The 115,343-nt window shown below is 70.9% G+C and carries 87 protein-coding genes and 3 pseudogenes (2 of these 90 cut by a window edge); 41 read left to right on the top strand and 49 right to left on the bottom strand.

The genetic code is table 11. The annotated features are described in order from the left end of the window. The 10 genes in view from ACH4U7_RS11600 to ACH4U7_RS11555 are tightly spaced (at most 20 nt apart) and all read right to left on the bottom strand, a layout consistent with a single transcriptional unit that may run on beyond the window. Positions 1 to 291: the beginning of a phage baseplate assembly protein V gene (locus ACH4U7_RS11600; RefSeq protein WP_398527760.1), read on the bottom strand. The gene continues 405 nt to the left of window position 1, outside the view; 291 of the gene's 696 nt are visible here — the first part of the coding sequence; it begins with the start codon at positions 289 to 291; its stop codon lies off the left edge, out of view. A gap of 2 nt (positions 292 to 293) precedes the next feature. Further along, positions 294 to 1,475, bottom strand: a complete 1,182-nt coding sequence (locus tag ACH4U7_RS11595; RefSeq protein WP_398527759.1) for a phage late control D family protein — start codon at positions 1,473 to 1,475, stop codon at positions 294 to 296. Between the two features lie 10 nt (positions 1,476 to 1,485). Beyond that, on the bottom strand, positions 1,486 to 2,157 hold the full coding sequence (locus tag ACH4U7_RS11590; RefSeq protein WP_398527758.1) for a LysM peptidoglycan-binding domain-containing protein: 672 nt from the start codon (positions 2,155 to 2,157) through the stop codon (positions 1,486 to 1,488). Then, positions 2,154 to 2,345 carry a putative phage tail protein gene (locus ACH4U7_RS11585; RefSeq protein WP_353591329.1) on the bottom strand — a complete coding sequence of 64 codons (192 nt, stop codon included), beginning with the start codon at positions 2,343 to 2,345 and terminating at the stop codon, positions 2,154 to 2,156. Before ACH4U7_RS11585 ends, ACH4U7_RS11590 begins: the two co-directional genes overlap by 4 nt. Next, positions 2,342 to 2,860 (bottom strand): phage tail protein, encoded by a 519-nt coding sequence (locus tag ACH4U7_RS11580; RefSeq protein ID WP_398527757.1) that lies wholly within the window; start codon positions 2,858 to 2,860, stop codon positions 2,342 to 2,344. Before ACH4U7_RS11580 ends, ACH4U7_RS11585 begins: the two co-directional genes overlap by 4 nt. Next, on the bottom strand, positions 2,857 to 4,350 hold the full coding sequence (locus tag ACH4U7_RS11575) for a phage tail sheath family protein (protein WP_398527756.1): 1,494 nt from the start codon (positions 4,348 to 4,350) through the stop codon (positions 2,857 to 2,859). Before ACH4U7_RS11575 ends, ACH4U7_RS11580 begins: the two co-directional genes overlap by 4 nt. Before the next feature lies 1 nt (position 4,351). Next, complete coding sequence (locus ACH4U7_RS11570) at positions 4,352 to 4,807, bottom strand: phage tail protein (protein WP_398527755.1); 456 nt, start codon at positions 4,805 to 4,807, stop codon at positions 4,352 to 4,354. A 20-nt stretch (positions 4,808 to 4,827) separates the two neighbouring features. Continuing rightward, complete coding sequence (locus ACH4U7_RS11565) at positions 4,828 to 7,092, bottom strand: phage tail sheath family protein (RefSeq protein ID WP_398527754.1); 2,265 nt, start codon at positions 7,090 to 7,092, stop codon at positions 4,828 to 4,830. Between the two features lie 10 nt (positions 7,093 to 7,102). Next, positions 7,103 to 7,843 (bottom strand): carboxypeptidase regulatory-like domain-containing protein, encoded by a 741-nt coding sequence (locus tag ACH4U7_RS11560; RefSeq protein ID WP_398527753.1) that lies wholly within the window; start codon positions 7,841 to 7,843, stop codon positions 7,103 to 7,105. Beyond that, positions 7,840 to 8,418, bottom strand: a complete 579-nt coding sequence (locus ACH4U7_RS11555; RefSeq protein WP_089507760.1) for a DUF4255 domain-containing protein — start codon at positions 8,416 to 8,418, stop codon at positions 7,840 to 7,842. The genes ACH4U7_RS11560 and ACH4U7_RS11555 overlap by 4 nt, the downstream gene beginning before the upstream one ends. A 225-nt stretch (positions 8,419 to 8,643) precedes the next feature. Here ACH4U7_RS11555 and ACH4U7_RS11550 point away from each other — a divergent pair, with 225 nt between their 5' ends. The 4 genes from ACH4U7_RS11550 (at position 8,644) to ACH4U7_RS11535 (ending at position 12,545) form a co-directional block, all read left to right on the top strand. Further along, complete coding sequence (locus ACH4U7_RS11550) at positions 8,644 to 8,841, top strand: hypothetical protein (RefSeq protein ID WP_385610318.1); 198 nt, start codon at positions 8,644 to 8,646, stop codon at positions 8,839 to 8,841. 154 nt (positions 8,842 to 8,995) lie between these two features. Continuing rightward, positions 8,996 to 9,886, top strand: coding sequence for a BTAD domain-containing putative transcriptional regulator (locus ACH4U7_RS11545; protein ID WP_398527752.1), 891 nt, complete (start codon positions 8,996 to 8,998; stop codon positions 9,884 to 9,886). Positions 9,887 to 9,951: 65 nt separating this feature from the next. Then, on the top strand, positions 9,952 to 11,325 hold the full coding sequence (locus ACH4U7_RS11540; RefSeq protein WP_398527751.1) for a phosphatase PAP2 family protein: 1,374 nt from the start codon (positions 9,952 to 9,954) through the stop codon (positions 11,323 to 11,325). Between the two features lie 200 nt (positions 11,326 to 11,525). Next, the gene (locus ACH4U7_RS11535; RefSeq protein WP_398527750.1) at positions 11,526 to 12,545 is read left to right on the top strand and encodes a GlxA family transcriptional regulator; all 1,020 of its coding nucleotides are present in this window, start codon (positions 11,526 to 11,528) and stop codon (positions 12,543 to 12,545) included. A gap of 87 nt (positions 12,546 to 12,632) precedes the next feature. Here ACH4U7_RS11535 and ACH4U7_RS11530 read toward each other — a convergent pair. Together ACH4U7_RS11530 and ACH4U7_RS11525 are read right to left on the bottom strand one after the other, a co-directional pair. Further along, positions 12,633 to 15,323: pseudogene (locus tag ACH4U7_RS11530) on the bottom strand (multifunctional oxoglutarate decarboxylase/oxoglutarate dehydrogenase thiamine pyrophosphate-binding subunit/dihydrolipoyllysine-residue succinyltransferase subunit); the annotation flags it as partial. A gap of 225 nt (positions 15,324 to 15,548) precedes the next feature. Continuing rightward, complete coding sequence (locus ACH4U7_RS11525) at positions 15,549 to 16,649, bottom strand: TDT family transporter (RefSeq protein WP_398527749.1); 1,101 nt, start codon at positions 16,647 to 16,649, stop codon at positions 15,549 to 15,551. Positions 16,650 to 16,954: 305 nt separating this feature from the next. On the opposite strand from ACH4U7_RS11525, the gene ACH4U7_RS11520 reads away from it, so the two are divergent. The 4 genes from ACH4U7_RS11520 to ACH4U7_RS11505 all read left to right on the top strand — a co-directional run bounded on the left by ACH4U7_RS11520 (position 16,955) and on the right by ACH4U7_RS11505 (position 22,542). Next, a complete protein-coding gene (locus tag ACH4U7_RS11520) occupies positions 16,955 to 18,298 on the top strand; it encodes an MFS transporter (RefSeq protein WP_398527748.1) in 1,344 nt (447 codons plus the stop codon). A 68-nt stretch (positions 18,299 to 18,366) separates the two neighbouring features. Beyond that, a complete protein-coding gene (locus ACH4U7_RS11515; protein ID WP_398527989.1) occupies positions 18,367 to 19,725 on the top strand; it encodes a hydantoinase/oxoprolinase family protein in 1,359 nt (452 codons plus the stop codon). After that, positions 19,722 to 20,858 carry a DUF917 domain-containing protein gene (locus ACH4U7_RS11510; protein ID WP_398527747.1) on the top strand — a complete coding sequence of 379 codons (1,137 nt, stop codon included), beginning with the start codon at positions 19,722 to 19,724 and terminating at the stop codon, positions 20,856 to 20,858. The genes ACH4U7_RS11515 and ACH4U7_RS11510 overlap by 4 nt, the downstream gene beginning before the upstream one ends. A 70-nt stretch (positions 20,859 to 20,928) precedes the next feature. Then, positions 20,929 to 22,542: a helix-turn-helix domain-containing protein gene (locus ACH4U7_RS11505; RefSeq protein WP_398527746.1), complete on the top strand. Its 1,614-nt coding sequence runs from the start codon at positions 20,929 to 20,931 to the stop codon at positions 22,540 to 22,542. Here ACH4U7_RS11505 and ACH4U7_RS11500 read toward each other — a convergent pair. The 7 genes from ACH4U7_RS11500 to ACH4U7_RS11470 form a co-directional block, all read right to left on the bottom strand. After that, entirely contained in the window at positions 22,533 to 24,215 is a 1,683-nt protein-coding gene (locus ACH4U7_RS11500; RefSeq protein WP_398527745.1) for a hydantoinase B/oxoprolinase family protein, read from the bottom strand. The genes ACH4U7_RS11505 and ACH4U7_RS11500 overlap by 10 nt on opposite strands. Then, positions 24,212 to 26,257: a hydantoinase/oxoprolinase family protein gene (locus ACH4U7_RS11495; protein WP_398527744.1), complete on the bottom strand. Its 2,046-nt coding sequence runs from the start codon at positions 26,255 to 26,257 to the stop codon at positions 24,212 to 24,214. The genes ACH4U7_RS11500 and ACH4U7_RS11495 overlap by 4 nt, the downstream gene beginning before the upstream one ends. Before the next feature lie 114 nt (positions 26,258 to 26,371). Next, complete coding sequence (locus ACH4U7_RS11490; protein WP_398527743.1) at positions 26,372 to 26,908, bottom strand: DUF4440 domain-containing protein; 537 nt, start codon at positions 26,906 to 26,908, stop codon at positions 26,372 to 26,374. 103 nt (positions 26,909 to 27,011) lie between these two features. Continuing rightward, positions 27,012 to 29,909, bottom strand: a complete 2,898-nt coding sequence (locus ACH4U7_RS11485; protein ID WP_398527742.1) for an NHLP bacteriocin export ABC transporter permease/ATPase subunit — start codon at positions 29,907 to 29,909, stop codon at positions 27,012 to 27,014. 1 nt (position 29,910) lies between these two features. Further along, on the bottom strand, positions 29,911 to 32,205 hold the full coding sequence (locus ACH4U7_RS11480; RefSeq protein ID WP_398527741.1) for an NHLP family bacteriocin export ABC transporter peptidase/permease/ATPase subunit: 2,295 nt from the start codon (positions 32,203 to 32,205) through the stop codon (positions 29,911 to 29,913). Next, entirely contained in the window at positions 32,202 to 33,008 is an 807-nt protein-coding gene (locus ACH4U7_RS11475; protein WP_398527740.1) for an HlyD family efflux transporter periplasmic adaptor subunit, read from the bottom strand. The genes ACH4U7_RS11480 and ACH4U7_RS11475 overlap by 4 nt, the downstream gene beginning before the upstream one ends. A 203-nt stretch (positions 33,009 to 33,211) precedes the next feature. After that, positions 33,212 to 33,424 (bottom strand): hypothetical protein, encoded by a 213-nt coding sequence (locus ACH4U7_RS11470; protein ID WP_014173113.1) that lies wholly within the window; start codon positions 33,422 to 33,424, stop codon positions 33,212 to 33,214. A gap of 752 nt (positions 33,425 to 34,176) precedes the next feature. On the opposite strand from ACH4U7_RS11470, the pseudogene ACH4U7_RS11465 reads away from it, so the two are divergent. The 6 genes and pseudogenes from ACH4U7_RS11465 to ACH4U7_RS11440 all read left to right on the top strand — a co-directional run. Beyond that, a pseudogene (locus ACH4U7_RS11465) lies at positions 34,177 to 34,470 on the top strand (urease subunit gamma); the annotation flags it as partial. A gap of 81 nt (positions 34,471 to 34,551) precedes the next feature. Next, complete coding sequence (gene ureB / locus ACH4U7_RS11460; protein WP_398527988.1) at positions 34,552 to 34,920, top strand: urease subunit beta; 369 nt, start codon at positions 34,552 to 34,554, stop codon at positions 34,918 to 34,920. Next, positions 34,913 to 36,751, top strand: coding sequence for an urease subunit alpha (locus ACH4U7_RS11455; protein WP_398527739.1), 1,839 nt, complete (start codon positions 34,913 to 34,915; stop codon positions 36,749 to 36,751). The genes ureB and ACH4U7_RS11455 overlap by 8 nt, the downstream gene beginning before the upstream one ends. 167 nt (positions 36,752 to 36,918) lie before the next feature. Further along, a complete protein-coding gene (locus ACH4U7_RS11450; protein WP_398527738.1) occupies positions 36,919 to 37,593 on the top strand; it encodes an urease accessory protein UreF in 675 nt (224 codons plus the stop codon). A gap of 27 nt (positions 37,594 to 37,620) precedes the next feature. Then, positions 37,621 to 38,316, top strand: a complete 696-nt coding sequence (gene ureG / locus ACH4U7_RS11445) for an urease accessory protein UreG (protein WP_398527737.1) — start codon at positions 37,621 to 37,623, stop codon at positions 38,314 to 38,316. Next, the gene (locus ACH4U7_RS11440; RefSeq protein ID WP_398527736.1) at positions 38,313 to 39,227 is read left to right on the top strand and encodes an urease accessory protein UreD; all 915 of its coding nucleotides are present in this window, start codon (positions 38,313 to 38,315) and stop codon (positions 39,225 to 39,227) included. Before ureG ends, ACH4U7_RS11440 begins: the two co-directional genes overlap by 4 nt. Here ACH4U7_RS11440 and ACH4U7_RS11435 read toward each other — a convergent pair. Then, on the bottom strand, positions 39,199 to 39,996 hold the full coding sequence (locus ACH4U7_RS11435; RefSeq protein WP_398527735.1) for an acetoacetate decarboxylase family protein: 798 nt from the start codon (positions 39,994 to 39,996) through the stop codon (positions 39,199 to 39,201). The two genes, ACH4U7_RS11440 and ACH4U7_RS11435, sit on opposite strands and share 29 nt — an antisense overlap. A gap of 111 nt (positions 39,997 to 40,107) precedes the next feature. Here ACH4U7_RS11435 and ACH4U7_RS11430 point away from each other — a divergent pair, with 111 nt between their 5' ends. Both ACH4U7_RS11430 and ACH4U7_RS11425 read left to right on the top strand, forming a co-directional pair. Further along, on the top strand, positions 40,108 to 40,761 hold the full coding sequence (locus ACH4U7_RS11430) for a TetR/AcrR family transcriptional regulator (RefSeq protein ID WP_398527734.1): 654 nt from the start codon (positions 40,108 to 40,110) through the stop codon (positions 40,759 to 40,761). 596 nt (positions 40,762 to 41,357) lie between these two features. Beyond that, on the top strand, positions 41,358 to 43,064 hold the full coding sequence (locus tag ACH4U7_RS11425) for a tetratricopeptide repeat protein (protein ID WP_398527733.1): 1,707 nt from the start codon (positions 41,358 to 41,360) through the stop codon (positions 43,062 to 43,064). On the opposite strand, the gene ACH4U7_RS11420 is transcribed toward ACH4U7_RS11425, so the two are convergent. Both ACH4U7_RS11420 and ACH4U7_RS11415 read right to left on the bottom strand, forming a co-directional pair. After that, the gene (locus ACH4U7_RS11420; RefSeq protein WP_398527732.1) at positions 43,042 to 44,022 is read right to left on the bottom strand and encodes a nucleoside hydrolase; all 981 of its coding nucleotides are present in this window, start codon (positions 44,020 to 44,022) and stop codon (positions 43,042 to 43,044) included. The genes ACH4U7_RS11425 and ACH4U7_RS11420 overlap by 23 nt on opposite strands. 173 nt (positions 44,023 to 44,195) lie before the next feature. Next, positions 44,196 to 48,497 (bottom strand): CHAT domain-containing protein, encoded by a 4,302-nt coding sequence (locus ACH4U7_RS11415; protein ID WP_398527731.1) that lies wholly within the window; start codon positions 48,495 to 48,497, stop codon positions 44,196 to 44,198. 94 nt (positions 48,498 to 48,591) lie between these two features. On the opposite strand from ACH4U7_RS11415, the gene ACH4U7_RS11410 reads away from it, so the two are divergent. The 10 genes from ACH4U7_RS11410 (at position 48,592) to ACH4U7_RS11365 (ending at position 62,733) form a co-directional block, all read left to right on the top strand. Further along, positions 48,592 to 48,951, top strand: a complete 360-nt coding sequence (locus tag ACH4U7_RS11410; protein ID WP_398527730.1) for a hypothetical protein — start codon at positions 48,592 to 48,594, stop codon at positions 48,949 to 48,951. Continuing rightward, positions 48,948 to 49,808 carry a hypothetical protein gene (locus tag ACH4U7_RS11405; RefSeq protein ID WP_398527729.1) on the top strand — a complete coding sequence of 287 codons (861 nt, stop codon included), beginning with the start codon at positions 48,948 to 48,950 and terminating at the stop codon, positions 49,806 to 49,808. The genes ACH4U7_RS11410 and ACH4U7_RS11405 overlap by 4 nt, the downstream gene beginning before the upstream one ends. Before the next feature lie 373 nt (positions 49,809 to 50,181). Continuing rightward, complete coding sequence (locus ACH4U7_RS11400; RefSeq protein WP_398527728.1) at positions 50,182 to 51,066, top strand: TauD/TfdA dioxygenase family protein; 885 nt, start codon at positions 50,182 to 50,184, stop codon at positions 51,064 to 51,066. Beyond that, positions 51,063 to 51,629: an FcoT family thioesterase gene (locus tag ACH4U7_RS11395; RefSeq protein ID WP_398527727.1), complete on the top strand. Its 567-nt coding sequence runs from the start codon at positions 51,063 to 51,065 to the stop codon at positions 51,627 to 51,629. Before ACH4U7_RS11400 ends, ACH4U7_RS11395 begins: the two co-directional genes overlap by 4 nt. After that, a complete protein-coding gene (locus ACH4U7_RS11390; protein ID WP_398527726.1) occupies positions 51,626 to 52,027 on the top strand; it encodes an acyl carrier protein in 402 nt (133 codons plus the stop codon). Before ACH4U7_RS11395 ends, ACH4U7_RS11390 begins: the two co-directional genes overlap by 4 nt. Before the next feature lie 40 nt (positions 52,028 to 52,067). Further along, entirely contained in the window at positions 52,068 to 57,494 is a 5,427-nt protein-coding gene (locus ACH4U7_RS11385) for a type I polyketide synthase (protein WP_398527725.1), read from the top strand. Continuing rightward, positions 57,491 to 58,960 (top strand): polyketide synthase, encoded by a 1,470-nt coding sequence (locus tag ACH4U7_RS11380; protein ID WP_398527724.1) that lies wholly within the window; start codon positions 57,491 to 57,493, stop codon positions 58,958 to 58,960. Before ACH4U7_RS11385 ends, ACH4U7_RS11380 begins: the two co-directional genes overlap by 4 nt. 47 nt (positions 58,961 to 59,007) lie before the next feature. After that, positions 59,008 to 60,600 (top strand): long-chain-fatty-acid--CoA ligase, encoded by a 1,593-nt coding sequence (locus ACH4U7_RS11375; protein ID WP_398527723.1) that lies wholly within the window; start codon positions 59,008 to 59,010, stop codon positions 60,598 to 60,600. Positions 60,601 to 60,629: 29 nt separating this feature from the next. Then, the gene (locus ACH4U7_RS11370; protein WP_398527722.1) at positions 60,630 to 61,901 is read left to right on the top strand and encodes a cytochrome P450; all 1,272 of its coding nucleotides are present in this window, start codon (positions 60,630 to 60,632) and stop codon (positions 61,899 to 61,901) included. A gap of 67 nt (positions 61,902 to 61,968) precedes the next feature. Further along, a complete protein-coding gene (locus tag ACH4U7_RS11365; protein ID WP_398527721.1) occupies positions 61,969 to 62,733 on the top strand; it encodes an acetoacetate decarboxylase in 765 nt (254 codons plus the stop codon). 13 nt (positions 62,734 to 62,746) lie between these two features. Here the strand turns inward: ACH4U7_RS11365 and ACH4U7_RS11360 are convergent, their stop codons facing one another. The 17 genes from ACH4U7_RS11360 to ACH4U7_RS11280 form a co-directional block, all read right to left on the bottom strand. Continuing rightward, positions 62,747 to 64,291: a hypothetical protein gene (locus ACH4U7_RS11360; RefSeq protein WP_398527720.1), complete on the bottom strand. Its 1,545-nt coding sequence runs from the start codon at positions 64,289 to 64,291 to the stop codon at positions 62,747 to 62,749. Positions 64,292 to 64,298: 7 nt separating this feature from the next. Continuing rightward, positions 64,299 to 66,740 (bottom strand): GTPase-associated protein 1-related protein, encoded by a 2,442-nt coding sequence (locus ACH4U7_RS11355; protein WP_398527719.1) that lies wholly within the window; start codon positions 66,738 to 66,740, stop codon positions 64,299 to 64,301. After that, complete coding sequence (locus ACH4U7_RS11350) at positions 66,737 to 67,927, bottom strand: hypothetical protein (protein ID WP_398527718.1); 1,191 nt, start codon at positions 67,925 to 67,927, stop codon at positions 66,737 to 66,739. The genes ACH4U7_RS11355 and ACH4U7_RS11350 overlap by 4 nt, the downstream gene beginning before the upstream one ends. After that, positions 67,928 to 69,652: an Hsp70 family protein gene (locus ACH4U7_RS11345; RefSeq protein WP_398527717.1), complete on the bottom strand. Its 1,725-nt coding sequence runs from the start codon at positions 69,650 to 69,652 to the stop codon at positions 67,928 to 67,930. It abuts the gene before it with no gap. Between the two features lie 4 nt (positions 69,653 to 69,656). Continuing rightward, positions 69,657 to 71,672 (bottom strand): AAA family ATPase, encoded by a 2,016-nt coding sequence (locus ACH4U7_RS11340; protein ID WP_398527716.1) that lies wholly within the window; start codon positions 71,670 to 71,672, stop codon positions 69,657 to 69,659. After that, positions 71,669 to 73,135 carry a hypothetical protein gene (locus ACH4U7_RS11335; protein ID WP_398527715.1) on the bottom strand — a complete coding sequence of 489 codons (1,467 nt, stop codon included), beginning with the start codon at positions 73,133 to 73,135 and terminating at the stop codon, positions 71,669 to 71,671. Before ACH4U7_RS11335 ends, ACH4U7_RS11340 begins: the two co-directional genes overlap by 4 nt. Next, positions 73,132 to 73,776, bottom strand: coding sequence for a 4Fe-4S single cluster domain-containing protein (locus ACH4U7_RS11330; protein WP_398527714.1), 645 nt, complete (start codon positions 73,774 to 73,776; stop codon positions 73,132 to 73,134). Before ACH4U7_RS11330 ends, ACH4U7_RS11335 begins: the two co-directional genes overlap by 4 nt. Beyond that, entirely contained in the window at positions 73,773 to 74,825 is a 1,053-nt protein-coding gene (locus ACH4U7_RS11325) for a hypothetical protein (protein WP_398527713.1), read from the bottom strand. The genes ACH4U7_RS11330 and ACH4U7_RS11325 overlap by 4 nt, the downstream gene beginning before the upstream one ends. After that, positions 74,816 to 75,634, bottom strand: coding sequence for a protein phosphatase 2C domain-containing protein (locus ACH4U7_RS11320; protein ID WP_398527712.1), 819 nt, complete (start codon positions 75,632 to 75,634; stop codon positions 74,816 to 74,818). Before ACH4U7_RS11320 ends, ACH4U7_RS11325 begins: the two co-directional genes overlap by 10 nt. Further along, entirely contained in the window at positions 75,631 to 76,401 is a 771-nt protein-coding gene (locus ACH4U7_RS11315; protein WP_398527711.1) for a hypothetical protein, read from the bottom strand. The genes ACH4U7_RS11320 and ACH4U7_RS11315 overlap by 4 nt, the downstream gene beginning before the upstream one ends. Then, the gene (locus tag ACH4U7_RS11310) at positions 76,398 to 76,637 is read right to left on the bottom strand and encodes a hypothetical protein (RefSeq protein ID WP_398527710.1); all 240 of its coding nucleotides are present in this window, start codon (positions 76,635 to 76,637) and stop codon (positions 76,398 to 76,400) included. Before ACH4U7_RS11310 ends, ACH4U7_RS11315 begins: the two co-directional genes overlap by 4 nt. A 154-nt stretch (positions 76,638 to 76,791) precedes the next feature. After that, complete coding sequence (locus ACH4U7_RS11305) at positions 76,792 to 77,904, bottom strand: macro domain-containing protein (RefSeq protein ID WP_398527709.1); 1,113 nt, start codon at positions 77,902 to 77,904, stop codon at positions 76,792 to 76,794. Between the two features lie 74 nt (positions 77,905 to 77,978). After that, a complete protein-coding gene (locus ACH4U7_RS11300) occupies positions 77,979 to 78,656 on the bottom strand; it encodes an RES family NAD+ phosphorylase (RefSeq protein WP_398527708.1) in 678 nt (225 codons plus the stop codon). Beyond that, positions 78,656 to 79,366, bottom strand: coding sequence for a hypothetical protein (locus ACH4U7_RS11295; RefSeq protein WP_398527707.1), 711 nt, complete (start codon positions 79,364 to 79,366; stop codon positions 78,656 to 78,658). Before ACH4U7_RS11295 ends, ACH4U7_RS11300 begins: the two co-directional genes overlap by 1 nt. Continuing rightward, entirely contained in the window at positions 79,363 to 82,746 is a 3,384-nt protein-coding gene (locus tag ACH4U7_RS11290) for a CHAT domain-containing protein (protein ID WP_398527706.1), read from the bottom strand. The genes ACH4U7_RS11295 and ACH4U7_RS11290 overlap by 4 nt, the downstream gene beginning before the upstream one ends. Before the next feature lie 109 nt (positions 82,747 to 82,855). Continuing rightward, a complete protein-coding gene (locus tag ACH4U7_RS11285) occupies positions 82,856 to 83,629 on the bottom strand; it encodes a hypothetical protein (RefSeq protein ID WP_398527705.1) in 774 nt (257 codons plus the stop codon). Positions 83,630 to 84,149: 520 nt separating this feature from the next. Then, complete coding sequence (locus ACH4U7_RS11280; protein WP_398527704.1) at positions 84,150 to 84,563, bottom strand: DUF4345 domain-containing protein; 414 nt, start codon at positions 84,561 to 84,563, stop codon at positions 84,150 to 84,152. A 90-nt stretch (positions 84,564 to 84,653) separates the two neighbouring features. On the opposite strand from ACH4U7_RS11280, the gene ACH4U7_RS11275 reads away from it, so the two are divergent. The 4 genes from ACH4U7_RS11275 to ACH4U7_RS11260 all read left to right on the top strand — a co-directional run bounded on the left by ACH4U7_RS11275 (position 84,654) and on the right by ACH4U7_RS11260 (position 89,093). Then, the gene (locus tag ACH4U7_RS11275) at positions 84,654 to 85,313 is read left to right on the top strand and encodes a TetR/AcrR family transcriptional regulator (protein ID WP_398527703.1); all 660 of its coding nucleotides are present in this window, start codon (positions 84,654 to 84,656) and stop codon (positions 85,311 to 85,313) included. A 38-nt stretch (positions 85,314 to 85,351) separates the two neighbouring features. Next, a complete protein-coding gene (locus ACH4U7_RS11270) occupies positions 85,352 to 86,488 on the top strand; it encodes a substrate-binding domain-containing protein (RefSeq protein WP_398527702.1) in 1,137 nt (378 codons plus the stop codon). Between the two features lie 160 nt (positions 86,489 to 86,648). Beyond that, positions 86,649 to 87,692 carry a glycosyl hydrolase 53 family protein gene (locus ACH4U7_RS11265; protein ID WP_398527701.1) on the top strand — a complete coding sequence of 348 codons (1,044 nt, stop codon included), beginning with the start codon at positions 86,649 to 86,651 and terminating at the stop codon, positions 87,690 to 87,692. 54 nt (positions 87,693 to 87,746) lie between these two features. Then, positions 87,747 to 89,093, top strand: coding sequence for a right-handed parallel beta-helix repeat-containing protein (locus ACH4U7_RS11260; RefSeq protein ID WP_398527700.1), 1,347 nt, complete (start codon positions 87,747 to 87,749; stop codon positions 89,091 to 89,093). 85 nt (positions 89,094 to 89,178) lie between these two features. Here the strand turns inward: ACH4U7_RS11260 and ACH4U7_RS11255 are convergent, their stop codons facing one another. Continuing rightward, complete coding sequence (locus ACH4U7_RS11255) at positions 89,179 to 89,913, bottom strand: dienelactone hydrolase family protein (protein ID WP_398527987.1); 735 nt, start codon at positions 89,911 to 89,913, stop codon at positions 89,179 to 89,181. A 112-nt stretch (positions 89,914 to 90,025) separates the two neighbouring features. Here ACH4U7_RS11255 and ACH4U7_RS11250 point away from each other — a divergent pair, with 112 nt between their 5' ends. Continuing rightward, a complete protein-coding gene (locus tag ACH4U7_RS11250; protein ID WP_398527699.1) occupies positions 90,026 to 90,511 on the top strand; it encodes a MarR family winged helix-turn-helix transcriptional regulator in 486 nt (161 codons plus the stop codon). Here the strand turns inward: ACH4U7_RS11250 and ACH4U7_RS11245 are convergent. Continuing rightward, entirely contained in the window at positions 90,474 to 91,256 is a 783-nt protein-coding gene (locus ACH4U7_RS11245) for a hypothetical protein (RefSeq protein ID WP_398527698.1), read from the bottom strand. The two genes, ACH4U7_RS11250 and ACH4U7_RS11245, sit on opposite strands and share 38 nt — an antisense overlap. 202 nt (positions 91,257 to 91,458) lie before the next feature. Further along, positions 91,459 to 91,671 (bottom strand): annotated as a pseudogene (locus ACH4U7_RS11240) (transcriptional regulator); the annotation flags it as partial. 214 nt (positions 91,672 to 91,885) lie between these two features. On the opposite strand from ACH4U7_RS11240, the gene ACH4U7_RS11235 reads away from it, so the two are divergent. The 9 genes from ACH4U7_RS11235 (at position 91,886) to ACH4U7_RS11195 (ending at position 103,368) form a co-directional block, all read left to right on the top strand. Further along, entirely contained in the window at positions 91,886 to 92,992 is a 1,107-nt protein-coding gene (locus ACH4U7_RS11235) for a LacI family DNA-binding transcriptional regulator (protein ID WP_398527697.1), read from the top strand. Positions 92,993 to 93,045: 53 nt separating this feature from the next. Beyond that, complete coding sequence (locus ACH4U7_RS11230; protein ID WP_398527696.1) at positions 93,046 to 94,644, top strand: FAD-dependent oxidoreductase; 1,599 nt, start codon at positions 93,046 to 93,048, stop codon at positions 94,642 to 94,644. A gap of 71 nt (positions 94,645 to 94,715) precedes the next feature. Beyond that, entirely contained in the window at positions 94,716 to 96,848 is a 2,133-nt protein-coding gene (locus tag ACH4U7_RS11225; protein ID WP_398527695.1) for a hydantoinase/oxoprolinase family protein, read from the top strand. Continuing rightward, on the top strand, positions 96,845 to 97,480 hold the full coding sequence (locus ACH4U7_RS11220) for a hypothetical protein (protein WP_398527694.1): 636 nt from the start codon (positions 96,845 to 96,847) through the stop codon (positions 97,478 to 97,480). Before ACH4U7_RS11225 ends, ACH4U7_RS11220 begins: the two co-directional genes overlap by 4 nt. Next, the gene (locus ACH4U7_RS11215) at positions 97,468 to 98,754 is read left to right on the top strand and encodes a TRAP transporter large permease subunit (RefSeq protein ID WP_398527693.1); all 1,287 of its coding nucleotides are present in this window, start codon (positions 97,468 to 97,470) and stop codon (positions 98,752 to 98,754) included. Before ACH4U7_RS11220 ends, ACH4U7_RS11215 begins: the two co-directional genes overlap by 13 nt. A gap of 48 nt (positions 98,755 to 98,802) precedes the next feature. After that, the gene (locus tag ACH4U7_RS11210; protein WP_398527692.1) at positions 98,803 to 99,807 is read left to right on the top strand and encodes a hypothetical protein; all 1,005 of its coding nucleotides are present in this window, start codon (positions 98,803 to 98,805) and stop codon (positions 99,805 to 99,807) included. 67 nt (positions 99,808 to 99,874) lie between these two features. Further along, complete coding sequence (locus ACH4U7_RS11205; protein WP_398527691.1) at positions 99,875 to 100,672, top strand: thymidylate synthase; 798 nt, start codon at positions 99,875 to 99,877, stop codon at positions 100,670 to 100,672. 178 nt (positions 100,673 to 100,850) lie between these two features. Then, entirely contained in the window at positions 100,851 to 101,807 is a 957-nt protein-coding gene (locus tag ACH4U7_RS11200) for a helix-turn-helix domain-containing protein (protein WP_398527690.1), read from the top strand. A 208-nt stretch (positions 101,808 to 102,015) separates the two neighbouring features. Then, positions 102,016 to 103,368 (top strand): PP2C family protein-serine/threonine phosphatase, encoded by a 1,353-nt coding sequence (locus ACH4U7_RS11195; RefSeq protein WP_398527689.1) that lies wholly within the window; start codon positions 102,016 to 102,018, stop codon positions 103,366 to 103,368. A 17-nt stretch (positions 103,369 to 103,385) separates the two neighbouring features. Here the strand turns inward: ACH4U7_RS11195 and ACH4U7_RS11190 are convergent, their stop codons facing one another. Further along, positions 103,386 to 104,006, bottom strand: a complete 621-nt coding sequence (locus ACH4U7_RS11190) for an L-threonylcarbamoyladenylate synthase (RefSeq protein WP_398527688.1) — start codon at positions 104,004 to 104,006, stop codon at positions 103,386 to 103,388. Between the two features lie 157 nt (positions 104,007 to 104,163). Here ACH4U7_RS11190 and ACH4U7_RS11185 point away from each other — a divergent pair, with 157 nt between their 5' ends. After that, the gene (locus ACH4U7_RS11185; RefSeq protein WP_398527687.1) at positions 104,164 to 105,117 is read left to right on the top strand and encodes a trimeric intracellular cation channel family protein; all 954 of its coding nucleotides are present in this window, start codon (positions 104,164 to 104,166) and stop codon (positions 105,115 to 105,117) included. A gap of 26 nt (positions 105,118 to 105,143) precedes the next feature. Here the strand turns inward: ACH4U7_RS11185 and ACH4U7_RS11180 are convergent, their stop codons facing one another. The 6 genes from ACH4U7_RS11180 to ACH4U7_RS11155 form a co-directional block, all read right to left on the bottom strand. Continuing rightward, on the bottom strand, positions 105,144 to 106,433 hold the full coding sequence (locus ACH4U7_RS11180) for an RICIN domain-containing protein (RefSeq protein WP_398527686.1): 1,290 nt from the start codon (positions 106,431 to 106,433) through the stop codon (positions 105,144 to 105,146). Between the two features lie 42 nt (positions 106,434 to 106,475). Then, a complete protein-coding gene (locus ACH4U7_RS11175) occupies positions 106,476 to 109,592 on the bottom strand; it encodes a hypothetical protein (RefSeq protein WP_398527685.1) in 3,117 nt (1,038 codons plus the stop codon). Continuing rightward, positions 109,589 to 110,014 carry a hypothetical protein gene (locus ACH4U7_RS11170; protein WP_398527684.1) on the bottom strand — a complete coding sequence of 142 codons (426 nt, stop codon included), beginning with the start codon at positions 110,012 to 110,014 and terminating at the stop codon, positions 109,589 to 109,591. Before ACH4U7_RS11170 ends, ACH4U7_RS11175 begins: the two co-directional genes overlap by 4 nt. Beyond that, positions 110,011 to 110,871 carry a type VII secretion system-associated protein gene (locus ACH4U7_RS11165; protein ID WP_398527683.1) on the bottom strand — a complete coding sequence of 287 codons (861 nt, stop codon included), beginning with the start codon at positions 110,869 to 110,871 and terminating at the stop codon, positions 110,011 to 110,013. The genes ACH4U7_RS11170 and ACH4U7_RS11165 overlap by 4 nt, the downstream gene beginning before the upstream one ends. A gap of 287 nt (positions 110,872 to 111,158) precedes the next feature. Further along, a complete protein-coding gene (locus ACH4U7_RS11160) occupies positions 111,159 to 111,362 on the bottom strand; it encodes a hypothetical protein (RefSeq protein WP_358635426.1) in 204 nt (67 codons plus the stop codon). Positions 111,363 to 111,669: 307 nt separating this feature from the next. Further along, positions 111,670 to 115,343: the end of a lonely Cys domain-containing protein gene (locus ACH4U7_RS11155; protein ID WP_398527682.1), read on the bottom strand. The gene runs 35,923 nt beyond the window's last position; the window shows 3,674 of its 39,597 coding nt (coding positions 35,924-39,597); the start codon falls outside the window, past its right edge — the gene reads right to left on this strand; the stop codon is at positions 111,670 to 111,672.

The raw sequence follows: 115,343 nt of genomic DNA, 5'->3' as shown, positions 1-115,343 counted from the left end.
CGGTTTGTCCTCGCCGTTGTAGAGGCCGCCCAGGACGATCGGGTACCGCATGTCCCCGTGGACGAACGCGACCAGCACCTCATCGCCCTTCTCGGGCACGAACACCGAGCCGTAGCCACCTCCGGCGTACAGCTGGCTGACCCGGACCCAGTCCGTGACCGTGGTGTCGTCGAACCACGGGAACTTCAGCTTGACCTGGCCTTCGTCATCGCCCTCGTTCTCCACGACGAGCGCTTCGACGACGCCGTAGTAGCGCTTGTCGGTGGAGCGGGCGCGTGGTGTGCCCTTCATCGTCACCGGCCCCCCTGGTGGATCCGCCGTGCGGTGAACTGGGTGAAGAAACCACTGGTGTTGAGGGTGTGCTCAACCCGTTTGACGAAGTACGTGCCCGAGAAGCGGCGGCCGAGGCCGTAGATCTCCAGGTTGTCGCCGGGCCGCAGCTCGGGCAGGCCCGCCACCTTGCCCGTAGCGGTGATGAACTCGTACGCGCGCTCGCGCAACAGGCTGATCGCCAGTTCACGGGCCTCCTGGTCGCTGCCGACCGGCGCGTCGACCACGACCTCCTGGCGGCCCTGCAGAGTGGACTCTGCGACCTGCGGCCCGCTCTGCCCGTCGGCCGTGTTCTGCCCGGCCGGCAGGTTCTCGGCGGTCGCGGTGAACGCGATGGCCTGTTTGGTGCGGGGGTCCCAGCCGCGTACGGTGACCTTGCTGACCTGCTGGGACACCGTCAGCGTCGGGGTGAACTCGATCAGGTTGGGGACCAGCCCCTCGGGCTGGTCGGTGGGGCCGGTGCTCAGCCCCGGTGCGTACGCCAGCCGGTACACCCGGATCGGGCGGCCGTCGCGGCCGTCGGTCGGCTTGATGAAGTACAGCGTGTCCTCGCCGTCCTTCGGGTCCGGCAGGATGTAGCAGTCAAAGTCGAGCCGCTTGGCCCGCTCCAGCAGGAACGTGGCGTCGTCCTGGTTCTTCTGCACCACCAGGTCGTGCGTGGGGCCTTCCCTGGTGACCTCGATGCGCAGATGGTTGCGCTGGGCGATCTGCTCGGCGATGCGCCAGTCGGGCAGATTGCGGTAGATCTTGGTCTCGCTCTCGGTGGGCTTGCGGTCCTTGAGCCGCAGCAGCCCGTCCACCCCGCTGACCTGGACGGTGGGCGACGCCGCGTCGGTGAACTTCGGGCTGAGCGTGGAGATGGTCCCGGTGGCCACGGTGAGCAGCCGGTCGGCGTAGCCGAGCCGGACCGAGACCCGGCCGCCGAGCCGGAAGCTCGGCGAATCGCTGTGCTTGAACCGCAGGCCCACGTCGTCCCAGTTGTTCAGGGTGAGGTCGAAGCCGGACATCTCGTCGATGTCCCGGTTCACCTTGATGTCGATGATGTCGTTCTTGGTGGACGGGTCCATCTCCAGGCCCTCGATGCGCACATCGAACTCGGGCGCGTACCGGTCGGGCGAGGCGACCTCGGGTGCGGGGGTGCTCATGGCGCGCTCCTCAGGCCAGCCGGGGCACGGTCAGCACCCGGCCGGGTCGCAGCTCCCGGGGATCGCTGATGCCGTTGGCCCGCGCCAGCTCCCGCCAGGCATCGGGCCGCCGGTACAGCGCGGCGGAGATGGAGCTGAGCGTGTCGCCGCGGCGCACCACATAGCTCTTCTCCACGGTGGGCGAGGAGCGCGGTGTCTCGGCGACCTGCGTGGCGGCCGGGCGGAACTCCTTGAGCGAGAGGTCCAGCATGGCCCGCAACGGCACCCCATCGGGGCGGAACAGCTGGTAGTTGACGTCCAGCTTCTCCACCACACCGGTGAAGACCTCCTCGTCCCAGACGAACCGGACGACCGGGGGTGCGTGTTCGCGGCTGTCGGGCCGCAGCAGGTTGCGCACCGCGTTGACGTATGACTTCCGTACGTTCTCCAGGGTGTCGGAGGTGTCCACCAGCGCCTGGACCGTCAGGGTCTCCGTGCCGCCGCGCACGTACTGCAGGGGCGGTGTCTCCAGGCCGGGGATGGTGATCTCGGCGAAGGTGTTGCTCTTGCTCAGCTTGTAGTCGGTGGGGTTGAAGCGCAGCGGGATCCGCCGCTGCCGCTCGTCGGCGATCACCGGCCGGACGATCTCCAGCCGGGCCCGGGCGGAGCCCTGACGGGCGAAGGACACCGGCGTCACACTCATGACGCCTCCTGGTCGCCGAAGCGCCGTTCGCTCTCGGTGTGTCTGGCGCGCGCGCACTGATCCTCGTACAACTTCGCCCATGCCTGAATGTGCTTGTTGAACAGGCGGGTGAACACGGCGCCGTCGTCGCCGTCCACCTGGAACCGGACCTCGAGGTGGTGAATGGTCACCTTCGGCACGCCGGTCACCTCCCTTGGCTCAGGCGCGACAAGGCGTTCGCCGCGGCGTCCTGTAGGACCTTCGTCAGCCCCTCGTGCGCGATCTCCAGCGACTCGATGGCGATCGCGTTCTGCTCCGCGTGCAGGTCCGGTCCGCTCCACTTGGCGGCGAGCCCGCCGTGGAAGGCCCACGCCGCGCCGGGCGCCCCGTCCGGGCCGAGCACGATCACCGCGCCGTCGCGGCGGGCGCCCAGCGAGTCGGCGAGCCCGGCCTGATACCAGGCCCACAGCCCCGGGTCGCGCACCACCCCGCGCTTGAGCGTGATCCGGTTCCACGAGTGGCGCAGCGGCAGTTGGTGGACCGAGTCATTGCGACCGCCCTCCGGGTAGCTCACCACCTCCAGCTGCGCGCCGAGCCCGGTGACCTCCTGGAACGCGCCGGAGGCGGCCAGTGGCAGCAGCAGCGCCTGCGCGGGCGGCAGATACGCGTCGCCGGGGTCGAGAGTGACCAGGAAGCGGTATTTGGGCAGCGGATCCAGGGTCATGCCTCGATCACCTCCAGACCTCGGTCCTGGCCGAGTACGAGACGCAGCCGGATGAACTCCATCGGGACGGCCGGGGCGACCTCGATCTCGCAGACCAACTGCCCCGGGTCCTGTTCGGGCGGGTTGTTCGTGTCGTCGCACACCACACGGAACGCCTGCTCGGGCCGGTCTCCGGCGAGCGCCCCGGCCCGGAAGGCCGACAGCAGTACGGAGGTCAGCGCCCGTACCAACGTCAGCCTCAGCTCGGGCGAGTTGACGTCGAACACCAGCGGGCTCGCCACCCGCCGGATGGCGCGCACCAGCAGATGCACCAGTCGGCGGTGCGCGATGTAGCGGGTGCCCGGGTCGGCGGACAGGGTGCGTCCGCCCCACACCATCAGCCCCCGCCCGCGGGTGCAGCGGATCAGGTCGAGCCCCGCGTCGAACAGCCGGATCTGCTGCGGCTCGGGGTACTCGGCCGCGAGGTCGACCGCCTCCAGGATCACGGCGCCCGCGGGCGTGTGGTGCGCCCCGCGCTCGCCGTCGAGGCGGGCGATGACGCCCAGGACGTGCCCGGACGCCGGGACGGTCCGCAGGGCCTGTCCGTCGGGGGTGCGCAGCGGCGGATGGTAGACGGCGGCGCAGCCGAGCAGCCCGCTGTCGCCGGTGGCCGCCAGCGAGCCCGCCCAGTCGACGGCCTCGTCCACGGAGGACAGCCGGGGCGGTACGTCCAGGACGGCGAGGCGGTCGTGCAGGGGCGCCACGCTCCGCAGCAGTTCCAGCACCGTCTCGGTGTGCTCGGTGCCGGACAGGTCCGCGCCCAGGTCCGGCAGCGCCACCAGCGCCGGTTCCGGCAGTTCGGCCTGGAGCGTCACGGCGTCCGCGTACTCGCCGCGGGTGGGCGGCGCGTCGGCGCCGCCCGTGAGCGTCAGGTCCCAGGACATCGAGATCGGGCCGGGCCGCCCCGGTGGCGGTGGCGGCCCGTCCGGGATCAGCCGGATGTAGCGGGATGCGGTCAGCCGGTCGGCCACGTCGGCGAGCGGCAGTCCGGCATACGTCTCGGGCACCTCGCCGGGCATCGTGACCCGTACGCCCACGCCGGCCGGCCCGGCCACCGTGCTGGCCTGGTAACGGATCGCGACGCGCCCGCCGTTGGCCCAGGCTCCGGGGCTGGTGGCGACCACCTGGTAGTCCGTGGCGGCCAGGCCGCCGAGCGGACCGGCCGGCCACCGGGTCCGGGCCGTGGTGGCCGGCCCGGACACCCGGAGCACCCAGGCGGTGCGGCCGCCGTTCTCGAAGAAGCCGCGCAGCGCGTACGGGGTGGCGAAGGCGCCGTCCGGCGGGCCGAAGGCGCCCACGACGTCGTTCCAGCTCTCCACGCGCACCGGAGTGGCGACCGGGCCCCGGCGGAGCCGGCCCAGAAACGCCGCCACGTCCGTACGCAGCGGCTCGGTGTCCGAACCGCGTGGCCGGTACGTCAGGGATACTCCGGGGAGCGCTTCGCCGACCATGTCAGACGTCGATCTCCAGCTTCTCGACCGCCAGGACCAGGGTCTCCATGGCGATCTCGTTCTTGGTGGCGCTGAGCGTCGGACCGGTGTACTTGGTCGGCCAGCCGCGGTCGAAGTTCCAGCGCATGGCTTCCTGGCGGTTCTCGTCCAGCAGCACGATCGAGCCGGAGGTGCGCCGCACCTTGCCGTTGAGCGCTTCGACGACCCAGTTCCAGAAACCGACGTGGCCGGTGATGCCGCGTTTGAAGGTGAGGTTGATGAACTTCTTCAGCCCCGGGATCTTGCGGACGGTGATGTCCTCGCTCCCGGTGCGGTACTCGATCGGCGGAACCTCCAGCTCAAGCCCGCTCACCTCGGTGAAGGACCCGCTCACCGCGACCCCGTCGTCGCTGACGTTGGTCACGATGATCTGGAAGTTATAGGACGCGTACGGATCGTCCCTGGTAACGGGCGGCATGGTGGCCTCTCCTCGGGCGCTCAGGCGAGTTGGGTCTCGCGGGTCTTCTGCTGGATCCGGAAGATCACGAACTCCGCCGGGAAGACCGGCGCGACGCCGATGACACAGATGAGCCGGCCGCCTGCGAGGTCGTCCTCGGTCATCGTGGTGCGGTCGCAGGCGACGAAGAACGCCTCGTCGGGGGTGGTGCCGGCGAGCGCGCCGCTGCGCCAGACCGTGGTGAGGAAGTTGGTGACCGTCTGGCGGACCAAGGCCCACAGCGCCTCGTCGTTCGGCTCGAACACCACCCACTGGGTGCCCTCGTCGATCGACTCCTCCAGATAGAGGAACAGCCGCCGGACATTGATGTACTTCCACGAGCTGTCCGAGGAGAGCGTGCGGGCGCCCCATACCCGGTGGCCCATCCCGGGGAAGAACCGCAGCGCGTTGATGCCCTTGGGGTTGAGCAGGTCCTGATGGCGCTTGGTGATGTCCTGGGCGATGCCGTCGGTGAGCCGGATGCCGCGGATGACCGCGTTGGCGGGCGCCTTGTGCACCCCGCGCTCCACATCCACGCGCGCGTAGATCCCGGCCATATGGCCCGAGGGCGGCACCTCGACGTCGCGGTTGGTCGACGGGTCGCGGGTGACCAGCCACGGGTGGTAGAGCGCCGCGTACTTGGTGTCGAACGGCTCACGGAACGCCTGGACGCCCTCGATGTCCAGACCGTCCTGCGGGTCGAGGATCGCGAACCGGTCCCGCAGCAGCTCGCAGTGGGTGACCAGGGCCGATTCGACCGTCCCCGACCACACGCCCGGCACCGCGCAGACGGCGACCTCGTCGATGTCCTCCAGCGCGGCGATCCCGGTCCGCTTGCCGCTGCCGCCGTCCTCGCCGACGAAGTCGGCCACGCTCAGACTCCCGTAGGCGTCGTCCCCGTCCGCCAGCGTCAGCCAGGATCCGACCGCGGGCACGGGGAACTTCGCCGGGTCGCTGGACAGCGCCCCCAGAGCCACCGCCCGCACCAGCTGCGAGCGGCCGGCCAGGGTGGTCACCAGGTTCGCAGGTGCGTCGCCGGTGAGCCGGAGGTTGGGGTGGCTCTCCGTCACCACGGCGCCGGACGGGTCGGCGAACCGGGCGTCGACCTGCGCCTCGATCAGGTGCAGCCGGTCGGTTTCGAACAGCGTCCCGGGCACGTCCGCGTCGAATGTGACGAGGTCCGCGGCGATCGCCCGGGCGGTGCGGATGGTCAGATGGGTGCCGTCGTCGAGCTGGACGACCGCGCCCTCGTACAGCCGACTCGCGCCGCCGACCCGCAGCGTCGGCCCCGCCGAGGTGGTGCCCCGGCGCACCCGGCGCACCACCAGCCCCCTGCGCCACGCCTCATGTGCCGTGCCGGACGGCAGGGTCAGCGTGACCTTCCCGTCCGCCGGCTGACCGACCTGGACCTTGAACCGCCCGGAGCCGATCTGCACCCAGACATCGGGCGGCAGATCGTCGGGGTCGAGCCCGGAGACCGCGGCGACCTCGACCGTCTCGCTGTCCGCGGCGGCGTCCGCGGCGAGCTGCGTGACGAAGAGCGCGCCCTCCTGCGGATCCGGCAGCACCGGCAGCGCGGCGGACGCCATCGGCTGGATCCGCACCTGGACCGCGCCGCCCCATGAGCCGGGGCTCACGGCGGTGAACTCCAGCGTCTCCTCCGCGCTGCGCGCCCCGATCTGCACATAGTCGCCGCGGCCCGCTCTGACCTCGGCGGTCAGCGCGGCGTCCAACTCGACACGGTGGGCGGTCACGTCGTAGGCGGCGACAGCGGCGGTGTGGATCACCTGCTGGTCGTCGCCGCGGAAGAGCTGGATCTGCTGTCCGACGCCGGAGAACCCGATCAGATGGCCGAGTTCCAGACGGGTCGCGCCCTTGGCGGCGTCACGGGCGACCGGGCTCACCAGGCCGTGGCCCAGCACCCCCGAGGCCGGTGTCGCCTGCCTGCTCGCGACCCGCTTGACGTACAGCCGCTGACCGCCGTTGTCGAAGAAGCCCTTGACCGCCAGCGGGAACAGCCACCAGCGGCCGCCTTCCTTGGGGTCGTTCGCCCAGGTGTCCCGGATCAGGGCGTCCGGCTCGGGGAGGAATCCGCCGAACGTGTTCTGGAACTCCAGAAAGTTGGTGACCAGCTTGGGCTTGCCGGTGTACGGACCGCGCACGGTGACCCCGGCCATCCCGGCCGTACTGGTGCTCACCCCCGCGATCGGCCGTGGGCCCGCATCGATCTCCTCGATGTAGACCCCGGGGCTCAGATACTCCGCCATGGACGGCTCCTCACTGCTCGCGGATCTCTATGACGTGCCGGCGCTCGATGTCCTGGGGCAGCCGCACGACCAGCGATCCGGACCGGCCCGGCCGTTCGGTGGCCTCCAGGCGGAACGTCTCCTCGACGGCGTGCTCGTCGGCCTTCTCGCCCTCCCACCGCAGGGCCAGCCGGAAGGCACCCGCGGCGTCGGACAGGGTGCGCTCATGCCATGGCGTCAGATCCCGGCTGGTCCGCCCCCGGGCCTCGACCAGCACATTGGCGATCGGTGTTCGGGTGGTCGCGTCGACCACGGCGCCATGCACCGTGCGCAGCCCCGGCGGGTAGGGGAAGGAGACGCTCGGCAGCAGCCGGACCAGACGCGGCTCGGTCACCACCGCCGGCGGGTGGGCGTCGTCATACGGGTACACCAGGAACTCGACGCCCACGACGTCGGCCGAGTACGGCTGCTCGTCGGCCGGGTACAGCGGCTGGTAGCCGGCGGCCGCGAAGCGGGCACGGTGGCGCCGCGGCCGGGCCGCCCACGGCTCACCGCATCTGCCGAGACCCGGATAGGCGAGGGCGGCGCTGGGCGTGCGCACCGGCACATCGTCCAGCGGCAGCCAGGCGCCGTCGCCGTCGCCCTCGTCGTCGAATCGGTCCAGCTGGACCGCCACCCCCGCGCTGCGCACCCGCCGCGCGTAGTCGTCGAACGGGATGAACCAGGCCGGGCTGTAGAGCGTCGAACCTGACAGCGGTATGAAGCGGCTCATGGCATCGCCGCCCCGCTGATGGCCCGGCTGTGCACCGGGCGGACCGCCGTCTCGGTGGCGGAGTCCAGGTTGACCACGCGCACCTCGTAGTTCAGCGACAGCCGGTACGGCTTCTGGATCGCGTACCAGACCCAGGACTTCTGGTCCAAGGTGAGCGGGGTCAGGCTGAGGTGCAGCGAGTCGGTGCTCGCCGCCAGGCTGCCGGACAGCTGGATGCCGTCCAGGATCGCGTCGTCGTAGAACGTCTGCAGGGCCCGCCCGAGCATCCGGTGCTGGGTCGCCTGGTCACCGCCCCAGGGTGTGACCAGGTACCGCAACAGCAGAGCCATCGGCGGCTTGCGGACGTGTCGCGGGTCGGGGGGCTGGGAGCGCACCGGCGGCCGATTGCGTGACGTCGGGTCCTCGGCGATCTCATAGAGGAACACGGTGAGTTTCGGCGGGGGTGTCTGTACCGTCTCGGAGAGATCGTTGAGTTCCGCGATCGGCGGTTCCACCTGGCTGAGCCCGCGCAGGGCCTGGGTCAAGGTCTCCACGATGACCGTCGAGACGTCGGCGATGACGCCGAAGTCACCCATTCGCATCCTCCCCCGGTTCCGGCTCGGCTCCGGATCCGGTTCCGGCTCCGGCTCCGCGCTCGAAAGCGTGCATCGGGAGCATGCCGGTCCCGCCGTGGCCGGATCGCGATTCGCGCATCACACGAGCGTCACCGACCCGTTTCGCGACCGGCTGAGACCGGCGATGACGTAACCGGACACGCGCCGACAACGCCGAGGTGACACCGACAAGGCATATTTCCATTTATGGAAATCCCCTCAGACCGGACCGGCGTTCTGATCCTCCGGGTGTGGGTGGAAGACGGCAGGCCGGACGGCTTCCGTGCCCGCATCGTCCGCACGGGCGGCCCGCACCATGCGCCCCCCACCGCGGTGAGCGCGGTCGACGACGTACTCAGCGCCGTGCAGACATGGCTCGACCAGTTACTCGAGCCGGACGGGTGACGATGCCGCGACGTTCCGGTGATGCCCGGCCATATAACGTCGTTTTACCGAAAGGCCGGATACACGATCATGTTTTGCTCGTAACATGGCTCCCGGGCATCCCGCTTGTCGGCAGGGGATGGGTCGCTGGAGCCGATATTGCCCCGGGGGGCCGATGAGCGCAGAAGGCCACGTCATCACGTTGAGACTGCTGAAAGGCTTCGCGCTATTGGTCGATCATAAGCGCGTTCCGATTTCCTCCAGCGCCCAACGCCTCCTCGCGTTCCTGGCCCTGCAGGACATGCCGCGGACCCGCACCTATGTGGCCGGCACGCTGTGGCCGGACGTCACGGCCTCCCGCGCCAACGCCAACCTCCGGTCCTCCTTGTGGCGCGCGACGCGCACGGGACATCAGGTCATCGACGCGTCCGCACAGGAATTGGCGATCTCCAAAAACATCGACGTGGACCTCCACACGGCGGCGCGGCACGCACACCAGCTGCTCGACATGTCGCGCCCCTGCGACGACATCCTCACCGCGCAGACGCGGGCGGACCTCTCGGCCGATCTGTTACCCGAGTGGTCGGAGAACGAGTGGGTGCTGATCGAGCAGGAGCAGTACCACGAACTCAGGCTGTACGCCCTGGAGGCGATGACCGAACGGCTGACCGCGGCAGGCCGCCACGGCGAAGCCGTCGCCGCCGGACTCGCCGCCGTCCGCGCGGAGCCCCTGCGGGAAAGCGCTCATCGCGTCCTCATGAACGCACATCTCGCCGCCGGCAACAGAGGCGCGGCACTGCTGCAATACGAACAATGCGGCCGCGTCCTGCGCGAGGAACTGGGCCTGGAGCCCTCCCAGACGCTCCGCAACCTGGTCTCGCCGCACACCGAGGCGGGCGCCCTCAAGGCCCCGGCGCGTCGGGTCGTCCGCCACCCGGCGAGCGATGTCCTGAGGGATGCCGCGGACGAAGCCGAGCGCGTCACCTTCTCCCAGGCCGAGCCGCGCCCCCTCCCAAGATCCAGACGCGCCGGCACCGTCCCGCCCATGCCGTCGCGTCCTCAATAGACAGCCACCTGGGCGGCAAAAAGCGACCCCTCCGGGCAACACCCATCAAATCGGGCGAAAAATTGATGCCTATAGTATTGCGGGTGTTGTCGCGAATAAACTGCAGAATTAAGTTCGCCGCGTGGCGTCGGCCACGGGCGATCCTGTGGGCCACGGCGGGCGTGGTGACCCTCGGATTCCTCATCGCGCTGGAGATCGCCGCGCGTCGCTACGCCGGCGAACCTGGGCCGATCACCAATCAGGCGCGAGAGGTCATATTCGCCCCCAAACCCGGGCCGCTGTACGGCGGTATGGCGTTGATGATGGTGGTGCTCACCTGGCGGCAACGGTTCATCGCGCTTGGTGCCGCGATCGGCATCGACATCGTCTTCGTACTGGTGCGGTGGGCGATCGGCGCCAACGTACCCGCTGACCATTTCTTCGGCAACGGCGCGTTGTGGGTGATGCTGGGCTGCGGGGTCATCGCTGTCACGCGCCGCACCGGCCGGGAACGTGTCCTGCTGCTGAAGGGCGTCGGGCTTGGGCTGCTGCTGGTGGCCGGCCGCAAGACCGGCGACACCTGGCTCCTGATCACGGCGAAGACCCGCCCGAAAGTGCTCGACGAGTACGTGGCAACCGCCGATCACGCGCTGGGCAACCCGTCGTGGCTGGCAGGCCGGATCCTCCGGGCCACCGAGCCGATCGGCACCCACCTTCTCGACTGGGTCTACGGTGAGCTCGCGGTGGCCGCGATCGTCGTCGCGCTCTACCAGCTGCGCAACGTGGCGGTCGAGCGCCGCTTCCCGACCCACCATCTGGTGCGCACCTTTCTGGTGATCGGCCTCGTCGGGCCGGCCTTCTACATGATCTTCCCGGTGGTCGGACCGATCTTCACCTACGGCCCGGGCACCTCCGGCACCGGCGGCCTGCAATGGGCGGTGGCCAACCTGTGGCCGAACACGCTGCCACCGATCAAACCCCCGCACCCGGTGCCGTACGACGGGATCACCCCCCGCAACTGCATGCCCAGCCTGCACACGGCGTGGGCCGTCGCGATCTTCATTCATTCCCGCAAGGGCCCGCGGCTTCTGCGATTCGCGGGCGCGTTCTGGCTCGTTGCCACGCTCGGCGCAACGCTGGGCTTCGGCTACCACTACGGCGTGGATCTCGTCGCCGGTGTGGTGTTCGCGCTCACGATCGAGGCGGCTCTGCGCACGTTCGACCGTGGCTGGGACCGGTCAGGAATCCAGCTGGTCGCATACGGCACAACGGTCTTCGCCGCGCTCCTGGTGTTGTACCGCTATCTGCCGATGGAGATGGCCACGCATCCATGGGTGTTCGGACCACTTCTCATTCTGGCGCTGGCCTCAGTGATCTACGGCTATGTACGGACCACCAAACGGTGGGAACCGACGGCCGCACCAGCGCGGCAACCGGAACCGCAACCCGAACTGGTCTGAGCCATGTGGCCGGGTACCGCAACATGCCCTCCCGGAGTTGTCCATCGTCGGTCCCGGGGTGCTGGGAGGTTTTGCCTCCCAGCAGGGAGCAAACCGGTCGTGGCCTCGGTTCTGGTCGAAGGCGCATGATGAGCGCGGGGAAATCCGACGAACGGAGGGTCCGGCGCCGGGTCCGGCGCCGGCTGTGACGGAGGCATCCGATGAACCACAAGCGCCCTGGAACGGGCCCGCTCACCGTGACAGTGTTCGTCTTCCCGGGGGTGCGGCTGCTCGATGTGGCCGGTCCCATCGAGGTGTTCGCTTCGGCGAACGAGTTCGGCGGGCGCTATCGGGTGCAGACCGCATCCGAGGACGGGGCGGCGGTGATCACCTCCGCCGGGACCCGCCTCAGCGCTGACCTGCGTGTCGATGATGTACGTGAGCCGTGCGATGTGCTGGTGATCCCAGGCGGTCCGGAATGGGAAACGCTGATCAAGGACGTCGCGATCTTGGATGTCGTCCGGCGACTGCACGAGAAGGCCCGCTGCACGACATCGGTGTGCACGGGAGCGTTTCTGCTGGCAGCGGCCGGGCTGCTGGATGGGCGTCGCGCCGCGACGCACTGGCGGCAGTCACAGCAACTGGCCCTGCGTTTCCCGTCCGTGCGGGTCGAACCGGACGCCATCTTCGTGCGGGACGGGCGGATGATGACCTCGGCGGGTGTCAGCGCCGGCATCGACCTGTCCTTGGCGCTCGTCGAAGATCACTACGGTGCGGAGGTTGCTCGAGCGGTTGCCAAGGACATGGTCGTCTTCATGCAACGGCCGGGGGGCCAGTCCCAGTTCAGCGTCCGCTCCCAGGTCCAGCACTCCCACCGGGAGACGATCCGCCGGGTGCTGGACGAGGTCGCCGAGAACCCCGGGGCCAACCACACGGTGTCGGCCATGGCACGCAGGGCAGGCATCAGCGTCCGCCATGTGACCCGGCTCTTCGACGAAGAGGTGGGAACCACTCCGGCCCGGTACGTGGAGCAGGTCCGGTTGGAAGCTGCCCGGGTGCTGCTGGAGACGGGTGATGACGCCATGGCGGTGGTGGCGCGGCGTACAGGGTTCGGCTCACCTGAGTCGATGCGCAGAGCATTTGTGCGGCACCTGGGTGTGACGCCCGGTGCGTACCGGGCCGGTTTCCGCACGACCGGTGTGGGCGCGAAGGATTCCGTGTCCGAAGCCGTCTCGCCGTAGTCGAGGCGCAACAGGCCGAGGCCGCACCAGCGGGTCGCGCGCTGTAGCGCGCGGAGCCCGCCTTGCGTGCCGTGGCAACCAGCGTGGTCAGCGGAATGCGGATGCCACGAGATCCTTCTGCTCGCCGGCATGCCGGCGGGCAGAGCCCACGGCCGGGGCCGGTGCCGGCGGTCGGCTGATGCATCCGATGGGACGGTTCGCCAGCCGCTGCACGTGTGGCCCCACAAAGGACCAGGCTCCTTGGTTCTCCGGCTCCTCTTGCACCCACCGCACCTCGGCGTCGGCGGGGAAGCGGGCGAGTTCCGCACTGAGTTCCTGGTCCGGGAACGGGTAGAGACGCTCCACGCGGACGATCGCAGTGTCCGACAGGCTTGAGCCTCGCCGGTAGGCGTCCAGGTCGTAGAAGACCTTGCCCGAGCACACCAGCACGCGCTCGGTCCGGGCGGCATCGGCCGTCTCGTCCGGCAGGACCGCTCGGAACGCACCGGTGGTGAGCTCCATCAGCGTGGAGATGGCTGCCTTCGACCGCAGCATCGACTTCGGAGTGAACACGACCAGTGGCCTTCTGTGCTCGCGCCCGTCGAGCGCTTGCTGCCTGAGCAGGTGGAAGTAGTTGCCGGGCAGGGAGGGCATGGCGACGCTCATGTTCCCCTGCGCGCACAGTTGGAGGAATCGCTCGATCCTGCCGGAGGAGTGGTCCGGCCCCTGCCCTTCCAAGCCGTGCGGCAGCAGCAGCGTCACCCCGGAGCGCTGCCCCCATTTCTGTTCGGATGACGCGATGTACTCGTCGACGACGGTCTGGGCACCATTGGCGAAGTCGCCGAACTGGGCCTCCCACAGCACCAGAGCGTCCGGCCGGGCCAGGGAGTAGCCGTACTCGAAGGCCAGTGCCGCCAGTTCGGACAGCATCGAGTCGTAGGGGGCGAAGTCCGCGGCCGGCCCGCCGAGGGAGCTCAGCGGTGTGTACTCCACGCCGGTGCGCCTGTCGGTGAGCACAGCGTGCCGTTGCCCGAACGTGCCGCGGCGGGAATCCTGCCCGGCCAGCCGTACCGGAACCCCGTCCAGCAGCAGCGAGCCGATGGCGAGAGTTTCCGCGGTGGCCCAGTCGATCGTTCCCGCATCCAGCATCGTGGCGCGTCTGCGCAGCTGCGGCAGAACGCGCGGGTGGACGGTGAAGTCCTGCGGCAGACTGGTCTGGGGCGCGATGACGTGCCGAGCGGTCGCCTCCGTGATCGCGGTGGTCACTTGAGAGGCGGCTGCGTCCTCGGCGTCCCCGGGGATGATGCGCTGGGGGGACTGGTCGGGCACCGGCAAGGCCTGGGTCTCGACGAAGGCACGCTCCAAGCGTTCCCGGTAGTCCCGCAGGGCGCCTTCCACCTGCCGTTCACCGATGTCTCCTCGGCGGACCAGCGCCTCCGCGTACTGCTTGCGCACCGAAGGTCTGGCGTCGATACGGTCGTACATCGCCGGCTGCGTGATGGATGGATCATCGACCTCGCTGTGGCCGTGGCGCCGGTAGCAGATCAGATCGATGACAACGTCCTTGTGGAACGCCTGACGGTAGTCGAAGGCCAATCGTGCGACGCGGACGGCGGCCTCGGGGTCGTCTCCGTTGACGTGGAAGATCGGGGCTTCGATGGTCCGTGCCACATCGGTGGCGTAGGTGCTCGAACGGCCGTGGGCGGGGGCGGTCGTGAAGCCGAGCTGGTTGTTGATGACGATGTGGACCGTCCCGCCGGTGTGGTAGCCGGGCAGCTGTGACATGTTCAGCGTCTCGCCGACCACGCCTTGACCGGCGAACGCGGCATCCCCGTGGACGAGGACGGGCAGGACGGGGAAGGAGTCGCCACCGTCCGCGGCCACCTCCTGCTTGGCGCGGACCACTCCCTCGGCCACCGGCCCCACGATCTCCAGATGCGAGGGGTTCGCCACGACGGAGACGGCGATGGTGCCGCCGCCCAGTGCGTGATAGGTCCCTTCCGCACCGAGGTGGTACTTCACATCCCCGGATCCCTGGACCGACCGGATGTCCACCGCGTCCTCGAACTCATGGAAGATCTCCGCGTAGGACTTGCCGACGATGTTGGCCAGAACATTGAGCCGGCCGCGGTGTGCCATACCGATGACGGCTTCCCTCGTCCCGTTCCTGACGGAGCGGTGCAGCAGGGCGCCCAGCAGTACGATCGCGGACTCGCCGCCCTCGAGTGAATACCGCTTCTGACCCACGTATTTGACGTGCAGGAACGTCTCGAAGGCCTCTGCCGCGCCCAGCCGGTAGAGGATCTGCAATTGTTCGGCGCGGTCCGGCCGGGGGTGGGGCGATTCGATCCGCTGCTGGACCCAGCGACGTTCTTCGGAGCTTTGGATGTGCATGTACTGGGTGCCGACGGTCCGGCAGTAGGACTCCCGCAGGACCTGCAGAACGTCGCGAAGAGTCATGGTGACCTGCCCGGCGAAGCCGTCGACGGCGAACGTCCTTCCCAGGTCCTCGTCGCCGAGCCCGAATGCCGTGATGTCGAGCTCCGGGTGTGCGCCTCCCTGCTCCGCTGCCGTGAGCGGGTCGGTGTCGGCCATCAGGTGTCCGCGCACGCGATACGCGTGGATGAGCGCTGCGACGCGGACCGCCTTGACCGCCGCCTCGCCCGCATTGTCACTCACGGTGGTCGCGTCGTTGCGCGAGGCGAAGAGGTCCCGCCATGTCCGGTCGACCGAGCCCGGGTCACGCAGGTACCGCTCGTATTGTTCGTCCACAAACCATTCGTTGAGGCCGAATTCCAGCCCGTACGGCACCGGCTGTCCGGCGCGGGATTGCGATGCCACGGTGTGGATCGCCTTCTTTCCTCATTGCATACGACCGATAACGGACGCGGTTGACCCGGCCGGTCATCTTTGTCCCGCCCAATGGCCTCGCTTCCGCGCCACACCATCGACGCTACGACAGTGAGGGAGATGAGAAAGACATGTGAATATGCCATAACGGCGGCATATAAGGACACGGCATGTTCAGTCCTCCTCGTACGCCGAGACCCACATGTTCCTGGCGGCATGGCGCAGGGAGTGGCCTGCCACCACCGCCCAGGCGATGACGAGCAGCCCATAGAACACCACGGCCATCCAGACGAACGCCTCCGAACCGGTCCGCTCCGCAAGGGCGCCGGTGGCCGTCACGCAGGCGCCGACCGGGAAGATAAAAGACCACCAGGTGGGCGCGAAAGGCAGCCCGGTCCTGATCGTCCGTACAGTGAGCCCCGTGGCCAGCGCCAGCCACAGCATGGCGAAGCCCCACACCACGATCCCGCCCAGCAGCGCGAACACCGCGGCGCCCCGTGCGTAGGGCGCGGGCAGCGCGCTGGGCGCCACCGCGGCCAGCGCGCCGAGCGCCGTCACCGACTGGCCCAACGCCCCCAGCCCGATCCACACCGTAGGAACCACCGGTCCAGTGGGGGCCTCATGGTGCACCAGGCGGCCGTAAATCATGGCCAGCACCAGCAGCGCCGCGACCAGGCCGAGCCCGAGCATCGCGTAGCAGCCCAGTAGCAGGGCGAGCCGCAACTGCCCCGCCGGCGCATGAGGGACAAGCAGCGCGCCCGTCGCCGCCGAGACCATCGGCGGCACCACGGGCATCAGCCAGCCCCCGAACGCCGCGTCCGGCGCGAAGCGGTGCCGGGTGACCATCAAATAGGGCACCGCGCAGGCCGTGCCAAGTCCGAGCACGGTACCGAGCGACCACAGCACCCAGTCCACGGCCAGCGCCGCCTCGAGCCCGATCAGCCGACGGCCGAGCAGCAGCGCCCCGGAGCCCACCGTGAGCAGCGCCATCGGCGGCGCGCCGAAGAACTGGGCTGTCACCGGATCACCGGCGTGCACCCGAAGCGCCCGCTGTTGGAGGTAACCGACAGCGAGCAGGACGAGCAGAAGCGCGGCGCCCAGCCAGACCACCATGGCGGCAGTCCGCAGCCCGTGGAAGGTCCATGGCAGGGTCACCGCCGCATTGGCGACGATGCCGGTGCCCATCACGGCCGCGAACCAACTGGGGCCGAGGAGCGGACGGCGCTTTCTGCCTGCCGTAGGCGCCACAGGGCCGGCGCACGGGGAACAATTCATTCCGCAAACGCTATGTTCGGTTGAAGCAGCACTGTCGATCATGTCCTGATGTGAGCGCCGCATGGCACACACCGAGCGACCGCCAACGACGGCGGCGGTGAACCGGCGCTGGGCGCCCGGCACAGTCGGTCGGGCCCGATCTATGCGTCGTGCACACAGCCGCCGGCTCCGGTGGTGTCTAAGGTGCCGCCACCCTCGATACGAGGGGAGCGCACAGCCGGTGGCGAGGCCCTGGAGGACAGTCGATGAGTGTGGTACAAGGAGCAGCTGGGCCGGGTGCCCAGGAAACCCCGGCAAGAGAGGCCATGCCGCCGCGCCCGGTGGGGTACTGGTTCGAGGACATGCCGTTCCGGCGGGCACACCTGCTCGCCGCGATCGCGCTCTTCATGGCGTTCGTCATCGAGTCGTGGGAGCAGCTCGCCCTGATCTATGTGTCCGGGGATCTGGGCAGCGCGTTCGGTATCGACGAGGGACGGATCGGGTGGGCGCTGTCCGCCGTCGCGCTGGGCATGATCCCCGGCAGTCTGGTGTGGGGGCCGCTCTCGGACCGCACCGGCCGCCGCAATGTGTGCCTGTGGTCCCTGGCCGCGTACGGTGTCATCGCCCTGATCAGTGCCTTCTCGCCGAACTTCACCATCTTGATGGTGACGAGATTCCTCTCGGGTCTGGCCCTCGCCGGCATCTATACGGTGACCTTCCCCTACTTCCTCGAGCTGTTGCCGTCGCGGCTGCGGGGCCGGGCCGCCGTCTACCTGTCGATCGGCTGGCCCATTGGTGTGCTGCTCGCCGTCGGGGTCACCCAGCTCGTCGGGGGGCTGGGCTGGCATGTGGTCGCCATGGCGAGCGCGCTGGCCGGGATCTGGGTCTTCGCGATCCGTGCCTGGGTGCCCGAGTCTCCGTACTGGCTCGCGGAACGCGGACGTCATGAGGAGGCCGCCGCGGTGCTGCGCAGGCTCGGCGCGGCTGTGCCCGAGGGTACGGTCTTCGCCGCGGCGGACGCCGCCGAAGGGGCGGACGCCGCCGATGGCGACGGGGCGGGTGAACGGGGGCGGCCGGGGCAGCCGCTCGATCTCTTCCGCGGGCGTCTGCTGCGCCTGACGGTGCTGATGCTCGTCGTGAACTTCACGTTCAACTGGGGCTACTGGGGCCTGCAGACCTGGTTGCCCACCCTGCTCCAGGACAAGGGGCTGAGCATGTCCGCGAGCCTGGGCTTCGTCGCCCTGAGCGCCGTGTGCATGATCCCCGGCTATGTCTCGGCGTCGCTGCTGACCGGCCGCTTCGGCCGCAAGAAGGTCTTCCTGCCGTATGTCGCGCTGGCCGCCGTCTCGGGCGTGGCCTTCGCCTACGCGGACAATCTCACCGAGATGTACATCGCCAACTTCGCCCTGTCGTTCTTCTGCCTCGGGGCGTGGGGCGTGTGGAACACCTGGAACGGCGAGTTCTACCCGACGTCGCTGCGGGCGACCGGATACGCGTGGGCCACGGCCGCGCAGCTGGGCGCGACCTCGCTCGCCCCCTCGGTCGTCGGCTATCTGCTGGCCCGGGCCACCGGCTACACGTCGACGATCCTGTTCATCATGGCGTTTCTCGCCGTGGCCCTGGTGGGCGCGGTGACCTTGCCGGAGACCGAGGGCAAGGAACTGGAATAGCGCAGGTCACGGGCGCGCCGCACGGGTCGGCGGGCACAGGGGGCCGATGCGAGGATGGTGGCGTGACCATGAAACTCGGTATCGACCTGGGGCGCGCCACCTGTGCGGCGGTGCTCGTCGCGGGGAGCGGGCGCGTGGCGGCCCAGGCCGTCGTGGACAGCGCCCCCGGGACGGCCGGGTCGCTGCGCCAGGTCCTGGCGGCTCTCGGCCCGCTCCCCGCACCGGTGGACTCAGTCGCTCTCGTCACCGATTTCGCCCGGCAACCCCCTCCGCACCCCTCTCGGCTACGCCGCGTCGCGGTCCTGCGGATCGCGCCCGCGAGTCATCCGGCACTCGCCCCGCTCGCCGACTGGCCGACGGCGGCCCGGACAGCCGTCGGCGCCCTGAGCGCCGTGGTCGCGGGGGGCAGCGCCGTGACGGGGCGGCCGCTGGCGCCGCTGGACCGGACCGCCGTCGCGGCCTTCGCCGGACGGGCCCGCGAGTCGGGCGTCTCGGCGTTCGCGCTGTGCGCGGCCGGTGCACCCGCCCGCCCCGCCCCCGAGCTCGACGCGGCGGCCGTCATCGCGGACGCGGTGCCCGGCGCGGCCATCAGCCTCTCCCATGAGATCGGCTCCGCCGGGCTGCGGGAGCGTGAGAACGCCACCGCTCTCAACGCCGCCCTCGGCGGCTGGGCGGCTGACCTGGCCGCCGAGTCCTCCCGTGCGCTGCGGGCCGCCGGGCTGACCTCACCGGTCTTCTTCGCCCGCGACGACGGCGGCCTGGTCTCGGCCGAGTACTTCCGCCGCCACCCGGTGATCGCCACCGCCCCCGCCACGGCGTGCGCCGCCCGGGGAGCCGCCGCCCGGACGGGCCTGGCGAGGGCCGTCGTGGTCGACGCGGGCGCCCGTTCCGTACGCTGCCTCGTCCTCGGCGACGGCGAGCCCGAGCGCTCGGCGCGGCCGGCGCCCGGCCCGCTGGGCGTCCTCACGCACCTCGGCTCGCCGGAGATCCACGAGGTGCTGCCGGGACCGCCCGGGGGTACACCGGCCGAGGCCGCGGAAGCGGCCCGGCTCATCGCCCGACAGCTCGCGCGCGTGCCCGACGCCGAGCTGCTGTACACGGGCGGCGGCGCCGAGAGTGTCGGCGCCCCGCCCGCCGACCCCACCCTGCGGGCGGCGCGGCTGACCGATGCCGCCCGGTTCGCCGCCACCGCGGACTGCCGGGTCGGGTTCGAGCAGATCGTGGCCGTGGCCGGCCGTTCGGAGCTCGACCGGCTGCTCGCCGCGGCCCGTGACCACACGCTGTCCCGGGCGGTGGCCGCGGGCGCGGCTCCCCTCACGGTCCGGATCGAGAGCATGGCCCACGCCCCGGTCGCCTATCTGCCCGCGGGGGTGCACCGGGTGACCGTGCGCGCGGTGGGGCGGCCACTCGTGGGAGGGCCCGTATGAGCGTTGCCCCGCACACCGCCGGACCCGCCGGCCGCGCCCGCCCGCGGTGGCTGACAGCGGTGGAGCTGGAACACCTGGCGGTCGGCGCGCGGGTGCTCGCGGTCGGCACGGAGGAGTCGGCCTACCGGGTTGCCCTCGACTGGGCGGGCGCCGAGCTCGCCGCGCACGGCCCGGTGCCGTTGCTCCCGCCTGACCGGCTCGACGGCGTCGGCCTGTGCGTCGCCGTCACCTTGGCCGGCGCCTCGGCCGCCCTCGCCGAGCAACTGCCCGCAGGCGACGAACCGATGAAGGCCGTACGAGCGGTGGAGCGGCTCGTCGGCCGGCCCGCGGAGGCCGTCGTGGCGCTCAACACCGCGGCCGAGAACGCCCTGATCGCCCTCGCCACCGCCGCCCGGTGCGGGCTCCCGCTGGTCGACGGGGACGGCTGCGGACGTGTGCTGCCGCTCCTGGAACAGACCGTGTTCACGCTGGCCGGAGCCGCCCCGGCGCCGCTCGCCCTCAGCACCCCCGGCGGAGACGTGGTCACAGTCGAGTCGGCCGGCAGCCGCGTCGAGGATCTGGTGCGCCCCTTGGTCCTGGCCGCCGGAGGCTGGTCGGTCGTCGCGGGCTACCCGATGAACGGCGCCGAACTGGCCCGCTGTCTGGTGCCCACCACCGTGAGCCGGGCCATCGCCGCGGGCGCGGCGACCGGGCCCGTGCGATTCGCCCCGTGGCGGCCCCGGCGGCTGTGCCGGGGCCGGATCGCCGCCGTGGAGCAGCCCACGGGCGCCGACGAGGAGGGCTTCGGCCCGTCCCACCCGTGGGCGGACGCCGTCGCGCTGCCGTCCCGGCCGACCAGCGTCCTGGTCGCCGAGGACGAGGGCCTGCGCCGACGCTTCCGCCTCGAAGCGCACAACGAGGTGCTGTTGGCCCTGGCCGACGGTGCCGTCGCGGCCGCGGCCCCCGACCAGATCCTCATCCTGTCCGCCACCGACAAGAGTGTCGTGGACGTCGAGCGCGCCGTACCCGGCACCGAGGTCGAGGTGGTCGTCATCGAGGCGGCGCCCGCGTGGCACACGCCGCAGGGCCGCGCCCTGGCCCGGCTCGGTGGACCGGCCCCCGCCGGGTTCGGGCCTGAGGCGGTGGCGTGGTGACGCCGTGCCGTCCCCGGGGCGGCCCGGCCGAGCGGGCCCGGGCCGGGGCACCGTCGCGAGGTGAGGCGCGGTGAACGGACCCGCCACCGGGCCACTCCCCCTGACCCTCGCGGAACTCCTCCAGCACGGGCCGCTCGGCGGTGTCACCGTGTACGGCCCGGCCGAGCGCACGACCGAGGTCAGGGCCGTGCGTATCGCCGACCGGCTCGACGCCCTCGACGGGCTGCAGCCGCACACCGCCGTCGTCCTGACGGCCGGCGCGGCGACGGCCTCGTGGACCCTGGAAATGGCCTTGCGCAAGGCGTGGGAACACGCGGCGGCGTGTGTCGTCGTGGCGCGGGACACCGGGCGCCCGGAGTCCGTCGCCGAGCTGGCCGACCGGCTCGGCGTGCCACTGCTGGTGGTCGCGGGCGACGCCCTGGACACCGCCGTCCGTATCGCCTCGGCCCTCGCGCGGCCCGAGGCGGGGCGCACCGAACTGGTCGCCACCGCCGCCCGACGGATCACCGCGGCCGGAGCGCATCCGGTCCGCGTCGTCTCGGCGCTGCACGCCGTGCTGCCATCGACGTCCGTTGCCCTCACCGCCCCCTTGGGCGAGCTGGTCGCGGGCCGTGCGGCGGCGCTCGACGAGCGTGCGGGGCCGGTGTGCGTGCGGGTCGAGGTGGCCGACCCCGACGGCGGCCCGCTGGCCGCGCTCACAGCGCGGTCCCGCTCCCGGGTGGCGGGCTGGGACGCGACGGTGCGGGAGGTCCTGGGGCTGGCCGTCGCCCCGCTGACGGCCTGGGCCGCGCGCGAACGCCTGGCCGCGGAGCGCACCGGGCGCCGCGCCGCAGGCCTGCTGGCGGAACTGGTGGCGCGGGCCGGATCCATACCCCAGGAGCGGGCGGCGGACGGCGCCCCGGGCCCGTCCGAGCGTTACGACCCACTGCTCGCGGAGGCCGTCGCGCTGGGCTGGCCGGTGCACGGCCCCTTTCTCGTCTACGCGGTGCGGCCCGCCGGGGCGGACGGGCCCGGGCATGGCCACGGCGCTCTGCTGACCGCTTGGTGGGCGCGCGGTGGCCCGGGCGGGCCGCTCGTCCCGTACGAGGGCTGCTGGGTGGCCTGGGAGAGGCCGGAGGGAACACCGGACGCCGTCCCGGAGGGAACACCGGACGCCGTCCCGGAGGGCACACCGGACGCCGCGGACCCGGTCGCCGGCGCGGAGAAGAGGCTGCGGGCCACGCTCGCCAAGTCGGCGCCACCGCTATCCGTCGCCGGGGCGGTGGCCGGTCCGGCGGCGGGCCTCGCCGAGCTCGGACCGGCGCTGGCCGACGCGGTCGCCGCCGTGCGCGTCGCACGGTCCGGCGACGTCGCACGCGCCGACCGGATGGGGCCGGACCGCTTTCTGGCCGCGGTGCCGCGTGAAGCGCTGCACGGCCCCGCCGAGATGCTGCTGGCCCCACTGCTGCGCGCCGACCGGGACGGCTCCCTGCTGCGCACCCTCGCGACCCTCCTCGATGTCGGCACGCCGTCCGCCGCGGCGGCCAGGCTGGGCGTGCACCGCAACACGGTCACGGCCCGCCTGGAGCGCATCAGGTCCCTCGGCTGCGACCCCGACGACCCGGCGCTGCGGCTCGCGCTGCACCTCGCCTGCCGGGTGCTGCTCGGCCGGACGCCGCCGGATACGGCCGCCGATCAGCTGTAGGCGGCGGGGTAGTCGGCTCGTGCGCGCTCCGCGCTGAGGATCCCCTGGCGCACGTCCTCGGCGACGGCTTCGGCGGTGCGCTCGGCGGCGGGCCCGAAGCCGCCGCCCCCGCCGCTCTCGCAGCGCAGCACATCGCCCTCCCGTACCGGCAGGGCGTTGGCCTTCAGCAGCGAACGCTCGTCGTCCCGGCCGGGGTTGAGCGTCACCCGGGGCGCGGCGCCGGCCCCGCCGCCGAACAGGCCCCACGCCGGGGTCACCGACCGCTCCCACCACAGCGACAGGCTCTGGTCGGCGGTGAACCGGTACTGGCGTACGACGCCCGTACCGCCGCGGGTTCGCCCGGGGCCGGCCGAGTCGGCGCGGATCGCGTACTCCTCCACCCGTACCGGGAAAAGGGTCTCCAGGACCTCGACCGGCATATCGCGCAGGGCGCCGTTGACGTTGTTGATCAGGCAGGACTCTCCGTCGCCGGTCTCCCAGGCGCCCCAGCCGCCGACCGTCGCCTCCTGGGAGACGAACAGCTTGCCGGTGCGCGGGTCGACCCCGGTGAACTGCACGATCATCGAGTCGCCGTACGAGGCGGCCGCCGCCCGGTCCGGTACCGCGGGAGCGAGCGCCTTGACCACCAGGTCGATGACGAGACCGAGGTGCGAGTAGTAGTACTGGCAGGCGGCCGGCTCGACCGCGGCGAGCATGGAGCCGGGCCGGGTCACCACCTCAAGCGGTCTGAACGAGCCGCCGTTGAGCGGTACATCACCACTCACCAGCAGCTTGTAGCCGACCCGGCAGGCGGCGACGGTCTGGGCGGCGCCGCAGTTGACGGGGCCGGTGGCCTGGTCGGCGCAGTCGGTGACGTCCATGGTCATCCGGTCGCCTTCGACGGTGACGCGGACGGTGACGTGCAGGGAGGTGCCGAGGTCGATGCCGTCGTTGTCGAGCCGGCCGGTGGCCTCGTACACGCCGTCCGGGATGGCGGCGATCTGCTCCCGCTCCAGGCGCTCCGTCTGCTGGAAGATCGCGTCGCGGGCGGCCAGCAGCGTATCCATGCCCCACCGCTCGACGATCTCCCCCAGCCGCCGGGCGCCGGTGAGCGCGCAGGCCACCTGGGCGCGCATATCGCCGAGCGTGGGCTGCGGGAAACGCACCTGTCGTGCGATCAGGTCCTGCGTCAGCACACAGGGCTCGCCGCCCTCGTAGATCTTCAGGGGGCCCATGCGCAGGCCCTCCTGATAGATCGTCGTGGAGTCCATGGATCCGCCCGGGTCCTTCGATCCCATGTCGATCCAGTGGGCCCGGGACGCCGCGAACCCGACCAGTTCGCCGCGGACGTGAATGGGTGCGTACACCGTGACGTCGTTGAGGTGGGTGCCGCCGATGTAGGAGTCGTTGAGCACCCACACATCGCCCTCGCGCCACGCCTCGCGGCCGTACATCCGCTCGGTCGCCCGGGTGCACTCCTCGAGGTTGCCGAGGAAGATCGGCAGCCCGGACGACTGGCCCAGGACGTGGTGGTCGCGGTCGAGGAGGGCGACCGCGCAGTCCTTGGCCTCATAGATCGTGGGGGTGTACGCGGACCTGATCAACGTGGTGTTCATGTCCTCCGCGGCCTGGAGCAGGGCGCAGCGGACGATCTCGGTGGTGATCGGGTCGATCACCGATGTGCGGGCGTTCACGCGGTGCCTCCGAGCTTGATGACGAGAAAGCCGCCCGCGTCGACGGTGACGGTCGCGTCGGGCGGGACGACGGTGGTGGAGGTGGCCTCGACGACGATCGCGGGGCCGGCGAACTGATCGCCCGCCGCGAGGTGTTCCCGGCGCAGCACCGGGGTCTCGTACGACATGTCGCCGAACACGACGGGCTTGACCCGCCCGGCCCACGGGTCCTCGCCGGGCTGCGCCGCGTACGGGGCGGCGGCGGTGTCCGGGAGCGCGCCGAGCGCCGTGGTGCGCAGGGCCACGAACTCGACGGGCGCGCCGGGCGTCGCATGGCCGTACCGGCGCTCGTGCAGCGTGGCGAACCGGTCGGCGACGCGGGTCCGGAAGTCCTCGCGCAGCGGCTCGTCGGCGGCCTCCAGCGGCACGGTCAGGGTGTAGTCCTGCCCCTCGTACCGCATGTCGACGGCGTGCTCGACCCGCCGTCGGCCGGTGTGCACGCCCTGCTCGCCGAGCGCGTCCAGGGCCTGGCCCGCGAGCCCGCCGAGGGCGTCGGCCATCGCGGCCCCGTCCAGTGTGTCGCCGGGGGTGAAGAACTGCCGGGTGAAGTCGCGCCGCACCTCGCTGCCGAGCATGCCCCAGGCGGAGAACGCGCCGGGGAAGCGCGGGATCACGACTTCTTCGACGCCGAGTTCGCGGGCGATGTCCACGGCGTGCATGGGTCCGGCGCCGCCGAACGCGAGCAGGGTGAACTGGGCCGGTTCCAGTCCGTGTTCCACGGTGAGGGTGCGAATGGCCTGCGCCATCTTGGCGTTGGCCACCTCGCAGATGCCGCTCGCCAGCTCCAGGGGGCTGAGCCCCAGCTGCCCGGCCAGCTCTCCGACCGCGCGGTGGGCCGCGGCGAGGTCGAGCGTCATATGGCCGCCCGCGAACCACTCGGGGTCCACCCGCCCCAGCACCGCGTTGGCGTCCGTGACCGTGGGCCGGGTGCCGCCGCGTCCGTAGCACGCCGGGCCCGGAACGGCGCCGGCCGACTCGGGGCCGACACGCAACCCGCCCGCCTCGGCGTACGCCACCGAACCGCCGCCCGCGCCGATGGTGTGCAGGTTGACCAGGGGCATCAGCACCGGGAAGCCGTCCGCCGAGCCCTCGTTGGCGATGTCCGGCCGGCCGTCGAGCACCAGCGACACATCGAACGACGTACCGCCCATATCGACGCAGATCGCATGGGGCCGGTGCAGGAGCGCGGCCGCCCGGACCCCGCCCATGGTGCCGCCGACCGGCCCCGACAGCAGCGTCTGCAGCGGGTTCCGGCGCGCGAACGCGGCGTTGACCACGCCTCCCGAGGACTGCATGACCTGCACCGGCACGCCGAGCCCCCGCTCGGCGAACCGCTCCTCGATCCGTCCGAGATAGCGCCGGACGACCGGGCCGGTGTACGCGTCCAGCACAGCGGACGAGGTGCGCTCGTACTCGCGCCACTCCCCGGCCACCTGGTGGGAGAGGACGACCATGACGTCGTCCCCCAGCTCCTGCGCGAGGATCTCCCCGGCCCGCAGTTCATGTGCCGGGTTGACGTAGCTGAACAGGAAGGACACGGCGACCGCCGCGAACCCCTCCGTCCGGGCCCGCCGCGCCGCCTCGCGCACCGCCGCCTCGTCCAGTGGCCGCAGCTCCTCGCCGCGCCAGTCCAGCCGCCCGCCCGCCTCGGCGGTGGCCTGCCGTGCCACCAGGGGCACCGGCTTGCGGTAGTGCAGGTCGAACATGCGATCGCGGTTGCCGCGCGCGATGGAGTAGACGTCCCGCATGCCCTCGGACATCAGCAGCAGGACGCGGGCGCCCTTGCGCTCCAGCAGGGCGTTGAGGCCCTGGGTGGTGCCGTGTACGAAGAAGGAGATCGCCGCCGGATCGGCCACCGCCCGGCCCAGCGCGGCGAAGACCCCCTCGGCCAGATCGCCCGGCGTGGTGGGAGCCTTCGCCGCGACGTAGGTGCCGCGCGTCTCGTCGTACGCGACGACGTCGGTGAAGGTGCCACCGATGTCCATGGCCACCCGGTATGTCATGCCCGCCTCCCGGCTGTGTCAGGGGTGGACCGACGCTAACGAGGGATGGACGGCGGCGGGTGTGCGGCGCGCACGGGCGGGGTGCGCCACTCGTGCGCCCCGCACAGTCGGCTCTCAGCCGGCGTTCTCCGGCACCCCGCCCGGCTGCCGCACGTCCTCGTGGAGGTGCACGATGCGCCAGGTGCCGTCGGCGCCCTTGCCGTCGTCACCCTTGCCGTCGTCACCCACGCCATCGCCGCCCTTGCCATCGCCGCCCTTGCGGAGCAGCGCGGTGTTGCGCACCAGCTCGGGCCGGAGCCTGCCACCGTCCGGTGCGGGGGCGAAGTCGACACGCAGCCAATAGCGCACCAGCGCCAGGTCGCCGAAGACGTCGATCACCGGGTCGTACGCGTCGAGGCCGGTCTCCTCGGGCCCGTCCCCGGCCGCCGGCCGCTCGGCGCGCAGCCGGTCCAGGTCCGACTTGCCGAGCAGCAGCGGCTCCGCCGCCGAGTCCCAGACCGTCGCCCCCGGGTCGAGCCGCGCGTCGATCCCCTCCCGGTCCCCGGCGGCATACGCCTCGTACATGCCGGTGACGACCGCCCAGACGGCCCCGGCGGCCACGGGTGAGGCCCCGGGACGGGCGAGGGAACCGTGCGGAACGGATGCAGACATGGCAGGCTCTCCAGGTGGTACCGGGGTTGCTCGGCAGCGGGGGCGTCGACGCGCGAGCTGTCCCCGTGCTTCACAGATGATGACCCGGCACCCCCACCCTCCGCTACCGCATCTGGCGCCGCACCAGTTCGTGCAGCTTTCCGCCCGGGACGGCCATCAGCTCGGCCGGGGCGCCCTGCTCCACGATCCGGCCGCCCTCCATGACCAGGACGCGGTCGGCGTCCATGACGGTGGACAGCCGGTGCGCGATCACCAGTCGGCTGGCGTTGAGGCGGCGGGTGCTGTCGATGACGATGCGCTGGGTTTCGTTGTCCAGGGCGCTGGTGGCCTCGTCGAAGAAGAGGATGCGCGGACGGCGGATCAGGGCCTGGGCGATCATCAACCGTTGCCGCTGGCCACCGGAGATGGCGCCGCTGCCGGAGATCATGGTCTGGAGCCCCATGGGCATCTGGCCGATGTCCTCGGCCAGACCCGCCAGTTCGGCGGCCGCCATGGCCTCCTCGGGGGTGAACGGCTCGGCGCCGCGGATGCAGTCGAGCAGCGTTCCGCCGAGGGGCTGGGCGTTCTGCAGGACCACTCCGCACTGACGGCGTACCGCCGCCTGGTCGAGGGCGGCGAGGTCCTGGCCATCGTAGAGGACACTGCCGGACACCGGTCGTTCGAAGCCGATGAGCAGCCGGAGCAGCGTGGACTTCCCGCAGCCGCTGGGGCCGACGACGGCCACGAATTCGCCCGGGCGGATCTCCAGTGAGACATCGTCGAGCACCAGCGGTCCGTCGTCGCCGTAGCGGAAGGTGAGGTTTCTGGCCCTGAGGTCACCGGAGAGCACGCCGGGCGGGGCGCTGCCGCCGCGGACCTCCGGCGGTTCGTCCAGGATCGGCTTGACCTGCTCGAACAGAGGGAGAACGGCGACCACCGAGACCAGGGCGTTGGTGAGCTGGGTGAGCGAGGTGAGCAGCATGGTCACGGAGGTGTTGAAGGTCAGGAACGCGCCCGCCGACATGCTCCCCCGCGCCGGACCGGCCAGCAGCATGAACACGATGAGCGAGACCAGCGGAAGGTAGACCGCGTCCAGCACCTGGGTGAGGTTCTTGATGCGCCCGGTGCGCTGATGCAGATCGCGGGAGTGGGCGAAGCCACGGGCCCATGCCGCGTACGCGAAGTTCTCGGCCGCGGCGACGCGCAGCTTGGGAAGGCCGCGCAGGAGCTGGAATGCCTGGTTGTTGAGTTTGTTCTCGCTCTCCACGAGCCGCCGCTGCCAGCGCACCTGCCACAGCCCCATCCCCAGGAAGACCCCGGAGACCACCAGCAGCATGGCGACCACCGCGAGCGCCAGGGAGGCGTTGTAGTACAGCAGCAGGGCAAGGTTCATCGCGCCCACGGTGCCGGCCTGGAAGACCGTCGGCGCGATCCCGGACAGCACCCGGCGCATGGCGCTGATGCCCAGCGCGGCGCTGGCCAGCTCTCCGGTGGAGCGCCGGGCGAAGAAGGTGGTGGGCAGCCGCAGCAGCCGGTCCCATACGGCGGGCTGGAGGGTGCTCTCCAGCCGTCCCTCCAGCCGCAGCAGGGTGAGGTTCTGCAGCAGCATGAAGGCGGCCGCGACAACGCTGGAGACGATCAGGGCCAGGGCGATCTGGACGATGGGGCTCTTCTCGGCGCGCGGCACGAATCCGCCGAGCACCTGTCCGGTGGCCAGCGGCACCAGCGCGCCGAGCACCACCGTCACCAGCCCGCTGATCAGCAAGTTGCGGACGTCGCCGACGGCGCCCCGGGCGCTGAAGCGCATCAGCCGCCACATCGTCATCGGCTTGTCGGGCAGCGGGCGGTAGAACATCAGGGCCCGCGGTTCGAACTCCTCCGCGTTGCTCGCACCGACGCGGATCCGCATGCCGGAGACGGGGTTGAGCGCTTCGTACCCGCCGCGCCGCCACAGCAGCGCCACCGGGGCCCCGGACTTGGCGCGGTAGCCCACCAGCGGTCCGGTGTCCTCCCGCCACCAGCGACCCTCCAGCCGGACGGGGCGGGTGCGGATCCGGGCGTGTGCGGCGATGCGCTCCACCGGGTCCGTACGGTCGTCGGCGGCGCGGCCCCTCGGCGGTCCTGGCAGGGTGATCCCCGCGGCCTCCGCCACTGCGCGGCACACCGCGTGCACGGCGTCGTCGGTGTTCTCCTCCGACGGCCGACGGTCGCGCCGCGGCCCTCCGATGGAGGCGATCAGCGCCTGGTCGGCGCGGGAGCGCATGGCCTCACCGGCTCTGATCCCGGCCGCCGTGCGGTCCGCGTGGGCCCGCTCCATGGTCTCGATCCAGCGGTCCACGGCGGTGCCGAGCCGGTACTGCTGGTTGACCATCCGCTGCCACAGCGCGCCGTCGATCAGCAGATCACCGGCGGCCTGGGCGCTGTACTCGGCGCCGTAGCGCACACTGCCGGGCGGCACCGGGAGCCAGAGCAGGTCCTCGTCGGCCGCGTCCGTGTCGGGCGCGGCCCCGCCGTCCAGCAGGGCCTGGAAGAGCACGCCGAGGCTGCGGCTCACCCCGAGCGCCACGGCGTGTTCCAGCGGGGTGGGCGGGGTCTCCTGGAACACGCCACCGCCCCCGTACGTGCCGTACGGATCGCCGGCGTGGCCCGTGCCGTACGACGTGCCGTACGTGTCGTGCGTGTCGTACGCCTCCGGCCGGTACAGCTCGCGCAGCGGGATGCGGCGCACCTGGCAGTCCTGCGAGGGGCGGCCCAGCAGGGTGTGGAGCGGTCCGTCGACCGGGCCCGGGAGCGCCGCGCCCGTCTCCAGCCGGCCGAGGAAGTGCCAGTGCCCCTCTTCGGCAGCGTCGACCGCGAACAGGTCCAGGGCGCCGCCGGCCACCAGCCAGAGCACCTGCGGGCCCTCCAGCGGAAGCCTGCGCAGCCCGGCGCAGTCGACGGGCGTGCCGAGGGCGCCGAGCGCCTGGATCACCGCATCGCCGCCGTCCGCGGCCACCGGCGCGGCCGGGTGAACGGACGCCATGTCAGTGCTCCTTCATCAGCTCGGCGTACGGGCCTCCGGCGGCGGCAAGGTCCTCGTGGCGTCCGCGTTCGACGACCGTGCCTCGGTTCAGGACCAGGATCTCGTCGCTGTCCCGCACGGTGCTGAGCCGATGGGCGATCACCACACACGCACAGCCGCGGCGGCGCAGATTGTCCATGACGATCTGCTCGGTCCGCGCGTCCAGGGCGCTGGTGACCTCGTCCAGCACCAGCACGCTGGGGCGGCGGACCAGGGCGCGGGCGATCTCCAGCCGCTGCCGCTGGCCACCGGAGAAGTTGCGGCCGTCCTGCTCCACCCGGCAGTGGATGCCCTCCGGGCGCCGTGCGATCACATCGTCGTAGAGGGCGGCGTCGCGCAGGGCGTCCACCACCGCGTCGTCCGGGATGGACGGATCCCACAGCGCCACGTTGTCCCGCACCGTTCCCTCGAACAGGAAGACGTCCTGGTCGACGAAGGAGACCGAGGCGGCCAGCGCCCCGCGGGGGATGTCCTCAAGACGCTGTCCGTCGATCCGGATGACCCCCTCCCAGGGGGTGTAGAGACCGGAGACGAGCCGGGAGACGGTGGACTTGCCACTGCCGGAGCCGCCGACCAGCGCCACCTGCCGGCCCGGGCCGACGGACAGCGAGAAGTCGCGCAGCAGTGGTTGGTCCAGCGGGCTGTAGCCGAAGGTGATGTTCTCCAGCGTCACCTGTCCGGTCAGCCGGCGGGTGTCCTCGCGCGGCTCGTCGCGGGTGTACAGGGAGTCCGCCGGGAAGTTCTCCACGTCCTTGAGCCGGGCCACATCGGCGGAGAAGTCCTGGATGCGGCCGGCCACGCCGTTGAGCCGGGTGATGGGTGCGGTGAAGCGGGCCACCAGCGCCTGGAAGGCCACCAGCAGACCGATCGAGATATGGCCCTCGACAGCCCGCAGCCCGCCGATCCAGAGGATGAGGGCGCTGTTGAGCGTGGCGAGGGTGGGGGCGACCACGGCCAGTGCGGCGCTCGGCACACCGAGGCGCTGCTGCTCCTCCAGGGTGATGGCGTGCTGACCTGCCCAGCGGCGGAAGTAGCCGGTCTCCCCGCCGGTGGCCTTCACGGTCTCGATGAGCTGGAGACCGGTGTACGACGTGGTGGTCAGCCGCGCGATGTCGGCCCGCAACTTCTGGGTCCTGGTGGCCCGCAGCCGTATCACCACCCGCATCGCCACCACGTTGAGCAGCGCCAACCCAACGCCGACCAGGGTGAGTTGAGGGTCGTACGTCCACAGCAGGAAGGCGTAGAGGACCACCACGACCCCGTCGACGGCCGCGGCGGCCAGATCGCGGGCAAGCGTCTCGGCGACGGTGTCGTTGGAGCGCAGCCGCTGGACCAGGTCCGCCGGGCTGCGCTGGGCGAAGAACGTGACGGGCAGCCGCAGCAGATGCCGCAGAAAACGCGCGCTGCTGAGGGTGGAGGAGATGATGCGTCCGCGCAGCAGATTCGCCTGCTGGACACCTGTCAGTACGGCCGTGAGGACCACCGCCACGGCCATGGACGCGAACAGCGGCCCCAGCGTCGAGTCCTGGCCGCCGATCAGGAAGGTGTCGATAAAGGTGCGGCTGAGCGCCGGCACCGCGGCCCCCACCGCCACCAGCAGCAGACTGGCCAGCAGCGAGGCCAGCAGGGTGCCCGTGGTGCCCCGCATACGCGGGGGCAGGGCGCCCAGCACACCGGGGCGGCGGCCACCTCGGCGGAAGGACTCCTCGGGTTCGAAGACCAGGACCACTCCGGTGAAGCTGGTGCCGAACTCCTCGATGGGGACGAAACGGCGCCCCTTGTCAGGGTCGTTGATATGGACGCCGCGCTTGCCGAACCGCCGTCCCATGCCGTCGTAGACGACGTAGTGGTTGAAGTTCCAGAACAGGATCGCCGGGGCCCTGACCTCCTCCGCAAGGGCCTCGGGCTCCATCTGCATGCCCTTGGCGCGCAGACCGTAACTCCGGGCGGCCTTGAGCAGATTGCTGGCACGCGAACCGTCCCGCGACACGCCGCAGGCGATCCGCAGCTCCTCCAGCGGCACATGGCGTCCGTAGTGTCCGAGCACCATGGCGAGCGACGCCGCACCGCACTCCAGGGCCTCCATCTGAAGCACGGTGGGGGTGCGCACCGTTCGGCGCCCGGGTTTCCTCGGCCCGGACCTCCCGGATCCGCCGCGCGGGGCGCGCCGCCGTCCGCGGGCCGGCTGGGGGCGGCGCGCCCCGCTGCTTCCGGCGGGTGCGGGCCGGGGCGGTCCGCCCTCGTTCGTCGCGGTCACGGGAGAAGCCAATCGATGGGGTGGTGGGCGGCCAGGTGAATGGTGCCGCTGGCCAGGGTCATGGAGCCGAGGGCGTACGGCGGGCCCTCGGGGGACGACCAGCGGTAGCCGGAGCGGGTGGCGGAGGTGCGGTGGAGGCGCACCTGGACCGCGACCGGCGGGCCGTGTTTCGAGAACTCCTCGCCAAGTTGCTCGGCTCCGAGGTAGGAGCCGATCTGCTGGCGCGACAGGGCGGCCCGGCCCACGGTCCGGACCTCGCCGCGCAGCACACCGTAGGTCTGCGTCGGCACGGACTGCACGCTGAGGTCGACCGCCGCTCCCGGCCGCACCGAGGCCGCCCGGTCAGCCGGTACGTACAGGGTCGCGACCAGCGGGTCACCGGAGCGGCGGACACGTTCCACGGAGGCGACGTTCGCACCGGTGGCGAGGACGGAGCCGATCGAGACCGAGAGGGTGGTGAGCCGGCCGGCGGCGATGGTGCGCACCACCGTGGTGCCGCGGGTGGTGCGGACCTTCAGCAGCGGTGCGCCGGCCCGGAGGGTGCTGCCCTCCTGCGCGAGGACGGAGGTCACCTGGCCGGCGATGGGGCTCTGCAGCACATAGCTGCCCTGCCCGTGGGTGAGGATGCCGGTGGTCTCCAGGGTGTTCGACACGGTGCCTGTGACGGCCCATACGGCGGCGCCGGCCATCACCACCAGCGTGACCGCCAGCGCCAGCCACCCCTGGGGGCGGGCGTAGCGCACCGGCAGATCGATGTCCTCTGCCGACTGCAGCTTGGCAAGGGCCTGCTGGCGGAACTGCACGAAAGTCTTTCCTCTAACCGCGAGAGAAGTGGCCGGATGCCCGGGCTCCGGAAGGAGCCGGCGCTGTGGCGCGGGCGAAGTGGCACGGCGCGTGTGGATGTGGCGGTGTACGTCGCTGCGACGGCGTCCGAGGATGCGGCCGCGGACCGCCGAATGCCCCGGACCAGGCGGGCCCGGGGCACAGGGAAGGCGGGGTACCGGCCTCAGAGGGTGGTGACGACTCCACCGACGATGCCGGTGGTGTTCAGGCCGGTGACACCGTCAACCGTGCTGGTGGCGAGGCCGACGGTGCCGACGGCGCCGGTGAGGGAGTCCACGGTGCCGAGAGCATCGCCCACCACGCCGAGCCCGCCCGCCACGTTGTCCAGCTCGGCGTCGGAGATCTCCTGGGTGGCGACCTTGGGCGCGTTGTTCATTGTTGCGTCTCCCTTGGATGACTGTCTCGTTGTGCTTCCGACCGCGCATGGGTGCCGACGGGGGATCGGCTCCCACGGCATGGTCACGGGATCCCGTAAGACCCGGGATTTCGTGGATGCCTGAGCGCGGAAGGGATGTAACCACGGGGCACACGGCACCGCGAATCAGCCAACCTTCGGAACCGGGCATTCCGCGACTTTCCGATCACGCGACATGTGCTTTCGGGCACGTCATCGGCGCCTTTCCCTCACAGGAAGGTCACTCTTAGCGCAAGACAGCACGCCCCTTTCGCGAGGTGATGCACGTCATTTCGGCCACGACCGTCATACCCGGCGCGGGGCTTGGCGCGACGGCCGGGGGTCTACGCGGGTCGTCTGTGTAACAGCTGTGCCCATCGCTTGAAGACCGGGCGAACGACGACCACAGCCGGGCTCGAGTGGCATGGGACTACGACATGTACGACTTCAGATCGCCCGGCTGCGACGGAAGCGTCGTACGCCTGACCCTGCGCCGCAGCGACGCACCTTCCGGGGCGTGCGAGGGCTCTTGCGGGACCGTAGGGGCGCTCTCCGCGGGGCGTGCGTCGGCTTCACCCCATGGGGGGCTAGGGGCGCTCTCCCCGTGTCCGTTTCCCGTCGAGATCGGTGAGCACGTAGCGGCATTCGGCCCACCGGGCATTCGGCCACCGAATCAATTGTCCTCGTGAGCCTCGCCGCACCGGGTCAACGCGACGAGCAGGAAAGGGGACAGCATGCACCTGACTCCGCACGAGCGGGAACGGCTGCTGGTCCATGTGGCGGCGGACGTCGCCCGGAGGCGCCGTGAGCGCGGGCTGCTGCTGAACTATCCCGAGGTCATGGCGCTGTTGACGGCGCATGTGTACGAGGAGGCGCGGGCCGGTGCCACGGTCGACTCCGTCATGGAGTCGGGGCGGCACGTCCTCAAGCGCGATGAGCTCATGGACGGCGTTCCGGAGATGATCCACAACGTCCAGGTGGAGGCGACCTTCCCGGACGGCACGAAGCTGGTGACGATTCACGACCCGTTTGATGAGCCGGAGGAGGAAGTCGCGGTTCATCCGGGGAAGTTCGAGTTGGTTTCCCAGCCTGAGCCGCACCCGGAGGAGATGTGCGAGGAGCACGGCGAGGCGCCGGTGGGCACTCTGCCGGTTGGCCGGCCCCATCTGGTGAGCTTCAACGACGGTGAGCCGGTCACACGGCTGCTGGTGAGCAACCCGTCGGACCGGCCGATCCAGGTCGGCTCGCATTTCCACTTCGCCGAGGTGAACGACGGATACGGATCCGGTGACGGGGCCAGGCCCGGGCTGGTCTTCGACCGGAAGGCGGCCCACGGGAAGCGGCTGAACATCCCGTCCGGCACATCTGAGCGGTTCGAGCCGGGCGACGAGCGGTGCGTGGAGCTCGTTCCGATCAGGGGGGAGCGCAAGGTGAAGGGCCTGCAGATCAAGAACGGGAACGGAGAGCTCGATGGCTGAGCCACTGACGCGCGCCAAATACACTGATCTGTATGGTCCGACCGCGGACGACCGGGTACGGCTCGCCGACACCGATCTTGTCATCCGGATCGAGGCGGACTGGGCGGGCGGGCCCGGCCGTAGCGGCGACGAGATGATCTTCGGCGGCGGTAAGGTGATCCGCGAGTCGATGGGGCAGTCGCACTACGCGCGCGACAGCGACCGCGACCCCGTGGACACCGTGATCACCGGCGCGCTGATCGTCGACCACTGGGGCATCGTGAAGGCCGATGTCGGACTGCGCGACGGTGAGATCGCCGCGATCGGCAAGGCGTACAACCCCGAGACCATGGACCAGCAGAGGTTCGACGACAGCCGCGCGTCGAACTTCGTCGTCGGCCCCGAGACGGAGGTCATCTCCGGCAACGGGCGAATTCTGACCGCGGGCGGCGTCGACACACATGTGCACTTCCTGTGCCCGGAACAGATCCACGAGGCGCTCGCGGCCGGCGTGACCACCCTGATCGGCGGGGGCACCGGACCCGCCGAAGGCAGTACCGCCACCACGGTGACGCCCGGCGCCTGGCATGTCCACCGGATGTTCGAGGCGCTGGATCAGTTCCCGGTCAACATCGGGCTGCTCGGCAAGGGCAGCACCGTCAACAAGGACGCGCTGACGAACCAGGTCCGGGCCGGTGTTCTCGGCTTCAAGATCCACGAGGACTGGGGCGCCACGCCCGCCGTGATCGACGCGGCCCTGGCCGTATGCGAGGACACCGGTATCCAGATCGCCCTGCACGCCGACTCGCTGAACGAGGCCGGATTCGTGCAGAACACCCTCGCAGCGACCATGGAACCCATGGCGCCCCGCGCCAGGAGGGGCAAGAAGGGCAGCAACGGCCGGCGGTACCGCAGTCTCCATGTCTTCCACGTCGAGGGCGCCGGCGGCGGCCACGCACCCGACATGATCAGCCTGGTCGGCCACCCGAACGTGCTGCCCGCCTCGACGAACCCGACCCGGCCCCTGACGGTCAACACCGTCAAGGAACACGTCGACATGATGATCGTCTGCCACCATCTGAACCCGGAGGTCGAGGCGGACATGGCGTTCGCCGACTCCCGGATCCGCCCGTCGACGATGGCCGCCGAAGACCTGCTGCACGACATGGGTGCCATCTCGATGATGTCCTCCGACGCGCAGGCCATGGGCCGCATCGGCGAGATGATCATGCGGACGTGGCAGACCGCGCATGTGATGAAGGCCAGGTACGGGCACCTCGACGAGGACACCGCCCAGGCGGACAACTTCCGCGTGAGGCGGTACGTCGCGAAATACACGATCAACCCGGCCATCACCCACGGCATCGCCGGCCGCGTCGGCTCCGTGGAGCAGGGCAAGCTCGCGGACCTGGTCCTGTGGGAGCCCAAGTTCTTCGGTGTGAAGCCGCATATGGTCATCAAGGGCGGCCAGATCGCATACGCGCAGATCGGCGACGCCAACGCGTCGATCCCCACGCCGCAGCCGTTCCTGCCGCGCGCGGTGTGGGGCTCGTGTGGCCGCTCCCCGCGGGCCAACTCCGTCAACTTCGTCCCCGAGCTCGCCCTGGACGGCGAACTGGGCAAGCTGGGCCTGCTCAAGCCGCCGGCCAGGATCGACAGCACCCGTGATGTGACGAAGGCCGATATGAAGCTCAACAGCGGGCTTCCGGCCATCGAGATCGACCCCGACACCTTCGATGTCACCATCGGCGGCGCCCGCACCACCGACGTACGGACCAAGGTGGACGGGCAGACAGTTGGCCGCACCTACGCGACGGAACTGCCCATGGCGCAGCGGTACTTCCTGTTCTGATCGGGCCACGGCGCCCGCACCAACCCGGCGGCGGTGCGGCCGGAGCCCCTGGCCCCGGCCGGTGTCCCTGCCGACGCTGCCTCGAACCCGTACCACCTCCCCGTTCCACCTCTCCGTACCAGCTCGCAGTTCCAGCTCTCCGTTCCGGAAAGGCGGACCACGTAGCCGTGAGCCGTGCAGCCCTGCTCATCCTGGCCGACGGCCGTTTCCCCGCCGGTGGGCACGCCCACTCCGGCGGTGTGGAAGCCGCTGTGGCCTCCGGCGGCGTACACGACACCGCAAGCCTTGAAGCGTTCTGCCGGGGGCGGCTGCACACAACCGGGTTGACCGCCGCCGGACTCGCGGCCGCCGCGGCCACCGGCTACGACGCCCTCCTCCTGGACGAGGCGGCGGACGCCCGGACGCCCATGCCCGCTCTGCGCAAGGTCGCCCGACGGCTCGGTCGGCAGCTGCTCCGCGCTGCCCGCGCCACGTGGCCCTCGGCCGATCTGGACCGGCTCGCCCGCGATCGGCCGCAGGGCGTACACCAGCCCGTCGTCCTCGGGGTCACCGCTCGCGCGGCCGGGCTGACTCCGCCGGATGCCGCACAGGCAGCCGCCTACGAGAGCGTGGGCGGCCCCGCCACCGCCGCCGTACGACTGCTCAGCCTCGACCCCTTCGAGGCGACCGCACTGCTGGCGCGGCTGGCTCCCGAACTCGACGACGTGACCGCCGCCGCGGCAGCAGCCGCGGCCCGGGTCGCCGAGGCAGGCGTCGACTTCCTCCCGGCCGCGTCCGCACCGCTGCTGGACCTGACCGGCGAACGGCATGCCGCCTGGACCGTCCGCCTCTTCGCCTCCTGAACCGCCTTCCACCTGGATGGAGTTGCCGTGCATCTCGACCACGCCGTGACCATGCCGGACCGCCACACCCACAGCGCCGAACCAGTGCGGCCCGACGGCGGCCGCCGCGCACTGCGCATCGGGCTGGGCGGACCCGTCGGCTCCGGCAAGACGGCGACCGTGGCCGCACTGTGCCGGGCCCTGCGCGACCGGCTTTCCATCGCCGTGGTCACCAACGACATCTACACACGCGAGGACGCCGAGTTTCTGCGCCGCGAAGCCGTGCTCCCGCCCGAGCGGATCGCCGCCGTCGAGACCGGTGCCTGCCCGCACACCGCGATCCGCGACGACATCTCCGCCAACCTCGAGGCCGTCGAAGACCTGGAGGCCACCGTCGGGCCACTCGATCTGATCCTCCTCGAATCCGGCGGCGACAACCTCACCGCCACCTTCTCGCGTGGCCTGGTCGACACACAGATCTTCGTCATCGACGTGGCCAGCGGCGACGACATCCCCCGCAAGGGCGGCCCCGGCATCACCACCGCCGACCTCCTCGTCGTCAACAAAACCGATCTCGCCCCCTACGTCGGCGCCGACCTCGGCACCATGGCGGCCGACGCACAGCGCGGGCGCGGGGACCTGCCCGTCGCCTTCACCAGCCTCACCCAAGCCGACGGGATCCGTCCGGTCGCCGACTGGGTGACCGGCTGCCTGACCGCATGGCGAGCCGGGAGCGCCGCGTGACCCCCGCGACCGGCTCGCCACCGACGCACACCGTGGCTGCCGTCCGCCCGCCCGCAGGTGCCACGGCGCTACGAGCCGCCGGCGTCGAAGGCGGCGATGGCGAGCAGAACGGCGCTGGGGGCAACGGGGTCCGCGCCACCGCCCGTATCCGCGCCGAACACAACGGCCGCGCCACCACGCTCCCGCTCCTGCACAGCGACGGCCCCTTCCACCTGCGGCGGCTACGGTCATCCGGCGGACGGGCGCGGGTCAGCGTGATCGGGGCGATGAGCGCGCCGCTGGGAGGCGACCGCCTGGCGCTCGACATCACCGCGCGGAAGCGGGCCGAACTGGAGGTGACCACGGCCGCCGCCACCATCGCCCTGCGCGGCTCCACCACCGACCCGGCCGGCTACGACGTACGGCTCACGGCGGACGAGAACGCGTCCTTGACCTGGCTTCCCCAGCCGTTGATCAGCACACGCGGCAGCACCCTGCACCAGACCTACACCGTCGACCTCGCCGCCTCCTCGCGGCTGCTGCTACGCGAGGAACAGCTGCTCGGCCGTACGGCGGAGCCACCCGGACACCTCACCACCCGTCTCACCGTACGCCGCGCCGGCCGGCTCATCCTCGACCAGCACACCGCCTACGGAGTCCCCGCACTCGCCTGGGACGGCCCCGCCGTCCTGGGCGGCCACCGGGCCTGCGGCCAACTCCTCATCGTCGCACCCGAGCCCCACTCCATCGAGGAGCCGGTCCACTTGGGCGACGACCCGGCAGACGGCTGCGCCGTACTGGCCCCACTCGCCGACACCCGCGCCCTGCTCACCACCGCCATCGCCCCCACCCCGTCCCGCCTGCGCCTCCTCCTCGACGCCGCGCTCGCAGTTCGAGTGCCCGCTATGCGCTGTGGTCGGCGAGGGTCTTGAGGTCGGTGACGGTGTAGGCGAGGTCGAAGTGGAACCCCCTGCCGGTACGCCGGACGGGCAGGTCGGCGAGTTCTTCGCCGTGGGCAGGGAGGAAGGCGAGGTCGGCGGTGCCGGCCCAGGCATCGCTGACGGCGCTGTCGTCCAGGACGGACATGACCAGTTCGTGTACGGCGGGCTGGTCGTGTTGCCCGGCGGCCAGGCGGGGGAAGTGGCGGAGGTTGATCACGGGACGGTTCATCAGGGCGGCGGGGTCGGGGACCGGCTGTTCCAGGGTGATCTTGGCTTCCGCGATGCGCTGTCCGGCGGAGGAGGCGGTGGCGCCGAATTGTCCGCCCGGGCCGAGGACAGGGGTGCCGGGTCCGCCGACGGAGTAGGCGCGCGTCTGGTGGACGGCGCCGAGCTTCTTGGGGAAGCCCTGGACCCAGCCGCGGGCCATGGCGGCGTCGTTGTCGACATAGATGTAGGGGCACCAGGCCACCGGGGTGCCGTTGTAGTGAGCGTCCAGGGTGATCAGGAACTCCCGGTACTGCGAGCGTGCGGGGTCCAGGTACTCCAGGCCCGCGGAGGAGTACTGCCAGTCGATGAACATCGCGACGCCGCGGCCGGCAGAGTCCGGATCGGCGGTCAGCCCCTCGGGCAGGGTCGCCGCGGCAGCGGCCGGGTCGGTGAAGAACTCCACACCCACCACCGTGCCGGCGTAGTGCCACGGCGGGGCGGGCGCCAGGTTCGCGATGCCGCGAGGAGACAGGGGGACGGTGTAACCCTTCATGACACGAGTTCCTTCGAGGAGAGGCCAGATCGAAACGATACGTATCGTTGCAGTTGAGGGGACCGTAACACACCTTGCTCCTTGAGTGAAACGTTACGTATCGTTTCACTCATGGCACTCGTCTTCTCCTCAGGCTCGGCGACCAGTGGGCCACGCTCTGCTTCAAAAATCCTCAACGCGGCGCGAGACGTCCTGTCGGCACAGGGTTACCCGGCGCTGACCATCGAGGCCGTCGCGGCGGCCGCAGGCGTCGGCAAAACGACCATCTACCGCTGGTGGCCCAGTAAGGAAGCGCTCGTCGCCGACGCACTCGCCGAGATCTTCCGCGCCGATGAAATCCCCGACCTCGGCGACACCCACGCCGAACTGCGCCAGGCCGTCGACATGACCATCGACAACTACACCAACGAGGACATGGCCACCGCACTGCCCGCCCTCGCCGCCAGCCTCCTCCACCACCCCGACCTCATGACCCGATTCCGGGAGACATTCCTGCACCGCAAGCGCGAGAACATCGCCGCCGCCCTGCACCGCGGAATCCAGCGCGGCGACCTGCCCGACGACCTCGACACCGACCTCGTCCAGGACATTTGGGCCGGCACCATCCTCTACCGACGCCTCATGACCGGCTCATCCCTCGACACCGACCTCGCCGAACACCTGGTCCAACTCACCACGACAGCTCCCCCGCTGCTCTCCCACCGCGAATCGGGAGAGCGTCCCGTTACGAACCCGGGAAACGGGCTGCGTACGGGAGCGTCCTGAATCAGGTGGCCCCTCGCCCATCGCATGGTCCTTCCATGGGATGCGCGAGCATCGAGCGATCCAGAATGTCCAGAGCGGGTGCGCAGATCATCGGTTCATGATGGGGCGAAAGGCTCACCATGTTCTCCGGCACTCCCGGAGCGGAGAATTCTCTCAGAGAGGAATGGTTTGTCAGTGTCCGGGCAGTTCAGCTCCGCCTTGCGGCGTCTTCGGTCCCAGCGGGGGCTGTCGCTGCGCCAGTTTGCGCAGATAGTGCACTACAGCCCGGGGTAGCTCAGCCGGATTGAACGAGGCCAAGCCGCGCCCACTCTGGCCCTGGCCCGAAGTTGCGACGACGCCCTGTCAGCGGAGGGCAAACTGCTGAAGCTCGCTCGGCTGGAGGCCCAAAGCCAATTGCGCCCGGCCCAGTTGCCTTCTGCGGTCGCGGGCTTCGTCGGCCGCACACATGCGTTACGCGAGCTCGACGCCACCCTCGCGCTTCTCACCAAGGACGCCCGGCTGAACCGTTGCAGGTTCTTGAGGATTTTCTGGCCGCCCTGGGGACGGAGTCTGTTCCCGACGAGCTTGAAGCGCGGTCGGCCCTCTTTCGAACGGTGGTGGCCGACCGTCACGTCCTGGTCGTGCTGGACAACGCCATCGACTCCCAGCAGGTGAAGCCACTGCTGGTGGGCTCCGCCTCCTGCGCTGTGATCGTGACCAGTCGGCGGCGCCTGACCGGGCTGGGCATCACCGCCGGAGCCCAGCGTCTGTCCCTGGCGCCGATGGATCCCCAGGAGTCGATCGAGCTGCTCCGCGGTGTCATCGGAGAGCAGCGAGTGAATGCCGAGCAGGACGTGGCCCGGGCGGTGGCGCTCCGGTGCGCGCATCTCCCGTTGGCCCTGCGGATCACAGCGGAGCGCCTGGCGACCCACCCCCGCTGGCCGCTGTCCCATGTAGCCGACGAACTGTCCGGCAAGGACCGGCTTGATGTCCTGGTTGACCGCGACAACGACGACTTGGCCGTGCGCAAGGTGTTCGACCTGTCCTACAAGGCGCTGGACGGGGAGACAGCGCGGATGTTCCGGCTGCTGGGCCTGTACCCCGGGCCGCCCATCAGCGCGGCCGCCGCGGCGGCCTTGACCGGGCACTCGCTGGCCCTCACCCGGGATCTGCTCGACGGACTGATAGGCGTCCACTTGGTGGAGGAGACCGGGCTGGACCGGTACTGGATGCATGATCTACTGCGGGAGTACGCCGCCGATCGGGCCGCGGCTGAGGAATCGGACGCCGAGCGGCTCGCGGCAGCCCACCGGCTGACGTCCTGGTACACGCTCAGCGTGGATGCCGCCAACACGGCATTGGCTCCGCAACGGGAAGTTCCGCCACTTGATCCGCCTCCCGCTGGAGTCACCCCACGTACCTTCACCAGCGATACCGCGGCGGAAGAAGCACGGGCCTGGCTGGATGAAGAGGCGAAAGACTCCGCCGTCCCGATGGGCCGGCTCGCCGCCCGCCACCGGCTTCCGGGGGCGTGGCACATCCCGGGGCGGCTGTGGAACTGGTTGCTCTTGCGCAAGCCATGGAGCATGTGGATCTCCAGCCGCACGATCGGACTGGAGGCGGCGACGACGTACGGTGGTCCCGGCGGTCAGGCCTGGGTCGAGATGAATCTGGCTGAGGCATACCGTCAGTCCGGGCACTACGACCGTGCGCAACGGCACGTCACACAAGCCCTGACGCTGCACCGCCGCATCGGCGACCGGCTGGGTCAGGCATGGTGTCTGGAGGCCTTGGGGTTCATCGCCGCCGACCGAAAGGACACGCCGCTGCCACATTCATACTTCAGCCGGGCTCTGGACACCTTCCGGCAGACCGGGGACGCACACGGGGAGGCCGTGGCACGATGCAGCCTCGCCGAAGCCGACGGTCTGCTGGGAAACATGACGGGGTCACAGGCCGGGTTCAAGGAGGGGTTGGCACTGCATCGCCGGATGGGCGACCTCGTCGGGGAGGGGATGTTCTGGGATCGACGCGCTCATCTGCAACAGCAGCAGGGTGACCTGGTGCAGGCAGTGCAATGCCTGGTTCGAAGCGCCGAGTGCCATTCCCAGGGAGGCAACGACTGGGGGCAGGCCGCCGCGCACGACCTCCGCGCTCAGCTCCTTGGGAAGCTGTCCCGATGGGAGGAGGCGCGGCAGGCGTGCGAGCGGGCGTGGAAGCTTTACGACCAGCTTGGCGACCCCCGAGCCACACGGTTGCGAGACCGGCCGGCCGAATGGTCTCAGCCCGGAGAGCCTTCGATCACTGGCCCGCTTCGGAGGTGAGCAGGGCCCGCTGGACGCGCTCCATAGCGGTGGCGGCATCCACGGTGGCGGCTATCCGCACCGGCGGTCGCTGGTCCGGGATACCCCCTTGGCTGATGCTGAACTTCCGTTCGTCGACCAATGTGGCGCCACGCGCATGCCCCGCCAACTCGACCACCACCTGACGCTCCGTGTAGGTGGCCAAAGACTCATCGACCATGATGGCCGCAGCGATCGGGTCGTGCATGAGGCACCCAGTGGTGCCCTGAGCGTCGCTGTAGATGGCGAGATAGGTATCGAGCACGGATGATGCGAAGCGGGCCGCAGAAGTGGCCACATTCGCGACCCGCTTCAGCCAAGCGTCGTCAACCCATGCGTGTTCGGTTATGTCCATCGGCACCATGGTCAGGTCGAACCCCGCGCGCAGGACCTCCTCGGCTGCCTCCGGGTCATGAGCGGTGTTCGCATCAGCCCAGGCAGTGATGTTGCCCGCGACGCGGAACGCGCCGCCCATGAACACCACACGGCGCAGGAGCCGAGGGAGATTCGGCTCCTTCCGGAGGGCGAGGGCAAGGTTGGTCAGCGGTGCCAGGGCGAGCAACGTCAGTTCTCCTGGCCGTTGTCTGGCCAGCCGCACCAACTGTTCCGCTGCCGATTCTGTGCTGGTCCGGCGCGGTGACGGAGGACCGGCGTTGCCGCCGAGGCCATCCTCGCCATGGACGAACTCGGCCGTCTGCAACGGCTGCTGTAAGGGAGTGGGATGCCCAACGGCAACCGGTACGTGGTTCAGGCCGACGACATCAAGCACTCGTAGGGCGTTTGCCGCCGCCGTGGCCGTGGGCACGTTGCCGTGCGCAGCCCCGATTGCGACGATCTCGACGTCCGCCTGGGCAGCCAGGAACAGGATCGCCCAGGCGTCATCCACCCCCGGATCCGTATCGATGACAACCGACAGGCGTGTGGAAGCGGTAGGTGGCATGCTGTCCCCTCCTCTTGGATGGCCCATCTGCCAGGGAGCTCTGCGTTCACTCGTCACTCCCGCCACTGTTTCGTCATTGCGGAACACCTTTCCCGACCTAAGGGATGCTGCACAGTGGGGAAACTGGCCACCTGTGGGGTCCCCAAAGCACGACCGGTCCAGCCCTTGCCCGGTCAGGACCCCATGTGCACATAGGGGGCCCACAGCCATGGGCTGCGCGGATAGCGCTGGCGCAGGTCGTGGGTCACGCGGTGCAGCGCCTCCGGGGGTGGAACACCCTCCGCCAAGAGGCCGTACAAGGTCGTGGTGAACTCAGTGGCGTCGCCGTCGGCGACCTCCCACAGGGTGCCGATCACATGGGTGAAGCCCGCAAGCTGGAACGACGAGGCGACATGGTGGGCTTCATCGGCAAGATGGTAGGAGCCGGCAGCGGATCCGCACGAGGCGAGGAAGACGAGTTCGGCGTCGAGGGACAGTGTCGAGACGTCCGGCAGCGACAGTGAACCGTCCTGCAGCACGAGCTCGTTGGCCGTTCTGCCGAGGAAGCCGGCCCGCGTGTGGCAGGCGAAGTGCGCCCAGGTGTGTTGCGGGAGCTCGCGGAGCACGGCTTGCTTGGTGGCGTTCTCGCCGGTCAGGACGGTACTTCGGGGGAACAGCCCGGCGAGCGCCTGCGCATCCGCCGCCGCGTGTCGCAGGGGCGCTGCCCCGGGCGCTTCCGGTGTGGCGACCACCAGCAGGCGCGGATCACGGCAGACGCGGGAGCGGCCGGACTTGTTGTGCGCGGCATCCTTCGGGCGCAGTGCGTTGAGTGTGGTGGTGTACGACGACATCACGTAGTCGGCGATTCCGTGGGCGGCACCGCCGCTGTACTGCCCGGCCGCGTGCAGGGGCAGAAAGCTCAGGATACCGGTGGGGCACCACCACAGCCGGGGAAGGGAGGCACCGCCGGGTGTGAGATCCAGTGCCCGGACGACGGGTTCGACGACCGCTTCCCACAGCCAGGTGAGTGTGTCCAGGGCGACCGTGCCCGCCTCCCAGCGCTTCTCGGCGGGCTCGTGCGGGTTGTGCAGCACGCCGACCGCCGAGCTGAAGGCCGTGAACCGGTCGGTTGCGGACGTCAGGTCGGCCCGGGGCAACGGCACGCATGTCGCCGTGCCCTCGGAGAGGACGATCGCGTCGCTGCGTACGGTCGCGACGTTGACGACCACCACCGGGCCGTGCTCGGTCAGTGCGCCGAGGTCGGGCACGCCCGGCCGGAGAAAGCTCTCGAAGCCGGGCAGTCCGCGGATCTCGTCGCGTACGCGCTCCCAGGAGCGGACTGTGAGCCGGTGCTCGTCCCTCGTGGGACCAGCCACATGGGTCGGAGCATGGTCGGTGCTCGCACCGAGGGACGTCATGGCCTCGCCGAGCGAGCTGAACTCCTCGGCCAGCTCCGGTGCCTGCCGACGCAGATCCGACAGGTCGCGACGGGTCTCGGTGAGCTGTCCGAGCAGAATGCACCGGCCCCGCTCAAGGAGATCCAACGCCCGGTGGGGATCCCCCAATTGCAGGGCGCAGGCCGCGGCCTGCGACGCGAGCAGGAACTCATCGGCGATGAGCAGCTCGCGGTCGGACCGGTCGAGCCGGTGCCCGGCCAGGCGTGGCAGGAGGTCCACCGCCGCCTCGTAATCTGCCGCCGCGCCTTCCCAGTCGCCGATGGCGGCGGCGAGACCACCCGCCGCCTTGGCGGCGTCGATACGTTCCGGAAGGGAGAAGTGTGTGGTCCGGTAGACCCGGCGCCTCAGTTCGAGCACCTCCGCGGTCGAATCCCCTGCCTCGTCGTCGCGTCGTGCCAGAACATGGGAGAGCATCAACAGTGCGCGCACGTGCAGTACGTCGTCCGCGCTCGTCGCGGACATGGCCTCGCGCGCCGCGGCTTCGGCCTCGTCCAGCAGCGACGATTCCCCGTCGTGCCGGTGGACGTCCAGCAGCGCGCCGACCAGGTTGGTGCCCCAAAGCGGCCTGTCCGGGTGATCGGCATGTCCTGTCCGGATCGCCTCGCGCAGCAGCTCAACGGCTTCTCTGGTGTCCTCCGCGGATGCGCGGTCCCGTGCCCGGCCCAGCAGCCCCACCGCCAGATAGGACAGCGAGACCGAGCGCTCTCGGCTGCCTGGGGCGCGCAGCGCCAGCGACTTCCGGCAGAGGTCCACGATCGCGTCAAGTTCGCGCTCGTGCGCCGCGAAGGGCTCGGCGAAGAGGTCGGTGAAGATGCGGGGACTGCTCTCGCGCGCCCTGCGGGCCAGGTCCATGAAGGGGGCGAACTGCTGGGCGTGGTGCAGTCTCGCTTCCGCCAGCCGCGCCATGGCCTCCGGGGTCGTGCGCCACGCCTCGGGGCCGGATGCCGCCTCCTTCAGTACGTCGATGGCCTCCAGCAGGGCCGTGCCGTCCCGCGAGACCTCGTAGACCGAGACCAGACAGGCGCCGAGCTCCAACAGGGACTGGGACCGGTCGAAGGAGCCTTCCCGGGCGAACCGCACAGCGGAGCGGCAGACGGGAAGGAGTTCGTCGAGGAGCCTTCTGTCGTGCGTGTTGTTGTACGCGGCGGTGAGGGCTCCCGCGCATCTGCCCAGTCGCAGGCCACGCTCGCCATCGTCGAGTGAGGGGTCTTCCAGATAGTGTCGGGCCAGCCTCAGCGCCTCGTCCACCGCCGCGCTGTCCAGGGTGAGTTGGAACTCGACGCGGTAGGAGTCGATGAGGTTGAGCTGCGCACGGCTCGCCTCGGCATGGCCGTCCGGGAGTTCCGCGGACACCGATTCGAGGAGCTGTCTGCCCTGCGCCAGGGCCTCGCGGTCCTCGCCCAGTTCGGCCCGCAGCGTCAGCGCGTGCCCCAATTCGACGCGAACAGGGATGTGCTCGGGGCGGTGAGCTTCGGCGTGCTCGGCCGCCGTCCGCAGCACGGCCACCGCATGGTCGGCGTCGGAGACATCGCCCGTGACCGTTGCCGACTCCTTGTAGGACAGCCCGGTGTTCAGCAGTAGCGTCACATAGGCCGGATCGCTCGGATCCAGCGTCCGTACGGCCGCGTGGTTGAGGCGTGCCGATTCCCGCATGGCCTGCACGTCGCGCAGCAGGAGCGCTTTCTCCCGAAGCACGTTGCCGAGGCAGGACAAGGGGCCGACTTCCTCCGGGACCGCCTGATGTGCCCCGCGCGCCCACCGTTCGGCCTCCGCGATGTCATCGCGCGCGCCCTCGTCGTCCCTGCCGCGGGCGTTGTGTCCGCCTATCGCGTGGTTGTGTACCCGCGCCTTGAGGGCGTTGGCGAGACTGACCATCCGGCTCACGGCATCGGAGCCTGTCCCGTCCGTACCGCCGAGCGCGGCCCGCAGGACCTCCACTGCCTCGTCCAGCGCGGCGACATCGCCCGTTGCGGCGTGTGTTACCCGCAGACACAGCCCGAGGTCCGTCCGGTACGCGCGCCGTTGATCGTCACTCGATCCATGGTGTCCGACGAGGGCCCGCAGCACGCCGGCCCGTGCGCGGAGCAGAGCGGGCTGGTCCTGGGCGATGTGCTGCGGTACGACGGTGGTGAGGGTCTTGAGGATGCCGCGGGCGCGGGCGTCGGCCCGATCGCATTCCCCGGTCACGCGCTCGACACACCCGGCGGCCTGTTGGACCCACTCGACGGACGGAGTGCGCAGATGGCCCTCGATGAGAGCCGCCGCCAATCGGAGCCGGACCTGTACCCGTGTCTCCGGGTCCGCAGCCTTCTCCTGGACACGGTCCCACGCCGCCGCGGCCAGGGAGAGCAGCCGCGGATCTCTTCCCGCACGGCGGCCCGCACCGTTGCGGTAGGCGTTCAGCAGGTTTCCGCCCAACGGGGCGAGCAGTGGTACGGCCTGTTCGTCGGCGACCGAGGCGAGGGAGTGGATCGTGCGCGAGGCCCAGCTGACGGCCTCCTCCAGCGTGCCGGGATCCTCGTCCCTCATATGCCACTGCAGGAGGACTTCCACCAGGTTGATCTGCAGCACCTCCGGCAGGGCTCCGACCTCCCGCAGCATGTCGATGCCGCGCCGGAGCAGCACGGTTGCCTTGCTCAACTGCGCCAGGTCCCCCGTGGTCCGAAAGGCGGTGGCACGCTCGGCTGCCTCGTCGCCGAGCCGCAGGGCCTCTTCGAGCAGCCGCGGTGTGGCGGATTCCCGAGCGAGTACGGCACCGATCGCATCCGGCACCGCGTCCGGTGTCCGCCCCCAAAGGGGACGGAAGAGCCCCAGGGCGTGGCGGAAGTCCGGGCCGTCGTAGGTCTGCTGGGCCACACAGCGGAACCAGTGGAACCAGCCCAGGGCGCGGGCGGCCTCGTCGCTCCATGACGTAGGCAGGGACTCGGCGAGGAGCCCCGCAGCCGCCTCTGCCTCCGGCCCGATCACATGCCGCGGATCGGCAGTGGACGCGAAACCTTCGATCCGTGCCTGCAGCGCCGTGAGCGGTGAAATCCTCATCTTCCCCATCCATCCCCCACGGTGGCGACCCAGCGCGGCGCGTACCATCATGCGGGACGCTGACGCGTCTTCTCCAGCAGCGACAAGGAGCAGCATGGAACGTCGGGGAGATGTCGCGGCATGGTGTGAAGCACTCCCCCTCCTGCGTCGTCTCGCCGCAGCGCAGGGCCGCGCGGACGAGGTCGCGGAGCTGGTACGCCGTATGCGGACGGACATCGGCGCAGTGACACAACTCGACGAGCTGGGACGGCAATTCGGTATCCCTGCCGTCGGGCCCAGGTCGATGGTCGGGGTGCCCGGTGTGGCTCCAGGGGTCCCGGTCGACGGGTTGTTCGGCTGTCCCGCGGGTCGGTGCGACCGCGACTGGGTACGGGCGCCGGGTGTGGCGACGCCCGAATGCCACATTTTCGAGGAGCCGTTGACGCGGGCGACGCCGGAGCGGCGCACCCCGTGACCCCCTTCCTCAACGAGCTGGCCAAGCAGCTGGCCGGTAAGTGGGTTTCCCTCCTCGTCGTGCCCGGGGCCCTCTTCGTCGCCTCCCTCACCGTGGGCTGGCGCATACGTTTCGGGGAGTGGCCCGGCGACGCGCGGTTCGTGGCCGAACTCCAGCAGGGCACTGCCTCGGGTGAGCAACTGGCCGCCGCCGTGCTGGGTGCCCTGCTGCTGTCGGCCTGTGCGGGGCTGCTGGCACACGGCTCGGGGAGGGCCGTCCACTGGCTGTGGCTCGGCCAATGGCCCGGACGTACCGGCGAGGCCCTGACCGGTCGGCGCCGTCGCCGCTGGGCAACTGCCCAAGACCGCTATGAACAGGCGTACCGCCAGGGGCAGCCGGACGAGGTCCTGGCCCACCTGGCGTACCGGCGCAATCGCATCGCGCTGGCGCCTCCGACGAGACCGACTCGCATGGGTGACAACATAGCGGCGCTCGGCATACGCGTCCGGCTCGAGTACGGCCTCGACCTCGAGTTCGGCTGGCCGCGGCTGTGGTTGGTGCTGCCGGAGGAGACCCGAGCGGTTCTGGACGAGGGGAAGGACGCATTCAACAGGGCTGCGGCACTGGCCGGTTGGGGCACGCTCTATACCCTCGCAGGAGCCGTTTGGTGGCCACTGGGGTTGGCAGGACTCGGAACGACCCTCACGGCCGTTGTCCGAGGCCGTTCGGCCATCACAAACCTGGCCCAACTGATGGAATCCGCGGTCGACCTCCATGGCGCGGACCTCGCCACTTCGCTGGGCATTCCGGTGCCGGACAGTCGCGTCACGCCGGAGATCGGCCGCGAGGTCACCCGCGCCGTGCGCAAGGGAGCGTGAAGGGCCAACGGCTCAGTACGCGCCGGCCAGGGCCGAGCAGGGGGCGGCCGCGTACGGATTTTCGATTGCCCGTAACCGCATTCATCCGCGGGATATCGGGCATTCCCACTTCTTCGGGTCGATCCGGAACCGGCGGAATGCTTTTCTCCGTTTTGCTCGTCATGGAGTTGATGAGCGCCATCCCTTGCTTCCCGGCTGTCGAATGCCGCCTTCCGGTAATTATCGCGCTGAGCGCACCGGAACTACGCCGACATGAAAATGCCAACTTCCTTGACCTCCTTGCCCGAGCAGACACCGCGATGGAAACATCACCTCGCGAACCGGCGCAGGATCCAGTCGCAGGGCCCCAATGGCCGAGGAACGGATTATTCATATGAAGATCACGCCGCAAGTCGACCAGAAAATGGGTGCCACGGTCACCGAGTTCGACGTGGAAACTCTGTCGCCATCCGACCTGCTCCGCCTGAAGGATTCGATCTATCAGGAGAAGTTACTGATCCTGAAGGACCAGCACCTCAGTCCGCAGCAGTTCATCGCGCTCGGAAAGGCACTCGGTACGATCGAGGTCTATTACGAGCCGATGTACCACCACCCCGACCACGAAGAGATATTCGTGTCCTCCAGTACCCCGGAGTCGACACAGCAGGTGGGGGTCCCCAAGACCGGTGCGTTCTGGCATGCGGACTACTCGTTCATGCCCAGGCCGTTCGGCATCACGATGACCTACCCACAAGTGGTCCCCAAGACGAACCGGGGAACGCACTACATCGATATGGGAAAGGTGTTCGCCTGCCTGCCCGAAGAACTGCGTTCGGTGGCGCGGACGACCAAGGGACTGCACAGCGCGAGGCGCTATTTCAAGATCCGGCCGTCCGATGTCTACCGCCCCATCTGTGAACTCGTGGACGAGATCGAGAAGAAGACCCCGCCGGTGATCCACCCCACTGTCTTCGTCCACCCGGTCACCGGGGAAGAGGTGCTGTATGTCAGCGAGGCCCTGACCTGCGAGCTGCACGACCAGCAGGGCCGGGTGCTCGAGGACGACTCGCTGCACCGGCTGCTCGAGGCCAGTGGTCAGCTCGACACGACGTTCGGCAACGAGCACATTCACACCCAGACGTTCACCAAAGGCGACCTGCTCATCTGGGACAACCGCAGCCTCGTCCACCGCGCGCTGCACAGCCCCACACCGGAGCCCAGCACCTCGTACCGGGTGACCGTCCACGACGACCACCCCTTCTACGGGACGACGACATGACGGCCGGCCCCCTCGCTCAGCCGGCCGCCGGAACCGCCACGGCACACCCCGACGACCCGGCACTGCGTGAACGGGTGCTGCGTCCCTACCGCACGAACTGCCGGTATCTCGGCCCCGCGGAGGTACGCCTGGAGAACGAGGCCGTCACCGCCTCCGGTGCGTTCCGCATCGGCGAGTCGTGCTACATCGACGACACCGGCCACTTCAACGCGGTCGAGTTCAACATCTGCTTCAACCAGATCGCCTACTACCTGATCGCCAAGTGCGTCCAGAACCGGCTGCCTCCCGTCTTCGATGCCTGGACACTCGACGACTACTGGCAGCGCCAGCTCTCCGACATTCTGATCACCCGGTACACCAGCAGATTCCACCGCGCGATCCGGGGACAGGAGTTCCGCGGCGAGCTGAGCTTCACCGACTTCAAGCTGCGCTCCGGCGAGAACGGCAAGGCGCCGTTGGCCCTCATCGAGAGCGAGTGCCGGTTCTGGGACGAGGGCGGCGGACGGTGCACGGGCGAGATCCAGATCGCGCTGACCAACCTGCCGCAGGGTGCGCCGCAATGACCGAACCGGCGAACGCGGTGGATCTGCTGCTCTCGCTCCCCCGGGCGCGCCGCAGGCAGACGCTGGCGGACCTGGTCGATGCCGAGGTCAGAGAGGTCCTGCTGCTCCCGGAAGACGTCGAGATGGGCGCCGACGTCAGCTTCTTCGACCTGGGCATGACCTCGCTCCGGCTGACCGAGCTTCGCCAGCGTCTGACCCGGATGCTGGACAGGAGGATCGAGATCGAGGCGTTGTTCGAGCACCCGACGTCCCAGAGCCTGACCGATCATCTCGCGGACACCGTGCTCTCGGATGTGTTCCCCGGCACCGCACCCGAGCCCTCCGCCACGCCCGCACCACGGAACGCTCAGGAGCTGCCGCCGATGGTCCAGGAGATTCTGCGGAACCTCTACAGCTGAGTCCCCGCGGAGCGGCCGTGCACCCCATACCAGGAGCGACATGACGACACCCATGGGCAGCCAGAGCGGTCGGCAGAAGGCCGCTGACCCTGACGGAGATCTGCTCCAGCGGCTGCTGCTGGAGAAGTACGAACCGATCGCCATCGTGGGCATCGGTCTGCGGCTGCCGGACGGCAACGACACACGGGAATCGTTGGCGGAGTTTCTGCGCTCCGGGCGGGACGGCACCGGGCCCATTCCCTCCGACCGCTGGGACGTCGCCGCGTTCGAGAGCGACGACCCGGCCGCGAAAGGCACGATCCGTACCCGGGGCGGCGGCTTCCTCCAGGGCATCGACCGGTTCGATCCCGCGTTCTTCGGGATATCGCCGAAAGAGGCCGACTACGTGGATCCGCAGCAACGGCTGCTGCTGGAGACGGCGTGGGAGGCGCTGGAGGACGCGGGGCTCGACGCGCACGCGCTGCGCGGCGGCGACGGCGGTGTCTACGTGGGGATCAGCTCCGCCGACTACATGATCGCCGCGGAGACCCTGCCGTACGAGGCGATCAACGGCTATCTGGGCACCGGGACCGCCCACAGCGCCGCCTCGGGACGGCTGTCGTATGTCCTCGGCTGGCACGGCCCCTGCGCGAGCTTCGACACGGCCTGCTCATCGTCGCTGGTGGCGCTGCACACGGCCGTGCAGGACCTGCGGCAGCGGCAGTGCGATATCGCCCTGTGCGCCGGGGTCAACCTGGTCCACCACCCCCAGGCGCACATCGTGACGACCGATGCCAACATGCTGGCTCCGGACGGGCGTTGCAAAACCTTCGACGACCGCGCGGACGGATACGCCCGCAGCGAAGGGTGCGGTGTGCTGGCGCTCAAGCGGCTGTCCGACGCCCAGCGGGACGGCGACCGGATCCTGGCCCTGGTACGCGGCTCGGCGATCCGCCAGGACGGCGAAGGTGCCGGGCTCACGGTGCCCAACGGAAGCTCCCAGCAGCGGGTGATGCGCGCGGCGCTGCTCAACTCGGCGGTGCGGCCGGAGGACATCCAGTACGTCGAGGCGCACGGTACAGGCACCGCGCTGGGTGATCCCATTGAGTTATCGGCGATCGGCAAGGTCTTCGCCGAGTCGCACAGCCCCGGCGCCCCGGTCTTCGTCGCGTCGGGCAAGACCAACCTCGGCCATGCCGAGGCCGCAGCCGGTGTCAGCGGCATCATCAAGGTGGCGTTGCAGCTGGGCGAGGGGCTTATCTACCCGCATCTGAACATGGACATCCCCTCCACCCATGTCGCATGGGACGAGCTGCCCGTCGCTGTGCCCCGCGAGCCCGTGCCCTGGCCGGCCGGAACCCGCAGGGCGCTGGTGAACTCCTTCGGCTTCGCCGGCACCATCGCGTCCGCGGTCATCGAGCAGGCCCCCGCGTCCGACCCGGTACGGGAGGAGAGCGCCCGGCCACGGTCCGGTACGGCCGTGTTCACCCTGTCGGCCCGGACCCGCAAGGCACTGGGACTCCAGGTGGAGCGGTACCAGCGCTATCTCGCCGACCATCCGGACACCGACGTCGAGGAGTTGTGCCACGCGAGCAATGTCCTGCGGGCGCATCACGCCTCGCGTATCGCCGGAGTCGTCGGCGGCCCGGCGGACCTGGAGGCGCTGCTGGCCGGGCATCTCCGCGAGACGAAGGACACCCCACAGCAGCGCAAGGTGGCCTTCCTGTTCAGCGGTCAGGGCTCCCAGTACCCCGGCATGGCGGCCGGGCTCTACCGGAGCCACCGGGTCTTCCGCGACACCGTCGACGTATGCGACCGACTCTTCGCGGAACACCTCGACGGGCCGCCCGTCCGCGGTGTGATGTTCGGTGAAGGCCAGACCGCAGGACTGCTGGACCAGACCCGGTACACCCAGCCGGCGCTGTTCACACTGGAATACGCCCTGGCCGAGCTGTGGAAGTCGTGGGGCATCCGTCCGGACGCCGTGATCGGGCACAGCATCGGTGAGGTGGCCGCGGCCACCGTGGCGGGCGTCTTCCCGCTTCCGGACGCGATCGGGCTGGTGGCGGCGCGGGCCCGGCTCATGCAGTCGGTTTCGGCACCGGGCGGGATGATGGCGGTGCGGGCATCGGGTGCGGACATCGCTCCGTCGCTCGACCAGTACCCCGGCCTGTCGCTCGCCGCGCTCAACGCTCCCGACCAGTGCGTGGTGTCGGGTGGCACGGAGCCGCTGGAGGCGATGGCCGCCGAGCTGACCGAGCGTGGCCTGCGTACCAAGCGGCTCCCGGTGTCCCATGCCTTTCACTCTCCGCTGATGGACGAGGTGTTGGAGGAGTTCCGCGGCCTCATCGCCGGGGTGGGGTTCCAGGAACCCGAGATCACCCTGATTTCCAATCTGAGCGGCGATATCGCCGACGTGGACGAGGTGTGCTCCGCCGCCTACTGGGCGCGGCTGATCCGTGAACCCGTCGACTTCGCCGGTGGCATCCGGACACTGACCGGCCTTGGACCGCACGCCATGGTGGAGATCGGGCCGGGCCGATCCCTGATCAACTCCGGGCGCGCCTGTGTGACGGCCTCCCGCCATCTGTGGGTGGCGTCCTTGGGATCCGCGGCGGAGCAGGACCGCTCGCCGTACGAAGCCGCCGCCCAGCTCTACACGGCGGGGCTGCCCCTGTCGTGGCGGGGTTTCCACGAGGGTCGGCCGAAGCCGCGGCTCACCCTGCCGGCCTACTCTTTCGACCGCAAGCGGTACTGGCTGCCTGACTTCGGCAAAGGCCTAAACGCCAGTGCCCATCACCCTCTGCTCGGCGCCGAGACCACCACCGAGAAGCAACGCTCCTCCTCTGTACGGGAGTTCGCCAACCGGATCAGCGCCGGCCGACCGGACTACCTGGTGGATCACATGGTCGTCGGCCAAGTGGTCTTCCCAGCGGCGGGGTTCATCGAACTGCTCATCGCCGCGGTGGACGCCGTGCACGGACACATCCGGTTTCCGATCGACGATATGCGCATTCATGAGCCGCTGCTGCTGTCGGACGACGCCATCAGTCTGCGCACCCGGGTCAGGACCACGGAGGACGGCGGCGAGTTGATCGAGATCCTCAGCGTCAGCGACGACGCGGGCATCGAGAGGCTGCACGTCACCGCGGCCATCGGCAAGGAGGGCCAGGACGCCGTACCACTCGAAGACGGCTCCGACCTGATGGAAGAGCTGGCCGGAGCCGAGGCGGGGGACGAACAGCGAGACCAGCGGATCGCCGAGCTGTACGCGGACTTCGCGGATTCCGGAATGGACTACGGCCCGCGTTTCCGTCTCATCGAGTCCTTCACCCGCCGCGGCGACAACCTCGTGACGGCAGAGATCACCGGTCCGGCGGGGGTGACCACCGAACACCTCCCCCCGGCGATCCTCGACTCCGCGCTGCAGACCCTGGCCACCATCATCCAGCCCGGCCTTCCCGTCCGGCTGCGGTCCTTCCGATTGCTCAGCCGACCCCGTGGCGCGACGCTGCGCAGCGTGGTCCGGCTGCTCCCCGCGCAGCAGTCCACGGATGTGGACTTCGTCGCCGATGTGGTGCTCTACGACGGCCGGCGCGTGGTATGCGTGCTGAACGGCCTGGAACTGCGGCGGATGTCCTCGGTCGGCGTCGCCCGGCGGCGGATGTTCTATCAGACCCAGTGGATCGAAGCGCCCGCCTCGGCCACGCCCGTCCCAGGGCGCCGTATCGCTCTGCTGCACAGTGGTCTGGAAGAAAACGTGTCGCTGGCCGAAGAGGCGGAGCGCACCGGCACCTCGCTCGCCTTCGCTTCGGACCTGGCCCAGCTCCCCGATCTGCTCGCACAAGGGCCGACCGATCTGTGCTGGTTCTGGCAGCCGGGCGAGCGGCGCGCCGCGGTGCCCGGCCCCGGTGTTGCTGGGTTGCGTGCCGAATGCGAACGGCAGTACACCGAACTGCTTGAGCTGGTGGGCCTCCTGGAGACCTGCGGATTCGGGCCGGACCAGCGGCTGTGGCTGGTGACCAGAGGCGGCCAGTGGTTTCCCCAGGACGAGGCCGACGACGGCAGCCGGCTGTCCGCCTCCAGCCTCTGGGGCTTCGGTGCGGTGTTGCTGAGCGAGTATCCGAACCACCGGGTGACTCTCCTGGACCTGCCGGTGGGCGAGAGCGACCCGGCCACCGTGCTCGGGGAGTTGCTGAGGGGCGAACCCGACGAGTTCCAGATCGCCTACCGCGATGGTCGGCGCCATGTCCGCCGGCTGGTCCCGAGCACCCCCGAGGAGCGGATCGGGACCGAGGAGCCGATCACGACCGAACCCGAGCAGACGCCGGTCGACGGTGACCACACCTACCTCATCACCGGCGGGCTCGGTGGCCTGGGCCTGCTGACCGCTCGAACGCTGGTGGACCGCGGCGCGCGCCACCTGGCGCTGGTCAGCAGGCGCGCCCCCGACGACCAGGAGTTCCAAAAGGTCAGGCAGACCCTCGGCGAGCAGGTCAGTGTGCGGGTGTACGCCGCGGATATCGCGGAACCCGCGGCCGTCGACACCTTGTTCAAGAGTCTCGCGAAGGAAGGACCGGCGCTGGGCGGTGTCGTCCACGCGGCGGGTGTGCTCTCCGACCGGCCCGTGAACTCACAGGACTGGGACAACATCGACAAGGTCTTCCGGGCCAAGGTCTACGGAAGCTGGCTGCTGCACCAGGCGACAGCCGACCTCCCCGAGGTCAGGTTCTTCATCGGATACGGATCCAGCTCCGCCGTGCTGGGCCAGGCGGGCCAGTGCAACTACGCCGCGGGCAACGCCTTCCTGGACGCGCTCATGCACTGGCGCTGCGCTCGCGGCCTGCCCGGTACCGCGATCGACTGGGGTCCGTGGGCGGAGGTCGGTATGGCCGCGGCCCTGGACGAGGCGCACAGGCAGTCGTTCGAGCGGCAGGGAATGGTGTTCATCCAGCCCCGGGACGGAGCCCGCGCTTTGGCCACGTTGCTGGACAGTCCCGTTCCGCAGATCGTGGTCGGCGAATGCGACTGGACCACGTACGCCGCGACACGGCCGTTGTCCAACGCCCTGTACGAAGGGCTCGCACGCCCGAGGGACAACACCGTACGCACGCTCGACGTCGATCAACTGGCCGGGCTGCCCGAGGACGCACGACGGCAGGCGCTCGCCGATCTGGTTCGCGGGACCGTGGCCAAAGTGCTGCGCTTCGACGCCACGGGTGACATCCCGGCCGACACGCCCTTCACCCACCTGGGGCTGGACTCACTGGCCGCGGTGGACGTCAAGAACGGCCTGGAGGCGGCGCTGCACACCTCCCTGTCGGCGTCGATCACCATGGACTATCCGACAACGGATCTGCTGGTGGAACACCTTGACGCACTGCTCCGGCCGGGCGACGGCGGGACGGGCGGCCCGGGCGAGCCGAGCGGCGGACTGGATTCACTGGACGCCGAGGCCGAACTGGCGGCGTTGAAGGACCTCGGATGAGGGCGTACATCGAATCGCTGGAGAAGCTGTCCAGAACCCAGTTGATGCTGCTCCTCGCACGGCAGCACCAGGCCGAGACCGAGGGCTTGGCGGTCGTGGGGATGAGCTGCCGGCTGCCCGGTGGCATCGGCACCCCCGCCGATCTGTGGGCGATGGTCGACGAGGGCAGGGTGCTGGCCACCGAGCAGACCGGTGTCCCCACCGACAGCCTGGGCCGACCGCGCTGGAACCTCGCGGCGCCGGACATCGCGCCGTACGCCGCCGCGCTCCGCCAGGGCGGGTACCTCACCGATATCGACCTCTTCGACGCCGAGCGCTTCGGCATTTCCGAGGAGGAGGCCCGCTGCCTCGACCCGCAGCAGCGGCTGCTGCTCACCGAGACATCCCGGGCGTTGGAGGACGCGGGCCTCACCGACCCGGGCGGCCTGTGCGTGGGTGTCTTCGTCTCCGTCACCACACCGGAGTACGGCCTGGCGGGGATCCGTAACGGCGCCACCGCCGACCGGATGTCCGCGCCGATGGCCACCGGCACGGTGGTCAGCGGGGCCGCCGGGCGGATCTCCGTCGGCCTCGGGCTGAACGGTCCGGCGCTGACGGTCGACACCGCCTGCTCCTCCACTCTCGTCGCGGTGCACCTCGCGGGCGCCGCGTTGCGCCGCAAGGAATGCGATGTGGCGATCGTGGGAGTGAGTCATCTGCTGCTGTCACCGGTCACCACCGCGGTGTTCGCCAAGGCGGGCATGCTGTCCGCCACCGGGCGCTGCCGGCCCTTCACCGCGCGCGCCGACGGATACGTCCGCGCCGAGGGGAGCGTGGTGCTGGTGCTGAAGCGCGAGCAGGACGCCCGTGCCGACGAGGACACTCCGTACGCCCTGATCCGGTCGAGCGCGATCCGTCAGCACGGCCGACGGTCCACGATGTCCGCCCCGTCCTCCGCGGGACAGCAGCGGGCCATCCGGGACTGCCTGACGGCGGCCGGGGTCGACCCGGCACAGGTCGGCTACGTCGAGGCGCACGGCAGCGCCGACAAGCTCGCCGACGCCGTCGAAATCGATGCGATAGCCACCGCGTACGAACGCAACTCCACGGACAGCCCGCCGCTCTACGTCGGCAGCGGAAAGGCCAACATCGGCTACCTGGAGACCGCCTCGGGGGCCGTAGGACTGGTCAGGGCGATTCTCGCGCTGCGCCACCGCACCGTGCCCGCGCAACCCGACTTCACGGATCCCGATCCGGCCGTCTTCGGCCGGCCGACGTCGGTGACGGTGCCGACGAAGGCCCTGCCGTGGCCCTCGGAGGAGCACCGGCTGGCAGGCGTCAACGCGTTCGGTTTCACCGGGGTCAACGCACACGTCCTCATCGAAGCCGCCGCCACCCCACGGCCCGGTCCCCCGCCCGGTCTCCTTCCCGGCCCGACACCGTCGACCGGCGGCCACCACTGGCTCGACTCCTACACCTGGCACTGACAGCTACTCCTGGCACTGACCGTTACCCCTGGCGAGCGAGGCACCGGATGAGCAGAACGCAGCCCAGCACAAAGCCCGGAACACTTCAGGACAGCCTGGCCCGTCACGCGGCCGAACGGCCCGATCACCCCGCGCTGGTCTGCGGATCGGTCCAGGTCACCTACCAGGAACTGGACCGAAGGAGCGACCGGACCGCTCAGGCGCTGACCGCCTCCGGCGTCCGGCGCGGCAGCCGGGTCGCGCACTTCGCCGCCGACTCGGAGAGATTTCACGAGATCGTGCTCGCGTGCGCCAAGACCGGTGCGGTCCTCGTCCCGATCGACTGGCGGCTGACCACTGCCGAGGTCACCCACATCCTGCGTGATTCCGGTACCGAGCTGTTGTTCTTCGGACCGGCCCTGGCCCCGCTGGTACAGGAGGCCGTGCCGGCTCTGCCGAAGCTTCAGCACACCGTCCCGCTGGACGCGGCCGGTTTCGAGACATGGGCTGACGACCGGCCCGCCGACACCGGATTCACCGCACCCGCCGAAGCAGACGCCGACACCGACACCGACACCGAAGTCGTACAGATCTACACGAGCGGTACGACGGGGGCGCCCAAGGGCGTCGTGCTGGCCCAGCGCAGCTTCTTCGCCGTCGCGGGCATGCTCGCCGAACACGGTCTTGAGTGGATCGACTGGCGCGCGGACGACCGGAGTCTGGTGTGCGTTCCCGGCTTCCACATCGGCGGCCTGTGGTGGGCGATGCAGGGACTCAACGCCGGTGTCACAAACGTCCTGCTCCCCGCGTTCGACAGCCTGCGCGCTGTCGACCTCATCAGGGAAGCCGGTATCACCACCGCCTGCATGGTGCCCGCGATGATGCGCATGATCTTGGACGAGCCGAATGTCGGCAAACCGGACTTCGCCTCGCTGCGCAAGGTGGTCTACGGAGGGTCCCCGATCTCGGACACGCTGCTCCGCCGCGGCCTGGACGTCTTCGACTGCGAACTGGCCCAGATCTACGGGCTCACCGAGACCGGAAACACCGCGGTCTGTCTGCCTCCCTCGGAGCACCGGCCGGGCAGTCCCCGGCTCGCCGCGGCCGGACTTCCCTATCCCGGCGTACGGATGAGGATCGTGGACTCCCGGGGCGACGATGTGCCGACGGGAGAGATCGGCCAGGTGTGGCTGCACACACCGGCCCGGATGGCCGGATACTGGAATCTGCCCGATGCGACGGCGCGCACCCTCGTCGACGGCTGGATCGTCACCGGGGACGCGGGCTACCGGGACGAGGACGGCTACCTCTACATCCGCGACCGGATCACCGACACCATCATCGTCGGCGGGGAGAACGTATACCCGGCCGAGGTGGAGAACGCCCTGTGCCGCCACTCGGCCATCGCCGAGGCCGCGGTGGTGGGCGCCCCCAACCCCGCGTCGGGCGAGGAGGTGCGCGCGTACATCGTGCTGCGCCAGGGCCATGACGTACCGGCGGCACAGGAGCTGACACGGTTCCTGAGCGGCCAGCTAGCCCGATTCAAGATCCCCGCCAGGTACCAGGTCATCGACGTGGTCCCGCGCAACCCCAGCGGCAAGATCCTGCGCAGAAAGCTGCGCGAGCAACTGTGGGCGGACAACGACCGCAAGGTCAACTGACCTTGAGAGGAGGACATCCGATGATGGGCATGGGCATCCGAGGCGTTCGTACGGCGATCAAGCTCGCCACGTTCCGGACCATGATGGCGGGGGCCGCGCTGTCCGGGGATCCCGCCGCGAAACTGCTGGGGAGACGGCAGCCCGCGGATCCGTTCCCGCTGTACGAGCAGATCCGGGAGCACGGCGAGGTCTACCGCAGCAAACTCGGGATCTTCTGCACCGTCTCACACGCCCAGTGTCGAGCGGTCCTGAAGGACCCCCGGTTCGGTATGCCGGTTCCCCCGTCGCCCCCGGCCTGGGAGATGCGCCAAGGGGACGCGGACACGCTGATCCACCCCATCGAGCGGTCGCTGCTGGCGGTGAATCCCCCCGAGCACACCCGGCTGCGCAGGCTTGTCGCGCCGTGGTTCACCGCCAGTGCCCTCCGCACCCGCGCCGCCCGGGTCGAAAAGATCGTCCACAGCCATCTGGACCGCATCTCCGACGGCCAGGACTTCGATCTCGTCCGCGACTTCACCGCGCAGGTGCCCACCGCCGTCATCGGTGACATGCTCGGCATCGAGATCGAGAGCTACGAGCGGTTCGGCCGGTGGGGCATGGCACTGGCCACCACCATCGACGGCGTACGCACCATGGGCGAGCGCCGCATGGTGCGCGCGGTGCTGGCGGAGATGACGTCGTTCTTCACCCAGCTGATCGAGGAGAATCGCCGCGCGCCCCGTGACAACGCGATCAGCGGTCTGGTCGGCGCCGAGGTCGACGGCCGGCCGGTCACCGACGAGGAGCTGATCGGGCTGATCGGGCTGCTGCTGGCGGCTGGTCTCGAGACCACCGTCAACCTCATCTCCAACAGCGTGCGCTTTCTGCTGGACCACCCGGAACAGAAAAAACTCTTCCTCGACAACCCCGATACCGCGCCCGACGTGGTGGAAGAGGCTCTGCGCTACGACCCGCCGGCGATGTTCACCGTCCGGATGGCCCTCGAGGACGTCGAACTCGACGGCCGGCAGATTCCGCGCGGCGGCTGGCTCGTGCAACTGCTGGGGGGCGCCAACCGCGACCCGAAGGTGTTCACCGATCCTCATCGTTTCGATGTCACCCGGGGCAACATCCGGGAGCACATCGCGTTCTCCGCCGGTGCCCACCACTGCGTCGGCTCAGGGCTGGCGAGGCTGGAGGCGGAGATCGCGCTGCGCGAGCTGTTCGCACGCTTCCCGGACATGCGGATCGCCGGTGACGTCACGATGCGGACCGCCCGCAGCGCACGGGGTCCCCAGAGCATTCCGATCAGCGTCGCCTAGGCCGTCGGGCCTGATCCGTGCCATCGGGCCCGATCCGTACATCCGTACCAAAGGAGCCGGAAGAACCATGCGTGCCGAAGATGTGCGCCGCCACTACGCCACCCCGATCGGCGCCCCCGCCTACCCGCCGATGCTGCCCAAGTACATCGATCGCGAGTACCTCAACATCTTCTATCGGACGGATCCGGACGCCGTCAGAGCCGTGACACCGGAGCCGCTGGAGATCGAGGACCCCATCGTGCGGTTCGAGGTGATGAAGATGAACGAGGTGACCGGGTACGGCCCCTACACCGAGGCCGGACAGGCCATCTCGGTCAGCTACCAGGGTGAACCCGGTGAGTATCTGCGCGCGATGTACCTGGACAGCTTCCCTGCCGCCGCCGGCGGACGCGAGGTCGGCGCCTATCCCAAGGTCCTGGGCTCACCGTCGCTCTACCTGGACAACGCCGCACTCGTCGGCACCCTCGACTACGGCACGATCCGGGTGGCCACCGCGACCATGGGCTACAAACACCACGCCATGGACCCCGACGACGCCCGTGCGCAGATCAGCATCCCCACCTACATGCTCAAGTTCGCCCCGGACTACGACGCGTCGATGCGGGCCTGCGAGCTGGTGCGCACGGAAATCACCGACATCGAGGTCAAGCAGGCATGGACCGCGCCGGCCAGGCTGCAACTGTTCGAGCACGTCCTCGCTCCCCTGGCCGACCTGCCTGTGCTGGAGATCATCTCCGCGAGCCACATCGTCACGGACCTGACGCTCGGTCCGATGAAACCGGTACACGACTACCTCGAAGCCGGAGTGGATCCCGCTTCGTCCGGTCGATGACCAGAAGACGCTCTTACTCGTGCAGGCACCAGTCAACGAAAACCCCTACGCTGGGGTCCACCCGCCCCTCCTCATCCGCCACCGCCGCCGTACAGAAGAACCGGACCTCACCGAACTCCAAATCCATCGTCCTCAACAAATTCCGCAACCCCAGCCGCTCACACAGCCAATCCCGGGTTGTATCGCTGTCGTCCGGGCGGTCGGGCAGGAGCGCGGGCTGCCCGGTCAGCAGGTCCCTCTTGCTGACGGCGACGGCGAGCCGGGCTTTGTCGAGGCGGGTGCCCATCGTGCGTACGGTCTGCACCGAGCGTGAGAACACGTCCTCCGGGTCGACCGTCGAGGCCAGCGTGCGGTCCACCTTCGGGCCTGCCGGGTCGAGGCGGGTCCAGAACGCGTCGACGGCCATCGGGTCGAGGACGAACACGAAGATACGGGCCTCCCGGATATAGCGCAGCGCGTCGGTCTCCTCCCGGTTGACGAACCGCTCGCCGGCCGTGTCGAAGACATGCACCAGCCGCTCGGCGCGGCCGCTGCCTCGTACGAACGAATGGGCTCGGGGCAGTGTCTTCTGGGTGGGGCGGGTGTGGCCCTGGATCTCCAGGACCTCGTTCAGCACCCGCTGGTTGGCGGTCGACTCGGGGTCCGCGAGCCGGATCGCCGGCCCGCCGTTCTCCGCGGTGTTCTCCAGTGACTTCACCATCGCCGCCATCAGCTGTGTCTTGCCCGCGGCCCGGCCGCCGATCAGCGGAAGGATCAGCTCGGGCATGTGCCCGGCGTCCGGGTTCATCGACTTGCCGCAGTGTTCGTGCACGCAGTAGCCGCTCAGCCGGGCGTCCCTGCTCATCAGCATCAGCAGGGTCGGTATCCGCTCGTCGCAGGCGCACCGGCGCCGGAAGAGGCCGAAAGTACCGGGGCGGATGTCGGCGTGCCGGCGTCGGCAGGTCGCGCGGGGGCAGTCGTATGCCGGATAGGGGACGCGTTCGAAGCAGCTGGGGCACAGCATGCCCCGGGGCAGCCCGCGCAGGATCATCACCGCGCGGTCGGCGGCCCGCAGGGTGAGTGCGATCAGCCGGGCGCCGGCCGTGAGCAGGGCCACGCCGAGCGCGTGCAGGCCGAGGAGCAGGCCCAGCACGGGTACCGCGGCGGCGGCGCCGACGCCGAGGCCCAGATAGAGGGTCAGGCCGTAGGGGACCGAAGCGGATCGGTGCATGGAGGGTGCGGTGAACTGGTCAGCGGTCACCCGGCGGTAGGCGTCGGTGACCGTACGGACGTACAGCCGACGCCCTTGCATGAGCAGTTGCCGCAGGTCGCGGGTGGCGGGTCCGAAGAAGTAGTTGCGGTGGGCTCGTTCGTCGGCGGGGCGGTACGGCGGGATGGTCACGAACTCGGGGGTGCGCAGGCGCAGCACGCCGTTGAGCAACCGGCAGTAGCGCCACAGCAGCTCACTGACCAGAGCGGCGCCGCGCAGGGCCGCGATCACCGGGACGAAGAGCAGGTAGAGCAGGAGCAGGGCCAGGTAGAGGGCGGGGACGATGATGAACCTCAGGATGTCGCTCATCGCAGGCTCACCCCCCTTCCGGTCGGGGGCCGTCCGAGGGCCGCCGATGGGTGAGTTTGCGGCTCCACTTCTTCACGCGGCCCAGGCGGGCTTCGGCGTACTGCTGATAGTCGTCGGCGAGCCGCGCGCTGTAGGGGCGGAGCGCTCGGGCCAGGCGGTCCAGGTCCTCGGACCGCCAGTAGCGGGCGGTGTGCTGGCGCAGCGCACGGACGATCTCCACGTGTGCCAGCGGCAGTGCGACCCGTTCGTAGTTGATCGCGATCACCCCGGTGACCTGGCTGAACAGCACCTCGTCGACACGGTCCGAGGTCGCTGCGGCCTGGTACACGCTGCGCAGATAGCCGTCGGCGAGGGAGAAGCCGAACTCCCCGATCTCGGTGCGCAGCCGGGCCGGGTCGGCTGGCAGCCGGAGCATGGCGGGGAGCAGCCGGTAGTACTTCAGGGCGCGGGGGGCCGCCCAGGCGTCGATCTGCGGGATCCGGAACGCGCGGGCGAGCGCCGTGGCCTCGGTGGCCTCGCGCAGGGCCGTGTCCAGCTGGAGAGTGGTCCGTACGCACTCCCGGGTGACCGCCCGCAGCCAGGCGTCGCGTCCGGGCGCGGTGAGTGTGTCGCACAGCACCAGGCAGGCCCGTAGCCCTTCCTCGTCCCGGACCTCCTGTTTCACCGCGCGGTCGAACCACTCGCCGACCGCCTCGTCCACCGGCTGGTCCGACGACAGCCGGCGGGCGATCTCCGTCGCTTCCTCGTACGTCCAGGCCGGCGAGGGCTGCCGCCACAGCCCCCGCAGCAGCTCCGCATCCGGGGAGACCTGGTCGCGCACCTCCAGGATCCTGAACAGCAGGTCGACCGTGCGGGCGGGCTGACGCTCGGCCTGCGCCAGCCAGTAGTGCTCAAGGAGCCCGGGCCGCTCACCGAGGTCCCGCTCGCTCAGCAACGTGGCCGGGAACTGGGCGAACAGCTGCTCCTGACCGCCCCGCTCGTCCAGCACCTCCTGCACCGCGGTCGCCAGCTGGGCCCTGAACTCCGGGAGGGTGTGCACGAGGTGGGCGACCTCCTCCCGCAGGCCGGGGCCCGCGCCGGAGGCGCCTAGCAGGGCGCGGGCCAGGTCCAGGCTCTGAGCCGCGAGCAGCTTCGGCGGCGGGGCGAGCCGAGCGCCCACCGCCCACAGCAGCAGCCGTACCTGCTGGCGGCTGTTGGCGGCTTCGCCGAGCATCCGCTGCCACAGGGCGGTGGCCCGCTCCCGCTCGGCGGGGCGCGTGATCGGCACCGGGCCGGGCGCGTTCTCCACGCCGGTCACATAGGCGCGGATCCGGGACTGGTGGAGCTTGCCCTCCAGCTCATGGTGGAGCGCCGTGTCACCGCCCGCCTCGGCGGCCGCACTCAACACCGCGAGCCGGTCGTCGTCCAGGTCCCGGTGGGCGTGGTGGATGTCCGCCGCCACCGCCGCCCGGCGCGGCCCGAGATGACCGGCCCCGGGCAGCCAGTCGATCACCGCGCGGAGGTCGGCGTCGGTCAGCTCTGTGCCGCCCGCCGCCGCGGCCGCCGCCACCGGGGCGTGCCAGTCGCCCAGCGCCCGCTCCTGGCCGTGCGTGTACTCGGCCGTCCACGACCACACCGAGCGGATCGCCCCGACCCCGATCCGGGTGAGCAGCCGTACCAGATGGTGGGTGGGCACCACCTCGGGAAAGCGGCCTGCGGAGAAGTCGAAGACGGTGTACGACTCCTCGTCGTCGGGGCCGAAGTCGGGCTGCGCGCCGGGCACTGTGCCGATCAGGTGCAGTCGGCTGCGGGTGGGGCGGAAGAGGTAGGTGGCGAAGGAGAGGGTGCGGGCCAGCGGGGGTGGCAGAAGGTAGGAGACGGTCGCGAACCAGTGGGCGATCCGGTCTGTCGTATCGTCGATCACCACAACCGAGCCGTCCTCCGCGAGCGCCGCGAACACCGCCGCCAGCAGGGCCGGCAGCTGCTCGGCGTGCGGGTGCGCGCGGAGGAAGGCGCGCGCCGCGCGGGGGGACAGCGGGCCGCGTGGCAGGGGCGCGGGCAGCTCCGGAATCTCGGTCGCATCGGCGACGCGTACGGTCCACACCGGGGAGTCCCACAGCTCGATCGCGAGCAGACCACCACTGTCCGGCGTGAACTCGCCCTCGGTGTACAGGGCGTGGGCGAAATAGTTTCCGAAGCGGCGTGCCGAGTCCCGGCCGACGTACCGCACGCACAGCGTGGTGGCGCCGCCCTGCGGGTCCGGGATGTGGCAGAGGTTCACCGGGCAGCGGGCCAGCAGCTCGGGGGTGTCCGACTCGACCAGCGAGCGCGGTGGTTCGTACCCGGCAAGGCCCTCCACCCGGAGCCGGGTCTCGGCCGAGACCTGCTCGCTCACCGCGTTGAACTGGAAGCCTGCGGAATGGCTGAGCCCGTGCTCGCAGGAGGTGTAGTAGAGCTGCTGGAAGCTCATCGTCCGCGGCCCGCCTTCGGCACCGACCCGAACTCGCTCAGCAGCCACAGCAGCGGATCCGCGACCCGGTAGGGCTGGATTCCGGTGTCGGCGACCCGGGCTTCGGGCGTGGCGCTGCGGCCCAGCGCGGAGACGCCGAAGTAGCGGTAGCGCGCGAAGGTGTTCTCCAGGGACTGGTCGATGGGCACGCCGTCCCACTCCCTGAGCAGCTGACGCACCTCCTCGTGGACGCTGAGGCTGTCGCCGACGTCGAAACGGCCGAGCGCGGGTGCGTGCGACCGCAGCGGGCTGCCGTTCTCCATCAGATGCCAGAAAGCGTCCATCTTGGAGAAGACCACCGCGATCGGGGTGTCGACCTTCGCCGCCTTGCCGCCCTGCGCGGCCAGCAGCATGCTGCTCACCCGGCTCAGCACGTTGATCGGCGGGTCGATGCCGTCCTCGCCCGGCAGCGCCGTGCCGGGCGCCGCGCTGTCCCGGGCGCCCGGCATCTGCAGCGGGTCGAGCAGCAGGATGATGCCGTCCGCGTTGGTCAGATACCGGGTGTTCAGCTCCACGCTCTCCCGGCTGTTGAAGTCCTCGCCCGCCGTGTCGAAAAACGACAGCACGCTGTGCTGCGGCCGCTCCCCGAACAGCCCCTTGCGGCGCAGCCCGAACCTGAACACCAGCGGTTCCACCCGGTTGGCGTTGGTCGTCGCGGTCTGCGTGGGCGGAAACATCTGCCGGTCGCGGTAGAGCCGGTCCTCGTACTCCGAGCTGTAACGGCGCATGGTGGTGTCGTCCAGGCCCATCAGCGAAGCGCCGAAGGCCTCGCCGATCTTGTTGCGCATCTCGTGCAGCAGCACGGTCATGTAGATCGTCTTGCCGGACGATCGCGCGCCCACCATCGCGATCAGCCGGTTCTCCACCATCCCGAACTGCACCGGCAGTTCGACATGGCAGACCGGGCAGATGCGGTACGTCGTCTCGCCGTCGCAGTCCGGGCACACCGCCGTCGACTTGCGGCCGTCGGCGGCGAAGTCCGGGCCCACGTCGTGGCTGGGGCGCCTGCCGAAGCGTTCGTCGAGGACCGGGTCGCGGCGGCGCTGGCACTGCTTACGGGTGCGGCTGAGCCGGCTGTTGCAGCGGAAGCGGATCTCGCGCGGGGCGAAGGTCTCGTAGCAGTAGGGGCAGGTGAGTCGTCTGGCCATTCAGGTCACTCGCAGCCGGTGCAGCGCCGTGGGGCGGATGTCGATGTCGCGGTCTTGGTCGGAGTGGGGGTCGGAGCCGGAGTCGGGGCCGTCCACCGGGAAGCAGACGAGCCAGGAGGGGCCTTTGGTGCTGGGGAGGGGGAACTCCACGATGAGGGGGGCGCCGGCGGGGAGGCGCTGGGCGGGGACCTCGTGGAGGACGGTGCCCTCGGCCGTGCTGGTGGGGCGGTAGCGGCCGAGGCCGTGGACGATCCGGAGGGCGGGGAGGTCGCAGCCGGTCCGGGCGGTGAAGGTGACGGTCGCGACGCGGGCGCCGGTGAGGCGGCGGCGCAGGGAGGGCTCGTACTCGACGATGGGAGGTTCGGCCGGGATGCGCAGGGAGGCGGCGCCCTCGGTGTCGACGGCGGGGTCGGGGACCAGGGCCTCGACGGTGAGCGTGACCGCGCCTCGGCCGACGGGGAGGTCCAGGCCGCCGTCGTGTTCGTAGACCCGGCGCTGACAGCGGATGTCGCCGTCGCGAGGGCCGTCGCCGGCCGTGGTTACGTCCTCACGGCGCCAGCGGACGCGAGCGGTGAGGGCGGAGTCGGGCCAGGCCCAGAGGACGAGGAGGTGGTCGTCTCGGCGGATGGCCTGGAGTTGGGTCACCGGGACGGAGCGGAGGGTGGAGGCCGGTTCTGGTCGCGGCGTTTCGGGTTCTGGCCGCGGCGCTTCGGGGTCTGGTTCTGGTTCGGGTGCTGGTTCGGGTGCTGGTTCTGGTTCGGGTGTGGGGATGGGTGGAGTGGTTGCTGCGGGTGGTTCGCTGTGGGGCGGTGAGGGTCGTTCGCGCCCACGCGGCGGATCCGGCACAGCTCCACGCCCGTTGGGACCGGTTGCGGTGGGTGGTTCACTGTCGGACGGCGGGGGTTGCTCGCGCCCGCGCGGCGGATCCGGCACGGCCGCGCGCCCCTTCAGGGTGCGGTCTGGTGGGGCGTTCTGTGGTTCGGGATCCGCCACGGGAGTGGGCCAGGGTTGCGGTTCCGGGTCCTCCAAAGGCGGGGGAAAGTGGGTCCTCGCCGGTGCCGGGCCGGTGGCTATGCGGAGAAGGCCGAAGTCCTCCAGGAGCAGGAGGCCGTGTACGACGGCCAGTTCGGGGGTCCTGCAGCGCATCGTCAGGCCCTGGGCATCGGCGAGGTTTTCGATGTCCGTGCGGTGGGCGGGTGTTGTGTACAGATCGCCGGAGAGGAGTACGGCGTCCGGGGCCGCCTCGGTCAGTTCCTGGGCTATCGCCGTGAGGGCGTGGTCGTCGGCCAGTGGTTCGGTGCGCGTGGTGACGATGCGTACCGTCAGGTCCGGGGTGATGGCGAGGACCGTCAGGTCCACTGTGGTCGCGGCCTGGTCGACCACCAGCACCGTGCGGTGTACGCCCTCGTCGATCGCGCCGTAGTGCAGGGCCACCGCGACCGGCTCGGGGACGATTCTGTTGACGCGGAGGCCGGCTTCCTCGGCGGCGCGGCGGAGGTCGGCCTCGGCCTCGCGGCCGGCGGAGGCCGGCAGGCCGAGCACCGCCTCCTCACCCGTGGCCACCGCCTCCTCAGCCGTGACTTCGGCAAGGAGCATGGTCAGTGCGGTGGCGGGGTCGGCGACTCCGTCCGTTCCGGCCAGGTCCGTCGCCGTTACGGTCGGGCGGCCTTCCGGGGCGAGTCGGCCGATGCGGGCGATGCGGTGGCCGATGGCGATGCCGAGCATGTGTTCAGCCGTTCCCTTCCTCGGTCCTGACCCACGGTGTGCCGTCGTCGTCGATGCCGAGCCGGATCCGGCTGCCCGGGGTCGGGCGGTGGGCCAGGAAGTGGGTGACCACGGCCGCCCGCAGCCGCTCCAGTTCGTTGCGGATCTGGCGGCCGCCGTACGCCTGGTGCTCCGGGTCGCTCATCCGCTCGGTGATCCAGGGGTGCAGGGTGTCCGTATCGGGGACCAGCTCGGCCTGGTGGCGTTCGCGGACGGACTCGGTGAGCTGGCCCAGCAGCCGGTCGGCGATCTTCACGATGTGCGCGCGGCGCAGCATGTCGAAGACGACCACGCCCGGCTTGAGCCGACCGTAGATCTCCGGTCGCCCTATGGCCCGGAACTTTTCCTCCACGGCCCGGGTGAAGTGTGCCTCCAGAGCGGAGTACGGCACTTCTTCATCGCCTTCGGACAGGAGGTCCTGGACCGCCTCCGCGCCCGTGTTGGAAGTGAAGATGATCAGGCACTGGGAGAAGTACGCGGTCTGGCCGCGGCCGTCGGTGAGGCGGCCGTCCTCCAGGATCTGGAGGAACTTGTCCAGCACCCGGGGGTGCGCCTTCTCGATCTCGTCGAAGAGCAGGACGCTGAACGGCCGTTCCTGGACTCGGCGGGTCAGCTCGCCGCCCTGCTCGTGGCCGATGAACCCGGGCGGCGCGCCCGCGAGCCGTTCGGCCGCGTGTTCCTGCTGGTACTCGCTCATGTCGAAGCGGGCGTACGCGCTCTGGTCGCCGAACATCAACTCGGCTACCGCCTTGGCGAGTTCGGTTTTACCCACGCCGGTCGGCCCGACGAAGAAGAACGCGCCCCGGGGGCGGGCGGTGCCGGAGCCGCCGAAGTCGATGCCCACGAAGGCCGCCTGGAGCGCGGCGGCCACCGCGTCGACGGCCTTGGCCTGGCCGACCACTCGGGTGCCCAGTACGTCGGCCGCGCGGGCGACGGTCTCCCGGTCCAGCTGGGTCCACGGGTCGACGCTCACGTTGAGCCGGTGCAGTTCCAGGAGCTTGTCCGGTTTCTGCAGGGGCGCGTCGCGCAGCCACGAGGTCCGGGCGAGCGCTTCGATGTCCCAGCCGGACATGCCGTCGGTCGCGCCGACCAGGGCCTCGATGTCGTGGCGGGCGGCGTCCGGGGCCCCGTTGAAGTCGCCGCGCAGCCAAGTCAGCCACAGGCGGCGCTCGCTCGGGTCCGGTGGGCCGATGTGCAGGGTGGCGATCCGGGGGTCCTCCAGATGGAACCAGCCGGGCAGCCGGCCGACGTCGCCCACCGCGCACAGGACGGCGTTACGGGCGTGCGGGCGGCGGCCCGCCAGGCTCGGGCGGGGCGTCACGGCATCCGTCATCGCGGCGCGCAGCCGGAGGTAGCCGAGGTTCGATTCCGGCTGGCCGGGCGGGAGGTGGTGGTCGACGTCCTGGAAGACGAAGGCCGTGGCCGCGTCGGAGGAGGCGGCGATTCGGTGCACGGTGGCGAGGATGTCGTCGAAGGCGCGCGGGGGGCCGGCCCGGCGAGGGGAGAGCAGGCTCGACCGGTCCCGCTCGCGTTCGCTGCCGCGCCGGCTGCGCGGGTTGTCCTGCTGCCCTGCGTCTCCTTGCCGGTCGCCCGCCTGCCGGTCGCCTGCTTGTCGGTCACCTGCTTGTCGGTCGCCCGTGGGGGTGTCCCGGCCACCGCTCCTGGTGGCCGTGTGCGGCCGGTCCGCCTCCAGCTGGGCGAAGCGCTCCGCGTGGCCCGGCAGCGGGAAGGTGAGCCCGGCCACCGGGTCCCACCAGCCCACCACATCGGCGCCGCGCACTTCCAGCACCCCGGCGACCAGCTCCCGGAAGGTGGCGGGCCGGTCCTCGAACCACCAGCGGTCCCGGATCTGCCCGTTGAGGATCACCTGACGGCCGCGCCGCAGCTCCCAGCCGAGCGACACCGCCCACAGGGGCATCATGCCGTCGGCGGTGACAGGCCCCGTACCGTCCTCGTCCTTGGTGAAGTCGACCGTGCTCACGGGGCCGTCCACGTCCAGGAGGTGCCGCCGGGCAGCGGTTTGCCGCGCTGGTCCGGCGGCGGCTTGCCGTCCCAGGTCAGCTCGCCCGGTACGAAGCCGTCGTCGCCGCCCAGCGCCTCGTGCACCCGCTCCAGCAGCGCCTCGGTGGTGTCGCACACCGCCTCGTCCTGTGCGGCGTACAGCTTCACGTCCGGCTCGCCGTCCACGTGGTAGACGAGGACGGGTGTGCCGTCGTCCTCGGTGGCGACCGTGGTCTCGTACGTCGCCCCGGTCGGCCGCGTGAAGTGCAGCCGGAAGGAGCCGCCTTGGTCCTCACCGCCCTCGAAGGCGAACCCCTCGCCGGTCATGGCGTCCCGCAGCGCCTCCACCAGGTCCCGGCGCCGCTGGTAGGCCAGCTCCAGCTCGTCCAGCCGGTCCTCGGCGTTGGGGAGCCGGCCTTCCAGCTCGGCGACCGCCCGCAGGGCCTCGGTCGCCGAGCGCGCGGTCAGCGCCTCGGTGACGGCGCGCAGGGCGTCCCCGATCTCGTCGGCGAGGCCGGCGTCGCCGAGTTCGGCGGCGGTGTCCAGCACGCCCTCGGCCGCCGGGCGTACGACGTCGAACCGCTCGGCGGCTTCCGCGAGGGCCAGCTCCAGGGCCGCCTCCGCCGCCTCGGCGCGCTCACGCTCCGCGGCCTCCGCCGCCTCGGCGCGCTCACGCCGCGCCGTCTCGGCCGCCTCGCGCTCCTGTTCCGCGCGGGCCTGCCGCACGGTGGCCTCCCGCGCCTCCGAGACCGTCGCCGCATGCCGGGCAAGGGCGTGCTCGACCGTGCCGAGCAGCGCTTCGAAACGGACCTGCCGCCCCGGGCCGGCAGCCGCGCGCAGCTGGTCGAGCAGGTCGGTGCAGCGCCGATGGCCGTCCGCGTCGAGGGCGGCGCCGTCCGGGCCGGTGGCGGAGAGTCGGCGCTCCAGGCCGGCCAGGACGGCGGCGCTGTCATCCGTACGGTCCCCGGCCGCGGTCGGGCGCAGGTTCACGACCCGGCCGCGCAGTTCCTCCACCGCCTCCCCGAGCTGTTCCCCACGGGCAGCCCGCCCCCGCAGCTCTGCCAACTGCCGCTCCAGGGAACCGATCTCGGCCCGGGCTCCCGACCGCTGGGCCTCGGCGATCAGCTCCCGCACCTCGTCGAGACCGCGTTCGTCGGCCCGGGACTGCTCCGCCCGCGCCTGGGCCAGCCGGGCGTCGCGCTCGGCTGTCCGGCGAGCCGCCACCTCGGCTTCCTTACGGGCGACTTCGGCCCGGCGCCGCTCCGCCTCGGCGCGGGCGCGCTCCCGGCGGGCGGCCGCCTCCTGGGCCAGCCGGGCCCGCTCGGCGGCCCGCCTGCGTTCCCTGGCCCGGCGCTGCTCGGCCCGGCGGCGGCGCTCCGCCGCCTCCCGCTGGGCGTAGACCGCGCCGACGCGCACGCTGCTGTACTTGGGTGATCCGCTCATCGTTCCCTCCGTGCCTCGGTGTGCAGCACGAACCCCCGCGCCGCGAGCTGCTTCTCAAGCCCTTCCCGGAAGCCGGGAGTCGGCGGAACCCCGGCCCAGGAGAGCGATCCGTCGGCGTCCACCGACAGTTCGATCCCGGCGGTCGTGTCCGGCTCGGCCAGGACCCGTGTGTAGCGGTCGGTGAGCGGGATCAGCCGCTGGTTCTCCGAGCCGCGCCAGCGCAGGCTGCCGTGGAGCGGCGCCCGGTACGGCCCGTCGACCAGCAGGTCCAGCCGTTCCAGCAGGGCGATCCGGTCCGGGTCGCCGCGCCGCAGTGCCTCGTGGCGGAAGCCGGAGTACGCCATGGCGCCGAAGTCCGGGCGCCGCTCCCGTACCGCGTCGAGCAGTTCGGCCAGCGCCCCGGCCTGGCTGAACGGCTCACCGCCGGAGAACGTGACGCCCTCGATGCCGTCCAGCCGGCACAGCCAGTCGGCGAGTTCGGCGACCGAGCGGCTGGTGCCGCCCTCGAAGGGCAGGGTCTCCGCGGCCACACAGCCCTGGCAGCGCAGCGGGCAGCCCTGTACCCAGATGACCGCACGGGTGCCGGGGCCGAGGACCGTGCAGCGGTCCAGCGTCCGGGCGACGGAGAGGTGGGTCGTCATGCTTCCTCCTGCGGACGGCCGGGATAGCTGTCGGCGCCCCGCTCGGCCTGGTCGCACCACGGGCACCACGGCCGTTCCACGGTGTGGAGGTGGCGGGCGTTCACCGCGCACGCCCTCAGCCGGCCGGGGGCCAGCTCGGCCGCGAGCGCCTGGGCCCACTCGGCCGCCGTCGGGCGTCGGCGCGCGGGTCCGAACGCCGTCCGGAACAGCTCCGCGAGCCGTCTCGGCAGCAGATCGGCAGGGGGCACGGAGCGGGGCAGCAGTACCGACGTACGGTCGACGATCCGGCAGCGGCCGTGCGCCACGTTGTCGTCGTACGACAGATAGTCGCCGCCGTCCGCCGGGTGCCCGGCGAAGGGGTGCAGGCCGGCCATGAGGAGCTGGTGGACCAGGACGGCCAGGGCGAATTCGTCGGACGCGGTGTCCGGTGGCGTACCGGCCGGGGCGCCGATCCGCTCGGGGGCGGTGTAGCCGGGGGTGCGCATGCGGCCCGCGAAGACCTCGCGGCCGTCCGTGAACTGCCAGGAGTCGACGTCCGCCATACCGACCCGGCCGCTCTCGTCGACCCAGAGGTTGTCGGGCTTGAGGTCGCCCACCACATAGCCCTCGGCGTGCAGCTCGCCCAGCAGCCGGGCGAGGGCGAGGGCGGCGTGGAGGGCGGTCGCCCAGGTCGCCCGGGGCAGGCAGGCAGTGCGCGTGGAGACGGTGAGGAGGTGGCTGAACGGCTGGTAGGCGTGGCGCATATCGGTCATCACATAACCGTCGACGCGGTCCGAGCCGGTGCCGCCGCCCGTGCGTACCGGGACCAGTGGCCAGGCCAGCCGGACGGGTGTGCCGGAGAGCAGGCCGACGGTGCGGGGTTCGCGGCGCTGGCGCACCAGGCGGGCCACGCGGCGCCGGTAGGCCTCGGGGTCGGGCGGGTCCGGGACGAGTTTCGCGACGAGGGGGCGGCCGTCGTCGACGCCGTACACGAACCCTTCCGCGCCGCTGCCGATCTGCTCGGTGAGCCGCCATGTGTGTCCACTGCCGGACACCACTGTCAGTCCCACGGCCGCCCCCCTTCGACGAGAGCGCACAGGACGGTCAGATCGTCACCGGTCCGGCCGGCCTCCGGCCCGGAGAGCCGATGTCGAAGGGGCTCGGCGTCTCCGTGGTTCTGGCGGAGCGTGGCGGCGAGGCCGAGGAAGAAGCGCTCGGCCGGTAAGGGGCCCGCTTCTGGGCCGAGTTGGCGGACGGAGGGGTGGTCGAGAGTGAGGGCGGCGCAGCCGTCGGTGGCCAGGACCACTCCGCCGAGTTCCGGCTCCCACGCGACGAAGGTGCGGATGCGGAGGGCCGCACCGGGCGAGGAGAGGAAGACGGGTGGACCGGTGGGCGGGGGGAGGACCAGGTGACAGCGGTCGTCGCGGGTCAGAAGGGTGCCGAAGCCGTCGCCGATCGAGACGAAGGCCACCCAGGGCGGTGCCACGACCGCCGCGGTGAGGGTGGCCGCCAGGGCGCCGGGCTCTGCTGCGCCGGAGTCTGCTGAACCCGGCTCCGCGCCCAACACCCCCGGCTCCGTACCCAACACCCCCGACACCGCACGCAGATACTCCTCGACCACCCTCTGCCCGCGCCCCGCGATCCACCGGGTCCACGCCTCCGGCGACTCCTCCGCGTCCGGGACGTCCTCCGTCAGCAGGCGGCAGGCCGCGTCGACCGCTATATGGGCGCCCAGGGCGCTGCGGTCGCGGCTGCTCGCGCCGTCGGACACCGCCAGGACGGCCGTATCGCCCAGGTCGATCGCCTTGAACGCGTCCTGGCAGCCCTGCCCGGCGGCGAGATGAGCGGTGCCCTGGACGGAGGCGCCCGCGACGATCACCGGAGGTCCCTCTCCAGCCTGTCCATGCGCGCGAGCCGGGCGGCGCGCTCGTCGAACTCCTGGTGGATGAGATCCGCGGCCTGGTCCGGGCTGCTGTCGTCCGTGCTCTGGAAGAGCAGGTCGAGGATCCGGCCGAAGTCCAGGTTCTCCAACGGGGACGTGGCCTTCGGCGCCAGTACCCGGAGCATCGGCAGGTCGGCGCCGCGTACTCCGATCACCTGGAAGATCCACTCCCCTTGCTCCTCGCCCTCGCGCACCCGCCCCGCCGTACCCGCCAGGGCCGTCGCGTCCAGGGGGCGGCCCTGGTCATCGCTCGGTGCGCCGTCCGTCAGGACCCACAGGAAGGGGCGCCGGACCGGCACCCGTTGCCGTTGCAGGGTGCGGTAGCGGGCGCGGGCCAGTTCGAGGGCCGTTTCCACGGCTTCCGTCAGCCGGGTCAGGCCCTCGGCGCGCAGCGTGGGCGGGTGCATGCCGTCCACCGGGACGAAGAGCCGGTCGGCGTCGGCTTCCTCGACCGGGACCAGACGGCCCGGGCCGGGGTCGTGGACACGCACCGCCGAGTCGAAGGTGATGAGGCAGACCTCCACCCGGGTGCGCAGCCGCTCCTGCCCGCGGACCCCGTCGAACCAGCGGGTCAGCGCGCCGTTCAGCTCGTCGATCCGCGGGTGCTCCTCGGGGCGGCCCATGGACGCTGAGGTGTCGAGGAGCAGGACGACGGGCTGCCGTTCCTCGAACCCGGCCCCGAACTCCATGCTGTGGACGCTCATCCGACCGCCGCCTCGGTGCCGCCGGCAGTACCGTCGGCGGTCCCGTCCGCATGGGCCACCAGCCGCTGCCGTTCGGGATCGTGGCGCACGCTGACCGCCGTACCCGGCGGCAGGCCGGGCGGCTCGGGCACCATGCGCAGCAGGACACCGTCGACGAGTACATACGTATCCGGGGCGGGCCAGGTCACCGTGCGACCTGCGCAGCCGTGCGCCCACTCAACCATCCCCCTGGTCATACGGCCACGGTATGTGACGTCGGCACCCACATGCGTGATCCTTACGTGAATTGACACCGCGTCGAGATCAACGGCTTCGCTGGCTTCGGTGGCGCGGGCCGCCCCGGTGGGAGGCTCCCCCGTGGCACCCCACCTGGGCGACCCGCCCTTCCAGTCAAAGGGATCGGCCGGGCGCCGACTGGTCGCGCCCCGGGCGGGTCCTGGCCGGGATGCGCTCCACCACGCGGGCCGCCTCCGGGGTGCGTACCACGAAGTGCACCTCCCAGCGCGCTCCGCGCGCCAGCTCCGCCTCGACGGCGCTCCACACGGCCGCCGCGCTCACCCGGTACGGAAGCCCGCCGCGCCCCGAGCCGAGCAGCGGGAAGCACACCGAGCGCAGCGGCGGGGTGTGCCGGTCGCGCTCCTCTGCCAGCAGCGCGATCGCGCGCGAGGTGGCGCGGGTGACGTCGGCGGGCAGCACGTCGTAGTCGTTGGTGCCGGCCCGGGGCACGGCCACCGCCGCGTGGTAGATCCGCCGTACGCCGTACTCGGCCATGGCTCCCGAACCGGTCGCCGCCACCGTGCCCGGAACCACCGGACGCCCCGAAGTGCCGTGCCGCGCGGCCCATGTGCGCAGCTCGTCGTGGACCGGGTCGTCCAGCAGGTCGCCGGTCACCCCCCGCACGGAGGCGGCCCGGCGCAACGAGGCGGAGACCGAGGACTTGTACGGCTCGGGCAGCGCGAAGTAGGTGTTGACCGGGGAGACCACCACGTCCACGTCCCGCAGCAGGTCGACGGGGTGGATATGGAGGGTGAGGCGTACGGTCCGATCGCCCGCCAGGACGTCCACGAACCGATGGGTGTCACCCTCCCAGTCGCCCTCGCCCGGCTCGTCACCGCCGTCCTTCAGCAGTTCCACCAGTTCCACGATGTGCTCGGCCACCTGCCCGAGCACCATCACCTCGTGGTGCTTGCGGAAGCGCTCCTCGCTCACCCGGTACACCTCGGCGGCGCGGGCCCGGCGAGAGGACGCCGGCCAGTCCCGGGTGCCCTGGGCCAGGCCCAGCGTGTACTCGGCGGCGGTCCGCAGCGTGCCCGCGTCAAGCCGTTCCACCGCGCGGCGGAGCAGCGCCTCCATGGCGACCTCGCGGGTGCGCGCGGTCGCCAAAGAGACCGCGGCCGACTCCAGGGCGGGCAGCTCCCGGCCGCGCAGCCTGAGCAGCCCCGCCCGCCGGACCTCCTGTAGTTCGCCGAGAATTGACGCATGGTCGAGAGACGGTGGTGCCATGCCGTCAACGATGGCACCACGTGTCACACGGGGACAAGCGAGCGGAGGTCAGGCGGCCAGGCAGGGCGACGGGCTCAGCGGTGCAGCGGCTCCCTGATCGCCGAACGGAGGGGTTCCAGCAGCTGGTTGGCCTCCTTGATGCCGTCCGGTGAGCCGAGGTCGGGGATGCTGCGGTACGGGAGTGGATCGAGCGGCCCGCCCGCGCAGTCCGTGAAACGGTCCCCGAAGAGCACGAGGGCCCGCTGTGACGGGTTGCGCTTCGAACCCCAGATCATCCCCATGGCTTCGGGCGCCTGGGCCCGGATCTCCCGCGCCCAGAGGCGGGTGCGCCCGTAGTGCTCCTCTCCCTCGTTCTCCAGCAGACGGTTGTCCTGGCAGACGGCGGCGAGGGCCGCTCCGGAACACAGCGAGACCAGTTTCAGCTCGCACCGGGTCCGCACCACGTTCAGCGACCTGCCCCGGACCTGGGCCCAGAGGATGAGCCGCATACCGGTCTCCGGGTCGTAGTCGACCGAGCGCAGCAAGGTCTCGGCGAGCGCGGTTTCCGCGTCCGTCGCCGCGTACAGACAGGGGTACGGGTCCTCCGGCGTGCCGTGGAAGCGGCCGGGCGAGCGGTCCTTCGGGTCGAACGGCTTGAACTCCTCCGCCGCGAACCGGGATTTGTGCAGCCGCCACAGCTGGGTACCGGCGGGCAGCACCTCCCAGTGCGGCCGGAAGCGGTAGGCGGAGGGCGACACGGTCTCCTCGTGCATCAGTCCCCCTCCGCCAACGCGACGGCCGCGCCCACCAGGTCACGGTCCGGCCGGACGCCGAGCAGGGCGACGGGCGGCCCGCCGCCCAGCCATGCGTTGCCGCTCAGCCACCAGTCGGCGGCTCCCCACGGGTCCGCGTCGGCGAGCAGCACCCGGTTGACCTCCAGGACAACCTCGTACGGCGCGCCGCCCCCGGGCTCGAACTGGAACTCCGGGTAGCGGTCGCCGAGGTCGGGGTCGGCCAGCCGGATCAGCTCCGGCGGCGGCGCCGAACCGCGATACCGGCCGCGGACCTCGGCGGCCGAGAGGGCGGGCGTGCGAAGCAGCCTGTGCTCGACGGCGGCGATGATGGCCGCGGTGTCGGGGGGCGCGGGGGGCGCAGGGGGCGATGCCAGGCCGGCCGTGAGCCGGGCCAGCAGTTCCTGCGTCCGCAGGACGACCGGGAGGCTGACGGGTGCCGTGGCGACGAGCCGGACGGAGTCCAGTGCCTCGCGGACCGGATGGTCGAACGGCAGCGGCAGCAGGCAGAGGCGTACGGCCTGGAAGGCCCGGCGCACGGCCCTGGAGTCGTCCGGCGGGGTGTCGGCGAGCGCGCGCAGCCGGGTGAGCAGGAGTTGGTACTGCTCTTCGGTCAGCTGGGCGCGGATGCTGTCGAGGTGTTCGCCGATGAGGCCGAGCACCCTCGTCCCGCTGTCCTCACCCGGGGTCATACGGTCTCCTTTCCCTGGCCGGGGTGGCCTTGATGGATGAACGCGGCCCAGAGGGCGGGCCGCTGGAGGTCGGGGCGGCCGATGTCGTGCCGTAACGTCTCGCTCAGACAGCCCGGGTCCTTCCGGTCCGGGTCGAGCGTCCACAGCTGCGCGGCCCGCAGCGCGTCGACGGGGCTGAGGCCGGCCCGCAGACCATGGTGGAACACCGCCATCAGCAGGATCGTCGCGCTGTCCTGGGCGGTCCACCGCGACCCCACGACATCACGTGCGCCGCCCGAGACGAACGCCGTGGTGAGGGTCAGGGCCTCGTCGTGGTCGCGGGTGCTCAGATCGGTCTGGCAGGCGCTCAGGACGATCAGCGGGCCGTCCGGCGCCGCCTGTTCGGCGGGCTGCGGCCGGTCGAGGAGCCGGGTCACGGTGAGCCGGCCGATCTCCTCGCCGGGGTCGGTGGGGGCGAGGTGCAGGGCCGACTCCGTCGGCCGTACCCCCGCCAGCCCGTGTGTGGCCAGATGGACCATCGAGTGGTCCTGGGCGAGCAGACTCAGCAGCTGGTCGGGGGTGCCGGTCGGCACCGAGTCGGGCGGGAGGGTGCCGAAGTCGCCGTACAGCCGCGCCCCCGGATAGAAAGCGTTGCGCAGCTCCAGGACCTCCTGCTCGGCATACGTCAGCGTGATGCTCGGGTCGGCCACCAGGGCCGGGGCCGCGATCGGATCGCGTGGCGCGCGATTCACCGTACGCAGGAACTGGCTGCCGGACGCCGCGTAGCTGATCACCAGGGCCTGGCAGAGATAGTCGTACGGGGCGTCGGCGGGGAAGCGGGCCGCGTGCCAGGGGACGATCCCGAGCCGGCCGCAGGGGACCAGGACGACCCGGGGCGTACGGCGGTCGGCCGCGTCGGTCGCGTCGTCAGGGAGATGTTCCTCCAGCCCGGCGAGGACATGGACGAAGACCTCGTACGCCCAGTCGCACAGCTCGGACAGGGCCTCCTCCCAGGCCCGTTCCGTCTCAGCGTCGTGTTCCATGGAGCGGGCGGCGGCCGCGTCCAGATACCGCTCAAGAGGGGCGCTGCCCGCTTCCGACAGCATGGGCAGCGCGCCCACGCCGATGCCGATCTCGGGGCCTATGGCCAGCAACATGCCCGGGGCCTCGCCGTCGCCCTCGCTGCCAGGGACCAGATAGATCAGCGCGTCCGCACCGGCCGCGCCCACGCCGTCCGACAGCTCGCGCGGGGTGGGGGTATCGAGCAGTCCTCCCCGCTCCCGGTAACCCAGGGCTTCCAGGGCCTGCCGGCGCAGGGTGCTGGGGAGCTCGGCGGGCAGCTCGGTGCTGTCGGCGGCGCCGGACCCCCGCCAGGCGGCGGCGAGTTCGGAATGCCCCCTCTCCTCCAGCAGGTCCGGTACGGCCCGGGAGGTGGCCGCCGACTGCAACACCAGCGCCCTGCCCAGCTCCAGGGCGGCGACCGCGTCGGCCACCCTTCCGTGCGCGGCGGCCCACAGGGCGGCCCGTACGCCGAGCGAGGCGCCGTTGCGGGCGGTCGTCAGGCGGTGTTCGGCGCCGCGCTGGAGGAGGACGTCCGCGGCGAGGGCGGTCAGGGCCTCGTTGGCCGCGTCGGTGGCGGCGTCCGCGTCGGAATCGCTCTGCTCTCGATGCCAGCGGGCGCGGTAGGACTCGGCGAGCGACCACAGGGACTCGGCCGCGACGCGCGGGGCCCGGCCTTGCCGGACGTGCTCGCGGAGCCGTTCCAGCGTGGTGATGGTGGCCTCGAGGTCCGCCGGGTCCTTGGTGAGGCCGTAGCGCATGCCGAGGCGGTTCGCGGCGGTGTGCAGCTGGTCGGCGGGGGCGTCCGGTGGTGGTACGTCCCGGTCCGGGATGATCGTCGTCGTGTCGTCGGTGAGGTACGAACGCAGGGTCGCGAGGTCGGGAACCAGGGCCTCCAGCTCCTCGTACCCGATCGGGAGGCTGCTGTTCCGCGCGGCGGTCCTGCCCTCTTCGAAGTCCGCGAGGCCGCGCAGGAGCAGATCCCTGTCCATGGTGAGCCGACCGAGCATGAGGCGGGCCATGGCGCGGGCGATGAGGACTATGAAGCGGAGGTCGTGGTCCTCGGGGACGGTGTCGGCCAGGGCCTCGGCCTGGGGCAGAAGGTCGCGGAGCCCCTTCACGTCCTCGGCCTGCGCGGCGGTACGGACGTCGGTGATCAGGCCCATCACGTCCGCCATGATCGCGAGGCCGTCGGCCATGGGGATCGAGGTTTCCGACTTGCGCCGCAGGTAGTCGGTGACCGTCCGGATGTGCGCGAGACCGAGCGCCTGGTCCTGAAGAGTGCCGCCGGCGCCGTCGCTCACGTTGAGCAACAGGGCCATCAGCCCGCCGAGAGCGTCCTTGTCCGCCATACCGTCCGGCAGCCCGTCCAGCGCGTCGCGCAACCGCCCGAGCTGCTGATTGAGGGCAGCGGGGTCGCCGCCGCCGACGTGGTTCACGAAGTCCACGGACGTGGTGTTGACGGCCTGCCACGCGGCGATGAGCCGGCGGATATCGTCGGGGGTACGGGGCATGGCCGGGGCGTCGGCGGGGGCCTCGGCAGAGGGGTCCGGGGAGTCGGCGTCGGCCTTGTGGGAGGGGTCCCGGGTGGCGCGCGTGTCACCCGTGTTGTCCGAGCCGGTGCCAGGGGCCGTGCCGCTCTTCGGGCCCATGCCACCGGTCATCGTCGTCTGCCAGTTCGTCATCATCTGCCGCAGCTGATCGGCGCCCGGAAAACCGTTGTCGGGGATGAGACTCGTGAACAGGTCGGCGATCCCGTCCGCCGAGGGACGGGCATAGAGATCGCGCACCTGCCGCAGCTGCCCCAAGGTCTCCGGCGGCAGCGGGAGCTCGGCCGCGTCGGTCACCAGCTCCTGCAGCTCAGCCGCGAAGGCGGCCATCCCGTTCGGCCCCTGCCGCGTGATCATGTCGAACATGGCGGTGGCGTCCGGCTCCGGCGAGAGCCCGCCCAGCATCTCCTGCAGCGGCATCGCGTGCGTCAGCAGGAACAGCGCGGCCCACCGCCGGTCCTCGGTGGATGCCGCGGCCCCGATACTCGTCGCCGGGTCCCGTACGCTCCGCAGCAGACCGTGCGCCCGCTCCCGGTCCTCGGGCGCCCCGCCCCCGACGCCGTGGCGCAGGGTGAGGGCACCGCCGAGCCATAGGGTCACCGAGCTGCGCAGCCCCGGGTCGTGGTCCAACAGGCGGGTGAGCGCGTCGAGTTCGTTGACCGAGTCGTCATGGGCGCGCGATGCCTTGGCGACCGTGCCCGGCGTCGGCAGCAACGCCTTCGCCCGCTCTATGGCCTCGCCGGCCCAGGCCCGCAACGCCTGAACGCCACCGCTCTCCCCCTCGTCCCCCACCGGCACTCCTCACCTCTCGAGGACATCAACAGACCATCCGGGTACCCATGATGACGAGCGGCCCGTCACAACGATGCCCGATCACCGAGCCTTTCCGTCCCGCGCCCGATCAACACCCCGAATGCGCCCGGAACGCATCCGGATCGGCTCGGGGGCGGTGCGGAGCGGGCTCGGGCGAGCTCGGGCGGCACACTCCCGAAGCGCCCAGATCCGCGCGCATCCCGCGCCGCAGCTCCCGCAGCCGTTCCCACAGTGCGTCGATCTCCCCCTGGGCGGCGTCGAGCGAGTCGCCCGGGCGGGGGACGCCGTCGTCCAGGCGCCGGAGCCGGCCGTAGGCGGTGCCGAGCGCGTGGGTGACCTCGCCGGCCAGGGCGAGTACGGGGTCGGGCAGCCGCATCTGCGCCTCCGCGTACACGTCCCGGTGCAGATCCCGGGCCTCGCTGAGGCGCTGCCGTGCCGTGCGCGGATCCTCCGCACGGATCAGGGCGTGCAACTGGTCGGTGAGGGCGGCCAGATACTGCCGGAGGGAGGTGTTGAGGGCGACGTAGCAGGTACGCCGCGCCTCGGCTTCCCGCGCCCGCGCGCGCACTCGCTCGGTCCGCTCCTGCTCACGCTGTCGGCTGCGCTCGGCCGCGCACTGGGTCAGCAGGGCCGACAGCAGGGTCCCGACCACCCCGACCACCGCCACGATCGGCGCACCCGCACCCGTGACGTCCAACGCTCTCACCCCCGTATCGCCGTGTGCCTCCATCGAAGCGGCGCCGGACGCCTGCGGGAACCCCACGCCCTGGGACCGCCCGACCTTCGCCCGGGCCGCGCCCAGAGGAACGGCCAAGGTCCCGGAACACTGCACGGACTTGCGTTTCTTTTCAGAATCGCTCATGGCGGCTGACCGCGGTGTGGAGGTCGTCCTCTTCCGTTTCCGTGCGGAGCGGCGGGAGCGGGGTCGCGTTGGCGGGGTTGAGTCGCACCGCAGTCCGTGGGCGCGATCGGCGAGCACGGCTTCGGGGGCTCCTACACCAAACCCGGCGGCGGGACGATCGAACTACGGGTGGACGAGGGCGGACCCAGGCCGCGTCGGCTGCGCGGAGTCCGGCCCAGACCAGGCCGGGGGCGAGAAGCAGACATGTGAGCGGGACGGCGAGAGCCGGTACCTCGCCTCGAAGTCCGTCCATGAGTATGCGCGCGAGGAGGGCGGACGAGTCATCCGGCTGCGCGCCGACCGGGAGAGCGTCACCCGCGCCCCCTCCGCCAGGCCGCGGAAAGCCTCCATCAGGCCGACGACGGGGAGCCGGCCGAGGTGCGTCGCAGGCCGCCGTCGTTGCCCAGGTCTCCCCCATCCGGCATCGCCCGGGGAGATACCGCCGTCGACCAGAACGCACCGCCCCAGGTTGCCGGCTTCTTCATCGCCCGGCGGGCACGGCCTCCACATCGCCGCGCAGGGTCCGCTCCTCCGCTTCGGCCAGCCAGAAGAAGACCGGCGGCAGGCCGAGCTCGATCGCCGTCAGCGCGATCTGGAACCACTGCGGCCAGCCGTGCACGGCGAGCGAGAGCAGCCGGCCCACGCCGCCCAGCAGAAAGACGCCGGCCAGCCACCGGACCGCCCGAGCCGGAATCGGACGCTGCCGCGCGGCCCAGAGCCAGGCCAGCCCGTAGCCGGCGAAGCTGGCTCCCATGAACCGGCCCCAGCTGTCGACTGTCGCGCCGGCGGAACCGGCGCCGGGAATCGCCGCGTTGCCGAGTGCCACGTGGAACAGGCCGATCGCCACGCAGGCCCAGCCCATCAGCTGCGCGAGTACGCACAGAGCCCTGGCCATATTCCCTCCAAGCCGTCTTGGCGGAGCTTAGTCGACATACGTCTACTAGATTGGGCGCGCTAGTAGACTCATGTCAACTAAGCTTCGTTCGTGCCTCCTCGCCAGCGACTCACCCCCGCCGACCGCCGCGCCCAACTCCTCGCCGTCGGCGCACGGCTCTTCGCCGCACACCCCTACGCCGATGTGCTGATGGAGGAGGTCGCCGAACAGGCCGGCGTGTCCCGGGCCCTGCTCTACCGTCACTTCCCCAGCAAGCACGCCCTTTTCGCGGCCGTCTACCAGCAGGCGGCGGACCAACTGCTCGCCGAGACGCGGCTCGACCCTGCCGACTCCCTGGTGGAACAGCTCATCCAGGGCATGGAAGTCCACCTCGACTACTTCGTGGCGAACCGCAACGCCGTCCTCGCCGCGAACCGGGTCCTGGCGGGCGACCCGGTGATCCAGACGATCATGACGAACGAGCTGGACGCGCTCCGCGCGCGGCTGCTGGCCGTACTCCCGCTCGCGGACGAGAGCGCCCGTGAGGCCGTGTCCGGCGTCCTGAAGAGCTGGCTGGTCTTCGTCCAGATCCTCTGCGTCGACTGGCTCACCCATGAGACCTGCACCCGCACCCAGCTGCGCGACGTCTGCATCGGCGCGGTCCTCGGCGCCCTCCGGCCGCTGCTCACCGAGGACCCCGCCCCCGACTGGCCGCCACCAGCCGACGGGTCGAAGATCGGTACTGGACGGCACACGAAGTGCGCGGGCTAGAATCGTTCAAATCTGTTCACAGGGGGGCCGTGTCCGACATGCTCGTTGCACAGCGGCATGAGCTACTGGTCAGGGAGCTGGAAGCAGCCGAGGGGCTGAAGGTCACCGAACTCGCCGCGCGTCTGAACGTGTCACGCGCCACCATCCGGCGGGATCTGCTCGAGCTGGAGGCCGAAGGGCGGGTGACCCGGGTCCGCGGAGGTGCCGTGCTCGCGACATCCCACGCCGCCGGGCAGCCCTCCGAGCCGCGGCCGGTGGGCGCACCGTCCGGCCCTCTCCGTGTCAATGCCAAGCCGGCCTCGGCCCATACGCTCGGATTGCTGGTCCCGTCGGCGCACTACTACTACCCCCGAGTCGTCGCCGGTGTACAGGCCGTGGCCGCCGAGCGCGGCGTCCGCGTGGTCATCGGCCTGAGCAACTACACGTACCCGAATGACACCCAGCAGATCGAGGAGCTGGTCGCGTCCGGCGCCACCGGGCTGCTGGTGGCCTCCGCCACGGGCCACGTCCTGCCTGAGGAACCGTTCGAACGGCTTCGGGCCGGCGGGCTGCCATTCGTGCTGATGGAACGCCGGCCGTACGACCGCTATGTGCCGGGCGAATTCGTGGCCACCGACCACCAGCAGGGCGCGTTCGGCGCGGTCGGGCACTTCATGAACCTGGGGCACGAGCGGGTGGGGCTGTTCACCAACGGCAGTCCCACCGCGCCCCTGCTGCGCGAGGGGTACGAAGCGGCCGTCCGGCACCTGGGCCTCGCCTCCGGCGCGCCGGTCCTGGACAGCGGACGCCCCACGCTGGGCCCCACGGAGGCCACCCGCCTCTATGACCGGTTCATCAAGGAGTGCCTGGCCGACGGCGTCCGGGCCGCGCTGGTGCACTCCGATCACGACGCGATCGAGCTGATCCGGCGGATGCGCTCCCAGGGCCTGCGTACGCCGGACGACATCGCGCTGATCGCCTACGACGACGAGATCGCCTCCCTGGCCGACGTGCCCCTGACCGCGGTGGCGCCGCCCAAGCACGAGATCGGCGCCCAGGCCGCGCGGCTGCTCCTGGAACGCCTCGACGCGCCCGACCCGTCAGCCGTACCCGTCCGCCAGTTGCTCATCCAGCCCCGCCTGATCGTCAGATCTTCCTGCGGGGCCGCTACCCGGCCCCCGTCTCTTGACACTTGATGCCGCCGAGCGCAGCATTATGCAGCAATCTGTAGCTCAGTGATTCGAATGCGCCACAGTGATTCACCGCATGAAATTGTCATGCACCTGCCTTCTTTGCATATGAACGGCTGCTCGCACGTGCGTCATGTCCGTCAATTACCGGAGAAAGGTATGGAAGATGGAGAGACAGGAACGTGAGCGACGGCCAGGTGGTGTACGCCGCCGAACCGTACTGCTGGGCGCCGCGGCCGGTGCCGGAACGGTGGCGCTCGGAGCCGCCGTCGCCCCCGCGCAGGCGCAGGCCGCAGCGTTCGTCCGGGGCGCCGACATCAGCTGGATGCCACAGATGGAGGCACACGGCTACTACTGGAACAACAGCGCCGGAGTGCGGCAGGATCTGTTCGCCATCCTCAAGGGGTACGGCATCACCGCGGTCAGCCTGCGGACCTGGGTGAACCCCTCCAGCGATCCCGCCAACGGGCACTGCAGCATCGAGGAGACCGCGCAGCTGGCCCAGCGGGCCAAGAACGCCGGCATGCAGGTCCTCATCGGATTCCACTTCGGCGACACCTGGAACTCGGCCGGTGTGCAGAATCCGCCGGCCGCCTGGGCCGCCATGGACTACAGCCAGATGCTCGACGCCATGTACGACTACGTCTACCACTCGTGCAACGTCATCAAGTACTACGGCGTCACTCCCGCCTGGGTGAAGATCGGCAACGAAACCAACTCCGGAATCTGCAAACCGGTCGGCAGTCTCAGCCGCCCGGCTCAGATGACGGGCCTGCTGAACGCCGCGTACGACATGTCCAAAAAGGTCTTCCCGAGCACCCCGGTGCTGGTGCATCTGGCCCAGCCGCAGAACCTGAGCGGCGTCCAGAACTTCCTCAACGCCTACCGGGACAACGGCGGGAAGTGGGACATCACCGGCCTGTCCTCGTATGCGCAGGGCGGCAACGTGCCCGGCGTACTGGCCAATATGCAGACCATCCAGTCCGGCTACGGCAAGCCGGTCATGCAGGTGGAGTACGGCGGGCCGGTGGGCAAACCCACCCAGGTGCGCGATTCACTGCGGGCGTTCATCACCGGGCTGCAGGGCTTCGGCGGCCTGGGCACCTTCTTCTGGGAACCCGAGGGCTACCCCTCGTTCAACAGCTACAACAGCTCGGCCTGGGACGACAGCAGTCGGCGCCCGACGGCGGCCATGGACGGCTTCCTCTGACACGTGGAACGTTCTCGTTGCGCCAGGAGTTTCCTCAACCATCTGGAGCGAGCGATGAAATCCGCCTCCCGCGTGACGCCTGCCCTCCTGGTCTCGGCCGTCACCTTCCTCCTGACCCCCCTCACCATCGCCCCCAGCTCGGCAGCCACAAGCAGCGCGGCGGCCGGAAATGTCTATTACGTCGCCCCGAACGGCAGCGACAGCGCCGCGGGAACTCAGGCGGCCCCCTGGGCCTCGATCGCCCATGCGCAGTCCGTCGTCGGGGCGGGCGACACGGTGTATTTCCGGGGCGGCACGTACTCCTATACGCATGGGATCAACAGCTGCAAGAGCCAGACGGACCGGGTCGACGCGATCACCCTGAACAAAAGCGGCAGTTCAGGCAATCAGATCCACTACTTGGCCTACCCCGGGGAAAAACCGGTCTTCAATTTCTCGCGCATGACGGACGACTGCCGGATCAAGGGCTTCGATGTCACCGGCAGTTGGATCCACATCAAGGGGCTGGAAGTCACCGGCGTCCCGCAGAACAACAATCTGAACCACGAGTCCTGGGGGATCTGGATCTCCGGGAGCAATAACACCTTTGAACAGATCAACACCCATCACCACATGGGCCCAGGACTGTTCATTCAAAGCGGAGGAGGGAACCTCGTCCTCGACTCGGATTCGCACGACAACTACGACCCGAACAGCTCCGGTGGGGCCGGCGAGAATGCCGACGGATTCGGTGCGCACATCTCCGCAAACAACCCCGGGAACGTGTTCCGAGGATGTCGTGCATGGTGGAACTCCGACGACGGCTTCGACCTCATCAACGCCTATTCGTCCGTGACCATCGAGAACTCCTGGGCATGGCGGAACGGATACATACCGGGAACCACCACCGGCTCCGGCAATGGCAACGGGTTCAAGGCGGGGGGCTACGGCGGCGACTACGACGCCGGAGCCGTCAAGCACACCGTCCGCACCTCCGCGGCCTTCGCCAACAAGGCGGCGGGCTTCTACGCCAACCACCACCCGCTCGCCAACGACTTCTTCAACAACACCAGCTACGGCAACCACCCCGACTTCAACATGCTGGGAGTCGACTCGAGCGGCGCCGCCGTCGGCCGGGGCAACCTCCGTAACAACATCGCCTACACCGGCACCCTGACCTCGAACATGAGCGGCACCAGCGCCACGTACAACTCCTGGAACCTGGGCATCGCCCTGTCGGACGGGCAGTTCCAGAGCGTGTCGACATCCGGCTGGGATGCGGCCCGCCAAACCGACGGCAGCCTGCCCGTACTGCGCAACCTCCGCCTCGCGGCGAACAGCGCCTTGATCGACAAAGGCGTCAACGTCGGTCTGCCCTACAGCGGGCAGGCGCCGGATCTCGGTGCCTTCGAAGCCTCCTGAACCTCTCACGACGGACCTCGTCGAGCCGGGCACCGCGACCGCGGTGCCCGGCTCGACGTCAGCTGTTCGCTTCCGAGCCGGAGCCTCAGCCGTTGGCCAGGGTGCGGTCCAGGAGGGGGAGCAGACGGTCCCAGTGGCGCTGCAGCCCGGATACGCTGAAAGCGTCGGTGTCGGACATGGTGAAGCCGTGGACGGTGCCGGGGTAGATCTCGGAGGTGTAGCCGACCCCTGCGGCATCCAGGGCCTGGTTGAGCTCGCCGAGGACTTCGGGTGTCATGTCGCCTTCGGCGTGGCCGAGGTGGACCTCGGCGGTGAGCTTGGAGAAGAGGTCGGGCCCGTCGGCGCCCACGGGACCGTGGAATGCGGCGACGGCGGCCACCTGGCCGGGGTGGGCCGCGGCGGTGCGCATCGCCAGGAGGCCGCCTATGCAGTAGCCGGTCACCGCGACCGGCCCGGCGCCGACCTCGGGCTGGGTGGTGAGGAAACTGACATAGGCGTCGGCGTCGCTCAGGACACGTTCGGCGGTGTGCGCCTCGATCAAGGGCATCAGCTGGGCGAAGACCGCGGGCCGGACCTCTTCTCCGATGTGCTCGGGAAGTTCGATCACCGGTGCCGGACCGTGCCGGTAGAAGAAGTTGGGGACGAGCACGTAGTACCCGTGCCCGGCCAGTTCGCGGGCCATCTCCCGCAGCACGGGCCGGATGCCGAAGCCGTCCGCGTACATCAGCACCCCAGGGTGCCGCCCGCCGCCGTCGGGGAAAGCGGCGAAAGCGTCGGCCTGACCGTCAGGGGTGGGAATCTGCAGTGTCTTGGTGGGAATGACGGATCTTCCTTCCGAGAGTTCGCACGACTAACGTTAGTCGGACTAACGAGGTCGGCACGGGCGAACGTACATCGTTAGTCGGACTAGCGCAATCGATAGGATCAGCGCCATGACCAGAGCCGAAGCCGCGAACGTGCCCGGCGACGGCGCGCCCAGGACGACGCCCGACAGACTGCGTCGACGGGCGAGCCGCCTGCTGTCACAGCTGTCCACGCGCTCGGACCGGCTGATCAACGAAGGGCTGGCCCAGGCCGACGCCCGCAAGTGGCACTACGCCGTACTCGCCTCGCTGCAGGATCACGGGCCCGCCAGCCAGGCGACGCTGAGCAGACGCACCGGCATCTACCGCAGCGACATGGTCGGCGTGCTCAACGAACTGGCCGAACGCCATCTCGTCGAGCGGGCCCCGGACCCCGACGACCAGCGCCGCAACATCATCACGATCTCCTCTCAGGGCCGCCGTCACCTACGCCGCCTCGACAAGGTCCTGGACGACCTCCACGACGAACTGCTCGCGCCGCTGAGTCCTGCCGAACGCGACCAGTTCGTGCAGTTGCTCACCCGCTTGCTGGACCACCACACCCGGACCTCCTGACCCCGTGTGGTGGCATCTCGGTGCCGCTGGCGCAGGCCGGCCAGTTGAAGAAGGAGGGGTCGACCGGCTTGGGGCGGGCCGGCGTCCCGTCCGGGGCGAGTTCGGCGCGGGTGGCGATGGTGCCGCGCCAGCCCTCCACGAGGCCCACCCCGGTACGAGGTCCCGCGCCGGGCGCCGGTGGGGGCGCCGGCAGCGGCATGGGGGTCGGCAGGGCCATGGGGGTCGGCAGCCCGTGGGCGAAGTGCTCGATCAGGCCGAGGGATGTGTCGATTTCCTCCGCGCGCACCAGGAAGCGGGCCAGGACGTCACCGCTGTCGTGTACGGGCACGTCGAGGCGGGTGTCGTACGGCGCGAAGGGGTGCCTGACCCGGGCGTCGCCGACGAGCCCGCTCGCCCCGGCGACATAGCCGAGGCAGCCGATCGCGCGGGCGGCGTCGGCCTTGAGGATCGCCGTTCCGGTGAAGCGGTCACGGACGGTGGAGTGACCGAGCGCGAGGCCGGTGATCTCTCGGATGTCCTCGCCGATCGCCTTCAGCCCAGCGGGGTCGGGCAGCGCGCGCAGGTGGGCGCCGCCGGGGACGACGCCGCCGCGCAGGAGGCGGTGGCCGGTGATCTCGCACTTGAGGCGCAGGAGTTGTTCGCGGACGCGCTGGGCGTGGGCGTTGAGGATGCCGTGGCCGATGTCGTTGCAGAGCATGCCGAGGTCCGCGACGTGGTTGTGGATCCGCTCCAGTTCCAGGAGCATCGCGCGGGCGCGCTGGGCCTCGAGCGGGCTCGGCCACCCGACCGGTGGTGCGGATCTTGCGCAACAGGCCCATGAACCTCTCCTTACGCGGTGAGACTCGTCTGCGGGGGACCAACGGCCGCTGCACGACCAGCGTTACGACACTTTCCCTACGCTTTGCCTCATTCCGCAGTGCTTTCGCCGGCCGAAGGCCGTGCCGTCGCTACGACGGCGGCCTCGCCTCCTCCTGTGCGGCCCGGAGGTCGGCCAGCGACTCGGCCTGCCCGGCCAGCACCCCGGACAGAATGGTGCGCGCCACCCGGAGGAGTTCCGCAACGTGCGGACTGGTCAGCGCGTAGTACACGGTCGAGCCCTCCTTGCGGGTCACGACCAGGTTCGCCCGGCACAGCACGGCCAGCTGCTGGGAGAGATGCGCAACAGCGGCGCTCTCACCGTGCCGCTCCCTCCCCGGAGTCCAGTGGTGACGACCTCACCAATTGCCAAGATTGGCAATTTCATACGTCGCATGACAGTGCCCGTAGGGATGGTCCCCGTCCTGGCTCTTGACGGGAAGTGGGGGTCACGTCAGAGTGCATTCATGCGTATTACTAATGCGCATTAACGGATCGGTGAGCGAGGGGACGCCAGGGGTGGATCAGCCGAAGAAGCGGGCGAGACCGGGACGGAACCCGGCGTCCGCGAGCCGTACCTCACGGCCGCGGCAGGCCGAGGTGGCCGGGCTCGCCGGGGTGTCCCAGGCGACGGTGTCATTGGTCCTGTCGGCGCGCGGCGACGGCAGAGCGGCGGCGATCTCCGAGGAGACACGGCAGCGCGTCCTCGACGCGGCCCGCAGTCTCGGCTACGTGCCGGACCCGGCAGCCCGGCGGCTGGCGGCGGCCCGCAACAACCTGCTCGGTGTCTTCAGCTTCACCGCCACTTTCCCGACCGACGTACAGCACTCGTACTACCCGTTCCTGGTGGGTGTGGAGCAGGAAGCGGCGACGCAGGGCTACGACCTGGTGCTGTTCACGGGGTCGAGCACCGGTGGCGCGAGCGCCGTCGGACCGGAGGCGCTGAGCCGGGTGCGGCTGGCCGACGGGTGCCTGTTCCTCGGCCGGCACGTACCGCGCGCCGAACTGAAGCGGCTCGTCGCCGACGGGTTTCCGGTGGTGCATCTGGGCCGTCGCGAGGAGCTGGAAGGGCTGGCCTGGGTCGGCGCCGACTATGTCAGCGCCAGCCGTGAAGTCGTGGTCCATCTGGCCGAGTTGGGGCACCGACGGATCGTGCTCGTACGGGAGGACGACGACGCGCCCCCGTCCACGGACCGTCAGCAGGGCTTCTTCGACGGCCTGGCGACGGCGGGCATCGCGGGCGGGCCCGGTGCGGTGCTGCGCTGCGGCGACCCCATGCGTGAGCTGACGGCACAGCGGGTGCGGACCCTGGTCGCCGACGGGGTGACCGCGTTCGTGGCCGAGGAGACGGACACGGGGGCTGCGTGGCGGGCGCTGATCACCGCCGTCCGGGAGGCCGGACTCAGCTGCCCGGGCGACGTCTCGCTGGGGCTGCTCGGGAGCCCGCCCGCCGACCTCACTGCCCGGCCCGTACCGATGGGGTTCGACATCCCCCGGCACCGGCTCGGCGCCGCGGCCGTCCGGCTGCTCGCCGCGCTCGTGGCGGGCGAGGAGGCGCGGGAACCGTTGGTGACCTGCGAGTTCCGCGCCGGCGAGACGGCGGGACCGCCCATCCAGCCACCGTAGCCACCGACTCCAGGACAGCGGAGCGAAGTTCAGGCGCGATCACAAGGAGCACTGTGGTACCTCAGCCGGACATCCTGATCGTCGGTGGCGGCCTCGGCGGAGTCGCCGCCGCGCTCGCCGCCTGCCGGGCGGGCCGACGCGTCGTGCTGACCGAGGAGACCGACTGGATCGGTGGACAGTTGACGGCGCAGGCGGTGCCGCCGGACGAGCACCCGTGGGTGGAGCGGTTCGGCACGACGGCGACGTACCGGGCCTTACGCGAAGGCATCCGGGCCTACTACCGGCAGTGGTATCCGCTGCGGGGCGAAGCGCTCGGGCTCACCGAGCTCAATCCGGGCGCCGGGCGGGTCAGTAAACTGTGCCACGAGCCGCGCGTAGCGCTCGCGGTCCTGGAGGCGATGCTCGCACCGCACCGGGCGTCCGGGCTGCTGACCGTGCTGACCGAGCACCGGGCCGTCTCCGCCGAGCACGACAACGATGCCATCACGGCCGTCACCGTACGGGACCTGCGCGGCGGCACCCTGCGCATCGTCGCCGCGCCCTACGTCATCGACGCCACCGAGACCGGTGAGCTGCTCGAACTGGCCGGTGTGGAGCATGCGAGCGGGGCCGAGGGGCACGCCGAGTTCGAAGAGCCGCACGCCCCCGCCCAGGCGGAGCCCGGCAACCAACAGGGCATCACGGTGTGCTTCGCGCTCTCGCACCACGAGGGCGAGAACCACACGATCGACCGGCCCGAGGACTATGACTTCTGGCGCGCGTACCGTCCCGACTTCTGGCCGGGGCCGCTGCTCGGGTTCCAGGCTCCCGACCCGCGTACCCTGGAGCCCGTCCCCCGCTCGTTCATACCCAACCCCGAGCTGGATCCGCTGGCCGTCAGCGCGGACCAGAGCGCGGACGCCGGGGACAAGGAGCTGTGGGGTTTCCGCCGGATCCTGGCCCGCAAGCTGCACCGGCCCGGAGCCTTCGACTCGGACATCACGCTGGTCAACTGGCCGCTGAACGACTACTGGCTGAAGCCCTATGTCGGTCGGCAGGCCGAGGCGCTGCGCGAGGCACGGCAGTTGTCGCTGTCCGTCCTGTACTGGCTGCAGACCGAGGCGCCACGGGCGGACGGCGGCACCGGGTTCCAGGGCTTGCGCATCCGCCAAGATGTGACGGGCACGGCGGACGGACTCGCCAAGGCGGCGTACGTACGCGAGTCGCGGCGCATCAAGGCGGTGACGACCATCGTCGAGCAGGACGTCAACATCGACGTCGTGGGACCGTACGGCACCAAGCACTACCGGGACTCGGTCGGCGTCGGGGGCTACCGCATCGACCTGCACCCCTCGACCGGCGGCGACACCTACATCGACATCGGATCGGTGCCGTTCGAGATCCCGCTGGGCGCACTGGTGCCGCGCCGAGTGCGGAACCTGCTGCCTGCCGGCAAGAACATCGGCACGACACACATCACCAACGGCTGCTACCGCCTGCACCCCGTGGAGTGGAACGTCGGCGAGGTCGCGGGCGCGCTCGCCGCGCACTGCCTGGCCGAGGACGTGGAGCCGCACCAGGTGCAGGCGGAGGACAAGCGGTTCGAGGAGTTCGGCCGGGTGCTGGACCGGGCGGGCGTGCAAAGGCGCTGGCCCGACGTCCGCGGTTACTGACCGGCCCCCTTCAGCGACACCGGCCCCCTTCAGCACCCATACGTACGTCAACGCACAAGGAGGTGCCTGACATGCCCCCTGACCGTCGCGTCCGCGTCGGAATCGACGTGGGCGGCACGTTCACGGACGCCGTGGCCGTCGATGCCGCAACACTCGAACTCGTGGGCCAGGTGAAAGTGCCCACCAGCCACCACCATGAGGACGGCGTCGCGCACGGCATCGTCCAGGCGCTCGACCGTCTCCTCGAACAAGTCGGGCGCACCCCGGCCGAGGTCACGTTCCTGGCGCATGGCACGACCCAGGCCACGAACGCGCTCCTGGAAGGTGATGTGGCGACGGTCGGGCTCCTCGGGATCGGCACGGGCGCGGGTGCCGTGTTCACCCGGCGCCTCGCCACGTTCGGAAAGCTCGAACTCGCCCCGGGCAAGCGGCTCCCGCTGGTGTACGCGCATGTGGCGGACCCGTTCGACAGCGATGCGGTACGGGCCGCCGTGACCCGCGTGCAGGAGGAGGGTGCTGAAGTCCTCGTCGCCACCGAGCCGTTCGGGGTGGATAGGCCCGAAGGGGAGCAGGCCGTCCTCGACGCGGCGCGGCCAACCGGACTGCCGGTCGCCGCGGCACACGAGATCACCTCGCTGTACGGGCTGCACAAGCGGACCCGTACCGCCGTGGTGAACGCGGCGATCCTGCCGCGCATGCTGGCCACGGCCGATCTCGTCGACTCCTCCATCACCAAGGCAGGGGTCACGGCACCACTGATGGTGATGCGGTGCGACGGCGGTGTCATGTCGCTGGACGAGATGCGGCGCCGCCCGCTGCTGACGGTCCTGTCGGGGCCGGCGGCGGGAGTGGCGGGCGCGCTGATGCAGGAGCGGATCAGCGAGGGAGTGTTCCTGGAGACGGGTGGCACGTCGACGGACATCAGCGTGGTGCGACGCGGCAAGGTGGCCGTGCGGCACGCGACCATCCTCGGTAAGGCGTCGTATCTCAACGCCCTGGATGTGCGCACCGTCGGCGTCGGCGGCGGGTCCATGGTGCGTGTCTCCGGCGGGAAGGTCACGGGCGTCGGTCCACGCAGCGCGCATATCGCCGGGCTTCGCTACGCCTGTTTCGCCTCGCTCGACGAGCTGCGGGACGCGAAGGTCACCACGGTGCGGCCGATGGACGGCGACCCCGACGACTATCTGGTCCTGGACGCGGCGGGCGGCCGGTTCGCCGTGACGATGACATGCGCGGCGAACGCACTCGGCCGGGTCCCCGAGGGCGACTTCGCGCGCTGTGACCCGGAGGTGGCACGGGAGGCGCTCGCCCCGCCGGCCGCCATGCTCGGCATGGACGTGGCGGGCGCGGCGCGGGCCGTGCTGGACGCGGGGACCGCGCAGGTGCGGACGGTCGTGGACGCGATGATCCGCGACTACCGGCTCGACCGGGAGACCGCCGTCCTGGTGGGCGGGGGCGGCGGAGCGGCAGCGGTGACCCCGCACCTGGCCCGGGCCGCCGGTCTGGAAGGACGCATCGCCCGTCACAACGAGGTCATCAGCCCAATCGGGGTGGCGCTCGCGCTGGTCCGCGAACAGGTCGAGCGGATCATCCCCGGCGCCACCCAGGAGCAGATCCTCGCCGTGCGCGCCGAGGCCGAGCGCGCGGTCGTCGCCCAGGGCGCCGCGGCCGACGGCGTCGAGGTCGAAGTGACGGTCGACCCGCAGACCAGCACCGTACGGGCCGTCGCCACCGGCGCGACCGAACTGCGCACACAGGACCGGGCGCACCGCGCCGATGACGCCGAGCGGCTGCGCGTGGCCGCTGCCAGCCTCAAGGCGCAGGAGACGCGGGTGAAGATCCTGGCCGGCACGGACGCGTACACGGTGTACGGCACGGAGGTGCGTCGTCGGCTGCGCGCACTGCGGCGGCCGGTGCGGGTCGTGGACGCGGACGGGGTGGTGCGGCTCGGGGTGTCCGACGCGCGGGTGGAGACGACGACCGTGGGCGCGGCCGGCGAGGCCCTCGCCTCGCTGGTACGGGACGCCACCTCGTACGGCGACGGCGGGGTGCGGGCGCCCGCGGTGCGCCTGCTGGTGGGCGGCCGGATCGCGGATCTGTCCGGGGTGCTCGAACCCGGGGCCCTGCTCGCGCTGGCCCGCAGCGAGTTGCGTGCGCGCGCGGCGGACGAGCGGGTGGTCGCGGTCGTGGAGTCCCGCGCATGAGCGGCGACCAGGAGCACGGCCTTGACCACGACCTGGGCCTCGGCCACGACGTGCACCTCGGCCACGACCTGGACCTCGCCGTGCGGCTTCTCGCGGGGACTCCCACGCATGAGGGTCGCGATCCCCTGCTCCTGCGCCGATGGGCCGAGGCGGCCGAGGAGTTCGGACGCCGGATGACCCCCGATCCGGCGCCGGTCCGAGTGGTCGAGCGGGACGGCGGGCTCGCCGCCGGGCTGCTGGCCCGGTACCGGTCGCGGCCGCCGGTGGTCGAGGTGTACGTCGACACGGTCGACCGCGCCGAACGGCTTGTCGTCGAGCGCGGCTGGCGGCACTGGTTCCCCGCGGGGTCGGTGCTGGCCGCGGCCCTCGCCCATGAGCAGGCGCACGCCTGGCTCCATCACACGCACGTCCGGGCCGAGTTCAAGCGGGCCCTCGGCCACACCGCGCTGCGGCTCGGGCGGCGCCGTCTTTACGCACATGTCGCGGGCGCCGACGAACTCGCCGCGCACGCCTACGCCCGCGCCGCCTGCGGCCTGGGCCGCAGCCCCCTGCTGCTCACTGAGGCGCTGGCCGCCGCATGTTCCGAAAACCAGAGGTGTCCGAAAGCGAGAAGTGATCGATGGGTGTCGTGATTCTGCTCCTCATGGCGGCGGGTGTCGCCGCCATGCTCACCCGCAGGCTGCCCACCGCGTTCGCGCTGGTGCTGCTCGCCGTGGCGATCGCGTTCGCCGCGGGCGCGCCGCTGACCGGAAAGAACAGCGTGCTCGACACGGTGCTCCAGGAGGGCGCGCCCGCGCTGGCGGCCACGATGATCGCGATCCTGCTCGGTTCGTGGCTCGGCAAGCTCCTGGAGGAGACCGGCATCGCGGCCACCCTGGTCCGTAAGATCGTCGAATTCGGCGGCGACCGGCCGGTGTTCGTGGCGCTCGGGGTCCTCGCGGTGTCGGCCCTCGTGGGCACGGTGACGGGTTCCGCGCCCGCGGCGATGCTCGCCGGGCTCATCGGGATCCCGGCCATGATCGCGGTGGGCATCCCGAAGGTGACGGCCGCCGGCACGATCCTCATGGGCATCGCGGTGGGTATCCCCTTCGAGCTGCCGGTGTGGCAGTTCTTCTCCACGGCGCTGGAACTGCCCGTGAACACCGTGCGCGGCTTCATGCTGAAGCTGTTCCCGTTCGCCCTGGTGGCGGCGGTCGCGTACGTCCTGGTGGAGTCGCGGCGGCGGGGCGTGGAGCACACGTGGTCGCTCACCTCGGTACGGGGCGAGTCGAAGCCACGCGGCCGCCGGCAGCTGCTCGGGGACGCCCCGTGGTACGCGCTCCTCACACCGGTGGTGCCGCTCGTCCTGGCCCTCGGCTTCGAACTGGCCATCATCCCCTCACTGCTGGCGGGGGTGGTGTACGCGCTGGTGACGACCACGCCGCCACGCGAGATGAACCGCCGCCTGCTGCGCACTCTGTACGGCGGCTTCGAGGTGGCGGCGGCTCCGATCACACTCTTCGTGGCGATCGGCATCCTGCTCGCCGCGGTGAAGCTGCCCGGCGCCGTCGACGCGCTGGAGCCGCTGGTCAAGGCGGTCAGCCCACAGAACGCGGTGCTGTTCGTGCTGGTCTTCACGCTCCTGGTGCCGCTGTGTCTGTACCGCGGCCCGCTGAATGTCTTCGGCCTCGGCGCCGGCATCGCGGGCGTCCTCATCGCCACCGGTATCTACCCGGCCACCGCCGTCCTCGGCATGGCCACCTCGTACAACCAGGTCTTCGGCGTCGCCGACCCGACCAGCACCCAGACGGTGTGGAGCGCCCAGTACGCGGGCGTCTCACCGCAGCAGGTGATGGTGCGGACACTGCCGTACGTATGGGCCGTGGCGCTCGGCGGCCTGTGCGTCACCGCCGCGACCCAGCTGTGACGCCCTGATGCCCTTCCGACGACAACCGACTTCAGGAGCGAGCCGACCATGCAAGAGCCACAGTCCGGCCCGGACCGTCGTATGTTCCTCCGTGCGACCGCCGCCACTGGCGCCGCGCTCACCCTCGGCAGCCTGTCGACGCAGTCCGCGTCGGCCGCGCCCGGCGGCTTCCCCGACTACACCTACGCACGGACGCTGCTGACACCGTCGCAGCTGAAGTACAACCCCACGGGCGAGATCATCTTCCCGACCGTGCGCGGCGTCTACGACAAGCTGGCCTCACCGCTCGGCCGTTACTACCTCTACTACGCGCCGCACGACGCGCCCGGTGGCATCTGCCTCGCCTACGGGAACTCGCTGGAGGGCCCGTTCACCGAGTACCCGGCGAACCCGATCGTGTCGAACAAGTGGGACTCGCACTACTCGGTCAGCCATGTCTCCTCGCCGCACGTGCTGTGGAAGGAGGACATCAAGGAGTTCTGGCTGTACTTCCACGGCGAGAACACCACCACCCGCCTCGCCCGCTCGAAGGACGGGATCCACTTCACCTACGACAAGGTGGTCCTGAACACGTCCATGATGCCCGCCGGCACCACCGAGACGTCGTACGCCAGGGTCTTCCGGTACGACCTGCCCGCTCGCGGCGCCCGCTACGTGATGCTGTTCATGACCAACAACACCACCGACCACCGGGACATCGGCTGGGGCTGGTCCGCGGATGGCCGCAACTGGACCTTCGCCCAGACGCCGCTGGTGCGCCACTCCGACGTCGGCGCGATCAACGTCGGCGGCCCCCACCTGCTCACGCGCAACGGCTCCGCGTACGTGGTCTACAACAAGGACAAGACGAGCGGCGGCGACATCATGATCACCGAGGTGGGGAAGGACTTCTCGCTCCGCAAGCACCTCGGCGTCTTCTACAACTCCCGCTCATCGGCACCCGAGAACGGCCGGGCCGCGGCCCCCTCCTTCGGCACGGACGGCGGAGTGCCGTACATGATCTACGAGGCGGGGGAACGGCTCAAGGGCGCGATCGCGGTGGCACGGGGATAGCCCGGACCCACCTCATGGCTGTGCGCTGTCCGCCGGACAGCGCACAGCCGACGTAGACTCGACGGCCGTGGCGGACACCCAGTACGAAGACCTGTTGCGGCTGGTGCTCACCTCCGGGACGGCCAAAGCCGACCGGACGGGCACCGGCACCCGAAGTGTCTTCGGGCACCAACTGCGCTATGACCTCTCGCAGGGGTTCCCGCTGATCACCACCAAAAAGGTGCACCTCAGATCCATCGTGTACGAACTGCTGTGGTTCCTGCGAGGCGACTCGAACGTCGGCTGGCTGCAGGAGCACGGCGTCACCATCTGGGACGAATGGGCCGACGCGAACGGCGAGCTCGGGCCGGTCTACGGCGCCCAGTGGCGCTCGTGGCCCGCTCCGGACGGCAGGCATATCGACCAGATCAGCCAGGTTCTCGACACGCTGCGCCGGGACCCGGACTCCCGCCGGATGATCGTCTCCGCCTGGAACGTCGCCGAGCTGCCCGAGATGGCTCTCGCGCCGTGTCACGCCCTCTTCCAGTTCTACGTCGCCGACGGCAAGCTCTCCTGCCAGCTGTACCAGCGCAGCGCGGACCTTTTCCTCGGCGTCCCGTTCAACATCGCCAGCTATGCCCTGCTCACCCACATGGTGGCGCAGCAGGCCGGCCTCGAACCGGGTGACTTCATCTGGACCGGCGGCGACTGCCATATCTACGACAATCACATCGAGCAGGTCACCGAGCAGCTTTCGCGCACCCCGTTCGACTTCCCCAGGCTGCGTCTGCGCCAAGCCGACTCGCTCTTCGCATACGCCTACGCCGATGTGGAAGTGCTCGACTACCGACACCACCCGGCCATCAAAGCCCCGGTCGCGGTGTAAGCAGCCGGCCGCTGAAAGGCTGAAGGCCGTCCGCGGACAATCGGCATTGTCCGCCGTTCGCCCCTCCCCTGACCTGCGATGTTGCCACCCACACCGGGTGGCCAACCCCTCCGAGGCGCACCGTAGTAACGACAGGGTTATCGGAGCGGCGATTCCGGGGGGCGGAATATAGCTGAACGTGTCGAACGAGGAACTGCCCGCGGAGGAGCAGTTGTCCTTCTGGGGTGAGCTGGTCTCCCGTGAGCTGGCACCGCTCACCATCAGCAGCGCGAACCCCGTGGGGGGCTTCCCCGCGTCGGCCTCGGTGCTGGACCTCGGCTCCGTACGGGTGGCCACGTTCAACAGCCCGCCCGCGTATCCGAGACGCACCTGGGCGGACATCCGGCGGTCCGACCCGAGCACGTACCAGCTGACCTTCGTCTCCGGCACCCCGCTGTGGATCAGCCAGCGGCGCCAGGACTCCGGGCTGGTCCTCGGCGACATGGTGCTCTTCGACCTGTCGCATCCGTTCGAAGGCGCGGTGCCCGACAGAGGCCGCCACACCCAGGTACTCATCGTGCAATTGCCGCGCGAGGAGCTGCCGCTTCGGCCGGACAAGGTCCACCGGCTCCTCGCCCGGCCCTTGTCGGCCCGCACCGGCATGGGGGCGATTCTCGCCCGGTTCCTGACCACACTGGACGCCTACGGCCCCGACTGCGACCCGCGCGACCTGAGCCGATTAGGCGCGATGGCGCTCGACCTGGCGGGCGCCTGCCTGGCCCAGCACCTCGGAGCCTACGACGACCTTCCGGCCGAGACCCGCCAGCAGGCCATGCTCGCCCGCGTCAACGCCTTCATCGACCACAACCTCGACGATCCGGACCTGGGACCGGCGGACATCGCGGCACACCACCACATCTCCGTGCGCTCCCTGCACACCCTCTTCCGGCAGCAGGGAGAGACCGTGGCGGCCTCGATACGCCGGCGCCGCCTGGAACGCTGCCACGCCGACCTCACCGACCCCCGGCTGCGGCGGCGGTCGATCAGCGCCATCGCCGCCCGGTGGGGATTCGTACGCCCGGCGGACTTCAGCCGCGCGTTCCGCGCCGCGTACGGCGTGGCGCCCAGAGAGCTCCGGCAGACCGCACTGTCATGACGGTGTGCGACATGCCGCTTTCGGTGTAATAGGTCGGTTGGGCTGTTTGGTCGCGTCACCCTGTGAGGGTTGATCACGGCCGTGTCAGGAGACGGTGGGTGCGTGCCGGAGCCGGTGAAGGGCGTTGGGGGGCGAAGGAGGGCCGCCGGCACCTTGAGGGAACGGTGCCGCAGGCCAAAGCGGCCGGGTGAGGAGGCTGAGGTCGACCATGGCAGGTGCAGGGGAGGAACCTGAACAGCCGTGCGTTCCCGACTTCGAGCCGCGGCTGGATGACCATGTGGAGCAGATCGCCGCACAGCTGCGGGAACTGGCCACGGCCAAGGAGCGGCTGCAGGGCCTGCTGGAAGCGGTGCTGGCCATCAGCCAGGAGACGGATCTGTACGCGGTGCTGCACCGCGTCGTCACCACCGCCATGGACCTGGTCGGCGCCCGCTACGGAGCGCTGGGGGTGCTGGACGAGTCCGGTGAACAACTGAGCCAGTTCATCACGGCGGGCCTGTCGGCCTCCGAACGCGCCGACCTGGCCGACATCGAGTTTCCCCGCGGGCTCGGCGTTCTCGGACATCTGATCCGCAACCCGGAACCGCTGCTCGTCGACGACATCCCTTCCCACCCGGCCTCCGCCGGGTTCCCGCCCGGCCACCCCCGCCTGCGCACCCTGCTCGGCGTCGCCATCAGCGTCCGCGGCCAGATCTACGGCGACATCTACCTGTCCGAACGCCGTGACGGGCAAGCCTTCGACCACGACGACGAGGACATCGTCGTCGCCCTGGCCGGCGCCGCCGGCATCACCATCGAGAACGTCCGCCTCTTCGAACACCTCCGCGACAGCGCCGAACACTTCCAACGCCTCCTGCTGCCCACCCTGCCCGACCTGCACCCCTTCACCGGCGCCGCCACCTACCGGCCCGCCCCCACCCCCGGCCGCCTCGGCGGGGACTGGTACGACGCCCTCTGGCTGCCCGAGGACACCTGTGCCGTCATCATCGGCGACGTCGTCGGCCACGACCTGCGCGCGGCCGCCGCCATGGCCCAGGCGCGCAGCATGCTGCGCGCCCTGCTCTACGACCGCCTCACCCCGCCCAGCTCCGTCCTGCACCAGCTCGACCGCACCCTGCACGCCATCACCGACCTGCCCGTCACCACCGCCTGCCTGGCCCGCATCGAACCTGCGGACGGCGGCTGGAGGCTGCACTGGAGCAGCGCCGGCCACCTCCCCCCGCTGCTGATCAGCCCTGACAGGCAGGCGGAATACCTCCACGCCGAGCCCGGCCTGCCACTTGCCGTGAACACCGCACAGCACCGCCCCGACCACACCCACCCCCTGCCGCCGGGCGCCACCGTGGTCTTCTACACCGACGGGCTCATCGAAGACCCCGCCCGCACCGTCGACGAGGGCCTGGCCGAACTTGCCCACCTCGCCACCGCCCACGCCGATCTGCCCCTGCAGGACTTCGTGGACACCCTGGCCGACCACCACCCCAGCGACGGCCACGACGATATGGCCATCTTCGCCCTCCGTACACCGCGCTCCGCGCCCCGCACAACCGACTCCGAGTAGGCCAAGCGTCGCCGCGGCTACTCGAACCGCGCCGTGTCGCCCGCCCCTCGGCGCACGATCTCGGCTTCGCCGCTGGAGAAGTCGATGACCGTGGTCGGCTCGGTGCCGCAGTCTCCCGAGTCGACCACCGCGTCCACCACGTGGTCGAGCCGGTCCTTGATCTCCCAGCCCTGCGTCATCGGCTCGTCCTCGCCGGGCAGGAGCAACGTACTGGACAGCAGTGGCTCACCGAGGTCGGCGAGCAAGGCCTGGGCAACGGCATGGTCGGGGATCCGAACGCCAACCGTCTTTTTCTTCGGGTGCGGCAACTGGCGCGGTACCTCCTTCGTCGCGGGGAGGATGAAGGTGTAGCTGCCGGGCGTCGCCGCTTTGATCGCGCGGAACACGTCTTTGTCGATGTGCACGAACTGACCCAGTTGCGCGAAGTTCTGACACACCAAGGTGAAGTGGTGACGGTCGTCGAGGTTCCGGATCGACCGGATCCGGCCGATGCCCTCACGATTGCCCATCAGGCATCCCAGCGCGAAACAGGAGTCCGTCGGATACGCGACGAGCGCGCCGGAGCGGATCCTGTCGGCCACATTGCCGATGGTGCGCGCTTGAGGATTCTCAGGATGCACGTCGAAATACTTCGCCATCCGCCGAGCCTACGTCACGCGGCCGCGGTCTCAGCCGCGGCGTTTCCAGCAGGCCACGGCGACAAGCAATCTGCAACAACGTCTTCGTATTATTGTCCGCCTGTCCGACCGCTTTCAGCAGCGAAAAGCTGACCATCTCTCAGGGAGCTCCAGACCGATGCCGATCGCGGAACTGAGCGGCGCTGTCCAGTATGTGATGGATCTCCTGGGCATCTTCGCTTTCGCCCTTTCCGGGGCGTTCCTCGCGGTGCGCAAGGACTTCGACATCTTTGGCACGGTGATTCTCAGCGAGGCCGCGGGCCTCGGCGGCGGCGTCTTCCGTGACCTGGTGCTCGGGGTCACCCCCGTCGCCTTCACCGATCTCGGCTATTTCTTCGCGCCCTGGGGCGCGGCGGTGATCGTGTACTTCGGACACCGGCTGCGCCATGACGACAAAGTGGGCGAGGCCAGGCTGTTTGACATCTCCGACGCGGCGGCGCTCGGACTCTTCAGCGTCACCGGCACGACCAAGGCGCTCGACCACGGCTTCAACATTCCCGCCGCGGTCACGCTCGGCTGCGCCAGCGCCGTCGGCGGTGGCGTGCTCGCCCAGCTCCTCGCCCTCGAACAGCCGACGCTGCTCCGCTGGAACCGCGATCTGTACGCGCTGCCCGCCCTCGCCGGCGCGACCCTGGCCGCCGTGCTGTACAAGACCGAAGCGCTGAACGCCGCCACCGCCATCGGCACCTCGCTGTTCGCCTTCGGACTGCGGCTCCTCGCCCTGCGCTACAACTGGCGAACCCCACGCTCCCACTTCTGGCGCAATCCGTTCGCGGGCATGCGGCAACAGCCGGTGACGGCGCACCCGGCCCCGGGCTCCGCAGCGGCATCGTCCATAGGCAACGACACGGTCAGGCTGCACCTCCGCATAGGCGATACGAGCACGCAGCCCCTTTCGGTAACCGAAACGGTCAGACTGCCGCAGATCGGTGCGGAGGCGTCCCCCCGTCCCGGGGACCGTGTCCTGCCTCTGGCCGAGGCCCCGGGCCCGGCCCCGGACCCACGGCTCGTCCTCCTTCGCTCCTCGCAACAAGATCAGCAGGAAAGGGACCAGCCCCCACAGGGTCAGTAGACCGCGTGGGGGCCGCAGCCGGACCGTTATGACTCGTCGTTGGACATCAGCCGCCACACGTGGTCGTCAGTGGGAGAGCACTTGTAGACGCCCAGACGTGCGTCGTTGCCGCCGAAGTCGGGCTTCTCGCCCCACACTTCCAGGCACCGCTGATCGCTGGCGTAGTTGTGGATCCAGAACGTCCGGTTGCCGCCCAGGTTCTCGACCCACCACAGCTGGTTGTCCTGGAGCGTGAGATTGCAGTAAGTCTGGTTGAGCCCGGTCCTGTCCGGCTGGCCGCCACGGCCGGGCAAATCCAGGCACAGGCCGCTCTTCCTGTTCTTGATCACGACGAGATCGCGGCCGCCGGGTCCCTTGTCCTTCTGTGCCAGGACGAAGTCCCAGACCTGGTTGTCCGCGTCCCAGTTGTTAAGGCAGTCATGCTGCAGGACCGGGCCGTCGAGCTTACCCTTGCCCATGCCGGGCAGGTCCGCGCACCGGCCGGTCGTGACGTTCTTGAGCTGGAAGTTCGTACGCTGGTCCGGCGCGATCACAGAGGACTTCCCGGCCGAGGCCACCTTCTTTGTCCGAGGCTTCGGCTGCTCGCTGCTCGGCTCGGGCTCAGGCTCAGGCCGGGACTTCGGCTGCTCGCTGCTCGGCTCGGACCGGGGCTTCGCCGCCGGCGAAGGGGACTTGCTCTCCTTGCGGGGGGACGGCGCGGGTGACTGGGCGGTGTAGGTACCGGGGCCCTTCTCCTCGGCCTTCGGGACCGTCATACCCGAGGTGGGCTCGGGCGCCGCCTCGGTCTTGTCATCGTCGTCATCGGCTCCGAAGGCCAGGAACGGCAGGGTTATCAGCAGCGCGCCCGCGATGGCGGCGGCGGCGAGCAGCGCCTTGGTGGGTCGGCCCGAGGGGGGCTCGTCCTCCTCGCCGACCCCGGTGTCGGCGCCCGGGGGGTAATCGCCCTCGGCCGACGCCATACCCTCGGCGGATCCGTGGCCGTCCGCGTGGCCGTCGGCCTCGGCGGGCGGTACGTCCGGGGCCGCCAAAGTGTCCGGCACCCCGGCCGCGGACGCCGCCGTGGCCCCGGTGGACTCCGCGGTGGCCCCCGCCGCGCCCGGCGTCACGGACTCAACGGACTCACCAGCCGACGCGGGCTCGTTCAGCGAGACCTTCGGCTGCTCGGCGGTGCCCGCTTCGACCGCGGCACCCGTGGCAGCAGCCGCGCCGGTCTCCGTACGCTCCGCACCCTGCGGTGCCAGCGCGGAGGGATCGGGCGCACCGGCGGTGCCCGGCAGGGTGACGGCGCGGCGCACCGCGGGCCCCTTGGGGTTCATTGATTCCTGACTTGGCATCATGTCTCCTGGTATCCGTTCATGTCATCCATGAGTGGCAGTCGGCCGGTGGCGGCGCAGGGCCTCGTCCAGCCGGTCGAGTGCGGCACGGTCGTGGTCATCGAGCCCGGTGTCCTCCGGTACCGCCGCCGCGGCGGACGGGGAGGACGCGGTGGTGGGTACTTCTCGCAGCAGCACCAGCGGGGCGCCGACGGTGTCGCGGACATCGAGCACCCGTAGCAGCGTCCCGGGGGCGAAGACGACCTCGTCCCCGCCGGATGCGGAGCCGGGGCGGCCGGTCAGCTGGCGCGTGCGGCGCCCGGTGACCGACCAGATGGCGTACTGCGCGCCGGCAGGGCGCGGCGCCCCGGCCCCCAGCGGCAGCGCACACACCGGCGCCGGGTCGCGCAGCAGGGTTCCGGGGACCAGCCCGCCGTCCGCCTCATGGGCACGGCGCCACGCCAGGCCCCGGTACGACGGCAGGCGCCGCAGCGCGGAGGCCACACAGGCGGCGTACGGCAGCAGCCGCTCGTCGCCCGTACGCATGCCGCGGGCGAGCGCGGCATGGCTCAGCGGCGCGGCCGTGGTGTCCGGGACATCGGGGGCGTCGGGGCCGTACGAGGTGTCCAGGTACACGTGGAGCGCGATCAGGTCGATGCGCGCCGCCTCCTGCTCCGGCCCGCGCAGCGCGGGCATCCGGGTGAGGGCGCGGGTGACCGCGGCGCTGTGCCGCTCCCACACCGCGTCCGCGAGCGCCCGGAAGGCGGTCCGCTCGGCCTCCGTGCTGACGTGCCCCGGCAGGAACGGAACCGGCGGCAGCGGCCGGAGGGGCACGGACGGCGTACGAGCGGCCGGGGGCTCGGGAGTCGCGAGGGTCACGGGAGTCGTGGGCCCGGGCGCCGTGGCCGACGGGGGCGCCTGCGTGGACTGCGGCACCGTGGTGGACCGTGAGGCCGCCGGGGGTACGGGGGCCGCCGGTGGCTCGACAAGCGCCGGTGGCTCCGAGGGCTCCGGGCTCGCCGGCGGGGTCCGCGTGGCCGGGGTCGCGGGGGTGTTCCGCGTCACCTGGGGGGCCGGGCCCTGAGATGGGCGCGACACCGGGGTACCCGGTTGGGTGGGCCGACAGGTCAGGGGGGATGCCGACGGGGCGCTGTCCCCGTCTCCGGCACCGTCGGGCGGGCTCTGCGACCGGAGCAGGGCCGGGATGGCGTCCAGTTCCATCGGGCGTGGGGGCGTGCCGCTCCCCCTCCGCAAGGGGCCTCCCGCTCCCGGGGGTTCGGGCTGCTCGGGGTCCCGTGCGCGGCCGGAGCCCGGCGGCCTGCTCGGGCCCGGGCCGCCCGCTCGCAGCCTGGAGGACTCCGGCCCGGGCCCTGCCCCTGCCCCGGATGCGGCGGACGCGGCGGAGGTGTCGCGCGCGGCCGCGGCCGCGACCGGGGCCGACGCCGTGCTGACCATCGACGGTCGCGTCGGTGGGAGCACAGGACGCGGATCCTCGGTGGTTTCCGGCAGCGTGGCTTCCTGCGGCGTGGCTTCGGGGAGCGTTCCCAGGGACATCGGATCGCGCCCGTGGTCCGGCTCAGGCTCCGCCTCCGCGACCGGGGCGGACGCGACCGGCGCAGGGCCGGGCTCCGTCGGCGCCTGGGCGGACTCGGCCGGGGCAGGACGCCGCGCCTCGGGCCTGGCGGGCGCGAGGCCGGCCCCGAAGCGGAGCGTGCGCAGGCCGTGTTCCGCGGCTGCGCGGCGCAGTTCGCGGCCGCCGTCCGCGCACGTACCGAGCACGAACAGCCTGGCCCTGCCGCACACGTCGGCGCCGAGTCCGCCGAGCAGTTTGGCCAGCACGGGGTACAGCGTCGCGTCGATCGGCTGCCCGGGATGGCCCAGTTCGATCGCCGGTCCTTCGGGGTCCACCGCGCGGGCGGTGGCCGGTGGCGGCTCGCTCTCGGTGTCCGTGATCCACAGGCCCGCCCGGGTGACCGTGACACGCCACTGCGCGGAGAGGCGTATGGCACCGTGTTCCGCGCTGCCGCAGCCCGGAACGGGCGGGCTCCAGCGCGACAGTCGGGGGCTCGGGGCGGTCTCGCCCTCGCGCGCCGGTGCGCACACCACGGTGTCCACGAACGGCTGCCAGCGGGGCGCGCCATCGGCGCCGACGAGCACGGACCGCACCGTGCCGGGCTCGGTCGGGCTGCCGTAGGACATCAGCGGCATGCCGGTGCGGACGAGGAGTTCGACGCCGAGCGAGTCGGCGACCGACTGGCTGGTGCGCAGGATGTCCCGAGGGCCGCCAGGGGCGAGCCGGACGCGGGGCCTGACGGCCTCGGGGAGGGCGGTGAGGAGTTCGGTGAGGTCGCCCGCCGGGACGTCCTCGTCCTGTGGCGCGCCCAGCAGCACGGTGGGGCCGCGCGGGTCGGCCGGTACGGCGTAGCAGAGGTCGTCGGGGCGGGGCGGGTTCGCGTCGCGGGACCGGACCAGCACGCCCGCCGGGATCTGCTCGACGGCGTATCCGCCGGAGGTGCCGGCCGGCAGGTGTTCGACCGCGGGCTGCCACGCCGGGGCCGGCTGGCGCGAACCGATCCGCACCGGTTCCGCCCCCGGCGCGAAGCGCCACCATCCGCCACGCTCGCCACCGCCACGCTCGCCGCCCCGGCCCGAGCGCCGCTCCGGTACGAACAGACCGCCGCCGGGCACCACGACAGCGACGCCGTCGGGGGCGATCACCTCGATCTCCCAGGCGTCGGCGATCCGGCGGGCCACGGCGGGCTCGTCCGGCCGGTCGTCGCCCGCTGCCGCCAGGACCAGCCGGACCACTCCGACGCCGTCCGAGCGGAGCGAGTCGAGCACCCCGCCGAGCCGCGGCCACAGCTCACCGGCCGACGACGCGTCGGCCCCGGCGACCACCGTCACGGTGCGTCCCGGCTCGGCGGAAAGGGCCCGGACCAAGTCGGCGACGTCAGAGGTGGACAGCGTGTCGTCGGCCGGGGAGCGGAGCAGCATGACACCGTCGTGCTCCTCGACGAGCAGCGCCCCGCCACGCCCGCCGCCCTCGGGGCGCTCCAGCGTGGTGACGGGAGCGGACGGCGCGGGGTCGGTGGCAGGCCCGGTACGGGCTCGGGCGCCCCGCCCGCTGAACCAGCGCGCTCTGGCGCCCCCGGAACGGCTCACGCCTGTCCTCCTCGTTCTTCTCGTTCTTCGCGGGCACCGGCTTCTCGGGCACCGGCCGATGTGGCTTCGGCCTGAACCGCTTCGGCCCGTTCGCCCCCGTCCGTCTGCTCGAACCCCAGCGGGCCGGTCCTGTGGAGGTAACGGGGCGAGGTGTAGATCGGGATGTCGTCGAAGCGCCACTGGCCGACCACCGCGAACTCGGGCGGCGCGGGGTCAACCGTGGCGGCAGTGGTGGCCGGGGTGGTGGCCTCGCCGTTGGGCTCACTCATCGTGTCCTCGCTTGCTGTCGCACTGTTCTCTTGCTGGGCGAGCGGCCCTGACAACTCGCCCACCGACTCGGCCAGGGTGACCGACCGGCGCACCACAGGACTGGCCGGCGAAGCCTTCCGGCGGCGCTTGGCGGTGTCGTCCGCCTCGGTCAACGGCTCTCGCCCTCGCCGGAGTCCGGCAGCTGTACGTCGGTGACGCGCTTGCTGCGGGGCGCCGCAGTACCGCCCCCCGGTGCGGTGCCCTCGCGGGCCACCGTCGTCGGCCACTCGACCTGGGACTCCTCCGCCCCGGCCTCCTCCGCGGGCCCCTCGGCCGCGGCGGCCATGATGTCCGCCAGACCGTCCGTGGTCATCACCATGCTGACCGGGGCGGAGCTGTTGATGCACAGGCTGTGCCCCTCCGGAAGCCGCTCCAGGAACGCGGGCACCCGCACCCGCTCGAACCCCAGACGTCCGGCCGCGTGCAGATAGCGGGGCGAGGTGTAGATGGGGACCACCGCCGTGCCGTCCGGCGCCGACGCGCTCACCGGTTCGCCGTTCGCCGTCACCAGCACCGCGACCTCCGCCTTGGCCAGCGCGGCGGTGACATCCTCCGCCGGACCGTAGCCGGTGGTGGCAAGTTGGATGGCGGCGTCCACGTCGTCCTCGGGCTCGGGCCAGCCGAGCGCTTCCGGGGAGGGCTGGTAGCTCTCGTTGTCCTGCCACTCCACGATCTCGCCGTCGTCGTCGGAGCGCCACTGGCCCACCACGGCCCAGTCCGGCGGCGGGCCTTCGCCCTGCCACGCAGGATCGGTCAGGTACAGCCAGTGGTTCGGCGCCAGTTTGGCGGCCTTGACGAACTCCTCCGGCGGTTCCGGAACTTCGGTGTCGTCGGACACCCCGGGCACCATGCCGTCGGGGGACGTCCCGGGTGCCGGGGAATCGGCTGCCGACTCGAACTCCGCGGAACCGGCCGACGGTTCGGCCGATTCGGATGGGGTGATCGCGGCGGAAGCGCCCTTGTCGCTCATGCTGTCCTCGCTTACTGGGCCGACTGGCTCACTGCTGGCAATGCTCGGCGTGGTCGATGATGTGGGCGCACCCCTGCGGGGTTGCCCGGTGTGCCCGCTCCGTCCCCCGAGGCGCGTCACGCCCATCCCACCCGGCTCACCCGCAACTTGCTCACCGGTACGAGCTGGGCCACCTGGGCGGAGGAGCTGAGGAACACCAATTCCCGGTCCTCGGACAAGCCATCGAGGAGATCGGGTACCCGCATGATCACATGCGCGGGCACTCTCCCGTCCACCGGCTGAGGGGTTTACGGGGCGGTGGACGGGGCCGGCGCGTACGGATCGGTGGCCTGTGGCGGCTCGGGCCCGGACACGGCGAAGTACACCCCGACCGCCTGCCGCAGGCCCCGCCACGTCAGCGGGGAACGGTCGCCACGCGCCGCCCGCGCCTCGTCCAGCGCCCGGAAACCGGGCAGCAGCGCCTCGAACGCCGCGGTGTCGTCCTCCTGCATCGGCCCGTAGACCCGGCCCGGCCACCAGGCCCGTCGCCGCCGCGTCCGGCCCCGCGAGGGTCGCCGAGTCGTCGACCGTGCCCGCGATGCGCACCCCGCCCGGATACAGCGCGTCGCGGAGAGCGGCCACCAGCATCAGGCACCGCTGTACCGACATCGGGCCCGCCGGAATGGTCGCCGCCAGACGGTTCGCTGCTCCTTCCGGCCGACGACGGGTCAGCACCGGGCAGGCCACGGCGAGGGTGACCAGGCTGGTGCCGACCGTACGGTCCGGCGTCGGCTTGTTCTGCGGGGGCGTCACCACGATCTACGGCACCCCCTCGGTCACCTCGGCCGACGGCACCGGCGTCTCGGAGGCCGAGCCGTGCGGCGGGCCGGGGGTGAGGAGCAGGTGGACCGGGCCGCCGATGGTGCGCAGGACGAGTTCGACGGGGCGCCGCGCCCGGTCGGTGGCGCGGGCCGCCGCGTCCAGAGCGAGCCGGAGGTCGGCGGGGAGCGTGCCCCCCTGGGTGTTCAGGGCCTCGCCGGGAGTGGCGCCGTTCCGCAGCGCCTGGCGTACGGCGTTCAGCGTGCGCCGGGTGTCGTCCGTGACCTCGCCCGCGTCCAGCCACACCTGGGCCCGCGCGTCCTGCTCGGCGAACCCTTCGGCGAGCAGGACGCCGAACTCCTCGGGGCGCAGCGCCCGCCAGTCGTCGATGCCCTGTTCCGCGAGGACGGCCGGGGCGTCGTAGATCTCCGGGGACGGGCGGGCCGGGGTGCTGCCGGGGCCCACGGGCGCGCCACCGGGCAAGGGCGCGCCGTTGAGCACGGGTGGCACCGGGAGCGGGGCGTTCGTGGGGGTGGCGGGTTCGACCGGTTCCCTGAGGACCCAGCTCGCCGCCGTCGGCTTCGCCTCCAGCGGTGAGGGGGACAGGGACAGGACCGGGTACTGCGCCCCGCTGGGGCGGGCGATCCCCGTGGTGCCGCTTGTGACCGTGGTGGGGCGGCCCAGCCGCTCGGTCAGCATGTCCGCGAGGCGGGTGTCGTAGAGGCCGGGGATGTCCAGCACCAGGACGCCGTTGAGGCGCCGGTCCACGAGTTTGGGATGGTAGGCCATCAGCTCCACGAATTCCTCGAACGGCACCCGGAAGACGCGTCCGTTGCCGCGGAAGCGCAGGCGCAGGGCGTCCGGGTCCGACGGGTCGTAGGACGCCCGCACCACGAAGGGCACGGCCCGCTCGTGGCCGGCGTCGTCCTGGCCGGTCCACGGGGCGTCCTCGAGGCCGTCGGGCGTCTGGATCCTGGAGGTGTCCAGTCGGGCGATCCTCGTCCCGGTGGACCAGTCGTTCCCGGCGTTCTCCCCGTTCAGCAGCGGGTCCTTCAGCCGGCAGGCCCAGGAGAAGGGCTCGGCCGCCTCCAGGTGGAACGCGGCCAGCACATGGAAATCGGCGGCGTCGCGGCCACGCGCGTACGCCTTGGCGACCAGCCGCCACAGCTCCTCCCGGCGCGCGGCGTCCACCGGGTCGGTCGCCTCCAGGTGGAGGGCCTTCCGGGCGAGCCCGTCGACGTCGAGACCGGGTCGATAGAGCAGTTCATGGGCCTTGACCTGGGCCCAGAACGCCCGGGAGCGATGGCCGTCCTCCACGTCGGCGGCGCCGACCCCCAGCATCGGCCCGACGACGCCGTCCCAGGCCGCTGCCGACAGGGCGCCCTTCCAGGAACTGGCCGCGTCCACGGCCGGCGACAGCGTCACGAAGTCGCTCAGGCGCGTGCCGTCGGCCGCGTTCGCCGCTTCCAGGAGCACCGCGCGGTAGTCCGCCCGGCGCGGCTCCGTCTGACCGGCGGGGAGCTTCGCCGCGACGATCCGGTGGAACAGCTCCATCGTGAACGGGCCCGAGGCGTCGAACCGCCCGTCGGCGTGCCACATCCGGTCCAGCGCGGCGGCCCCGCGCAGCAGCCTGGCGTACTCGGGATCCTTCTTGACGCGCACGGCGTCGTCCACCTCGTTGCCCAGCGCCAGCTTCAGCGCTCGCACCAGCCGCAGCGTCCGGTGCCGCTGCGGTCCGGACACCCTTCCGTCCGGGCCGCCGAAACCGATCGCCCGCGCCCGGCGCTTCAGCTCGGCGGCCCGCGGCTCGGGGAAGAACTTCGCACGCTCGGACCGCCGCCCCTGGGGATCGGTGAGCATCGCGCGCAAGTAGACGCGGCGGTTCCGCGGCCCGGTCTCCGTGAGCCCCGCTATCCGGACGGTGCAGCGCACCTTGCGCCGCAGCCCGTTGGCGTAGTACTGACCGACTGGCACGTTCTCCAGCGGGTCGGCGACGAACGGCCCGGGGAAACCCGTACCGGCGTTGTCGCCGAGGGGTATCCGGGTGTTCCTGGGCGAACCCGCCCAGCAGATCTCCAGGTCGGCCCAGTAATCCGCGGGGATGACGGACATGCTGTTCCGCCGCGCGCGGGCCCATCGCTGCGTCCCGGGACCGTCCAGCATCCGCGTGCTGCCGTCCCACATCGGGACCGCGATGCCCCCCGCAAATCCGTGGCCGCCCTGGTAGACCCCCGGGGCGGCCTCGTCCGGGTCCGCCGGCGTGAAGCTTGTGGAGCATTCGCCCGTGGCGGGGTTGAAGTGGACGAACGACGTCACCTCGTCGATGCGGCGGAAGAATGCCTCACGGAAGCCGGCCAGTTCGGCGGGGGTGAACATGACGCGTCCGAACTGCTTCCTGGTCCGCGTGCTGACCATGGGCCAGGTCTGCACGTCATGGTGCCAGTCGGGCACGTCGTCGGGGGAACCGGGGTCCAGGTCGTGAGGATTGGGCACCCAGTCGCCCTCGGGATCCCCCTTGTGATGGACCACCTGGAGCTTCGCCGGCTTCCCCTGCTCGACAACGAGCCCCACATCCCCGCTGTGCGCGTACACCAGGCGGCCGGTGCGGAACGCGAGCCGGCGCGCCAGGAACAGCAGGCCGCGACCCGCATACGGGACGGCCAGCACGATCGGCACGTCGTTCGGCAGCTTCGACAGCCCCGGGTCGTGCGCCATCAGCTCGGCGAACTCGTCGATCCCCAGGTCCCGGGTGGTGCGGTCCGGCCACGGCACCACGATCTTGCGCGGGTCCCCCGCCGCGGCCACGACATAGGCGGGTTCGTCCCAGTCCCACGGCTGGTCGTCCAGCCACTCGGCGGTGGCCGTGCCCTGTTTGTCCTTCTCGACCAGATCGACCTCGGAGGTGTCCAGCTCCGCGGCGCCCGAGCCCGTCCAGTTCACGCCCGCGGGTTCCCCCGGTCTGTCAGCGTCGGTGAACCGGTGGCGGTCGTCCAGTACGCCGCGCCGCTGGGCGTGGAACGCGCCCAGCGCCGCCAGGCCGGTCGCCCGGCCCGCCTTGTCCGCCTCCAGCACCAGGTCGAACAGCTCGTCCCGGACGCCCTGGTCGACGACCGTGCCTGGGAGCAGGTGGAGGATGAGCCTGGCGAGTGCGGACACGTCCATCGGTCCGTGGCGCATGCCCTTTTCCCGGCGGCGCAGCCGGTCCAGGGTCTCCGCCGCGTCCGCGCGGGGTTCGGTGGTGATCCGGATCAGCGTGGGCCGGGGGAACTGGGCGACCCTCTTGTTGGGGGGGACTTCGGGGAGGCCGTACTTCCGCAGCTCGAAGTCGTGCGGGCCCAGGCGCGACTGATCCGCCGGCAGGTCCCGCTGGAGGGTGGCCAGCGCGACGGCCAGCTCCTGCGTCAGGTGCGCGTACACGGCCTGGGCGCGCCGCGCACCGCGCTCCCGGGCCATCTCCTGCCGGGCCGGCAGCTCGGCGTTGGACCGTACGTCGTTGCCGAAGCCGACGATGAGGACTTCCGGCAGGGGTGCCCCGGCCCGGTGGTTCCGCAACCCGGTCAGGGCGAGGCGACGGGCCAGCTTGCGCACGTTCGCCTTGTCCGCGTCGGGCAGCGCGGTCGATCCCCGCACGAACCGCACCCCGGCCGTCGGCGGCAGCGCGGTACGGGAAACGG

It is taken from the genome of Streptomyces sp. NPDC020845 (assembly GCF_044334165.1).
Classification (GTDB): Bacteria; Actinomycetota; Actinomycetes; order Streptomycetales; family Streptomycetaceae; genus Streptomyces.
The sequence above is the reverse complement of the archived record's forward strand: the minus strand, read 5'-3'. Positions and strand labels throughout refer to the sequence as shown.

What these genes read in the sequence shown, in the direction of transcription:
- ACH4U7_RS11595 (WP_398527759.1), bottom strand. Translation starts at nt 1,475, where the DNA reads ATGAGCACCCCCGCACCCGAGGTCGCCTCGCCCGACCGGTACGCGCCC.
- ACH4U7_RS11590 (WP_398527758.1), bottom strand. Translation starts at nt 2,157, where the DNA reads ATGAGTGTGACGCCGGTGTCCTTCGCCCGTCAGGGCTCCGCCCGGGCC.
- ACH4U7_RS11580 (WP_398527757.1), bottom strand. Translation starts at nt 2,860, where the DNA reads ATGACCCTGGATCCGCTGCCCAAATACCGCTTCCTGGTCACTCTCGAC.
- ACH4U7_RS11575 (WP_398527756.1), bottom strand. Translation starts at nt 4,350, where the DNA reads ATGGTCGGCGAAGCGCTCCCCGGAGTATCCCTGACGTACCGGCCACGC.
- ACH4U7_RS11570 (WP_398527755.1), bottom strand. Translation starts at nt 4,807, where the DNA reads ATGCCGCCCGTTACCAGGGACGATCCGTACGCGTCCTATAACTTCCAG.
- ACH4U7_RS11565 (WP_398527754.1), bottom strand. Translation starts at nt 7,092, where the DNA reads ATGGCGGAGTATCTGAGCCCCGGGGTCTACATCGAGGAGATCGATGCG.
- ACH4U7_RS11560 (WP_398527753.1), bottom strand. Translation starts at nt 7,843, where the DNA reads ATGAGCCGCTTCATACCGCTGTCAGGTTCGACGCTCTACAGCCCGGCC.
- ACH4U7_RS11555 (WP_089507760.1), bottom strand. Translation starts at nt 8,418, where the DNA reads ATGGGTGACTTCGGCGTCATCGCCGACGTCTCGACGGTCATCGTGGAG.
- ACH4U7_RS11550 (WP_385610318.1), top strand. Translation starts at nt 8,644, where the DNA reads ATGGAAATCCCCTCAGACCGGACCGGCGTTCTGATCCTCCGGGTGTGG.
- ACH4U7_RS11545 (WP_398527752.1), top strand. Translation starts at nt 8,996, where the DNA reads ATGAGCGCAGAAGGCCACGTCATCACGTTGAGACTGCTGAAAGGCTTC.
- ACH4U7_RS11540 (WP_398527751.1), top strand. Translation starts at nt 9,952, where the DNA reads ATGCCTATAGTATTGCGGGTGTTGTCGCGAATAAACTGCAGAATTAAG.
- ACH4U7_RS11535 (WP_398527750.1), top strand. Translation starts at nt 11,526, where the DNA reads ATGAACCACAAGCGCCCTGGAACGGGCCCGCTCACCGTGACAGTGTTC.
- ACH4U7_RS11525 (WP_398527749.1), bottom strand. Translation starts at nt 16,649, where the DNA reads ATGAATTGTTCCCCGTGCGCCGGCCCTGTGGCGCCTACGGCAGGCAGA.
- ACH4U7_RS11520 (WP_398527748.1), top strand. Translation starts at nt 16,955, where the DNA reads ATGCCGCCGCGCCCGGTGGGGTACTGGTTCGAGGACATGCCGTTCCGG.
- ACH4U7_RS11515 (WP_398527989.1), top strand. Translation starts at nt 18,367, where the DNA reads ATGAAACTCGGTATCGACCTGGGGCGCGCCACCTGTGCGGCGGTGCTC.
- ACH4U7_RS11510 (WP_398527747.1), top strand. Translation starts at nt 19,722, where the DNA reads ATGAGCGTTGCCCCGCACACCGCCGGACCCGCCGGCCGCGCCCGCCCG.
- ACH4U7_RS11495 (WP_398527744.1), bottom strand. Translation starts at nt 26,257, where the DNA reads ATGACATACCGGGTGGCCATGGACATCGGTGGCACCTTCACCGACGTC.
- ACH4U7_RS11490 (WP_398527743.1), bottom strand. Translation starts at nt 26,908, where the DNA reads ATGTCTGCATCCGTTCCGCACGGTTCCCTCGCCCGTCCCGGGGCCTCA.
- ACH4U7_RS11485 (WP_398527742.1), bottom strand. Translation starts at nt 29,909, where the DNA reads ATGGCGTCCGTTCACCCGGCCGCGCCGGTGGCCGCGGACGGCGGCGAT.
- ACH4U7_RS11470 (WP_014173113.1), bottom strand. Translation starts at nt 33,424, where the DNA reads ATGAACAACGCGCCCAAGGTCGCCACCCAGGAGATCTCCGACGCCGAG.
- ureB (WP_398527988.1), top strand. Translation starts at nt 34,552, where the DNA reads ATGTGCGAGGAGCACGGCGAGGCGCCGGTGGGCACTCTGCCGGTTGGC.
- ACH4U7_RS11455 (WP_398527739.1), top strand. Translation starts at nt 34,913, where the DNA reads ATGGCTGAGCCACTGACGCGCGCCAAATACACTGATCTGTATGGTCCG.
- ACH4U7_RS11435 (WP_398527735.1), bottom strand. Translation starts at nt 39,996, where the DNA reads ATGAAGGGTTACACCGTCCCCCTGTCTCCTCGCGGCATCGCGAACCTG.
- ACH4U7_RS11430 (WP_398527734.1), top strand. Translation starts at nt 40,108, where the DNA reads ATGGCACTCGTCTTCTCCTCAGGCTCGGCGACCAGTGGGCCACGCTCT.
- ACH4U7_RS11420 (WP_398527732.1), bottom strand. Translation starts at nt 44,022, where the DNA reads ATGCCACCTACCGCTTCCACACGCCTGTCGGTTGTCATCGATACGGAT.
- ACH4U7_RS11415 (WP_398527731.1), bottom strand. Translation starts at nt 48,497, where the DNA reads ATGAGGATTTCACCGCTCACGGCGCTGCAGGCACGGATCGAAGGTTTC.
- ACH4U7_RS11410 (WP_398527730.1), top strand. Translation starts at nt 48,592, where the DNA reads ATGGAACGTCGGGGAGATGTCGCGGCATGGTGTGAAGCACTCCCCCTC.
- ACH4U7_RS11400 (WP_398527728.1), top strand. Translation starts at nt 50,182, where the DNA reads ATGAAGATCACGCCGCAAGTCGACCAGAAAATGGGTGCCACGGTCACC.
- ACH4U7_RS11395 (WP_398527727.1), top strand. Translation starts at nt 51,063, where the DNA reads ATGACGGCCGGCCCCCTCGCTCAGCCGGCCGCCGGAACCGCCACGGCA.
- ACH4U7_RS11390 (WP_398527726.1), top strand. Translation starts at nt 51,626, where the DNA reads ATGACCGAACCGGCGAACGCGGTGGATCTGCTGCTCTCGCTCCCCCGG.
- ACH4U7_RS11385 (WP_398527725.1), top strand. Translation starts at nt 52,068, where the DNA reads ATGACGACACCCATGGGCAGCCAGAGCGGTCGGCAGAAGGCCGCTGAC.
- ACH4U7_RS11380 (WP_398527724.1), top strand. Translation starts at nt 57,491, where the DNA reads ATGAGGGCGTACATCGAATCGCTGGAGAAGCTGTCCAGAACCCAGTTG.
- ACH4U7_RS11375 (WP_398527723.1), top strand. Translation starts at nt 59,008, where the DNA reads ATGAGCAGAACGCAGCCCAGCACAAAGCCCGGAACACTTCAGGACAGC.
- ACH4U7_RS11370 (WP_398527722.1), top strand. Translation starts at nt 60,630, where the DNA reads ATGGGCATCCGAGGCGTTCGTACGGCGATCAAGCTCGCCACGTTCCGG.
- ACH4U7_RS11365 (WP_398527721.1), top strand. Translation starts at nt 61,969, where the DNA reads ATGCGTGCCGAAGATGTGCGCCGCCACTACGCCACCCCGATCGGCGCC.
- ACH4U7_RS11360 (WP_398527720.1), bottom strand. Translation starts at nt 64,291, where the DNA reads ATGAGCGACATCCTGAGGTTCATCATCGTCCCCGCCCTCTACCTGGCC.
- ACH4U7_RS11355 (WP_398527719.1), bottom strand. Translation starts at nt 66,740, where the DNA reads ATGAGCTTCCAGCAGCTCTACTACACCTCCTGCGAGCACGGGCTCAGC.
- ACH4U7_RS11350 (WP_398527718.1), bottom strand. Translation starts at nt 67,927, where the DNA reads ATGGCCAGACGACTCACCTGCCCCTACTGCTACGAGACCTTCGCCCCG.
- ACH4U7_RS11345 (WP_398527717.1), bottom strand. Translation starts at nt 69,652, where the DNA reads ATGCTCGGCATCGCCATCGGCCACCGCATCGCCCGCATCGGCCGACTC.
- ACH4U7_RS11335 (WP_398527715.1), bottom strand. Translation starts at nt 73,135, where the DNA reads ATGAGCGGATCACCCAAGTACAGCAGCGTGCGCGTCGGCGCGGTCTAC.
- ACH4U7_RS11330 (WP_398527714.1), bottom strand. Translation starts at nt 73,776, where the DNA reads ATGACGACCCACCTCTCCGTCGCCCGGACGCTGGACCGCTGCACGGTC.
- ACH4U7_RS11315 (WP_398527711.1), bottom strand. Translation starts at nt 76,401, where the DNA reads ATGAGCGTCCACAGCATGGAGTTCGGGGCCGGGTTCGAGGAACGGCAG.
- ACH4U7_RS11310 (WP_398527710.1), bottom strand. Translation starts at nt 76,637, where the DNA reads ATGACCAGGGGGATGGTTGAGTGGGCGCACGGCTGCGCAGGTCGCACG.
- ACH4U7_RS11305 (WP_398527709.1), bottom strand. Translation starts at nt 77,904, where the DNA reads ATGGCACCACCGTCTCTCGACCATGCGTCAATTCTCGGCGAACTACAG.
- ACH4U7_RS11300 (WP_398527708.1), bottom strand. Translation starts at nt 78,656, where the DNA reads ATGCACGAGGAGACCGTGTCGCCCTCCGCCTACCGCTTCCGGCCGCAC.
- ACH4U7_RS11295 (WP_398527707.1), bottom strand. Translation starts at nt 79,366, where the DNA reads ATGACCCCGGGTGAGGACAGCGGGACGAGGGTGCTCGGCCTCATCGGC.
- ACH4U7_RS11285 (WP_398527705.1), bottom strand. Translation starts at nt 83,629, where the DNA reads ATGAGCGATTCTGAAAAGAAACGCAAGTCCGTGCAGTGTTCCGGGACC.
- ACH4U7_RS11280 (WP_398527704.1), bottom strand. Translation starts at nt 84,563, where the DNA reads ATGGCCAGGGCTCTGTGCGTACTCGCGCAGCTGATGGGCTGGGCCTGC.
- ACH4U7_RS11270 (WP_398527702.1), top strand. Translation starts at nt 85,352, where the DNA reads ATGCTCGTTGCACAGCGGCATGAGCTACTGGTCAGGGAGCTGGAAGCA.
- ACH4U7_RS11265 (WP_398527701.1), top strand. Translation starts at nt 86,649, where the DNA reads ATGGAGAGACAGGAACGTGAGCGACGGCCAGGTGGTGTACGCCGCCGA.
- ACH4U7_RS11260 (WP_398527700.1), top strand. Translation starts at nt 87,747, where the DNA reads ATGAAATCCGCCTCCCGCGTGACGCCTGCCCTCCTGGTCTCGGCCGTC.
- ACH4U7_RS11250 (WP_398527699.1), top strand. Translation starts at nt 90,026, where the DNA reads ATGACCAGAGCCGAAGCCGCGAACGTGCCCGGCGACGGCGCGCCCAGG.
- ACH4U7_RS11245 (WP_398527698.1), bottom strand. Translation starts at nt 91,256, where the DNA reads ATGCTCCTGGAACTGGAGCGGATCCACAACCACGTCGCGGACCTCGGC.
- ACH4U7_RS11225 (WP_398527695.1), top strand. Translation starts at nt 94,716, where the DNA reads ATGCCCCCTGACCGTCGCGTCCGCGTCGGAATCGACGTGGGCGGCACG.
- ACH4U7_RS11220 (WP_398527694.1), top strand. Translation starts at nt 96,845, where the DNA reads ATGAGCGGCGACCAGGAGCACGGCCTTGACCACGACCTGGGCCTCGGC.
- ACH4U7_RS11215 (WP_398527693.1), top strand. Translation starts at nt 97,468, where the DNA reads ATGGGTGTCGTGATTCTGCTCCTCATGGCGGCGGGTGTCGCCGCCATG.
- ACH4U7_RS11210 (WP_398527692.1), top strand. Translation starts at nt 98,803, where the DNA reads ATGCAAGAGCCACAGTCCGGCCCGGACCGTCGTATGTTCCTCCGTGCG.
- ACH4U7_RS11195 (WP_398527689.1), top strand. Translation starts at nt 102,016, where the DNA reads ATGGCAGGTGCAGGGGAGGAACCTGAACAGCCGTGCGTTCCCGACTTC.
- ACH4U7_RS11190 (WP_398527688.1), bottom strand. Translation starts at nt 104,006, where the DNA reads ATGGCGAAGTATTTCGACGTGCATCCTGAGAATCCTCAAGCGCGCACC.
- ACH4U7_RS11185 (WP_398527687.1), top strand. Translation starts at nt 104,164, where the DNA reads ATGCCGATCGCGGAACTGAGCGGCGCTGTCCAGTATGTGATGGATCTC.
- ACH4U7_RS11180 (WP_398527686.1), bottom strand. Translation starts at nt 106,433, where the DNA reads ATGAACCCCAAGGGGCCCGCGGTGCGCCGCGCCGTCACCCTGCCGGGC.
- ACH4U7_RS11165 (WP_398527683.1), bottom strand. Translation starts at nt 110,871, where the DNA reads ATGAGCGACAAGGGCGCTTCCGCCGCGATCACCCCATCCGAATCGGCC.
- ACH4U7_RS11160 (WP_358635426.1), bottom strand. Translation starts at nt 111,362, where the DNA reads ATGCAGGAGGACGACACCGCGGCGTTCGAGGCGCTGCTGCCCGGTTTC.